Origin of the sequence: Actinoplanes philippinensis (assembly GCF_900113015.1) — a bacterium.
GTDB lineage: Bacteria > Actinomycetota > Actinomycetes > Mycobacteriales > Micromonosporaceae > Actinoplanes > Actinoplanes philippinensis.
In genome coordinates this window covers 461,373-551,867 of sequence record NZ_FONV01000007.1, presented here as the reverse complement: position 1 = coordinate 551,867, position 90,495 = coordinate 461,373, and the positions used below count along the sequence as shown (strand labels likewise).

At 71.0% G+C, this 90,495-nt stretch carries 81 protein-coding genes and 2 rRNA genes (1 of these 83 cut by a window edge); 44 read left to right on the top strand and 39 right to left on the bottom strand.

The window, feature by feature from the left end; all coding sequences use genetic code 11:
- The 3 genes from BM290_RS21165 to BM290_RS21155 form a co-directional block, all read left to right on the top strand.
- Positions 1–91: ribosomal RNA gene (locus BM290_RS21165) — 23S ribosomal RNA — on the top strand; the annotation flags it as partial.
- A gap of 125 nt (positions 92–216) precedes the next feature.
- Positions 217–333: ribosomal RNA gene (rrf, locus tag BM290_RS21160) — 5S ribosomal RNA — on the top strand.
- A gap of 242 nt (positions 334–575) precedes the next feature.
- Positions 576–1,013 carry a CBS domain-containing protein gene (locus tag BM290_RS21155; RefSeq protein ID WP_093616631.1) on the top strand — a complete coding sequence of 146 codons (438 nt, stop codon included), beginning with the start codon at positions 576–578 and terminating at the stop codon, positions 1,011–1,013.
- A gap of 93 nt (positions 1,014–1,106) precedes the next feature.
- Here BM290_RS21155 and BM290_RS21150 read toward each other — a convergent pair whose 3' ends face one another.
- The 3 genes from BM290_RS21150 to BM290_RS21140 form a co-directional block, all read right to left on the bottom strand.
- Positions 1,107–1,340, bottom strand: coding sequence for a hypothetical protein (locus BM290_RS21150; protein WP_093616629.1), 234 nt, complete (start codon positions 1,338–1,340; stop codon positions 1,107–1,109).
- A 131-nt stretch (positions 1,341–1,471) separates the two neighbouring features.
- Positions 1,472–3,022, bottom strand: a complete 1,551-nt coding sequence (locus BM290_RS21145; protein WP_093616627.1) for a polysaccharide biosynthesis tyrosine autokinase — start codon at positions 3,020–3,022, stop codon at positions 1,472–1,474.
- A 97-nt stretch (positions 3,023–3,119) separates the two neighbouring features.
- Positions 3,120–3,659 carry a hypothetical protein gene (locus BM290_RS21140; protein ID WP_093616625.1) on the bottom strand — a complete coding sequence of 180 codons (540 nt, stop codon included), beginning with the start codon at positions 3,657–3,659 and terminating at the stop codon, positions 3,120–3,122.
- 181 nt (positions 3,660–3,840) lie between these two features.
- Between BM290_RS21140 and BM290_RS21135 the strand changes: the two genes are divergently transcribed.
- Entirely contained in the window at positions 3,841–5,340 is a 1,500-nt protein-coding gene (locus BM290_RS21135) for an alkaline phosphatase D family protein (protein ID WP_093616623.1), read from the top strand.
- A gap of 3 nt (positions 5,341–5,343) precedes the next feature.
- On the opposite strand, the gene BM290_RS21130 is transcribed toward BM290_RS21135, so the two are convergent.
- Positions 5,344–5,646, bottom strand: a complete 303-nt coding sequence (locus BM290_RS21130; RefSeq protein ID WP_143133856.1) for a protealysin inhibitor emfourin — start codon at positions 5,644–5,646, stop codon at positions 5,344–5,346.
- A gap of 46 nt (positions 5,647–5,692) precedes the next feature.
- The gene (locus BM290_RS21125; protein ID WP_093616619.1) at positions 5,693–6,613 is read right to left on the bottom strand and encodes a siderophore-interacting protein; all 921 of its coding nucleotides are present in this window, start codon (positions 6,611–6,613) and stop codon (positions 5,693–5,695) included.
- Between the two features lie 150 nt (positions 6,614–6,763).
- On the opposite strand from BM290_RS21125, the gene BM290_RS21120 reads away from it, so the two are divergent.
- The gene (locus tag BM290_RS21120) at positions 6,764–7,231 is read left to right on the top strand and encodes a response regulator (RefSeq protein WP_093616617.1); all 468 of its coding nucleotides are present in this window, start codon (positions 6,764–6,766) and stop codon (positions 7,229–7,231) included.
- Between the two features lie 332 nt (positions 7,232–7,563).
- Here BM290_RS21120 and BM290_RS50710 read toward each other — a convergent pair whose 3' ends face one another.
- A complete protein-coding gene (locus BM290_RS50710; protein ID WP_093616615.1) occupies positions 7,564–9,219 on the bottom strand; it encodes a methyl-accepting chemotaxis protein in 1,656 nt (551 codons plus the stop codon).
- Between the two features lie 53 nt (positions 9,220–9,272).
- The gene (locus tag BM290_RS21110; protein WP_093616613.1) at positions 9,273–10,130 is read right to left on the bottom strand and encodes a universal stress protein; all 858 of its coding nucleotides are present in this window, start codon (positions 10,128–10,130) and stop codon (positions 9,273–9,275) included.
- A gap of 192 nt (positions 10,131–10,322) precedes the next feature.
- Between BM290_RS21110 and BM290_RS51095 the strand changes: the two genes are divergently transcribed.
- The 5 genes from BM290_RS51095 to BM290_RS21085 all read left to right on the top strand — a co-directional run bounded on the left by BM290_RS51095 (position 10,323) and on the right by BM290_RS21085 (position 13,655).
- Positions 10,323–10,532: a helix-turn-helix domain-containing protein gene (locus BM290_RS51095; protein ID WP_373871064.1), complete on the top strand. Its 210-nt coding sequence runs from the start codon at positions 10,323–10,325 to the stop codon at positions 10,530–10,532.
- A gap of 163 nt (positions 10,533–10,695) precedes the next feature.
- A complete protein-coding gene (gene glnII, locus BM290_RS21100) occupies positions 10,696–11,697 on the top strand; it encodes a glutamine synthetase (protein WP_093616609.1) in 1,002 nt (333 codons plus the stop codon).
- A gap of 42 nt (positions 11,698–11,739) precedes the next feature.
- The gene (locus tag BM290_RS21095) at positions 11,740–12,498 is read left to right on the top strand and encodes an N-formylglutamate amidohydrolase (RefSeq protein WP_093616607.1); all 759 of its coding nucleotides are present in this window, start codon (positions 11,740–11,742) and stop codon (positions 12,496–12,498) included.
- 445 nt (positions 12,499–12,943) lie between these two features.
- Positions 12,944–13,273, top strand: a complete 330-nt coding sequence (locus BM290_RS21090; RefSeq protein WP_093616605.1) for an STAS domain-containing protein — start codon at positions 12,944–12,946, stop codon at positions 13,271–13,273.
- Complete coding sequence (locus BM290_RS21085; protein WP_093616603.1) at positions 13,266–13,655, top strand: ATP-binding protein; 390 nt, start codon at positions 13,266–13,268, stop codon at positions 13,653–13,655. Before BM290_RS21090 ends, BM290_RS21085 begins: the two co-directional genes overlap by 8 nt.
- A gap of 212 nt (positions 13,656–13,867) precedes the next feature.
- On the opposite strand, the gene BM290_RS21080 is transcribed toward BM290_RS21085, so the two are convergent.
- The 3 genes from BM290_RS21080 to BM290_RS21070 all read right to left on the bottom strand — a co-directional run bounded on the left by BM290_RS21080 (position 13,868) and on the right by BM290_RS21070 (position 17,542).
- Positions 13,868–14,602 (bottom strand): ABC transporter permease, encoded by a 735-nt coding sequence (locus tag BM290_RS21080; protein ID WP_239143628.1) that lies wholly within the window; start codon positions 14,600–14,602, stop codon positions 13,868–13,870.
- Positions 14,603–14,957: 355 nt separating this feature from the next.
- A complete protein-coding gene (locus tag BM290_RS21075) occupies positions 14,958–16,628 on the bottom strand; it encodes a DUF1349 domain-containing protein (RefSeq protein ID WP_093616601.1) in 1,671 nt (556 codons plus the stop codon).
- Positions 16,625–17,542 (bottom strand): ABC transporter ATP-binding protein, encoded by a 918-nt coding sequence (locus BM290_RS21070; protein WP_093616599.1) that lies wholly within the window; start codon positions 17,540–17,542, stop codon positions 16,625–16,627. The genes BM290_RS21075 and BM290_RS21070 overlap by 4 nt, the downstream gene beginning before the upstream one ends.
- An 87-nt stretch (positions 17,543–17,629) precedes the next feature.
- Here BM290_RS21070 and BM290_RS21065 point away from each other — a divergent pair, with 87 nt between their 5' ends.
- Both BM290_RS21065 and BM290_RS21060 read left to right on the top strand, forming a co-directional pair.
- On the top strand, positions 17,630–18,292 hold the full coding sequence (locus BM290_RS21065) for a response regulator transcription factor (protein WP_093616718.1): 663 nt from the start codon (positions 17,630–17,632) through the stop codon (positions 18,290–18,292).
- Between the two features lie 11 nt (positions 18,293–18,303).
- Positions 18,304–19,656 carry a sensor histidine kinase gene (locus BM290_RS21060; protein WP_093616597.1) on the top strand — a complete coding sequence of 451 codons (1,353 nt, stop codon included), beginning with the start codon at positions 18,304–18,306 and terminating at the stop codon, positions 19,654–19,656.
- A 62-nt stretch (positions 19,657–19,718) separates the two neighbouring features.
- On the opposite strand, the gene BM290_RS50705 is transcribed toward BM290_RS21060, so the two are convergent.
- On the bottom strand, positions 19,719–21,221 hold the full coding sequence (locus BM290_RS50705; protein ID WP_093616595.1) for a PP2C family protein-serine/threonine phosphatase: 1,503 nt from the start codon (positions 21,219–21,221) through the stop codon (positions 19,719–19,721).
- Positions 21,222–21,313: 92 nt separating this feature from the next.
- On the opposite strand from BM290_RS50705, the gene BM290_RS21050 reads away from it, so the two are divergent.
- Positions 21,314–21,643 carry a hypothetical protein gene (locus BM290_RS21050; protein WP_203779437.1) on the top strand — a complete coding sequence of 110 codons (330 nt, stop codon included), beginning with the start codon at positions 21,314–21,316 and terminating at the stop codon, positions 21,641–21,643.
- 184 nt (positions 21,644–21,827) lie between these two features.
- Here the strand turns inward: BM290_RS21050 and rho are convergent, their stop codons facing one another.
- Positions 21,828–22,913: a transcription termination factor Rho gene (rho, locus tag BM290_RS21045; RefSeq protein ID WP_093616593.1), complete on the bottom strand. Its 1,086-nt coding sequence runs from the start codon at positions 22,911–22,913 to the stop codon at positions 21,828–21,830.
- Between the two features lie 765 nt (positions 22,914–23,678).
- Here rho and BM290_RS51090 point away from each other — a divergent pair.
- Entirely contained in the window at positions 23,679–24,044 is a 366-nt protein-coding gene (locus BM290_RS51090) for a helix-turn-helix domain-containing protein (protein ID WP_177319816.1), read from the top strand.
- A 109-nt stretch (positions 24,045–24,153) separates the two neighbouring features.
- Here BM290_RS51090 and BM290_RS21035 read toward each other — a convergent pair whose 3' ends face one another.
- Positions 24,154–25,014, bottom strand: coding sequence for a L,D-transpeptidase (locus BM290_RS21035; protein WP_093616591.1), 861 nt, complete (start codon positions 25,012–25,014; stop codon positions 24,154–24,156).
- 304 nt (positions 25,015–25,318) lie between these two features.
- Here BM290_RS21035 and BM290_RS21030 point away from each other — a divergent pair, with 304 nt between their 5' ends.
- A complete protein-coding gene (locus BM290_RS21030; protein WP_093616589.1) occupies positions 25,319–26,326 on the top strand; it encodes an LLM class flavin-dependent oxidoreductase in 1,008 nt (335 codons plus the stop codon).
- On the opposite strand, the gene BM290_RS21025 is transcribed toward BM290_RS21030, so the two are convergent.
- Positions 26,265–27,449, bottom strand: coding sequence for a sensor histidine kinase (locus BM290_RS21025; RefSeq protein WP_093616587.1), 1,185 nt, complete (start codon positions 27,447–27,449; stop codon positions 26,265–26,267). The genes BM290_RS21030 and BM290_RS21025 overlap by 62 nt on opposite strands.
- Positions 27,446–28,102 (bottom strand): response regulator transcription factor, encoded by a 657-nt coding sequence (locus BM290_RS21020; RefSeq protein WP_093616585.1) that lies wholly within the window; start codon positions 28,100–28,102, stop codon positions 27,446–27,448. Before BM290_RS21020 ends, BM290_RS21025 begins: the two co-directional genes overlap by 4 nt.
- Positions 28,103–28,365: 263 nt before the next feature.
- On the opposite strand from BM290_RS21020, the gene BM290_RS21015 reads away from it, so the two are divergent.
- The 5 genes from BM290_RS21015 (at position 28,366) to BM290_RS20995 (ending at position 32,708) form a co-directional block, all read left to right on the top strand.
- Entirely contained in the window at positions 28,366–28,797 is a 432-nt protein-coding gene (locus tag BM290_RS21015) for a hypothetical protein (protein WP_143133855.1), read from the top strand.
- On the top strand, positions 28,767–29,819 hold the full coding sequence (locus BM290_RS21010) for an efflux RND transporter periplasmic adaptor subunit (protein WP_093616581.1): 1,053 nt from the start codon (positions 28,767–28,769) through the stop codon (positions 29,817–29,819). The genes BM290_RS21015 and BM290_RS21010 overlap by 31 nt, the downstream gene beginning before the upstream one ends.
- The gene (locus BM290_RS21005; RefSeq protein WP_093616579.1) at positions 29,816–30,484 is read left to right on the top strand and encodes an ABC transporter ATP-binding protein; all 669 of its coding nucleotides are present in this window, start codon (positions 29,816–29,818) and stop codon (positions 30,482–30,484) included. Before BM290_RS21010 ends, BM290_RS21005 begins: the two co-directional genes overlap by 4 nt.
- Positions 30,481–31,659, top strand: a complete 1,179-nt coding sequence (locus tag BM290_RS21000; RefSeq protein ID WP_093616577.1) for an ABC transporter permease — start codon at positions 30,481–30,483, stop codon at positions 31,657–31,659. The genes BM290_RS21005 and BM290_RS21000 overlap by 4 nt, the downstream gene beginning before the upstream one ends.
- Positions 31,660–31,754: 95 nt before the next feature.
- Positions 31,755–32,708 (top strand): S-4TM family putative pore-forming effector, encoded by a 954-nt coding sequence (locus BM290_RS20995; RefSeq protein ID WP_143133854.1) that lies wholly within the window; start codon positions 31,755–31,757, stop codon positions 32,706–32,708.
- Positions 32,709–32,770: 62 nt separating this feature from the next.
- Here the strand turns inward: BM290_RS20995 and BM290_RS20990 are convergent, their stop codons facing one another.
- On the bottom strand, positions 32,771–33,406 hold the full coding sequence (locus BM290_RS20990; RefSeq protein WP_093616573.1) for a TetR/AcrR family transcriptional regulator: 636 nt from the start codon (positions 33,404–33,406) through the stop codon (positions 32,771–32,773).
- A gap of 82 nt (positions 33,407–33,488) precedes the next feature.
- On the opposite strand from BM290_RS20990, the gene BM290_RS20985 reads away from it, so the two are divergent.
- The 5 genes from BM290_RS20985 (at position 33,489) to BM290_RS48475 (ending at position 38,240) form a co-directional block, all read left to right on the top strand.
- Positions 33,489–34,637: an acyl-CoA dehydrogenase family protein gene (locus BM290_RS20985; RefSeq protein ID WP_093616571.1), complete on the top strand. Its 1,149-nt coding sequence runs from the start codon at positions 33,489–33,491 to the stop codon at positions 34,635–34,637.
- 14 nt (positions 34,638–34,651) lie between these two features.
- Positions 34,652–35,401 (top strand): 3-oxoacyl-ACP reductase FabG, encoded by a 750-nt coding sequence (fabG, locus tag BM290_RS20980; RefSeq protein ID WP_093616569.1) that lies wholly within the window; start codon positions 34,652–34,654, stop codon positions 35,399–35,401.
- Positions 35,402–35,419: 18 nt separating this feature from the next.
- Entirely contained in the window at positions 35,420–36,577 is a 1,158-nt protein-coding gene (locus tag BM290_RS20975) for an acyl-CoA dehydrogenase family protein (protein ID WP_093616567.1), read from the top strand.
- 206 nt (positions 36,578–36,783) lie between these two features.
- Positions 36,784–37,440, top strand: coding sequence for an ornithine cyclodeaminase family protein (locus tag BM290_RS20970; protein ID WP_093616565.1), 657 nt, complete (start codon positions 36,784–36,786; stop codon positions 37,438–37,440).
- Positions 37,441–37,505: 65 nt separating this feature from the next.
- Complete coding sequence (locus BM290_RS48475; RefSeq protein ID WP_239143627.1) at positions 37,506–38,240, top strand: maltokinase N-terminal cap-like domain-containing protein; 735 nt, start codon at positions 37,506–37,508, stop codon at positions 38,238–38,240.
- Between the two features lie 561 nt (positions 38,241–38,801).
- Here the strand turns inward: BM290_RS48475 and BM290_RS20960 are convergent.
- Positions 38,802–40,157 carry an FAD-dependent oxidoreductase gene (locus tag BM290_RS20960; RefSeq protein ID WP_093616563.1) on the bottom strand — a complete coding sequence of 452 codons (1,356 nt, stop codon included), beginning with the start codon at positions 40,155–40,157 and terminating at the stop codon, positions 38,802–38,804.
- Between the two features lie 181 nt (positions 40,158–40,338).
- Between BM290_RS20960 and BM290_RS20955 the strand changes: the two genes are divergently transcribed.
- The 6 genes from BM290_RS20955 to yicI all read left to right on the top strand — a co-directional run bounded on the left by BM290_RS20955 (position 40,339) and on the right by yicI (position 49,856).
- Complete coding sequence (locus BM290_RS20955) at positions 40,339–43,236, top strand: glycoside hydrolase family 3 protein (protein ID WP_093616561.1); 2,898 nt, start codon at positions 40,339–40,341, stop codon at positions 43,234–43,236.
- A 120-nt stretch (positions 43,237–43,356) separates the two neighbouring features.
- Entirely contained in the window at positions 43,357–44,373 is a 1,017-nt protein-coding gene (locus BM290_RS20950; protein WP_093616559.1) for a LacI family DNA-binding transcriptional regulator, read from the top strand.
- Between the two features lie 99 nt (positions 44,374–44,472).
- Positions 44,473–45,780, top strand: a complete 1,308-nt coding sequence (locus tag BM290_RS20945; protein ID WP_093616557.1) for an extracellular solute-binding protein — start codon at positions 44,473–44,475, stop codon at positions 45,778–45,780.
- A 65-nt stretch (positions 45,781–45,845) separates the two neighbouring features.
- Positions 45,846–46,745 carry a carbohydrate ABC transporter permease gene (locus BM290_RS20940; RefSeq protein ID WP_093616555.1) on the top strand — a complete coding sequence of 300 codons (900 nt, stop codon included), beginning with the start codon at positions 45,846–45,848 and terminating at the stop codon, positions 46,743–46,745.
- A complete protein-coding gene (locus BM290_RS20935) occupies positions 46,742–47,584 on the top strand; it encodes a carbohydrate ABC transporter permease (protein ID WP_093616553.1) in 843 nt (280 codons plus the stop codon). The genes BM290_RS20940 and BM290_RS20935 overlap by 4 nt, the downstream gene beginning before the upstream one ends.
- A 10-nt stretch (positions 47,585–47,594) precedes the next feature.
- Positions 47,595–49,856: an alpha-xylosidase gene (gene yicI / locus BM290_RS20930; protein ID WP_093616551.1), complete on the top strand. Its 2,262-nt coding sequence runs from the start codon at positions 47,595–47,597 to the stop codon at positions 49,854–49,856.
- Positions 49,857–50,084: 228 nt separating this feature from the next.
- On the opposite strand, the gene BM290_RS20925 is transcribed toward yicI, so the two are convergent.
- Complete coding sequence (locus BM290_RS20925; RefSeq protein ID WP_093616549.1) at positions 50,085–50,432, bottom strand: hypothetical protein; 348 nt, start codon at positions 50,430–50,432, stop codon at positions 50,085–50,087.
- Between the two features lie 342 nt (positions 50,433–50,774).
- Here BM290_RS20925 and BM290_RS20920 point away from each other — a divergent pair, with 342 nt between their 5' ends.
- Both BM290_RS20920 and BM290_RS20915 read left to right on the top strand, forming a co-directional pair.
- A complete protein-coding gene (locus BM290_RS20920; protein ID WP_093616547.1) occupies positions 50,775–53,210 on the top strand; it encodes a phosphoketolase family protein in 2,436 nt (811 codons plus the stop codon).
- Between the two features lie 233 nt (positions 53,211–53,443).
- The gene (locus BM290_RS20915) at positions 53,444–53,896 is read left to right on the top strand and encodes a peptidoglycan-binding domain-containing protein (protein WP_093616545.1); all 453 of its coding nucleotides are present in this window, start codon (positions 53,444–53,446) and stop codon (positions 53,894–53,896) included.
- Positions 53,897–53,903: 7 nt separating this feature from the next.
- Here BM290_RS20915 and BM290_RS20910 read toward each other — a convergent pair whose 3' ends face one another.
- The 6 genes from BM290_RS20910 to BM290_RS20885 all read right to left on the bottom strand — a co-directional run bounded on the left by BM290_RS20910 (position 53,904) and on the right by BM290_RS20885 (position 59,334).
- A complete protein-coding gene (locus tag BM290_RS20910) occupies positions 53,904–54,662 on the bottom strand; it encodes an energy-coupling factor ABC transporter ATP-binding protein (protein WP_093616543.1) in 759 nt (252 codons plus the stop codon).
- Positions 54,663–54,789: 127 nt separating this feature from the next.
- A complete protein-coding gene (cbiQ, locus tag BM290_RS20905) occupies positions 54,790–55,554 on the bottom strand; it encodes a cobalt ECF transporter T component CbiQ (RefSeq protein WP_093616541.1) in 765 nt (254 codons plus the stop codon).
- On the bottom strand, positions 55,555–55,995 hold the full coding sequence (locus tag BM290_RS20900) for a PDGLE domain-containing protein (protein WP_093616539.1): 441 nt from the start codon (positions 55,993–55,995) through the stop codon (positions 55,555–55,557).
- Positions 55,992–56,684, bottom strand: coding sequence for an energy-coupling factor ABC transporter permease (locus BM290_RS20895; protein WP_177319815.1), 693 nt, complete (start codon positions 56,682–56,684; stop codon positions 55,992–55,994). The genes BM290_RS20900 and BM290_RS20895 overlap by 4 nt, the downstream gene beginning before the upstream one ends.
- Positions 56,685–56,748: 64 nt before the next feature.
- The gene (locus BM290_RS20890; RefSeq protein ID WP_093616537.1) at positions 56,749–57,705 is read right to left on the bottom strand and encodes an Acg family FMN-binding oxidoreductase; all 957 of its coding nucleotides are present in this window, start codon (positions 57,703–57,705) and stop codon (positions 56,749–56,751) included.
- 51 nt (positions 57,706–57,756) lie between these two features.
- Positions 57,757–59,334: a GAF domain-containing sensor histidine kinase gene (locus tag BM290_RS20885; RefSeq protein ID WP_239143626.1), complete on the bottom strand. Its 1,578-nt coding sequence runs from the start codon at positions 59,332–59,334 to the stop codon at positions 57,757–57,759.
- A 161-nt stretch (positions 59,335–59,495) separates the two neighbouring features.
- On the opposite strand from BM290_RS20885, the gene BM290_RS20880 reads away from it, so the two are divergent.
- The 3 genes from BM290_RS20880 to BM290_RS20870 all read left to right on the top strand — a co-directional run bounded on the left by BM290_RS20880 (position 59,496) and on the right by BM290_RS20870 (position 62,434).
- Entirely contained in the window at positions 59,496–60,143 is a 648-nt protein-coding gene (locus tag BM290_RS20880) for a response regulator (protein ID WP_093616533.1), read from the top strand.
- Between the two features lie 136 nt (positions 60,144–60,279).
- Positions 60,280–60,732, top strand: coding sequence for a MarR family winged helix-turn-helix transcriptional regulator (locus BM290_RS20875; RefSeq protein WP_177319814.1), 453 nt, complete (start codon positions 60,280–60,282; stop codon positions 60,730–60,732).
- Positions 60,733–60,778: 46 nt separating this feature from the next.
- Positions 60,779–62,434: a CocE/NonD family hydrolase gene (locus BM290_RS20870; protein WP_093616529.1), complete on the top strand. Its 1,656-nt coding sequence runs from the start codon at positions 60,779–60,781 to the stop codon at positions 62,432–62,434.
- 106 nt (positions 62,435–62,540) lie between these two features.
- Here BM290_RS20870 and pflA read toward each other — a convergent pair whose 3' ends face one another.
- The 3 genes from pflA to BM290_RS20855 are packed head-to-tail and all read right to left on the bottom strand — an operon-like array spanning position 62,541 to position 67,488.
- Positions 62,541–63,275 (bottom strand): pyruvate formate-lyase-activating protein, encoded by a 735-nt coding sequence (gene pflA, locus BM290_RS20865; RefSeq protein WP_093616527.1) that lies wholly within the window; start codon positions 63,273–63,275, stop codon positions 62,541–62,543.
- Positions 63,272–65,512, bottom strand: a complete 2,241-nt coding sequence (pflB, locus tag BM290_RS20860) for a formate C-acetyltransferase (protein ID WP_093616525.1) — start codon at positions 65,510–65,512, stop codon at positions 63,272–63,274. Before pflB ends, pflA begins: the two co-directional genes overlap by 4 nt.
- Positions 65,513–65,520: 8 nt before the next feature.
- On the bottom strand, positions 65,521–67,488 hold the full coding sequence (locus tag BM290_RS20855; protein WP_093616523.1) for an ATP-binding protein: 1,968 nt from the start codon (positions 67,486–67,488) through the stop codon (positions 65,521–65,523).
- A gap of 96 nt (positions 67,489–67,584) precedes the next feature.
- Here BM290_RS20855 and BM290_RS20850 point away from each other — a divergent pair, with 96 nt between their 5' ends.
- Positions 67,585–67,980 carry an ATP-binding protein gene (locus BM290_RS20850; RefSeq protein ID WP_093616521.1) on the top strand — a complete coding sequence of 132 codons (396 nt, stop codon included), beginning with the start codon at positions 67,585–67,587 and terminating at the stop codon, positions 67,978–67,980.
- Positions 67,977–68,315 (top strand): STAS domain-containing protein, encoded by a 339-nt coding sequence (locus BM290_RS20845; protein WP_093616519.1) that lies wholly within the window; start codon positions 67,977–67,979, stop codon positions 68,313–68,315. The genes BM290_RS20850 and BM290_RS20845 overlap by 4 nt, the downstream gene beginning before the upstream one ends.
- On the opposite strand, the gene BM290_RS20840 is transcribed toward BM290_RS20845, so the two are convergent.
- Together BM290_RS20840 and BM290_RS20835 are read right to left on the bottom strand one after the other, a co-directional pair.
- Positions 68,283–69,887, bottom strand: coding sequence for a methyl-accepting chemotaxis protein (locus BM290_RS20840; protein WP_093616713.1), 1,605 nt, complete (start codon positions 69,885–69,887; stop codon positions 68,283–68,285). The two genes, BM290_RS20845 and BM290_RS20840, sit on opposite strands and share 33 nt — an antisense overlap.
- A 72-nt stretch (positions 69,888–69,959) precedes the next feature.
- Positions 69,960–71,144, bottom strand: a complete 1,185-nt coding sequence (locus BM290_RS20835) for a GAF domain-containing sensor histidine kinase (protein ID WP_093616517.1) — start codon at positions 71,142–71,144, stop codon at positions 69,960–69,962.
- Positions 71,145–71,338: 194 nt separating this feature from the next.
- Between BM290_RS20835 and BM290_RS20830 the strand changes: the two genes are divergently transcribed.
- Positions 71,339–72,502 (top strand): response regulator, encoded by a 1,164-nt coding sequence (locus BM290_RS20830; protein ID WP_093616515.1) that lies wholly within the window; start codon positions 71,339–71,341, stop codon positions 72,500–72,502.
- Positions 72,503–72,513: 11 nt separating this feature from the next.
- On the opposite strand, the gene BM290_RS20825 is transcribed toward BM290_RS20830, so the two are convergent.
- The 7 genes from BM290_RS20825 to BM290_RS48470 form a co-directional block, all read right to left on the bottom strand.
- On the bottom strand, positions 72,514–72,915 hold the full coding sequence (locus BM290_RS20825) for an Hpt domain-containing protein (protein WP_093616513.1): 402 nt from the start codon (positions 72,913–72,915) through the stop codon (positions 72,514–72,516).
- A gap of 49 nt (positions 72,916–72,964) precedes the next feature.
- Positions 72,965–74,116 (bottom strand): L-rhamnose isomerase, encoded by a 1,152-nt coding sequence (gene rhaI / locus BM290_RS20820; RefSeq protein ID WP_093616511.1) that lies wholly within the window; start codon positions 74,114–74,116, stop codon positions 72,965–72,967.
- Positions 74,113–75,174, bottom strand: coding sequence for an ABC transporter permease (locus BM290_RS20815; RefSeq protein ID WP_093616509.1), 1,062 nt, complete (start codon positions 75,172–75,174; stop codon positions 74,113–74,115). The genes rhaI and BM290_RS20815 overlap by 4 nt, the downstream gene beginning before the upstream one ends.
- Positions 75,171–76,169: an ABC transporter permease gene (locus BM290_RS20810; RefSeq protein ID WP_093616507.1), complete on the bottom strand. Its 999-nt coding sequence runs from the start codon at positions 76,167–76,169 to the stop codon at positions 75,171–75,173. Before BM290_RS20810 ends, BM290_RS20815 begins: the two co-directional genes overlap by 4 nt.
- Entirely contained in the window at positions 76,166–77,794 is a 1,629-nt protein-coding gene (locus BM290_RS20805) for a sugar ABC transporter ATP-binding protein (protein ID WP_093616505.1), read from the bottom strand. Before BM290_RS20805 ends, BM290_RS20810 begins: the two co-directional genes overlap by 4 nt.
- On the bottom strand, positions 77,794–78,822 hold the full coding sequence (locus tag BM290_RS20800; protein WP_093616503.1) for an autoinducer 2 ABC transporter substrate-binding protein: 1,029 nt from the start codon (positions 78,820–78,822) through the stop codon (positions 77,794–77,796). The genes BM290_RS20805 and BM290_RS20800 overlap by 1 nt, the downstream gene beginning before the upstream one ends.
- A gap of 868 nt (positions 78,823–79,690) precedes the next feature.
- The gene (locus BM290_RS48470; RefSeq protein WP_093616501.1) at positions 79,691–80,683 is read right to left on the bottom strand and encodes a DUF3618 domain-containing protein; all 993 of its coding nucleotides are present in this window, start codon (positions 80,681–80,683) and stop codon (positions 79,691–79,693) included.
- Between the two features lie 49 nt (positions 80,684–80,732).
- On the opposite strand from BM290_RS48470, the gene BM290_RS48465 reads away from it, so the two are divergent.
- Complete coding sequence (locus tag BM290_RS48465; protein ID WP_177319813.1) at positions 80,733–81,344, top strand: hypothetical protein; 612 nt, start codon at positions 80,733–80,735, stop codon at positions 81,342–81,344.
- 306 nt (positions 81,345–81,650) lie between these two features.
- On the top strand, positions 81,651–82,199 hold the full coding sequence (locus BM290_RS48460; RefSeq protein WP_177319812.1) for a hypothetical protein: 549 nt from the start codon (positions 81,651–81,653) through the stop codon (positions 82,197–82,199).
- 271 nt (positions 82,200–82,470) lie between these two features.
- On the opposite strand, the gene BM290_RS20785 is transcribed toward BM290_RS48460, so the two are convergent.
- Positions 82,471–82,905 carry a phage holin family protein gene (locus BM290_RS20785; protein WP_373871063.1) on the bottom strand — a complete coding sequence of 145 codons (435 nt, stop codon included), beginning with the start codon at positions 82,903–82,905 and terminating at the stop codon, positions 82,471–82,473.
- 163 nt (positions 82,906–83,068) lie between these two features.
- Here BM290_RS20785 and BM290_RS49895 point away from each other — a divergent pair, with 163 nt between their 5' ends.
- Positions 83,069–86,623 (top strand): serine/threonine-protein kinase, encoded by a 3,555-nt coding sequence (locus BM290_RS49895; protein WP_244903942.1) that lies wholly within the window; start codon positions 83,069–83,071, stop codon positions 86,621–86,623.
- 63 nt (positions 86,624–86,686) lie between these two features.
- Here the strand turns inward: BM290_RS49895 and BM290_RS20775 are convergent, their stop codons facing one another.
- Positions 86,687–87,235, bottom strand: a complete 549-nt coding sequence (locus tag BM290_RS20775) for a Uma2 family endonuclease (protein WP_280522846.1) — start codon at positions 87,233–87,235, stop codon at positions 86,687–86,689.
- A gap of 86 nt (positions 87,236–87,321) precedes the next feature.
- Positions 87,322–88,656 carry an aminotransferase class I/II-fold pyridoxal phosphate-dependent enzyme gene (locus tag BM290_RS20770; RefSeq protein ID WP_239143621.1) on the bottom strand — a complete coding sequence of 445 codons (1,335 nt, stop codon included), beginning with the start codon at positions 88,654–88,656 and terminating at the stop codon, positions 87,322–87,324.
- A gap of 58 nt (positions 88,657–88,714) precedes the next feature.
- Between BM290_RS20770 and BM290_RS20765 the strand changes: the two genes are divergently transcribed.
- Both BM290_RS20765 and BM290_RS20760 read left to right on the top strand, forming a co-directional pair.
- The gene (locus BM290_RS20765) at positions 88,715–90,202 is read left to right on the top strand and encodes a CoA-acylating methylmalonate-semialdehyde dehydrogenase (protein ID WP_093616494.1); all 1,488 of its coding nucleotides are present in this window, start codon (positions 88,715–88,717) and stop codon (positions 90,200–90,202) included.
- Positions 90,203–90,212: 10 nt separating this feature from the next.
- Positions 90,213–90,495: the 5' portion of an aspartate aminotransferase family protein gene (locus BM290_RS20760; protein ID WP_093616492.1), read on the top strand. Its footprint extends 1,058 nt past the window's final position; only the first 283 of its 1,341 coding nucleotides appear in the window; it begins with the start codon at positions 90,213–90,215; its stop codon lies off the right edge, out of view.

The following is a 90,495-nucleotide window of genomic DNA, read 5'->3' as shown; positions in this document are numbered from 1 at the left end:
TCCCAGCTAGACGACTGGGTTGATAGGCCGGAGATGTAAGCACGGTAACGTGTTGAGTTGACCGGTACTAATAGGCCGAGGGCTTAACCACCTTAAATTTGTTGCTTAGCGTCCACTGTGTGATTCACAGCAAACGAACAACCACCTTGACGGTTGATCGGCCTGATGTGGCCGGCGCCGGAGAGTTGCTGGTTCTTCGCTGTTGCTGAAAGGTGTTTCGGTGGTCATAGCGGAGGGGAAACGCCCGGTTACATTCCGAACCCGGTAGCTAAGCCCTCCAGCGCCGATGGTACTGCACTCGGGAGGGTGTGGGAGAGTAGGACGCCGCCGGACTCAACGTATGGAAAGGCCCACCCGGGTGACTGGGTGGGCCTTTTCTTTTTGCCCTGACACGAGCGCGAGCCACCCCCTGGCCGGCGGTAGCGGCGCAGCCGGGAGCCGGGTGGATGCGGTTGTGGGAGCAGTGGCACGTACCTCCGCAAAAGGTTGTCCTTCTTGACAGGGATGGCTCCGGTTCGGCATAGAAGGGGGTAACGCGGGGCCGACCGGTGCAGGATCAGTGCGAGGGAGGGACGATGCGGATCAGCGACATTCTGCGGGTCAAGGGTGATCAGGTGGTCACCGTTCGACCGGAGGTGAGTATCGAGCGGCTGCTTGCCGTTCTGGCGGAACACGGGATCGGCGCGGCCGTGGTGTCGCGGGACGGCTCGGTGGTGGACGGGATCGTCAGTGAGCGGGACGTCGTGCGGGCCCTGGCGGCGCGTGGGGCGGCGGTGCTGACGGAGCCGGTGAGTGCGATCGCGACTGCCCAGGTTCGGACGGTTGAGCCGGAAGCGCAGCTGGAGGACGTCGAGCGGTTGATGACCGAGCGGCGTTTCCGGCACGTGCCGGTGGTGGTGGACGGCGTTCTGCGCGGTGTCGTCAGCATCGGTGACGTCGTGAAGAACCGCATCGGGGAGCTCGAGGACGAGCGGAGCAACCTGGCCGGCTACATCACCGGCGAGCGGGTGTGACGAACGGCGCCACCGCCCGACGGGGGCGGTGGCGCCGATTCGATCAGCCGGGTTCGGACAGCTCGGTTTCGGTCAGCGGTGGAGTGACGCGGCTCAGCGGTGGAGTAACGCGGCCAGGCGGTTGCGGCTTCGGGCCGTGGCCTTGGCCGAGCGCCGCCTGGCCAGGAGCAGGGCTGCGGCGGCCGCTGCGGCCAGGACGAGGGTGGTCGCGGTCGCCGTCTTCTTGGGGTTGCGGCGTACGGTTTCGGTCACGCGACCGCGCCTGGTCTCGGATGTGCCGGTGATGTCGGCGGGGACCTCACTGATCGTGGTCTGGTTCGTGGTCATCGCTCACCTCTCGCGGAGAATTGCAGGGCCTGGCGGCCGTATGCCCGTTGTGTGGTGGGATCCAACCCTGCGTCATGGTTCATTCACGCTCCAGAGCGGTACGGGGTGTCCGGAGCGTCCCAGGACCGACGCTAATCGGACATCGCGGCGGGCGTTGTCGGCGACCCGACAGGCTCGTCGGAGCCCGGCTCCTCCGCCGGGCTGTCCGGCGCGGCGGAGACGGGTTTCGGCGCGTTGATCGTGGCCGCTGATGAGGCGTAGACCGCACCGGAGATCACCGGGACGGCGACGGTAGCGGTCCGGGCGTGATAGTCGGCGAGCGAGTCGGCCTGTGTGCTGTCGATCTCCACGTAGGAGTGCGAGGTCACCGCCGGCGGAGCCACGTCGTCGGCGTCGGAGACGAGCCGGTCGCGGGTGAGCACCGCAGGCCCGGCCGGCCGGGGGAGCGGGACCAGGGCGCCGGCGCTCTTCGGCACGTTGACCAGCACCGGCCGGACGTTGCCGTGCACGACGTCGGCGAGTTCGGCGAGGGCGCGCCGGACGGTGCCGCGGCGGGTGCGGGCGAAGTCGCCGACCAGCAGCACCTGGTCGCTGAGGGCGGCCAGCGCGATCGTGTCGGCGGCGCTGAGCACCGCGGGCGAGTCGAGGACGATCACGTCGGCGTGTTTCTGCACGGCCCGCAGCACCCGGGCCAGCTGCCCGCTGCCGATCAGGTCCGCGTGCTCGCCGTCGCGGGGGCCGGCCGGAAGGAGGCGCAGGTGCGGCACGGGGGTGTCCTCCAGCACGTCGGAGACGGTGGCGTCGCCGTCGAGCAGGGTGGTGAGCCCGTGCTCGCCGGATGTCCGGAAGACGTGGTGCATCTGCGGGTCGCACAGATCGGCGTCGACGAGGACGACGGCACGGCCCGCGCGGGCGAGCGTGATGGCGAGGTTCGCGGCGGTGGTGGTCCGACCCTGGCGGGGGCCCGGGCTGGTCACCAGGATCGTGGTCGTGCCGGTCGGGCGCAGCGACGGCTGGAGCCGGGACCGCAGGTAGCGGTATGCCTCGGCGGCGGGCGAGCCGGGGTCGGCGGGCGCGCCGGGCCGCCGGTGCCGGGGAACGGTGGCCAGCACGGGCGCCCCGGTCAGCGCGGCGTAGTCGTCACGGCTGCGGATCGTGCCGCGGGTGCGGGCACGCAGGAACGCGGTGCCGATGCCGAGCAGCAGTCCGGCGACGAGCGCGGCGGCCAGGTCGGGCGGGAGAGGGCGGGTGGCCGGCGTGGTGGGCAGGCCGGGTTCGCTGAGCACGGACACCCCGGGGCGATAGGCGGCGTACGACTCGACGAGCGCACGCACCCGCCCCCGTGCCGCGGCCCCGTCGGCGGCGGTGTAGACGAACCGCAGCACGTTCGAGCCCGGCGCCGTCTCGACGGTGAGGCCGCTCAGGAGCCGGGTCGTGTCCACGCCGACTCGGGCGGCGGCCGGCACCGAGACCACGTCGGAGAGGATGATCTGGCGTTCGGTGTCCAGGTCGGGGCCGTTGACGGCGAACCGTGGCTCGACCAGGACGGTGGCTCGTGACTGGTAGCCGACGGGCAGGGACCGGTGCAGACCCCAGGTGGCGGTGACGGCCGCCGCGGTCACCGCCAGTGTCCAGAGGCCGTACCTTCGCAGCAGTCGCGCGCCCCGCCCGTAGGTGGTCATCGCTGGTGGTCCTCCCCGTCGCCGGACTGTCCGGGCGGGAATTCTTCCATCGGGCGGTGACTCCCCGCGTCGATCATTCCGGCGGATCTGCCTCGGGTCAGCGGACCACCGTCAGGCCGGCGCGGCGTGGTGAGCGCAGCCGGTGCACGGTGTTGACGGCGAGCGGAGCCAGGAACAGCATGATCGCGTCGCGGGCGAACGGCACGGCGAGCCATGAGCCGGTGTCGATGACGGCCCCGATCATCGCCGCGGCGCCCGCGGTCAGCAGGGCGATCCCGGCCAGCGTGGCGACGGCGACGGCCGGCCGGCGGAACCGGTCGCCGTGACCCCGCCAGTATCCGGGCAGCAGCCGTTCGAGCAGCACCGCGAACAGCACGGACGGCAGCACCGCCCACACCGCGACGGTGATCGACATCAGCAGCCCGGCGCCCTGCACGGTGGCGCCGACCGCCGTGGCCGTGGCGAGCAGGATCACGTCGAGGCGGCGCAGCCCGTACCCCGCCTGGGCGGTCAGCCAGACGCCCCCGGCCACGAGCGGCGCGAGCGGGGAGGCCGGGATGATCGGGGCGATCAGGAACGCCGCCAGGTACACCGTCACGAACGCGGCGGAGCGCAGGGTGTAGCGGGGGTTGCTCACGGCGGCGACGTTCGGCAGGCCACCGGCGGGTCTGAGGGTTTCGGCAAGTGGGCGGCAAAGTGCCGTTCGGTGCGGGGCGGCCGGGCGTTCGGCGATTGCTTCCGCTTTCTTGCGGTTCGCGTCATCGGGGGTATCCGGGCGGCAGTCGTCGCATTCACGCGGCGCCTCGATCGTACGCATCATGACGCGCATCGATCGCCGTTACTTCGTGCTCGGCGGGGTCGCAGCCGCCGGATCGCTCGTCCTGTCGTCCGCCGCCTCGGCGGCTCCCCTGTATCCGTTCAAGCTCGGGGTCGCCTCCGGTGACCCGTACCCGACCAGCGTGGTGCTCTGGACGCGCCTGGCCGTCCGGCCGCTCGACGGCGACGGGCACGGTGGCATGCCGCGCCGGCCGATCGCGGTGCAGTGGCAGGTCGCCACCACCGCCCGGTTCAGCCGGATCGTCGCGTCGGGCACGGTGAACGCCCGCTACGCCGACGGGCACGCGGTCCATGTCATCGCCCGGGGACTGCAGCCGGGCGCGGTGTACTACTACCGGTTCCGGGCGTACGGGCAGATCTCGCCGGTCGGGCGGACCCGGACCGCTCCGGCGCCCGGCACGTTCGGCCCGGACCTGCGGATCGCCGTGGCGTCGTGCGCCAACTACGAGAACGGCTACTACACGGCGTACCGGCGGATCGCCGAGGAGAACCCGGGGCTGGTGCTGTTCCTCGGGGATTACATCTACGAGGAGAGCCGGTCACCGGGGCGGGTGCGCACGCACGCGGGTGGGGAGGCGGTGACGCTGGCCGACTACCGGCGGCGGTACGCGCAGTACCGTACCGATCCGGATCTGCGGGCCGCGCACGCCGCCGCGCCGTGGCTGGTGGTGCCGGACGACCACGAGGTGGAGAACAACTATGCGAAGCTGGTACGGGCCAACACCCGCCCGTCGTTGACGGCGGCGCAGTGGCGGGCCCGCCGGGCGGCCGCGTATCGGGCGTACTACGAGAACATGCCGCTGCGGTCGGCGACGTTCTACCGGCGGGTGGGCTGGGGCCGGCTGGCCACCTTTCACATGCTCGACACCCGGCAGTTCCGCGACGACCAGCCGTGCGGCGACTACTGGAAGGTGTGCGCGGCGGCGGACGCGCCGAACCGGACGATCACCGGCGCCGCGCAGGAGAAGTGGCTGCTCGACGGCCTTGCCCGGCACTACGGGACGTGGGACGTGCTCGGGCAGCAGGTGTTCTTCGCCCGGTACGCCGACGAGGCCGGAGCGGCCAACATGGACGCCTGGGACGGGTACGGCGCGGCCCGCGACCGGATCCAGCGTGGCTGGCTGCAACGTGGCGTCCGCAATCCGCTGGTGCTGACCGGGGACGTGCACGCCGCGTTCGCCAACGACCTGAAGCTCGACTACCGCGACCCCGGTTCGGCAACCGTCGGGACCGAGCTGATCTGCACGTCGATCAGTTCGAACGGGGACGGCACCGGTCGGCGCGACGTGCCGTGGCCCGGCGTCAACCCGCACCTCAAGCACTACTCGGAGCGGCGCGGATACACGATGGTCACGCTCGGTCGGGACCGGATGCGGGCGGACTTCCGGGTGCTGCCGCGGGTCAGCCGGCCGGGTGCGGCGGTCTCCACGAACGCGTCGTTCGTGGTCGAGGCCGGCCGGCCCGGTCTGCACCGGGTGTGACGGTCAGCGGGCGGCGCTGGTCAGGAACCGCAGGAGGGGGCGCAGTTCCGTCGGCACGCAGGGCTCGGCGACGGTGCCGCGCCAGTGCCGCCCGCCGTACTCGACGGCCAGCTGGTACCGGGTCAGGTCGGCGTCGGAGGTGGCGCCGATGCCCGCCCCGACCCGGTTCAGGTCGATCTGCTCGACCAGCCGGGCCAGCTGGGCGGCCTGATCGTGGGGGAGGGTGTCGGAGTCCATCACGACGCGGAGCGACCGGTCCCGGAATCCGCCCGATCGACGCAGCTCGGCTCGTACGCGAGGGGTCACCCTCCTACCGTGTCACCCGCCCGCCGCGGGCGCTGTCAGATCGAGGTCAGCACTCGGGACGGCCCAGCCGCCAGTAGCCCATGAACGCGACAGCGCGCCGGTCGACGCCGCATTCGGACACCAGGTGCCGGCGCAGCGTCTTGATCACCGCGGCCTCACCGGCGAGCCACGCGTAGAAGCCGTCCGGTGTGCCGGCGGACTCCTCCGGCACCTCCCAGAGGATGTCGTGGTCGACGTCGACGTCCTCCAGGTCCGTCGCCACCGGGCCCCGGCAGTCGCCGAGCAGTTGCTGGGCGACCTCGCGGACCGCCGGGATCAGCCGGATGCCGTGCTCGGCGCCGTCGCGCGGCAGCCAGGTCACGGTGAACCCGCCGGGCTTGACCAGGTCGAGCCGGTCCGCGGACTCCGGCACCTCGAGCAGCGCGTGGCCGACCGCGTCGTGCGGCAGGCGGGACAGGATCGACGCGATCGCCGGCACCGCCGTCTCGTCGCCGACCAGCAGGATCCGCCGGGTCGCGGCCGGCGGGTGGAAGTCGATGCCGCCGGAGAGGCCCGCGAAGTCGGCGTTCGGCCCCATGATGCACATCCGCGAGCCGGGGCCGGCCGCCACCGCCCACCGCGACGCCGGTCCGTTCACCCCGTGCAGCACCATGTCGACGTCGATCTCACGCTGCTCGGCGCGGACGTGGCGCACCGTGTACGTCCGGATCGGGTTGCGCTGCTCGTCGGGCAGGCAGCGCCACTGCGCATACCAGTCGGGGCCGGTCGGCAGGTGATCGTGGCCGGCGCCGGCGAGCGGCGGGATCAGCTTGATCCGCTGGTCCCACCCGTTGTCGGCGAACCGGTCCAGGTCGTCGCCGGTGAACGTCACCCGCAGGAAGTTCGGGCTCAGCCGGACGACGCGGGCGACCTCGACCGGGAAGAACCGGAACGGGGACGTCTCGGTCGGCACGACGGTCTGGGTCACTGTCGCCTCCTCGTTTAGGTAACCCTAACCTAACCGGTGATCGGGCCGGTGTCACCACCGCCCCCGCCGCACCCCGATCGCAACCTTGATCATCCTGCGGTCCGGGCCTGTGCCGCCGATCAGAACGGTCCCAAGCCCGAAGGAGTTGACATGCCGCAGTCCTCGTCCGCAACCACCACGGCGTTGACGTTCAGTGACGCCGACGCTCTGCCGTGGCCCGCTGACGACTGGGCCGCGGCCCTGCAGCCGCCCACCGTCCTCATCGCCGACGACGACGGTGACATCCGTGACCTGGTCGCCGTCAAGCTGCGCGCCGCCGGCTACCGCATTCTCGAAGCCGACAACGGGCGCACCGCCATGTCACTCGCCGTGAACGAGCGGCCGTCGCTCGTGCTCCTCGACGTCTCCATGCCCGGCCTCGACGGCCTCGGCTTCTGCTACGAGCTGCACTCCTCCCCGCAGACCGCGCACATCCCGGTGATCATCATCAGCGGACGCGGCACCCCCGCCGACGTCGCCCTCGGCGAGATGGTCGGCGCCGAGGACTACCTGGTCAAACCCTTCAGCCCGGCCGAACTCCTGCGCCGTGTCCAGCACCTGGTCCCCACGCACGTCTGATCAGAATCGGTCCCGGTTCGCCTGTCCGGCCCGCTTTGCGGTGCTCCGGGCAGGCGATTTCCTTTTTGTACGGCCACGCCGCCCGTGACTGTGCGGGCCCGCGGCCGCCTCCCCGGCGCGAGGCTCCGGCGCGACTTCCGGCCCGGCCTGTGGACAACCGCGGACTGTGGACAACTCGGCTGTGGTGGCTGCGTGCGGCGTAGTTTGGTGCGCGGGCAGCAGCCCGGCGGTCGTGCCGGGCCTCGCGCCGGGAGACGGCCGCGGGCCGGCACAGGCACGGGAGGAGTGGCCGTACAGGATGAGGGTTTTCCAGGGTGAGATGACCGCCTGCGTCAGACCCGGAAGCGCTGGACGACCTCGCGCAGTTCGCCGGCCACCTGGGTGAGCTCGTTGACGGAGGACTCGGCCTCGCCGAGGGCGGCGGTGGTGGCGTGCGCGGCGCTGGCGACGGCGTTGATGTTGCCGGCGATGACCGAGCTGCCACTGGCGGCCTCGCCGATGCTGCGGGACATCTCGTTGGTGGTGGCGGTCTGCTCCTCGACGGCGGAGGCGATCGTCACCTGATAGTCGTTGATCTCGGAGATGATGCGGGAGATCTCCTGGATGGCGACGACGGCGCTGGATGTGTCGGCCTGGATGGCCTCGACGCGCCGGGCGATGTCCTCGGTGGCCTTCGCGGTCTCCTGGGCCAGATCCTTGACCTCGGTCGCGACCACCGCGAAGCCTTTGCCCAGCTCGCCGGCGCGTGCCGCCTCGATGGTGGCGTTGAGTGCCAGGAGGTTGGTCTGCTCGGCGATCGCGGTGATCACCTTGACCACGTTGCCGATCTCCTCCGACGACGTGCCGAGTTTGGCGACCGTGTCGTTGGTGCTCTGGGCCACGCCGACCGCGCTGGAGGCGACCTGGGCGGCGCTGTTGGCGTTCTCGGAGATCTCCCGGATGGAGGCGCCCATCTCGTCGGAGCCGGCGGCCACCGACTGGACGCTCGCCGACACCTCGCCGGCGGTGCCCGCGACGAGTCCGGCCTGTTCGGAGGCTTCCCGGGCCTCGGCGTCCAGGCGGGTGGTGATCGAGGTGAGGCGCTGGGTCACGCCGGTGAGCACCTCGGCGCCGTGGTTGAGCTTGCGGACGCTGGTGAGCAGACCCTCCCGGGCGCGGTTGGTCGCCTCGGCCATCCGGCCCAGCTCGTCGCGGGAGCGGACCTCGGCCGGCACCGTCAGGTCGCCGTCGGCGACCGCGGCGAGCGCCCGCGAGACGGTCGCCAGCTGCCGCTTGATGAGCCGCATCACGCCGATGCCGATGAACCCGGCGATGACGAAACCGATGGCCAGGCCGCCGAGGGTCATCCAGAGCGCGCGGTGGTAGGCGTCGTTGCCCTCCCTGGTCATCGCGTCGGCGTCGGCCTCCTCGGCGACCTGCAGCTCGTTCATGGCCGTGGTCATGCCGGCGTCGCTGGTGTTGAACGCGCCGAGGATCTCGGCCGGGGCCGGCACCTGGAACCCGGCCGGCGGCGGCTGCCCGAAGATGATCACGGTGCTGAGGGCACGGTGATACTGCATGGCCTCCTCGAAGGCGTTCAGCTTGTCGAGCCGGTCGGTCGCGCCCGAGGCGGTGGCGATCTTGCGGTATTCGGCGACCCCGGTGTCGATCTTCTCCTCGGCGGCCGTCTTGTCGGACAGGCCGACCTTGGTGAGATCGGGGTTCTTGGTGCTGACGCCGGCGTCGTACTTGAGGGCGCTGCGGAAGAACTCGGTCAGCCCGTTCCGCATGTCGGCGATCTGCTCCATGCTGTCGACGTGCTGGTCCTTCATGTCCTGGAGGCTGTCGCGGAGGGTGGCGATCCGGGACAGGGCGACAGCGGTGACGGCGACGGCGACGAGCGCCACGCACACCGCGGCGATGGTGCTCTTGAGCAGCAGGCTGCGGTCGCCGAGAGCCCGTTCGAGCAGCGTGCGCCGGGTCGGCGTGATGATGGTCTCCGGCTGCATGGCCTCACTGTAGGAGCCATTCCGGGTGATTTTCGGCAGATTGCCCAGGTTGGTTATCGGTTGCCGTGTACGAGAGCGATGCTGCACCGCGCCCGGTGCAGCAGGTGCCGCCCGATCGACGGGCGCAAGGTCACCCGCAGCGCCCGCCGCGCGCGTGCCCCCGCGACCACCAGCTGCGCCCCGGCCGCGGCCTCGGCCAGCACCTCGCCGGGCGCGCCGACCAGCACCTCCGCGCTGACCGGGACCTGCGGGAACCGGCCACGCCAGCACTCCACCACGGCCTCCAGCCGGCGCCGCCGGGCCGCGACCGCGCTCAGGTTGGCGTCGCAGAGCAGATCGCCTCCGGGCGGGGGCCAGCCGTGCACCGCCCGGACCGGCACGCCGCGGACGGCAGCCTGCTCGAAGGCGAACCCGAGAACCGTGGCGGCGGCCGGTGACTCGTCCACACCGGCCACCACCGGAGCGGTGTCACGGGGTTCGCCGCGCACCACCACGACCGGGCAGCGGGCGTGCGCGCTCACCGAGGCGCTGGTCGAGCCGAGCAGGGTCCGCATCGGCGAGTGCCGCGGACCGCCGACCACCACGAGCGCGGCCTCGGCGCTGCGCTGGGCCAGGGCCACCGCCGCGGTGCCGTGCTCCACCCGGGTGCGCAACCGGACACAGGGGTGGGTCACGCCGGCCGTCTCCAGAGCCCGGCCCAGCATCTCGCCGACCGCGTCGTCGGCGTCGGCATCCGGGTAGACGGCGGCGGCCGGCATCATCGCGGCGGCGGGAACGTAACTGGGCCACTCGTACGCGTAGAGCAGCTCCACTGTGGCGCCGGTGCGTTGCGCCTCGTCGAGGGCCCACCGCGCGGCCTTGCGCGCGTCGGGCGACCCGTCATAACCCACGACGATCCTCTGAGTGGCCACAGCGCCTCCTCCTGCGTCTTCCCCTGATCGTCGTGGGTCGGACTCAGTTCTTCAATAGCGCCACCACGGCTGCGGCGACACCCCGTCGACGACGCCGGGTTCCGCCCGGTGACCGGGGTGCCGTCGACGGGTCCTGCGCGCAGCCATCGGCAGCCAACCAGGCTATGAGGCCGGCGAGTAGGAACGCTCGGCCTGCCGCACACGTTTCTGACTGTTTACCGAACCGGCACGATGACCCGGGCCGCCGAAACACCCGGCCTCTCCCGGCGCACCGCCATCGGTCGGCTGCGCGGCCCGCAGACCCGGTTCGGGCGACCGCTGTCCGTCCGCCGCGCCCGCGGGGTGACACCGGCCGCCGCCGAGGTCCGTGCGGCTCTCCGCGGGGCGGCCCGTAACCGGTGAACGTTACCGGGATCACCCATCCACGGTGCGGGATCGGAAACATGGAGTTGATCTGCGGCGGATAGTGTCCACGCGCCGGCCCGGGTTTACCACCTGTTTATCAGTGTTTTCCAGGCTTAGCGGAGTACGCCCCGAGTATCGCCAGTTTGAGGAGAGAAGCACCATGGCTGTGAAGGCCGAGTACCTCTGGGTCGACGGAACCCAGCCCACCGCGAAGCTGCGCTCCAAGACCAAGATTCTCGCCGCCGGTGAGAAGCCCGGCATCTGGGGCTTCGACGGGTCCAGCACCAACCAGGCGCCCGGTGACAAGTCCGACTGCGTGCTCCAGCCGGTGTTCGTCTGCCCCGACCCGATCCGCGGCGGCGACAACATCATCGTGCTGTGTGAGGTCGAGCTGATCGACGGCACCCCGCACCCCACCAACACCCGCGCCCCGCTCCGCGCGGTCGCCGAGAAGTACGCCGACCAGGAGGCGATCTTCGGCATCGAGCAGGAGTACACGTTCTTCAAGGACGGTCGTCCGCTCGGCTTCCCGGTCGGCGGCGGCTTCCCGGCCCCGCAGGGCGGCTACTACTGCGGCGTCGGCGCCGACGAGGTCTTCGGCCGTGAGATCGTCGAGGAGCACATGGACGCGGTGCTCGCCGCCGGCCTGCACCTCTCCGGCATCAACGCCGAGGTCATGCCCGGCCAGTGGGAGTTCCAGATCGGCCCGGTCGCCGCGCCGCAGGTGGCCGACGAGCTGTGGGTGGCCCGCTGGCTGCTCTACCGCATCGCCGAGAAGCACGGCGTCTCCGCCACCCTCGACCCCAAGCCGGTCAAGGGCGACTGGAACGGCGCGGGCGCGCACACCAACTTCTCCACCAAGGCCATGCGTGAGGGCTACGACGCGATCATCGCGGCCGCCGAGGCGCTGGGCAAGAAGCGCCAGGAGCACGTGGACGGCTACGGCGCCGGCATCGAGCAGCGCCTCACCGGCCTGCACGAGACCGCCCCGTGGACCGAGTACAGCTACGGCGTCTCCGACCGCGGCGCGTCGGTGCGTATCCCGTGGCAGGTCGAGAAGGATGGCAAGGGCTACATCGAGGACCGCCGGCCGAACGCCAACGTCGACCCGTACGTGGTGACCCGCCTGCTGATCGACACGATCTGCTCCGAGCTCGCCTGACCTTCCGGTCCTCAGAAGGCCACCGCGCGTTATCTTCGCGCGGTGGCCTTCGACGTTCTGCCCGGTGACCCCGCGTCGCCGGTGATCCTGCACGTGCCCCATTCCTCGCGGCACATCGTGGATTCCGGACTGTTCCCGGAAACGGTCGATGAGGAATTGGACCACCTGACCGACGCACACACCGATCTGATCGCCCTGGGCGCGGCCGACCTGGCCGAGGCCCGCCCGTGGATCTTCGTGAACCGGCTGTCGCGGCTCGTCGTCGACCCCGAACGGTTCGCCGAGGACGAGATGCTCGCCGTCGGCATGGGCCCGATCTACACCCACGGCCACGCGGGGCGGCGGTTGCGCGCCGACGACCCGTCCCGCGATGCGATTCTCCTGGAGACCATCTTCCAGCCGTACGCCGCCGCGATGACCCGCCTCGTCGAGGAGCGGCTCGCCGCCACCGGGCAGGCGCTGGTGCTCGACGTGCACTCCTACCCGACCGTGCGACTGCCCTACGAACTGCACGGTGACGGGCCACGACCGCCGGTCTGCCTCGGCACGGACAGCTATCACACTCCGGAGCCGTTGCTCGCCGCCGCCCGCTCCGCCTTCGGTGACACCGGCCTGAACAGCCCGTTCGCCGGCTGTTATGTCCCGCTCGACCACTACCACCGCAACCCCGGCGTCCGGGCACTGATGATCGAGATCCGTCGCGACCAGTACATGACCGAACCCGGCGGCCCACCCACCAGCGGCCTGAGCCGTCTCGCCCACGCGCTGGCCACTCTCGTCGACACCGTCCCCCTCCCGTGACGGGCTCACGGCCGGGGCGGCCGGTTCGCGGTTGGGTAGCCGGCTCCGCGGGGCGGGCGACCCGGTTCGCGGGGTGGGCGGCTGGCTCGCGGTCGGGTGGCTGGTTCGCGGGGGTGGGTGGCCGGTTCGCGGTTCGGTGGCCGGCTCCACGGGGTGGGTGAAAGGTTCGCGAGGGTGGGTGGCGGGCTTCGCGGGGCGGGCGACCCGGTTCGCGGGGTGGGTGGCTGGCTCGCGGTCGGGTGGCTGGTTCGCGGGGTGGGTGGCTGGCTCGCGGGCGGGTGGCTGGTTCGCGGGGGTGGGTGGCCGGTTCGCGGTTCGGTGGCCGGCTCCGCGGGGTGGGTGACCGGTTCGCGGGGTGGGTGACCGGCGATCGCACCGATTTCGTGGCAAGGATGACATGATGGCCGGGGCAGGCGGGCGGCCGCCGGGAAGGGCACGGCGATCGATGGCGAACTTCGAGGCGAGGACGACCGCCGTGGGCGGCCGGATCACCGTGTCCCTCGCCGGTGAGTGCGACCTGTCGGCCCGCGAGCACCTGACCGCCGTCCTGCTCGACGCCGTGCACCGTGCCCAGGCTGTCTTCGTCGACCTGGCCCAGCTCACCTTCCTCGACTCCAGCGGCCTGCACAGCCTGGTCACCGCCCACCACGCGGCCAAGCAGACCGGCGGGCACGTCTACGTGATCAACGCGGCCGGCCCGGTCGCCTCGGTCCTCGAGATCACCGGCCTCGACACCCTGCTGCGCGCCCCGGCCGAAGAGCGCCGCCATGTCTGACCTCTCCGCCGAGGCCGTCGACGGCATGTTCTACGAGGTCCCCGACGACCTGCGCCGCGTCCGCGCCTTCGTCACCGAGCGCGCCCTCGCTCTCGGCCTGCCGGAGACCCGCATCGAGGTGCTCACCCTCGCGGTCAGCGAGCTCACCACCAACACGCTCCAGCACACCAGCGGCGGAGGCCACATCCGGGTCTGGGCGGAGGCGGGCCGACTGGTCTGCGACGTCGTCGACCAGGGTCCGGCCCGCCCTTTCGGCCGAGCCATGCCGGCTGCCGAAGCGATCCGGGGCCGTGGGCTCGCCATCGTCGAACGGGTCTGCGACGCCGTCTACACCGCGGCGGTGCCCGGCGGCACACTCGTACGGATCTGCCTGAATCTCTGAAATTTCTGCACTCGCCCGGGCCGGCGCCGCATCTACACGGATGTCCCTCCCTCGCATCCCCATGCGAAAACCCCCCCATGTCCTCATCACGATCCCGCCGGGGACTGATCGCGGCAGGCGTCCTGGCGTTAGCCGTCCCCGCCCGGACCGCCGTTCCTGGCAGGCCGGCCTGCGCCTGGGGCGGCCCGGGTCTTTCATGAGCTGGCCACATTTCACGTGTCGCGCAGACGGAGAGCCAGGAAACCGGCGAGTAGCGCCGCGGCCGCCCAGCAGGCGAGCACCCCGAGGCCGGCCCATGGACCGATCGGTAGCCGATCCAGATCCGTGGTGGCCTGGACGGCCAGGCCGGCGCTCATCGGCGACACCCTCTCGACGAACTCGCGCAGCTCGGAACCCGACACCGCTCGCACCAGGATCGGCGGCAGGTAGAGCAGACCGAGCACGGTCCCGACAGCGGCCCCTGAGTCGCGCACGACCGCGGCGACACCGACACTCATCACCGCGATCAGCACCAGATATACGGTCGTGCCCAACGCCGCCCGCAACACGGGGCCGTCGTGAGTCGGCAATCGCGCCAGACAGACGCCGACCGCGACAGCCGCCGCGATGGCTACCGGAACGGCCAGCACCAGTGCCTTCGCAGCCAGCATCACCGCGCGGCCGGGCACGGCCGCCAGCGTGGTGCGGATCAGCCCACAACTGAACTCGGCACCCACGACGAGCACACCCAGCACCGCAACGGTGGCCTGCCCCAGATAGACGCCGCTGAGGGCGATCCGCGGAACATCACAGCCGTCGACGCAGACCGCCGAACCGAGCGCCACGGTGACGGCCACGGTCGCCAGGAGCAACCAGCCCGGTCCCGGCGTCGTGCGCAGTTTCGTCCACTCGGCCAGGACGGCACTAGCGTTCACCTGCGCCCCCTGACGCACCATGGTGGCGTTCATACCTTGTCCTTTCTCCGCCACACCGCGATGGCGTCGTCGTGCGTCTCCCAGGACCGGCTCCGCAGAGCGGCGCTGAAACGTGTGCCCTGCCGCTCCGACGAGGCACCCTCCCGAGACGCCCGGTTGCTTCGCCATGCCGGCCTTGTCTGCGGTGCAAAGCCCGGCTGGCCGTTCCAGTCCCGCATCTCGCGGAATGCGGTGGCCGTGCTTTGTTGCCGGCACACCTCGGTGGGATTCATGCGTCTCTTTGGCGCGTCGGTGGGGTTCATGCGTCTCTTTGGCGCGATGAGGTTCCTGCGTCCGTCCTGCCCGGTGCGGCGGCGCGATGGTGCGTCTCTGGCGCAGCACGGCGGGTTCACGCGTCTCTCCGGCGCAGAAGGACAGCGGCCACGGCCAGGACGACCACCGTCCAGGCGCCCAGGACTGTCAGACCGCCCCATGGCGACAGCGGGTAGTAGCCGTTGGTGGGCGTGTACACGCTGTCGACCTGCGGATACCGGATTAGGGTCTGTTGCACCGCCATCGCGGCGGCCGGCGTCACTCGGGTCAGCCACTGCGCCATAGGCCCCGGCACGAACGGGATCAGCGCCAGAAGGTAAGGCAGGACGGTGACCGTGACGACAGCGGTGACCGCGGTGGCGCTGCGCCGCAATATGACACCGGCGCCCAAGGCCAGCACGCCGACTCCGGCGAGCACGGCGGCGGTGCCGGCCGCGACCCTGAACAGCACCTCCGTCCCGGCCGGGAACAGATAGACGCTCAGCCCACGTGCCAGTGACGACCACACCGGTATCGCCACGGCGGTAGCGGCAAGCGTGGTGACGAAGGTGACGCCACCGAACACGGCCGCCTTGGCCGCGAGCACTCTGACCCGGTGCGGGCCGACCGCCAGCGTGCTGCGGATCAGGCCGTACCGGTATTCGGTCGTCCACATCAGCGTGGCCGCCACGACGATCACGACCATCGCCGGGAACGTTCCGGCCAGCAGCTCACCGATCGTCGCGCCGAACGGCATCTCGCTACGAACCGCCGGGCCCAGGTCTCCCGTTCCGGTCACCGTGAACTCGTGCCCGGCCAGCGTGAACCCACCCGACATGCCCGGCGGATAACCACCGAATCCGGCGGTCTCGGCGCCCACCTGCTCCCCGGTCCAGCCGTCGGCCACCGCTCGCGCCTTTCTGCCGGCGCCCGCGTCACGCCTGTCGCCCTCGGAGTCCGAACCGGCGCCACCGGCAGACGTGCCTGTCTCGCCGGCACTGCTGGTGATGGTGCCGCCCTTGGTGTCCGTGCCTCGGTCGCCGCTGCCGTCCGGGGCGGCACCGCCGTCAACTCGCGGAGCGGATTCGTCACCATCGTCCGAGGGCGATCCGCCGGCCTCGCGAGGGTCTCCATCGGGCTGGACGGTGGCCCAGCGGCCGGTTGACACCACGTTGGTGAAGGTCGCGGTCGCCACGTCGGTGGCCGTTCCCAGACCTTCGGCCCGTGGGGGAGCGGCCACGAACAATCCGGCTTCGACGGTGGTGGCCAGCTCCGGCAGCCGGACGGTGTCAACGATGCTCCAGTGGGTGCCGTCGGCAGACGCCTCGCCGGTGACCACGGCGCCGGACCGGGTCAGCCGAAGCCAGTGGGTCCCCCCTGCGGGACCGGGCCGATCATGAAGGTAGTCGTGCTGCATACGCACACCGTGGTCACGGGTGATCATGACCGCGGCATATCGCGCGCCCGGCTCAGGCGATGTCGTGATCAGGAGGCCGGCTTTCGCCCATGGTGTTCCTCGCAGCGTCGACAGGCCGGTGACCTCGACCGTGAGCTGCCCGTTGCCGGAGAGTGTGCGCCGCACGAAGTAGTAGGCGGAGGCGACCGGCTCCCCATCCGGCCCGGTGGGAACCTCCGCGGTCTCCTCAGGCGCACCGCCGCTCAGCCCCGTCACCGGGAACAGCAGGATCATCAGGACCGCGGCCACGCTGGACAGGACCCAGCCGCGCACTGACCGGAACTTCGTCCACTCCGCTCGCAGCAGGCTCATGACGCCGCCCGGTAGTCTACGGCGTCCCTGGTCAACTCGAGATACGCCTCCTCGAGAGAAGCCCGGTGCGGAGCGAGCTCGGAGAAAGGCAGGGCGGCGGCGGTCAGCACCGCGACTGCCTGATCAGCGGGCAGGCCTCGTACCACCAAGAGGTCCTCGCCCTCCTGGACCACCTGGCCACCCGCGGCGGCCAGCGCTGCGGTGACCGGCGCAGATCTCCCGGTCCGCACGCGCAGCCTGTCACCGGAAGCGGCCGCGATCAGCTCGGCGACGCCGCTGTCGGCGATCACCCGGCCCCGCCCGGCCACCACCAGGTGATCGGCCATCCCTTGCAGCTCGCTCATCAGATGGCTGGACACCAGCACGGACCGGCCCTCGGCGGCCAATGCCCGCAGGAAGCCGCGCAACCACACGACGCCCTCCGGATCCATGCCGTTGAACGGCTCGTCCAGCATGATCGCCGGTGGATCGCCGAGCAGTGCGGCCGCGATGCCGAGCCGTTGTCTCATGCCGAGCGAATAACCGCCGGCCGGTCGTCGCGCTGCCGGGCCCAGGCCGACCATCTCCATGACCTCGCCGACCCGCCGGCTGCCCAGCCCCTGCGACTGCGCCAGCCACAACAGATGGTTGCGCCCGCTGCGTGCCGGATGCAGGGCGGAAGCATCCAACAGCGCGCCGAGATGCATCAGCGGACGGGCCAGCGAACGGTACGGCCGGCGGCCGACCAGAGCCTGCCCCGCGTCGGCGGCATGCAGCCCCAGAACGATCCGCATGGTGGTGGACTTGCCCGCGCCGTTGGGGCCGACGAAGCCCGTGACGAGCCCGGGCCCCGCCGTGAACGTCATCCCGTCCAGGGCGGTGGCCGGACCGTATCGCTTCCGCAGGCCGGCGACCTCGATCGTGGTATCGGTCATGCCGGATGTTCTACGCCCGGGGCGGTGCCAGCAAGGTGCGTTCCGCTGGCACCGTCCTGTCACCTGTGTCCTGGCATTGTGGACGCCATGAGGGTGCTGGTCGTCGAGGATCATCAGAAGCTGAATGCGTTGATCGCCGCTGGTCTGCGCCGTGAGGCCATGGCCGTCGACTCGGCGTTCGACGGTGGCTCCGCGCTGGAGCGGACCGCTGTCACCCGCTACGACGTCGTGGTTCTCGACCGTGACCTGCCAGGTGTGCACGGCGACGACGTGTGCCGCCGGATCGTCGCTGACGGGTCCGGCGCCCGAGTGCTGATGCTCACCGCGGCCGGCGCCATCCGTGACCGGGTCGAGGGCCTCGGCATGGGCGCCGACGACTACCTGCCGAAACCGTTCGACTTCGCCGAGCTCGTCGCACGGGTGCGGGCGTTGGCCCGGCGCAGCGGCCCGGTGTCGCCGCCGGTGCTCGACAACGGAGACATCGTGCTCGATCGCGGCAACCGGGTGGCGTCGCGTGCCGGGCGCCGGCTCGACCTCAGCCCCAAGGAGTTCGCGGTCCTGGAGTGCCTTCTCGCCGCCGACGGCCGGGTGGTCTCCGCCGAGGAGCTGCTGGAGAGAGTGTGGGACGAGGCGACGGACCCGTTCACCACCACGGTGAAGACCACCATGGCCCGCCTGCGCCTCAAGCTCGGGCCGCCGGCGGCGATTCAGACCGTCCGCGAGGGCGGATACCGGATCGGTGAGTCGTGAGCCGCCCTCGGTTGCGCACCCGGCTCACGCTGTTGCACGCCGCGTTGACCTTCGTCTGCTGCGCGATCCTGGTCGTGCTCACGGCGCTGCTTCCGCTGCTGACCGCACGGAGCACCGTCGCTGCTCCCGGCCAGGCTGCCGAGCCGGTCAGTGAGACCAACCTTCCCGACCTGATGCGTGATTCCGTCTACATCCTTGTGTCCCTCGCCGGGATATCGCTCGCGGTGGGCTGGCTCATCGCCGGGCGGGCCTTGCGTCCACTCGACGTGATCACCACCTCGGCCCGGGCGCTGTCCGTCAACACGCTGGACAGCAGCCTGCGCGTGCCCGCTGCCTATCGCGAGTTCACCGAATTGGCCGACACCCTTGAGGGCCTGCGGAAACGGCTCCACGAGTCGTTCACCGCGCAGCGGCAGTTCATCGCGAACGCCTCCCACGAGCTGCGCACGCCGCTGACGGTGCAGCGGACCCTGCTACAGCTCACGCTCGCCGATCCGGAGGCCACTGCCGACACTCTGCGCTCCGCCTGCCAGGATTTGCTCGACCTCGGCCGGCAGCAGGAGGACCTGATAGACGCCCTGCTGACGCTGGCGTGTGGTCATCAGGGCATCGAGCACTGGGAGCAGATCGACCTTGCCGACCTGACCCGAAAGGTCGTCAACGACCACGCCGCGGAAGCGGAGTCGCGCGGCATCCGGCTCCATGCCCAGCTCATGCCGGTCACCGTCGCCGGGGATCCGCGCCTGGCCGCGAGCCTGATCTCCAACCTGGTCGTGAATGCGGTACGCCACAACGTTGCTGGTGGGACCGTCGAAATCACCACTGCGGCGCCGGGTCGTCTGTCGGTCGGCAACACCGGCGAAACGATTCCGCTCGCCAAGATCGGCCGCCTGTTTCAGCCGTTCCAGCGTCTCGGTCCCGACCGCCTGAGCCCTCACCAGAGCAGCCCGTTCGTGGGAGAGCCGAGTAGCGGAAACGGTCAGTGGGTCGGTGTCGGCCGGCAGGGCGTGGACCCGGGAGACCGCAGTGAGAGTGATGGTGAGCGGTGTGGCATTGCGCGAGTCGTCGGGGATCCGGGAGGCCGCGCGACGATAGACGGGGATGGTGGTGCGATCGGCTCCGGTTCCGAGAGCGGCGGGTCGAGCAGCGGCGTGCCGGATGGTGGCCATGGTCTTGGGCTGGCCATTGTCGCGGCGATCGCCGACGCTCACCAGGCCTCGGTTGCCGCGGTCCCCAAAGCCGGCGGAGGGCTGGTTGTCACCGTCGACTTCCCGGTCGCGCCGTACGAGTCACACCCGGCTGCGGAGCAGAGTGGCCCGTCGGAGGCGGCCGATGTGGACACGTCCGAGCAGGCCCGTTCATGAACGTCGCGGTGACAGGGCGATCGATGGTGCGGGTGGAGACGGCCGGTCAGTTACGCCGGTTCTCAACCGCGGATGTGGACGGCGAGGGTGCAGGTGTCGTCGTCGGGACTGGGGGCGTGCAGCAGATGAAGGATGCGGGGAAGCGGATTGTCACCGGGGATGGCGGAGACCGTCGCCAGGTGGCCGTGGATCTGTGCGGAGCGGGTGTCGGTGCCGTCGTCCCGGCGTTCGATCAGGCCGTCGGTGTAGAAAAGGAGCAGGTCGTCCGGCTTGAGATCGGTGGTCGCCGTCGGGAAGTCGGTCTCCGGTTCGGCGCCGAGCAGCAGGCCCGGCGGGCGGCTGAGTTCGGTGACCAGGCCGTCGCGAGCCAGCAGCGGCGGCAGGTGGCCGGCCCGGGCCCACGGGAGCTCCCGGGTTCGCGGGTCATAGATCGCCACCAGCGCGGTGCCGGTGATGCCGAGCTGGGCACACAGGCGGTTCATGTGGCGCAGCAGCTCGCCCGGTTCGCGGATGCCGATCGACAACCAGGCCACCAGTGCGAACCGCAGATGCGCCATGCCGCTGGCCGCCTCCAGACCGTGACCGGCGACGTCACCGATCGCGAGCGCGACCAGACCGTCCGGCAGAGTCTGCGCGTGGTACCAGTCGCCGCCGACCTGTGCGGCGCTCTCCGCCGGCAGATAGCTGACCATCGCCTCCAGCCCGGCGAGCACGAAGGGGGTCCGCGGCACCGGCTGGATCATGTTCTGCAGCTGCGCGGCGAGGCGATGCTCGGCGAGAGCGGTCATCTCCCGGGTGCGCAGGCGGTCGCTCAACGACTCGATCTCGGTACGGGAGTCGACCCGCGCCGTCACGTCCTGCACCACCGCGTAGATCTTCACCGGCGTGCCGGACGCGTCACGGGCCACGTCGGACAGGATCCGCAGATGCTTCACCCGCTCGCCGGTGCGGAAACGGACCGTCACGTCGGAGGTGGCGCCGCTGTCCAGAGTCTGCCAGGCCGCCTCCGCGATGCCCCGGTCCTCCGGCAGCATTGCCCGTGCCTGATCGGTTCGCGGCAGCGGGCCGTCCGCCGGATCGCGGTCGAAGATCGGGTACATGCCGGGGGACCAGTCGGTGCGGCCGGTCGTCAAGTCGTACTCGGACCAGCCGAGCATGCCCAGCGCCTCGGTGTGCTCCAGCCGGCGCTGATACTCGTCGACCCGCTGCCACCAGATCAGCAGCCCGCCGAGCACCCGGTAGACGCTGATCTCGAAGCGGGACTCGGCGATGACCCCCGAGCGGCTCTCCTCGAAACGGAACTCGTCCATCCGGCCGGGCTTGCCGGTGGTCATGACCTCCACGTACAGGCTCCACAGCGGGCTGCCGACGAGCTGCGGATACAGCTCGCCGAGAAGGCTGTCGATTCGTTGCGTCCCCCGGCCGAACACATCACGGATCTGGTCGCTCGTCGCACCGATCCGGAAATCCACGATCGTGTCGTCCGGCCCGCGGACGGGAACCACCCAGGTGCAGCCCACCGGTATCGCGGCGAGCAGCTCCCGCACTACGGCCTCATCCGCCATCCGCGCAGCCTATCGGTGGAAAGCTTCCAACGGGCAGCGCACCGTCCATGCCCGTCACCCGGACGGCGGGGACGACCACGATGATGGGCGGCATGGCTGACCTCGTCCCGGCACTGGTGGTTCTGGCACCCGTCGTCGCATTGCTCGGCGTATTCATCGTTGTGCTCGCGCAGGGGAAAGCGGCTGCCGCTCGTGACAGGGCCCGCAGCGTCGAGCGGCTGGCGCGGGTGGAGCGGAAACTCGACGCACTGCTGCGGCACCACGGGATCGATGCCGCGGAGCCGGAGCTTCCCCAGATCCTCGAGCACCTGCGGCAGGGGCGGAAGATCCACGCCATCAAGGCGTATCGCGATCAGACCGGAGCCACTCTCGCCGACGCGAAGGCGACCGTCGAACGGCTCGCCGCCGAGCACGGCCTCTGATTCCTCCACCGCGGGGACCGGGCCGTAGATCCAGAAAGGGCGACGAGAGGTACGCAAGGAGTGCTCTGCTCGGGCGTCGGCTGGGGGTGTGCCCGGATGGGGTGAGCGGGAGGCGGGCAGCAAGCCCGGCGGCCGCGCTGGGGCCGTGAGGGCGGTGGCGGCTTGCGGGGTAGCCCGGGTGCTCCTACTGGCCGTACCGGATGAGGGTTTGCAGGAACGCCGCATTGGAGGTGCTGGAGCGCAGCTGTTTGAGGAAGCCGGGCATTGCCTCGCGAGGGTTTGTGCTGGTCAGGGCCCGTCGTAGGTGGGTGAGCGGAAGGAGTTTGCTGGTGTGTAGCAATGTCTCGTCGTGGCGGGTGCCGGAGGCGGCGACGTCGATCGCGGGGAAGACGCGCGATTCGGCGAGCGTCCGGTCCAGTTTCAGGTCGGCGTTGCCGGTGCTCTTCAGTTCTTCGAAGATCAGGGTGTCCATCGCGGACCCGGTTTCGACCAGAGCCGAGGCGATGATCGTGACCGAGCCGCCACCGTCGAGGGCTCGGGCCGCTCCCAGCAGGCGCTTCGGTGGATGGAGGGCGCCCGTGTCCAAACCTCCGGATAGGGTGCGTCCGCGTGCCGGCGCGGCCAGGTTGTAGGCGCGGGCCAGGCGGGTCAGGGAGTCGAGCAGCACGACCACGTCGTCGCCCTGTTCGGCCAGGCGTTTCGCGCGTTCGACGGCAAGCTCGGCCACGGCGATGTGCTCGTGTGGCGGCCGGTCGAACGGTGAGGCGACGACCTCGCCCTTGACCGTGCGGCGCATGTCGGTCACCTCCTCGGGGCGTTCGTCCACCAGCAGCACCATCAGGTGGCACTCGGGGTGGTTGCGGGTGATCGCTCCGGCGATGTCGTGGAGGATCGTCGTCTTTCCGGCCTTGGGAGGCGCGGCGATGATGGCGCGCTGACCCTTGCCGATCGGCATGACCAGGTCGATCACCCGCGTGGTCAGGCGGTGCGGGTCGGTTTCCAGGCGCAGGCGGTCGTGCGGGTGCACCGACGTGGCCTGGTAGAAGTCGGGGCGTGGAGTCGGTGGGCGGTCGTTGACCGAGGTCAGGTGGAGTTTGCGGTCGGCGCTGTAGAGGCCGGTGACGCGGTCGCCGCGGCGTAGGCGCAGACGGCGGACCTCGCCTCGGGCCAGAGGCAGGTCGGCGGGGGAGGGCGCGTAGCCGTGCGGGCGCAGGCAGGCGCGGTCGTCGGTGATGTCCAGGAGGGCGTCGACGGGTACGGGTTCGGACATGGGAGGGACTCGATTCGGTAGAGGGCGCCGTAGGGCGCCAGGTGGAGAGTGCCGCTTGAGCGGCTGATAGGCGGTGCCGTAGGGACTCTGGTGCGGGGTGCGGGGTGCGGCGTGTGTTTGACGGAGGGCGTTGTCGGAGCGTCAGCGCGGGCCTTCCTGAGGCCTCGGGACCGTGAAGGTCTTCCGGTAGGAGCGTTCGTCACTGAGGGCAGCGGTAGGAGCGGCGTTGGTAAGGGCACCTGGAGAGGTACTGGCAAGGGCGCCTGGAGGGGCTCGCCGAGGCCATCCGGGAAGATCACCCGTGAGGGAGTCCGGAAGGGGGCCGTGAGAGGAGTCCGGAAGGGGGCCGTGAGAGGAGTCCGGGAGGGGGCCGGGAGAGGAGTCCGGGAGGAGCGTCCAAGACAGCGCCGCCCGGAAGAATTGCCTGGGGGCCCGTCCTGAAGGTGTCGGCAGAGTGGCCCACCGGGACTGGCTGACGGAACCATCCCGGGGAGAAGGTTGGGGATGCGCCGCGGCTGAGTCGGTGAAACGGTCCCTTGAAGGGGGACGGGTGTCGAACCAAAGGTGACGCCGGCGCTGCTGGCTGATGATTTGTCAGCTGGGAGCCAGGAACAAGCCGGGAGCACCGTCGGGGCGGTGTTGATGATGATCACCGGGGGCGGTGGGAATCGCCAGCATCCGGGATCGGAGTTGGACCCACCTTAGCACCGGTCGGCGAATACGGCGATGATGGCTTCGGACGGACACGCGGGGAAGGAGACCGGGATGCCACTGTTGCGGCGGGTCATCGGGGCGGTTCTGCGGCGGATCAGGCTTGGTCAAGGGCGCACTCTGCGGGAGGTGGCCGCGGCTGCCGGCGTGTCGCTGCCCTACCTTTCGGAAGTGGAGCGCGGGACCAAGGAGGCGTCGTCGGAAGTGCTGGCGGCGATCTGCCGGGCGCTCGGTCTGCCGATGCCGGATCTGCTCGATGAGGTTCGTAAGGAGATGTTGCGGCACCCGGTTCCGGCGTCGCGGATGGTCACCAGCCTGGCCGTGACCCGGGGGCAGGGGCCACGGTGTTCGGCGTCGCGGTGGATGGTGTGCGCGAGTGCGTCCGGGGTGACCGTGGGGGCCGTGTCCCTCGCCCGGTGACGATCACGTCGTGGAGGCCGGCGACGGCTGCGTCGTTCGGCGGTCACCATCGTGTTGTGCGGTTACGGTTGTGCCGGCCAAGGTGGAGCGCGCGGTCAGGGACGGTTTGTCAGGCTGTGACCACTACGGGGGTGCCCGGGTCCACCTGGGCCAGCAAGGTGCGCATGCCGGCGGCTGGAGTGCGGACGCAACCGTTGGACACGTCCCTGCCGAAGGCTGACGTGTTCGTCCAGGCGTGGATGCCGGTGTGGGCGGCGCGCAGGCTGGGGGCCAGTTTCTCCGGCTCCTCGGGGACCGAACCGAGCACCAGCGCGTCCAGCCCGGCGTAGACGGCGCCGGATGTGCCGGTGCGGCCGAGCACGAACGTGCGCCCGTGTGGGGTCGGCGTCTTGTCGGTGCCGATCGCGACGGTCCAGCGGTCCTGTTCGGCACCCTCGCGTAGCCAGGTCATCCGGCGTTTGCCCAGGCTGACGATGATCTGGTCGCGTACGGGCTCCGGGGACCAGCCGGTCTCCGGCAACCAGCCGATCGTGCGGTTGGAGGACGGGGTCAGGACGGCGGCCCAGCCATTTTGCCGGGCGACGATCGGGACGACTACCGCCAAGCCGCTGATCCGGGGTGGCAGGTAGGCGCGTGGGTGGCCGCCGGGTGCGTCGTACAGCGCTTTCCTCTCCGCGGGTCGCAGAGCCTCGGTGATCGGCACGACGGAGGTCGGGTCGGGGTCGGCGGGCAGGCCGCGCGGGCCCTTCGCGTAGGCGATGACCGGGAGGTCGGCGGGTGGTTCGGCGGCCGGTGGCACGGTGGCCGACGGCGTCGCGGAGGTCGGTGCGGCGGCGGAGACGATCGGCTGGGCGAGGCCGGACTCGTCCGGCTCGGTGCCGCCGCGGGTCAGGCGGATGCCAGCGAGGACGGCGACAACCAGCGCGATCACCGTCAGCGTCAAGTAGAGGCGGGTCCGGCTGATCGGCATCAACCCAGGGTAGCGGCGTACGGTCCGGGCGATTCGTCCCTCATTCACCCCGGCGCGGAAGGAGGAATTCCGCGGTGTGGGAGGGGGGATTCGTCCCGTTCTCCGCGGTGCGGGAGGAAGAAGTCGTTCCCCAGTCGCCCCGGCGCGGAAGGAGGGCGGCCCGGAAAGACCGGCCGGTGGGGGAGAGAACGGACCGTGGGAGGCAGGGCGCCCGGAAGGAGGAAGGAAGAGGGGCGGGAGCCGGGGAAGTGGTGTCGGTAACTCCCACTGCGGAGGAAGGGATTTCCGGGGATAGGGTGATCGCATGCTGCGGAAGCTGGGTTTCCTGACCATCGGGCTGTTCGATGAGGCGGATCCGCGTCTCGGGCATGAGTCCACGCTGGAGATCATCGAGCTGGGGGAGCGCCTCGGGTTCGACAGCGCCTGGCTGCGGCATCGGCATCTGCAGTTCGGCATCTCGTCACCGGTGGCGGTGCTGGCCGCGGCCGGTCAGCGGACCAGCCGGATCGAGCTGGGCACCGCTGTCATCCCGCTGGGCTGGGAGAATCCGCTGCGTCTCGCGGAGGATCTGGCCACCGTCGACCTGCTCTCCGGCGGCCGCCTCAACCCGGGCGTCAGCGTCGGGCCGCCGATGCAGTTCGACCGCGTCAAGGACGCGCTGTATCCGGACACGGCCGACGCGGAGGACTTCAGCTTCACCCGGGTCGAGCGATTTCTTTCGGCGGTACGCGGTGAGCCCGTCACGTCGTTCGCCGGTTTCGAAGGGTTCGAGCAGTTCTCCGACCGGGTCCAGCCGCACGCCGCGGGTCTCGCGTCCCGCCTCTGGTATGGCGGGGGCAGTCTGCGGTCGGCGCGCTGGGCCGGTGAGCACGGCATGAACTTCCTGACCAGCAGTGTGGTGAAAGCCGAGGAGTCGGAGGATTTCGAGCAGATCCAGTTGTCGCACATCCGCGAGTTCCGGGCACATCATCCGGACGGGGAGAAGGCCCGGGTCTCGCAGGGTCTGGTGGTAATCCCCACGGACAGCGCCACCCCGCAGCAGGTTGCAAAATATCGACAGTATGCCGAAAAGCGGACACCGCGAACGCTGACTCCGCAGGGTCGGGCCCGGATGATGTTCGCCCCGGACATCGTCGGCACCTCCACCGAGATCGCCGAGCGGCTGAACGGCCACGCCGCCTTCCGCGAGATCGACGAGGTGGCGTTCGCGCTGCCGTTCACCTTCGAGCACGACGACTACGTGCAGATCCTCACGGACATGGCGACGAGTCTGGGCCCGGCTCTGGGCTGGAGTCCGGCAGCCGCACGGTGACGACGAGCCCGCCGCCGTCGCGGGGCCGGGCGTCGACGGCGCCGCCGTGGGCGCGGGCCACCGACCGGACGATGGACAGTCCCAGGCCGGCGCCGTGGGACGAGGTCACCCGGTCGCCGTCGCCGCGGCGGAACGGTTCGAAGAGGGCTGCCACGTCGTAGGCGGGGACCACCGGCCCGGAATTGGTGACGGTTATCGTTGCGTTCGGGCCGCTTTCCACCCGTACCCAATCGGTGGGCTCTTTGTTGTTGTGCCTTATGCCGTTCTCCACCAGGTTGCGGACGAGCTGTTCGAGCAGCAGCCCGTCACCGCAGGTGGGCGCGGGGCCGGCGGCGACGGTGACCCGCACCCCGGCCGCGGTGGCCTCGGCCGCGGTCTGCTCGGCGACGTGCGACACCACGTCGGCCAGGTCGACGGGGCCGGCGGCGGGCAGCTCCTGTTCCGAGCGGGCGAGCAGCAACAAGCCGCTGATCAGACGTTCGTGCCTGGTGTTGATCTTCAGTAGGTCCTCGCCGAGCCGGATCACGTCCGGTGACGCGGTCCTGCGGTGCATGGCGAGCTCGACGAGCGCCCGGTTGAGAGTGAGCGGGGTGCGCAGTTCGTGGGACGCGTTGGCGACGAAGCGCCGCTGCCCGTCGAAAGCGTGTTCCAGGCGTTCCACCATCCCGTCGAAGGTGTCGGCCAGTTCTTTCACCTCGTCGTCCGGTCCGTGCAGGTGGATGCGCTGCTGGAGCCCACGTTCGGCGGCGATCCTGCGAGCGGTGGCGGTGACCCGGTGCAGCGGCGCCAGCATCCGGCCGGTCAGCACCCACGCGGACGCAAAAGCGACCACCGCGACCAGCAGGAAGGCGACCGCGCCCTGCTGGAAGAATGACCGGCTGACCTCCTCGACCTGAGCCTGGATCAGCTGGTCGGCGGCCTCGCCGGTGAGGACCACGTCGTTGTTGACGATGACGCGTTTGAGGTTGCGGCCGCCGTCGATGGCGGGCGGGGTGAGCGTCCACGGCAGCTGGTTACGGAACAGCAGGTAGGTGACGCCGAGCAGGGCCAGGCCGGCGACCAGGAAGAACCCGAACCAGACGAGGGTGAGCCGCAGGCGAAGCGTGGGCCGGGGGAGCCTCATGCGATCCGGTACCCGACGCCTGGCAGGGTGTCGATGATCTGTGGGTCGCCGAGTTTGCGGCGCAGTTTCAGGATCGCGAGCCGGACCGCGCCGGTGAACGGGTCGGCGTGCTCGTCCCACGCCTTCTCCAGCAGATGCTCGGCGGAGACCACGGCCCCGTCGGCGCGCAGCAGCTCGAACAGCACGGCGAACTCCTTCTTCGACAGCGACACGTACCGTCCGTCGCGGGTGACCTCACGGCGGGCCGGGTCGAGGGTGATCCCGGCGCGGCGCAGCACCGGCGGCACGCCCGGCCGGGTGCGCCGGCCCAGCGCGAGGACCCGCGCGGCCAGCTCCGGCATGGCGAACGGCTTCGTCAGGTAATCGTCGGCGCCGATCGACAGCCCGGCCACCCGGTCGCCGATCTCGGCGGCGGCGGTCAGCATCAGCACCCGGGCCTCGCTGCCGCCGGCGACCATCCGCCGGCACACCTCGTCGCCGTGCACGCGGGGCAGATCGCGGTCGAGGATCACCACGTCGTAGTCGTTGACGCCGACGCGGTCCAGGGCGGCGGCGCCGTCACCCGCCACGTCGACGGCGTGCGACTCCTCGCGCAGCCACTCGGCGATCGCCTCGGCGAGCAGCCGCTCGTCCTCCACCACCAGGATCCGCATCCGCCGATCGTGTCACCCGCCGTGTTTCCGCGGTGTTGGCGTCTCGGTCGCCGCCCGTGGAGGCCGCGGCCGGTGGAAGCCAACGCCTGCGGAGGCCGATGCCGTGGAGGCCGCGGCCGGTGGAAGCCAACACCTGCGGAGGCCGATGCCGTGGAAGCCGCGGCCCGTGGAAGCCAACGCCTGCGGAGGCCGATGCCGTGGCAGCCAACGCCGCGGAAACAGCGTCCCGGGTTCGCTGTTGCCCCATGAGAATCGTGACCTGCGTGACCCTTGTCCTTCTCCTGTGCGGCTGCGCCTCGGCGGGGACGCCGGAGCCCGCCGCCTCCGCCGACCCGGACGCCCGTAACCTGAAGTTCGCCGCCTGCCTGCGCGAGCAGGGCCTCGACGTGCCCGACCCGGAGCCGGGCAAGGGCATGACGCTCAAGTTCGGCCCCGGCAGCGACCAGCAGAAGGTGCAGGCCGCGATGGAGGCCTGCCGCGAGTGGGCGCCGCAGGGGATCGCCGGCGGCGCCGCGCCCGACCCGTCCCGCGACGCCACGATGCGCGACTACGCGCGGTGCATGCGCGACAACGGGGTCGCCGCGTTCCCCGACCCGGAGGGCGGCCTGATCCGCCTGAACGGCGACGCCGCCGAGGACCCGGACTTCACGACCGCCGAGAAGGCGTGCGCGTCGCTGATGCGGGCCCCGCGGTGAGCGGCCGTGCCCTGAAGATCGTCGCCGGGGTGGTGGCGGTCGCCTCGGCGGGCGCGGCGGCGGCGCTGGCGGCACGGCCCGGCGCGGGTGGCGCCGCCGGCGACACCGACCGGCTGCCGCCGGCCACCGCGACCATCACCCGGGGCACGTTGCGGGAGTCGGTGGAGGCCGACGGCGAGTTGGGGTACGGCCCGGCGCGCACCGCCACCGCACGCACCCCCGGCACCGTGACCTGGCTACCGGACAGCGGCGCCCGGGTGACCCGCGGGAAGCCGCTCTACCGCATCGACGAGCGGCCCGCGGTGCTGATGTACGGCCCGGTGCCCGCCTACCGCGACCTGTCACCCGGCGCCGAGGGCCGGGACGTCGCCCAGCTGGAACGCAACCTGTCGGCGCTCGGCTACGACGGCTTCACCGTCGACGACGAGTACACGGGCGCCACCGCCGACGCCGTCGAACGCTGGCAGGAGGACAACGGCCTGCCGGGGACCGGGGTCCTGCGGCTCGGCCAGGTGGTGTTCGCGTCCGGCCCGGTCCGGGTCGGTTCGCTGATCGCCGAGCCGGGCGGATCCGTCGCGCCCGGCCGTGACCTGCTCACCTGGACCGGCACGAGCAAGGTGATCACGGTACGGCTGGACCTGGCCGACGGCGCCGTGGCGAAGGTGGGCGCGATCGCGGTGGTGACCCTGCCGGACGGGGAGCGGGCCGAGGGGAAGGTGACCGAGGCGGCCATCGTGACCGAGGAGCGTGCCACCGAGATCGAGGCGCAGATCGCGGTGACCGGCGTAGCTCTGGAGAACGCTGCGGTGGACGTGACGTTCACCGCAGCGGAACGCGAGGGCGTGCTGATCGTGCCGGTGGCGGCGCTGCTGGCGGCCCCCGGCGGCGGTTTCGCGGTCGAGGTCGTCGACGGCACGACCAGCCGGCGGGTGCCGGTACGGACGGGCCTGTTCGCCGACGGCCGGGTCGAGATCACCGGCGACGGCCTGGCCGAGGGCGCGACCGTCGGGGTGCCGGCGTGATCGAGCTGACCGAGGTGACGAAGTCGTACCCGGGTGGCGTGACCGCCCTGGACCGGGTCAGCCTGCACATCGCAGCCGGCGAGATGGTCGCCGTGGTCGGCCCGTCCGGCTCCGGCAAGTCGACGGTCCTGCACCTGATCGGCACCCTGGACCGGCCCACCTCGGGCACGGTCCGCATCGACGGGCACGACGTGGCCGGCCTGCCCGACCGGCGGCTCGCGGCGCTGCGGGCCGCCCGGATCGGGTTCGTCTTCCAGCAGTTCCACCTGGCGGCCGGGACGAGCGCCCTGGACAACGTCGCCGACGGTCTGCTCTACCAGGGGGTACGCCGTCCGGAGCGGCGCCGCAGGGCGGCCGTGGCGCTGGACCGGGTCGGACTCGGGCACCGGCTGCGGCACGATCCGCACGAGCTGTCCGGCGGGGAACGCCAGCGGGTCGCGATCGCCCGTGCCGTCGTCGGCCGCCCGCCGCTGCTGCTCGCCGACGAGCCGACCGGCGCTCTCGACTCCCGCTCCGGCGAGGAGGTGATGGCGCTGCTGACCGAGCTCAACGCGGACGGCACCACGGTCGTGATCATCACGCACGACCGGGAGATCGCGGAGTCCGTACCCCGCCGGATCCGGATGCGCGACGGCCGGGTCCTGACCGGGGAGGTGGTCCGGTGAGATTCGCCGACGTGGTCCGGGTCGGCGGCGCCGGCCTGCGGGCGCGGCCGGCGCGGGCGTTCCTGTCCGCGCTCGGCATCGCCATCGGGATCGCGGCGATGGTCGCGGTCGTCGGCATCTCCTCGTCGTCGGGGGCGGAGCTGGACCGCACCCTGTCGGCGCTCGGCACCGACCTGCTGACCGTCGGGCCGGGACAGACCCTGCTCGGCGAGGAGGCCGACCTGCCGCTCGAGGCCGAGTCGATGATCGAGCGGATCGACGGCGTCGAGGCGGTCTCGGCGATCGGCCGGATCGGCGGCGACGCCAAGGTGTACCGCTCGGAGAAGATCCCGGCCGCGCAGACCGGCGGGATCGTCGCGTCCGCGGCCCGGGAGGACCTGCCGGCCACGGTCGGCGCCACCCTGCGCGACGGCCGGTGGCTCACCGCCGGCACCGGCAGCTTCCCCGCCGTCGTGCTCGGCTCCGCGGCCGCCGAACGGCTCGGCATCGGCGCCGCCGGACCGGACACGCAGGTGGTGATCGGTGGCGTCCGGTTCACCGTGACCGGCGTCCTCGACCCGGTTCCGCTCGCCGCCGAGCTGGACAGCGCCGCCCTGGTCGGCTGGCCGTCGGCGACCCGCTGGCTGGGCTTCGACGGGCACGCCACCACCGTCTGGACCCGGTCCGACGAGTCCCGCCTGGCCGCCGTCCGCGGACTGCTCGCGGCGACCGCCAACCCGTCGGCGCCGAACGAGGTCGAGGTGTCCCGCCCGTCCGACGCGCTCGCCGCCAAGCAGGCCACCGGTCAGGCGTTCGCCGGGCTCCTCCTCGGCGTCGGGGCGGTCGCGCTGCTGGTCGGCGGGGTCGGGGTGGCCAACACGATGGTCATCTCGGTGCTGGAACGGCGCCCGGAGATCGGCCTGCGGCGGGCGCTCGGCGCGACCCGGGGGGCGATCCGGCTGCAGTTCCTCGCCGAGTCGCTGCTGCTGTCGGCGCTCGGCGGGGCCGGCGGAGTGCTGTTCGGGGCCGCGGTGACGGCCGGTTACGCCACGTACAAGATGTGGCCGTGGGTGATCCCGCCGTGGGCGCTCGGCGGCGGTCTGGCCGCGACACTGGCCATCGGCGGGGCCGCCGGTCTCTATCCCGCGGTACGCGCCGCACGCCTCGCACCCACGGAAGCGCTGTCGACGCCGTGACCATACCCGCCATCTGGAGAAATAGACGAGCGTAGCTGAATTTCGGGGATAATCTTGGCGTATCAGATCAGTTCCCTGGGCAGGCGGTGGCGCGCATGTCCGATCGGCGATCCGTGGTGCGGCAACGTCAGCTCGACGCGACGCTCTGTCACCATCTCCGAGCGATGTCGGTGTCGCACGCCCGGGTGCAACGGCTGGCCGCCCTGCGGATCGGCGTCTCCGTCGCGCTGGCCGGGACCGGGCTGCTCGCCGTCCTGGCCGGCTCGCTGAACGCCACCGCCTTCACCCGCTCGCTGAGCATCACCGTCACCGTGGCCGGTGCGCTCTGGGCGCTGCTCTACTCGCTGGGCCTCGCGTCCTGGGCGCACCGGGAGTTGCTGCGGGCCGCGCTGCTGCAGGAGACCTTCGAGGTACGGCTCTTCCACCTCGGCTGGAACCACGTGCTCGCCGGGGACGAGGTTCCGGCCGAGGACGTGCACAAGCTCAGCAGCCGGTTCCGCGGCTCGGAGGACTCGCTGCGGGTGTCGTACGCGATGCCGAGCCTGCCGTCGCCGTTCGACGTGCTCGCCCGCCAGCAGCAGAACCTCGCCTGGGGCGGCCGGGTCCGCCGCCGGTACGCTCGCGCCGTCCTGGCCGGCCTCCTCGCCTGGACCGCGTTCGGCCTGCTCAGCGCACTGCTCCGGGGCTCCACGATGGTCGACTTCCTGGTGCAGTGGTGCGTGCCGTCACTCGGTCTGCTGATGCTCGGCTGGGACACGTTCCGCGAACAGCGCGGCATCTACGCCGACCGGCGCCGGGTCGCCCGGTGGTCGCGCGCCCGCTGCCTGCAGGCCGCCGCATCCAGTCAGGACCCGGCGACCCGCCAGGAGCTGTGGCTGATGGCCCGGCAGGTCCAGGACCAGCTCTTCCTCACCCGGCGCCGGGCGCCGCGGGTGCCGTCCTGGTTCTTTCGCCGCTACTACCTGCAGGACAGCAGCGACTTCACGGCCGGGCTGGCCGCCATGCGGCGGGCGCTGGCCGACGCGGGCCTGCCCCGCAGGCGTCTGTGAGGCGTTTCCACCCGGCTGGTTCCGCGGGCGGCGAGATCGCGCTTCCGCCCGGCGGCGGGCCGTCAGGAGGGCGGTACGACCGCCCGCGCCAGGCGCCCGGCGAGGCCGTCGACGAACATCAGCAGGGCGAACTCGAAGCTGTCCCGGTCGACGCTGTCGGCGTGCTCGCGCAGCCGGTGCGCGTCCCCCAGGGACGGGTAGCGGTCCAGGTAGACCTGCACGTCGTCGACGAACCCGCGGGAGAAGCTGCCCATCGCCGCGCCGAGGACAAGATACTTCGTCGACGCGCCGATCATGGTGGCCTCGCGCGGCGGCCAGCCGGCGGCGACCAGGCCGCCGTGGATGGCGTCGGCCCGGCGGAGGGACGCGTCGCGCTGGCCGGGGCCGCGGGCCAGGAACGGCACGATGTTCGGATGTTCGGCGAGCGCCGCCCGGTAGGACCGCGCCCAGGCCAGCAGCCCGTCACGCCAGCCGTCGGTGAACGCGGAGACGTCCACCCTCTCCATGATCTCGCTGGCCACGTCGTCGAGCAGCTGTTCCTTGGTGGGGTAGTGGAAGTACAGCGCGGGCGCCGAGACGCCGAGGGCGGCGGCGAGTTTGCGCATGCTGAGCCCGTCGAGCCCGTCACGGTCGATGATCTCCAGCGCGGAGGCGCGGATGCCGGCCTGGCTGAGCAGCGGTGTGGTCGGCCGCGGCATGTGAAGACCCCCTTGGTTTGCCTAACGCTGTTAAGTTAGCATGGCCCCAGAAACCTGACAGCGTTCAATTACGGGAGCCGCTATGGACCTCGGCCTGACGGCGGAACAGCAGCAGTTCCAGGACCTGGCCCGCGAGTGGGTGGATCGTGAGGTCGTGCCGCACGCCACCGAGTGGGACCGGGCCGAGCAGGTCGACACGAAGATCGTCGGCAAGCTCGCCGAGCTGGGTTTCCTCGGTCTCGGGATCGACGAGGAGTGGGGCGGCTCGGGCGGTGACTTCCTGACGTACTGCCTGATGATGGAAGAACTCGGCCGCGGTGACACGTCGGTCCGCGGGATCGTCTCGGTCTCTCTGGGTCTGGTTTCCAAAAGCATCCAGAAATATGGCACAGAAGAGCAAAAATCCCGCTGGTTGCCCGCACTGTGCGGCGGCGAGATGCTCGGCTGCTTCGGTCTGACCGAGCCCGGCACCGGTTCCGATGCGGGTTCGCTGATCACCAGGGCAGTCCGGGATGGCGACGACTGGGTGCTGAGCGGTGAAAAGATCTTCATCACCAACGGCACCTGGGCCGGGGTGGCTTTGATCTTCGCGCGAACCGGCGGCCCAGGGCCGAAGGGGATCACAGCGTTCCTGGTGCCGACCGACAAAAGCGGATTTGTTCGAAACGAAATCAAGGGCAAACTGGGCCTGCGCGGCCAGGCCACCGCCTCGATCAGCCTGGACGAGGTCCGGGTCGGCGACGAAGCGAGACTCGGTGCGGAGGGCGAGGGTTTCACGATCGCGATGACCGCCCTCGACAAGGGCCGTATCGCGGTGGCCGCCGGTTCGGTCGGCCTGGCCCGGGGCTGCCTGGAGGCGTCCATCGCGTACGCCAAGGACCGCTCCCAGTTCGGCAAGCCCATCGCCGGCTACCAGCTGGTCCAGGAGATGATCGCCGACATGGCGGTCGAGACCGACGCCGCCCGCCTGCTCGTCTGGCGTGCCGCCGACCTGGTCGACCGCGGCCTGCCGTTCCGCACCGAGGCGTCGATGGCCAAGCTGTTCGCCACCGAGTCCGCCGTCAAGGCCGCCAACCAGGCCATCCAGATCTTCGGGGGGTATGGCTACGTCGACGAGTTCCCGGTCGGCAAGGCCATGCGCGACGCCCGGGTCACCACCCTCTACGAGGGCACCAGCCAGATCCAGAAACTGCTCATCGGCCGTGCGCTGACCGGGATCAGCGCGTTCTGACCACGGAGGTTGAAATGAGTCGCGTCGCCATCGTCACCGGGGCCGCGAGAGGTATCGGCGCCGCCACCGCCATCCAGTTCGCCCGCGAGGGAGCGTCCGTCGCCGTGCTCGACCTCGACGAGCAGGCCTGCGCCGAGGTCGTCGACCGGATCAAGGCGTCCGGCGGGACCGCGATCGCGTTCGGCTGCGACGTCGCGGACGAGGCCCAGGTGGACGCCGTGGTCAACAAGGTCGCCGGCGAGTTGGGCGGGGTGGACGTGCTGGTGAACAATGCCGGCGTGCTCCGTGACAACCTGCTGCACAAGATGTCCGCCTCCGACTGGGACATCGTGATGAACGTGCACCTGCGCGGCGCGTTCCTGTGCAGCCGGGCCGCCCAGCGGCACATGGTCGCCAAACGCTCCGGCAAGATCGTGAACACGTCGAGCGTGTCCGCGCTCGGCAACCGGGGCCAGGCCAACTACTCCGCCGCCAAAGCGGGCATCCAGGGCCTGACCAGGACTCTCGCGATGGAGCTGGGGCCGTTCAACATCAACGTCAACGCGGTGGCGCCGGGCTTCATCGTCACCGAGATGACCGACGCGACCGCCGCCCGGGTCGGCATCTCCGCCGCCGACATGCGGGCCAAGGCCGCCGAGATCACCCCGCTGCGGCGGGTCGGCCGGCCGGAGGACGTGGCCCGGGTGGTCGCGTTCCTCGCCAGTGACGCGGCATCCTTCATCACCGGGCAGACGATCTACGTCGACGGCGGACGCCGTCTCTAGAAAGGACAAGGCGAGAGCATGCGCCGCACTGTTTTCAACGAGGACCACGAGGCGTTCCGCCAGACCCTGCGGGAGTTCATCGAGGCCGAGGTGGTGCCCCGCTACGACCAGTGGTTCGCCGACGGCCAGGTCCCGCGCGACTTCTACAAGCAGCTCGCCGAGCTGGGCCTGTTCGGCATCGAGGTGCCGGAGGAGTACGGCGGCGCCGGCATCGACAGCTTCAAGTTCGCCGCCGTCCAGACCGAGGAGACCATGCGGGCCGGGGTCTCGTTCGGGGCGGCCGGGGCGCACGTCGCGCTGGGCCTGCCGTACCTGCTGGACCTGGGCACCGAGGAGCAGAAGCGGCGCTGGCTGCCCGACTTCGTCTCCGGCGACACGATGTACGCGCTGGCCATGACCGAGCCGGGCACCGGCAGCGACCTGGCCGGCATGAGCACCACGGCGAAGCTGAGCGAGGACGGCACGCACTACGTGCTCAACGGCGCGAAGACCTTCATCACCGGTGGTGTCCTCGCCGACCGGGTGATCGTCTGCGCGCGGACCTCCCCGTCGAAACCCGACGACCGCCGTTACGGCATCACCCTGCTCAACGTCGACACCACGCTGCCCGGCTACTCGGTCGGCCGCAAGCTCGACAAGCTGGGCCTGCGTACCTCCGACACCGGCGAGCTGGCGTTCGTCGACGTGAAGGTGCCGGTCGAGGACCGCCTCGGCGAGGAGAACAAGGGCTTCTACTACCTCGGCAAGAACCTGCCGAAGGAGCGCCTGAGCATTGCCTACGGGGCGTACGCGCAGGCCGCCGCCGCGGTCCGGTTCGCCAAGCAGTACGTGCAGGACCGCAAGGTCTTCGGCCAGCCGGTCGCCAGTTTCCAGAACACCAAGTTCGAGCTGGCCGCCTGCCAGGCCGAGGTGGACGCCGCGCAGGCGGTCGCCGACCGGGCCCTGGAGGCGCTGGACGTGGGCGAGCTGACCGCCGCCGAGGCCGCCTCGGCGAAACTCTTCTGCACCGAGGCCGCGCACCGGGTCATCGACCGCTGCCTGCAGCTGCACGGCGGTTACGGCTTCATCAACGAGTACCCGATCGCCCGCCTCTACGCCGACAACCGCGTCAACCGGATCTACGGCGGCACGTCCGAGGTGATGAAGATGATCATCGCCAAGGACATGGGCCTTTAAACCCTCATACGGTACGGGTGTCCCCGTACCGCCGAAGCCGACGCAGTTCCCGGGCCACCGCGCGACGTCCGCGGTGGCCCGGGCCGAAACGCGCCCGCCGGGCTGAATCCGGTGGGGGAGAGCGGCCCCACCGGGTTCCAGGGTGATCGCATGCTGGTGCTCTCCGCCTCCGACGTGCACGAACTGCTCACTCCTGCCGTGAGCTGATGCGCGAGGCCCTGACCGCGCTCGTCGGCGCCCGGATCCTGACCGTTTTCCGTCGCGGCACCCAGGCGCCGGCTCATCTGCGGGCGATGGCGGCCGACTTCGACGAGGTGCGGGTGGCCGACCGTGGCACCACCGACCCTGCCGGCGCGGACATCGTCGTCACCGCCACCACAGCCACCGACCCGATCCTGTTCGCGAAGTGGGCCGACCCGGGCACGCACATCAACGCGGTCGGTTCGTCCATCCCCACCGCCGCCGAACTGGAACCCGAACTCCTGGCCCGGGCCGCCCTGTTCACCGACCGCCGCGAGTCGCTGCTGAACGAGTCAGGCGACTACCGGCGCGCCACCCACCTGATCGATCCCGGTCACATCCGCGGCGAACTGGGCGAGGTCCTGACCGGCCGGCTCCCCGGGCGCACCACCCCGGACGAGATCACCGTCTTCAAGTCGCCGGGTCTGGCCGTCGAGGACGTGGTGGTGGCCCGCCACCTGCACGAGCACGCACTGGCCACCGGCCGGGGCGGCAGGTCGACTTCTGTCCGGCCCGCCGGCCGCCGCCTCGTGGGCGTGGAGACAGTCGCCGTTGATCCAGTTCAGTCCTTCGTTGAGCGGCGGCAGAACCGCGGCCGGCGCGCGGCGGCCGGAATCGCCTAGGAGACCCTCATCCGCCCAGACTGACCGGACCGGCCCTGTCGAGGTGAGGCTCTAGGCTGCCGGGCATGGCGATTCTGCACAAGGCGACCATCGTTCCCAGCAAGCTCGAACTGCTCGCGGCCTGGCTACCCACCCGGCCCTGGTATGGCGCCCCGGCCGGCAGCGGCAGCCCGGCCGGGAGTGGTGGCTCGGCCGGGAGTGGTGGCTCGGCCGGCAGTGGTGGCTCGGCCGGCAGTGGTGGCTCGGCCGGGAGTGGTGGCTCGGCCGGGAGTGGTGGCTCGGCCGGGAGTGATGGCCCGGCCCGGAGTGATGGCTCGGCCGGGAGTGGCAGTTCGGCCGTCGTGCCGGAGCGGGTGGCCGCGGCCCGGTTCGACGACCCGGCCGGCGAGGTCGGTATCGAGACGTTGATCGTCCGCGCCGGTGACGGCCCGCTGCTGCACGTGCCGCTGACCTACCGGGACGCGCCGCTGGCCGGGGCCGACGAATGGCTGGTCGGGACCACCGAGCACTCGGTGCTGGGCACCCGCTGGGTCTACGACGCCGAGGGTGATCCGGTCTACCGGGCGGTGGTCGCCGAGACGATCCGCTCCGGTGGGCACGAGGCCGCCGAGGAGTTCGAGGTCGACGGCCTGACGGTGACCCGGGAACCGGCGATGCGGCTGCGCGGCAGCACCGCCGACCCGGGCGACGTGTCCGGCGACCTGACCGTGGTCCGGACGATCGGCCCGGTGATCGCGATGGGCGCCACCCTGACCGGCACCTGGGACGGCGAGTCAGCGGTCCTGGCCCTCCTCACCTAGAAACCCGGCGCCCCCGGAGATCGACATCAGCGCCCCGCCCCGCAGCGGCGCGTCACGAACCCCAAAACCGCCCGGAAGCAGCGATGCCGTGCCGCCGGGCGATCGTCGCAGGGCCGGAGGCAGCGTTGGCGTGCCGCCGGGTGATCGTCGCAGGGCCGGAGGCAGCGTTGGCGTGCCGCCGGGCGATCGTCGCAGGGCCGGAGGCAGCGTTGGCGTGCCGCCGGGTGATCGTCGCAGGGCCGGAGGCAGCGTTGGCGTGCCGCTGGGTGATCGTCGCCAGGGCCGGAAGCAGCGATGCCGTGCGGCCGGGCGATCGTCGCAGGCCGGAAGCAGCGATGCCGTGCCGCCGGGCGATCGTCTCAGGGCCGGAGGCAGCGTTGGCGTGCCGCTGGGCGATCGTCTCAGGGCCGGAAGCAGCGGTGGCGTGCCGCTGGGTGATTTGTCTCCGGGTGGGATGCGGCGCTGGTGTGCCGCTGGGTGATGTGTCTCAGCCGGGCGGTGGGGTGGCGCGGGGGACCGTGGCCGGCGGTGCGGGCTACAGGGCGTCGCCGGCGGTGCGGGCTACAGGGCGTCGCCCGCTTTGCGGGCGGCGATCAGGACCGGGTCCCAGACCGGGGCGTACGGCGGGGCGTAACCGAGGTCGAGGGCGGTCATCTCGGTGACCGTCATCCGGTTCCACACGGCGACCGCGAACGCGTCGATCCGCTTGGCCGCCTCGGCCCGGCCGACGATCTGGGCGCCGAGCAGCAGCCCGGTGTCCTTCTCGGCGATCACCTTGACGGTCATCGGGACCGCCCCGGGGAAGTAGCCGGCCCGGTTGGTGGACTCGACGGTGGCTGTCACGTACCGGAATCCGGCCGCCTCCGCCTCCTTCGACGACAGCCCGGTCCGCGCCACCTCCAGGTCGCAGATCTTGGTGATCGCCGTGCCGATCACGCCGGGGAACGTGGCGTACCCGCCGCCGATGTTGATCCCGGCGACCCGGCCCTGCTTGTTGGCGTGGGTGCCGAGCGGGATGTGCGCGGGCCGCCCGCTGACCAGATGGGTGACCTGCGTGCAGTCGCCGGCCGCCCACACGCCCTCGACGATGCCGTCCGGGCCGGTGACCCGCTGCCGCAGGTCGGTGGCGAGCGCGCCGGTGACGCCGAGCGGCAGCCCGGCCGCGTCGGCGAGCGCCGTGTTGGGCCGCACGCCGAGCCCGAGGACCACCACGTCGGCGGGCAGCACCCCGTCGTCGGTGACGACCGCGCGGACCTGCCCGTCGGCGGTCTCCAGTCCCTGCACGGTCACCCCGGTACGCAACGCGATGCCCAGCCCTCGGATGGAGTCGGCGACGAGCGCCCCCATGTCCGGGTCGACCGTGGACATCGGCTGCCCGGCCCGCTCGACGAGGGTGACGCGCAGGCCACGGCGTTGCAGGGCCTCGGCCATCTCGACACCGATGTAGCCGGCGCCGATCACGACGGCGGTGTCCCGGCCGGGCTCCAGCCACTCCTGCAGAGCCGCGGCGTCGCCGAGGGTCTGTACGCCGAAGATCCCCTTCGCGGGCGTGTCGGCCCACGCCGGCCGGACCGGGGTCGCGCCGGCCGCGTACACCAGATGGTCGAAGCTCTCGGTGCGGTCCGCGCCGGACGAGCGGACCGTGACCGTGCGCGAACGGAGGTCGATGCCGGTGACCTCGTGTCCGGTGTGGACCTCGATGCCGTTGGCCCGGTGGGCGGCCGGGTCGCGGGCGATGAGCCCGTCCGGCCCGTCGACGAGCCCGCCGACCCAGTAGGGGATCCCGCACGCCGAGTAGGAGGTGTACTCGCCCCGTTCGAAGGCCGCGATGTCGAGGTCGCCGGGCTTGAGCAGACGGCGCGCCTGGGATGCGGCGGACATTCCGGCCGCGTCGCCGCCGATGACGATCAGTCGCATCCGGTCATTCTGCCTCTGTTACCGCTGGATTTCGGCGAAAGCCGCGCGGGACGGTTGCCCAGCGCATCGGCGTCGCTCTATGGTGACCTCACCGCACCCCATTGTCGCCGGGGCGTTCTCCCCGCCATTCGTCGAAGCGCTTCGACGAATCATTCCCGCCTCCCCGAAAGAGGAGATTCCCATGCGTCTCAGACGCGGTCTCGCCGCGCTTGCGGCCGCCGTCCTGGTCCTCCCCCTGGCTCCGGGAGTGGCCCGGGCCGAACCGGCACCCCCCTTCCGTGACCCGTCGTTGCCGCTGGCCAAGCGCCTGGACGACCTTCTCGGCCGGCTCACCCTCGACGAGAAGATCTCGCTGCTGCACCAATATCAGCCCGCCATTCCGCGGCTCGGGATCGACGTGTTCAAATCCGGCACCGAGGCTCTGCACGGTGTCGCCTGGTCCAACGACTACTACGACAACTCGGCGAAGATCGACGCGACGGCCACGGTCTTCCCGCAGGCGGTCGGCCTGGCGAGCACGTGGGATCCGGCGCTGATCGAGCGGGTCGGGTCGGCGGTCGGTGACGAGCTGCGCGGCTTCCACGCGCAGAACCCGGCGACGTGGGGCCTCAACGCCTGGGCGCCGGTGGTCAACCTGCTGCGTGACCCGCGCTGGGGCCGCAACGAGGAGGGCTACTCCGAGGACCCGCTGCTGTCCGGCGCGATCGCCACCGCGTACGGCGACGGCCTGCAGGGCGACGACCCGGATCATCTCAAGGTCGCGCCGACGCTCAAGCACTACGCCGCCTACAACAACGAGACGCTGCGCGACCGGACCTCGTCGAACGTGCCGCAGCGGGTGCTCAACGAGTACGACCGCAAGCCGTTCGAGATCGCGCTGCGCAACGATGCCGCGACCGGGGTGATGGCCTCCTACAACCTGATCAACGGGCGGCCCGCGACCGTCGACCCGGACCTCGGCGCCCTGCTGCCCGGCTGGAGCGGCCGCCGGCTGTTCAACGTCAGCGACGCGTGGGCGCCGGCCAACCTGACCGGCTCGCAGGCCTACTACGCCACCCAGGCCGAGGCGAACGCCGCCACCTTGAGGGCGGGGCTGGACAGCTTCACGGTCGACGACACCGACGCGGTGCCGACGGTGACCGCGATCAAGGACGCGCTCGCGCGGGGCCTGATCACCGAGGCCGACGTGGACGAGTCGGCCGGCAACGCGTTGAGCATCCGGTTCCGGCTCGGTGAGTTCGATCCGGACGGTGGCCCGTACGCCGGGATCTCGCCCTCGGTGATCGACAGCCCGGCGCATCGCGCGCTGGCCCGCGAGACCGCCGCCGAGGCCGCGGTCCTGCTCAAGAACGACGGCATCCTTCCGCTGCGGGCGGGCGGATCGGTCGCGGTCGTCGGTCCTGCCGCGGACAAGCTCTACAGCGACTGGTACGGCGGACAGCTCCCGTACCGGGTCAGCATCCTCGACGGGATCACCGAGCGCGCGTCCACCGTGGCCACCGGGACCGGCGCCGACCGGATCGCCCTGAAGGACGTCGCCACCGGCCGTTACGTGACCGCCGGAACCGGCAGCGTCGGCCTGACCGCGACGAGCCCGACGACGGCCGCCCAGTTCGACACGGTCGACTGGGGCGACGGCGTCTCCACCCTGCGCAGTGTCGCCAACGGCAAGCTGGTCGGTTACGGCTGGGGTCCGTTCGTCACCCGGGCTCAGGACCCGGCCGGCTGGTTCGTGCAGGAGCAGTTCCGGATCGAGGACCAGGGCGACGGTACGGTCGTCCTGCACTACGCCGGCTACGAGACCCAGGAGTCCTGGTTCCCGGACACCGACTACGTGACGGTGGGCGCCGACGGCAACCTGACGCTCGGCGGTCTCTCCGCGGCCACCAGGTTCACCAGGGAGGTCCTGGTGGACGGCGTGGCACAGGCGGCCGCGCAGGCGAAGAGGGCGCAGACCGCGGTGGTCGTCGTCGGCACCGACCCGTTCGTCGCCGGCCGCGAGGTCCACGACCGTGCCGGGCTCGGTCTCGGCGCCCGCCAGGAGGCCCTGATCAAGGCGGTCCGGGCGGCCAACCCGCGGACCGTCGTGGTGCTGCAGAGCAGCTATCCGCAGGCGATCACCTGGGCGCAGCGGCACGTGCCCGGGATTCTCTGGACCACCCATGCCGGCGCCGAGACCGGGCACGCCGTGGCCGACGTGCTCTACGGCGACGTCAACCCGTCCGGCCGGCTCACCCAGACCTGGCCGCGGTCGGTCGGCCAGTTGCCGGACGACCTGCTGCAGTACGACATCGTCAAGACGAAGCAGACCTACCTGTACGGCGACGCGACCCCGCTCTACGCCTTCGGCCACGGGCTGTCCTACACCACGTTCCGGTACGGCGTGCCCCGCGTCGCCGACGGGAAGGTGACGCTGACGGTGACCAACACCGGCAAGCGCGCCGGTGACGAGGTGGTGCAGCTCTACACCCACCAGCGGACCTCCCGCGACGCCACGGCGATCAAGCAGTTGCGCGCCTTCCGGAAGATCCAGCTGGACGCCGGCCGGTCGAGCACCGTCACCTTCGATCTGAAGACCTCCGACCTGGCCCGCTGGGACCAGACCCGGCAGCGCTGGATCGTCGAGACCTCGGTCTACGACGTCCTGCTCGGCTCGTCGTCCGGCGACATCCGGCAGCGGACCGCGTGGGCGGTGAAGGGTGAGCCGATTCCGGCCCGGGACCTGGCGAGACCGACCCGGGCGGAGACGTTCGACGACTACTCGGGCGTCCGGCTGCTCGACGAGACCAAGGCGTCCGGCACCGTGGTCGGCGGCGTCACGGCGGGGGACTGGCTGGCGTTCGAGGAGGTCAGGCTGCGCGGCGGCGCCACCTTCACGGCGCGTGCCTCCGGCAGCGGAACCGTCCAGGTCCGCCTCGGCTCACCGTCCGGTCGCCTGCTCGGCACCGCCACGGTGGGTACCGCAGGCGTCTACGACTACGCGACGGTGACCGCCGCCCTGGCCCGCTTCTCCGGCCGCCGGACGGTCTACCTGCTACCGGGCCCGGGCGTACGCCTGGTCACGTTCTCGATCACGTGACGCCCGTGTGCCGGCCCGCGCTGCGCCGGAGCGTCGCGGGCCGGCACACCGATCGGGTGGGAGGAGCGCTGATCAGTAGGATCGGCGGAAGGAGAGGCTGTGGCGACTTGGGGAGGCGCAATGCCGACGATCAACGATGTCGCCAAGGCGGCGGGGGTCTCGCCCAGCACGGTGTCGTATGTGTTGAGCGGCCGTCGCCCGATCTCGGCGGAGACCCGCGCCCGGGTGCAGGCGGCGATCGCCGAGCTCGGCTTCCACCCGCACGCCGGCGCCCGTGCCCTGGCGAGCAGCAAGACGAATGTGATCGCCCTGGTCGCGCCGCTGCGCGTGGACGTCAACGTGCCGGTCATCATGCAGTTCGCGACCGCTGTGGTGACCGCCGCCCGGTCGTACAACCATGACGTCCTGCTGCTGACCAAGGACGAGGGGACGGCCGGCCTGGAGCGGGTCGCGCACAGCACCATGGTCGACGCGTTGATACTGATGGACCTGGAGCGCGACGATCTCCGTATTCCGGCGCTGCGCCGGCTCAAGCAGCCGTCGGTGCTGATCGGCCTGCCGCAGGACCACACCGGGATCGCCTGTGTCGACCTCGACTTCGGCGCCGCCGCCCGGGAGGCGCTCGCCCACCTGGCCGGGCACGGACACCGCAGGATCGGCCTGGTCGGCCCGTCCCCGGCGGTTTACAAGCGCCAGACGACGTATGCCGACCGGTTCCTCACCGGTTTTCTGGAGGCGTCGGCGGAGCTTTCGCTGCGCACGGTGACGCACCCGTGCGAGCCGGGCGCCGAGGGCGTGCGGTCCTGCCTGGCCGACCTCGACGCCGAACTCGACGGGCTGACCGCCCTGGTGGTGCACAATGAGGAGGCGCTGCGGCCGCTGCTCGACCTGCTGCACGCCACCGGGCGCCGGGTGCCCGACGACATCTCGATCGTCGCGGTCTGCCCGCGTGACGTGGCGACGGCGATGCCGATCCAGCTGACCTCGATCGACATCCCGGCGCACGACGTCGGCACCCTGGCCGTGGAGACCGCGATGCGGCTGCTCGACGGGCGTCGCGTCGAGTACACACGGCTGCTGGCGCCGAGCCTGGTCGAGCGGGACTCCTGCCGCGAAATCTCCACGTCACACCGTTGACATGAAGTGGGCTCGTTCCATAGCGTCTCGACAAGGCCGATCGTCGAAGCGCTTCGACGACGAGGACTTCCCGCTCTCATTCCTCCGGGAGGAACGGTTATGCTCCGATCACGATCCGGTCTCGCGGCCGGTGCTCTTTTGCTGGCAGCGACCCTCGGTCTCACCGCCTGTGGCAGTGACGACTCCTCGACCGAGGGCGCCGACGCCAAGTCCCTGACCCTGTGGCACTACGAGGGCCCGAACAGCGCCATGGGCATCGCCTGGAACAAGGCGATCGAGCTGTTCAAGGCGAGCCACCCCGGCGTCGAGGTGAAGTTCGAGGAGAAGGGCTTCGAGCAGATCCAGCAGAACGCCCAGATGATCCTCAACTCCGACAGCGCCCCGGACATCCTCGAATACAACAAGGGCAACGCGACCGCCGGCCTGCTCTCCAAGCAGGGGCTGCTCACCGACCTGTCGGACGAGTTCACCAAGCGCGGCTGGGACAAGAAGCTGAGCTCCAGCCTGCAGACGACGGCGAAATACGACGAAGACGGCATCATGGGCAACGGCAAGGTCTTCGGCGTGCCCAACTACGGCGAGTTCGTCACCGTCTACTACAACAAGAAGATGTTCGACCAGTACAAGCTGGCCGTGCCGACCTCGTTCGACGAGTTCACCAAGGTGATGGACACCTTCGTGCAGAACAAGGTGACCCCGCTGGCCGTCGGCGGCGCCGAATACCCGGCCCAGCAGATCTTCTACGAGCTGGCCCTGTCGAAGTCGGACCGCGCGTTCGTCAACGACTACCAGCTCTACACGAACAAGGTCGACTTCAAGGGGCCGCAGTTCACCTACGGCGCGCAGACGTTCGCCGACTGGGTGAGCAAGGGTTACATCGGCAAGGACTCGGCCGGCATCAAGGCCGAGGACATGGGCGTCTCCTTCACCCAGGGCAAGTTCCCGATCCTGATCTCCGGTTCCTGGTGGTACGGCCGGTTCGCCTCGGAGATCAAGGACTTCGAGTGGGGCACCTTCCTCTTCCCGGGCAACACCCTGCACCCGGGCTCCAGCGGCAACCTGTGGGTCGTCCCGGAGAAGAGCAAGGCCAAGTCGCTGGCGTACGACTTCATCGACATCACCATGTCACCCGAGGTGCAGGCGCTGCTCGGCAACAGCGGCGGCGTCCCGGTGGCGGCCGACGCCTCGGCGATCACCGACCCGAAGAACAAGGAGCTGGTCGAGACCTTCAACAAGATCTCGACCTCGGACGGCCTGGCCTTCTACCCCGACTGGCCGGCGCCCGGTTACTACGACGTCCTCGTGGCCGGCACCCAGGGCCTGATCAACGGTTCGAAGACGCCGGACGCCTTCCTCGACGAGATCGCGAAGCCGTACGACCAGAATCGATCCGACCTCGGCAAGTGAGCTTGCGTCAGCCGCGATGCGGGCGGTGACCAGCCGCCCGCATCGCGAAGGGAAGGGGCCCCGGCATGGCCGGACGTTCGTCGCGCGAACGCGGTTACGCGCTGTATCTGATTCCCGGTGTGCTCGCGTCGATCGCGGTGATCGTGGTGCCGCTGGTGATGACCGTGTACGTCAGCTTCACCAAGTGGACCGGCGTCGGCGACCCGCGCTGGGTCGGTCTCGAGAACTACACCCGGCTGTTCGGCGACACCCTGTTCTGGCAGTCGTTCGGCAACATCGGGCTGCTCGTCTTCGCGATGGCGATCATCCCGACCCTGCTCGGCCTGGTGCTGGCGGCGGTGCTCTTCGACTACGTGGGCAAGAAGTTCGGCGACCGGTGGGCCGGGCTGTTCCGCTCCGGCTACTACCTGCCGCAGGTCATCCCGGTCGCGGTCACCGGCATCATCTGGAGCTGGATCCTGCATCCCAGCTACGGCGCCCTCAACCGGATCCTCGAAGCGGTCGGGCTGGGCGGGCTGACCAGGAACTGGCTCGGTGACCCCGACTACGCGCTGTACAGCGTGATGCTGGTGATGATCTGGTTCCAGATCGGCTACCCGGTCGTCATGTTCATGTCCGGGCTGTCCCGGATCGACCCTTCGCTCTACGAGGCGGCCGACCTCGACGGCGCGACCTGGTGGCAGCGGTTCCGCAAGATCACCGTCCACATGATCCGGCCCGAGTTCTACGTCGTGCTGATCACCACCACGATCGCCGCGCTGAAGATCTTCGGCCAGGTCTTCGTGCTCACCAAGGGCGGCCCGAGCAACGCCACCCTCGTCCCGTCGTACTTCGCCTACAAGAACTTCTTCGAGAAGGCCCAGGTCGGGTACGGGTCGGCGATCTCCACGGTGCTGACCGTGCTGATCGTGGCCCTCGCCTTCCTGTTCCTCCGTCTCCAGCACCGCTCGGAGGAGCTCCGGTGACCGACCTCGCTGTGAAACACCGCAACCCGGTCCGCTGGTTCGTCCTGGCCGCGCTCGTCGTCCTGCTCCTGCTGCTGGTCGGGCCGCTGCTGGTGATCGCCGTCAACGCGGTAAAGAGCCCCGCCGACTACGCCGCCAACGGACCGCTGTCGATCCCCGGCAGCCTCTACTGGGACGGCATCGTCGACTTCTGGAACCGGGTGAACTTCGGCCAGAAACTCTGGAACAGCTTCGTCACCGCCCTGGTCGTGGCCGTCCTCGGCGTGGTGCTGTCGATCCTCAACGCGTACGCCCTCGGCATCGGCCGGGTCAAGGGCCGGGTCTGGTTCCTGGTGTTCTTCCTGGTCGCGAACCTGCTCCCGCAGGAGGTGCTGGTCTACCCGCTGTACTACATCTCCAAGGAGGCGGGGCTCTACGACAGCCTGTTCGCGATCATCATCATCTTCACGGTCATCCAGAGCGCGTTCGGCACGTACCTGCTGACCTCGGTCTACACCGAGTTCCCCCGGGAGTTGCTGGACGCGGCCTCCGTCGACGGCGCCGGAAAATGGCGGACCCTGTGGCGGGTCGTCGTGCCGGTCAGCGGCCCCACCCTCGCGGTGCTGTTCACGTTCTTCTTCATCTGGACCTGGAACGAGTTCTTCCTGCCCCTGGTCTTCCTCGTCTCCAACGACAACCAGACCGTTCCGGTCGCCCTCGGCGTCCTGCAGGGCGACCGGATGATGGACGCCACCACGACCAGCGCCTCCGCCCTGATCGGCATCCTCCCCGCGATCCTCTTCTTCCTGATCTTCCAGCGGACCCTCACGCGCGGCATCGCCGCCGGCGCCATCAAGTAAAGGACTTTTGATGAAGTTCACCGACGGCTATTGGCGAAAGCGCGCAGGCGTCACCGTGCTGCACCCTGCCCACCTGCAGGACACGGCGACCGGCCCGGACTCGCTGACCGCCTGGGCCGCCACCCGCCCGATCACGCACCGCGGTGACACGCTCAACTCCGCCCTGATCACCGTCGAGTGCACGGCCCCCGCCCCCGACGTCATCCGGGTCACCGTCTCGCACTTCCAGGGAGAGCGCTCCAAATCGCCGAATTTCGCGATTTCCGGCGAACCCGGTGACGTCTCGGTCGGCCCCCGCTCGATCACCTCCGGCTCGCTGACCGCACGCTTCTCCGACGGCGACAACTGGGCCCTCGACTTCCTCGACGCCGACGGGCGCCGCCTCACCGGCAGCGGCTGGAAGGGCATGGGCATCGTCAGCAGCCCCGACGGCGACTACATCCACGAGCAGCTCGACCTCGGCGTCGGGCACGTCGTCTACGGCCTGGGCGAGCGGTTCGGGCCGCTGATCAAGAACGGCCAGACGGTCGACGTCTGGCAGGAGGACGGCGGCACCAGCTCCGAGCAGGCGTACAAGAACGTCCCCTTCTACATCACCAACGGCGGGTACGGCGTCCTCGTCGACCACCCCGGCAAGGTGTCCTTCGAGGTCGCCTCCGAGATGGTCACCCGCACCCAGTTCAGCGTCGCCGGGCAGCAACTGTCCTACCTGGTCATCCACGGGCCCACCCCGGCCGACATCATCCGCAAGTACACCGCGCTCACCGGCCGGCCCGCGCTCCCGCCGGCCTGGTCGTTCGGGCTCTGGCTGACCACGTCGTTCACCACCGACTACGACGAGGAGACGGTCAACAAGTTCGTCGGCGGGATGGCCGACCGGGACCTGCCGCTGTCGGTGTTCCACTTCGACTGCTTCTGGATGCGCGAGTTCAACTGGTGCGACTTCGAGTGGGACCCGCGCGTCTTCCCCGACCCGCCGGGCATGCTCAAGCGCCTCGCCGACCGCGGGCTCAGGACGTGCCTGTGGATCAACCCGTACATCGCCCAGCGGTCCCCGCTGTTCGCCGAGGGTCGCGACAACGGTTACCTGGTACTCCGGCCGAACGGTGACGTCTTCCAGTGGGACCTGTGGCAGGCCGGGATGGCGCTCGTCGACTTCACCAACCCGTCCGCTCGGGAATGGTATGCGGGGAAACTCCGGGCCCTGGTCGAGATGGGTGTCGACGCGTTCAAGTCGGACTTCGGCGAACGCGTGCCCACCGACGTGGTGTGGCACGACGGCTCCGACCCGGAACGCATGCACAACTACTACACGCAGCTCTACAACGAGGTCGTCTTCGAGGTGCTGCGCGAGGCGAAGGGCGAGGGCGAGGCGGTGCTGTTCGCCCGCTCGGCGACCGTCGGCGGCCAGCAGTTCCCGGTGCACTGGGGCGGCGACAACTCCAGCACCTACGAGTCGATGGCGGAGAGCCTGCGCGGCGGCCTGTCCCTGATGTCGTCCGGGTTCGGCTTCTGGAGCCACGACATCGGCGGTTTCGAGGGCATGCCCGACCCGGCCGTGTTCAAGCGGTGGGTGGCGTTCGGCCTGCTGTCGTCGCACAGCCGCCTGCACGGCAGCAGCTCCTACCGGGTGCCGTGGCTGTTCGACGAGGAGGCCGTCGACGTGCTGCGGTCCTTCACCCATCTCAAGTACCGCCTCATGCCGTACATCTACGGCGCCGCTCGCGAGGCCCACCTGACCGGCCTGCCGGTGATGCGCCCGATGCCGGTCGCGTTCCCGCACGACCCGGCCGCCACCTACCTGGACCGGCAGTACATGCTCGGCCCCGACCTGCTGGTCGCCCCGGTCTTCACGGCCGGCGGCGAGGTCTCCTACTACGTCCCCGAGGGTCGCTGGACGCGCTACCTGCCGGCCGCCGGAACCGCCGCGACGATCGAGGGCCCGCGCTGGGTCACCGAGACCCACGGCTTCGCCACGGCCCCGCTGCTGGTCCGGCCGGGAACCGTCCTCCCGGTCGGATCCCGCCACGACCGCCCCGACTACGACTACCGGGACGGTGTGACCCTGCACCTGTTCGAGCCGGCCGAGGGCCGTACCGCGGTCGTCGTCCCCGGCCCGACCGGCGCCGACACGGTCTTCACGGTGTCCCGCTCCGGCACGGACATCGTCGTCGGCCGGATGGGCGACGCCCTGCCCTGGCGAGTCCGGATCGGCTCCGACGTGACCGAACTGGCCGCCGACCAGGACAGCTGCACCCTCACCCTGGGTTAGCAGCCCCCGGACGCCCGGCCCGCCCACCGGCGGCGCCGGGCGTCTCCGGTGTCCTCGCCTGGTCCCCGGCACAGCCGACCAGAGCGCCGATCACGGCCACCGCGCCGACCGCCCAGACTCGCCCCGCTCGCATCGGCGCCCGTCCCCTGTGGAGTGTCATCGGTATCACGGTACGGCCCGGCGGCCGGTCGCATCGACCCGCTCACGTGGGGCAGCGCCATGACTCCATCAGGGAGCGCCGCCCGGCGGGGCGTCGAACCGGCGGGCGATGTCGCGGTAGGCGGCGGCCGCCTGCGCGGCGTCCAGGCCGCTGAACGGCGAGGCCGGCCCGGCGCCCAGCTCGGCGATCTGCTCGGCGAACCGGCGGTGCCGCTCGGCGGCGTGCTTGCGGCAGGGCAGGCAGGTGACGGCGTCCGGCTCGGCGGAGGTCATGGCGAACGGCACCCGCATCCCACAGGCGCTGGTCACCTCGGCGGGCAACTGGCCGACCAGGCCGAACACCGACGCCAGGAGGTTGCGCTCGGCGGCGCGGGAGTGCAGTTTCCCGGCCTCGACGTGAATGTGCGGGTCGTCCATCGGTTACCGGTCCTCACGCTGGTTGGACATCGGGCCGACCATGCGGGCCGTGGGCGGCCCCCGCCGACAGGGACAGGTTCAGGTGCCATTCTGCCGGGGTGACCCGGGGACCCGCGAGATCCTGGTAGAAGTGTCCCTGGGGAGTTCGCCCCGGCAGCGCCGGTCCGGGTGGCGCCGGGCGTCGTGCCACTTCACGTGACCGTCATTTTCCGGTCGACGCGTCGGAACGTTCAGTGCGGGTAACGTCCCGTCCGGAGGGGCCGAAAGACCCATCCCGGCCGTTTACGTCGTCGATAAGTTGATCGTGACCAGTCAGGAACTCGAAAGACAATGTCGAGAGGAATGACCGTGACCGCCGTTTCGGACAACCGGGCCGCCACGCTCGACCAGCAGGAACTCGTGCGGAAGCTCGCCGCTCCGGACGATGCCGAGGTCGCCAGCCTCGACGCCTGGTGGCGGGCCAACAACTACCTCACCGTCGGGCAGATCTATCTCCAGGGCAACCCGCTGCTGCGCGAGAAGCTCACCTCCGACCACATCAAGCCGCGCCTGCTCGGCCACTGGGGCACCAGCCCGGGCCTGTCGTTCGTCTATGCCCACGTGTCGCGGCTGATCAAGCAGACCGGGCAGCAGGCGATCTACCTGGCCGGCCCGGGTCACGGCGGGCCGGCCCTGGTCGCCGCCGGCTACCTGGAGGGCACCTACTCCGAGGTGTATCCGAAGGTCGGCCTGGACGAGGGCGGCCTGCTGCGGCTCTTCCGCCAGTTCTCCAGCCCCGGCGGCATCCCCAGCCACGTCAGCGTGACCACGCCCGGCAGCATCCACGAGGGCGGCGAGCTCGGCTACGTGCTGGTGCACGCCTTCGGCGCGGTGATGGACAACCCGGACCTGCTGGCCATCGCGGTGGTCGGTGACGGTGAGGCCGAGACCGGCCCGCTGGAGGGCTCCTGGAAGGGCATCTCCTTCATCAACCCGGAGCACGACGGCGCGGTCCTGCCGATCCTGCACCTCAACGGCGCGAAGATCGCCGGCCCGACGGTGCTGGCCCGCAAGGACCCGGCCGAGGTGCGCAAGCTGCTCGAGGGCCACGGCTACGACGTCATCGAGATCGAGGGCGCGGACCTGCCGGGCATGCACCACCGGTTCGCCGCGGTGCTCGCCGAGGCGTGGGACAAGATCAGGACCATTCAGAGCGAGGCCCGCGGCGGTACGTGGGACGGCAGCCGCCCGCGCTGGCCCCTGATCGTCATGCGCACGCCGAAGGGCTGGACCGGCCCGGAGAAGATCGACGGCATCACCGTGACCGGCACCTGGCGCTCGCACCAGGTGCCGCTCTCCGGTGTCAAGGGCAACGACGAGCACCTGGCCGAGCTGGAGAAGTGGCTGCGGTCGTACAAGCCGGAGGAGCTGTTCGACGCGTCCGGCGCGCCGGTGCAGATCATCCGCGACCTGGCCCCGCCCGGAGACCTGCGGATGAGCGCCACCCCGCACGCCAACGGCGGCCTGCTCACCAAGGACCTGGACCTGCCCGACTTCCGCGACTACGCGGTCGACGTGAAGCGGCCGGCCGAGGGGCGCGCCGAGTCGACCCGCAAGCTGGGCGAGATGATGCGCGACATCTACACGCGCAACCCGGACAGCTTCCGGCTCTTCTGCCCCGACGAGACGAACAGCAACCGGCTCGGCGCCGTCTTCGAGGTCTCCGACCGGGCGTTCATGGAGGGCACCACCGGCGACGACGTGAAGCTGAGCAACTCCGGCCGGGTGATGGAGGTGCTCTCCGAGCACAACTGCCACGGCTGGCTGGAGGGCTACAACCTCACCGGGCGGCACGGCATGTTCGCCACCTACGAGGCGTTCGCCATGGTCAGCGCGTCGCAGACGGTCCAGCACGGCAAGTGGCTGCAGGAGGCGTCGCACCTGCCGTGGCGGGCCAAGGTGCCGAGCCTGAACATCCTGCTCACCTCGACCGCGTGGCGCAACGACCACAACGGCTTCTCGCACCAGGGGCCCGGCCTGATCCAGGTGGTGCTCAACCAGCGCGGCAACGTGGCCCGGGTCTACCTGCCGCCGGACGCGAACACGCTGCTCTCGGTGGCCGACCACTGCTTCCGCTCCCGGTCGTACGTCAACCTGATCGTCATCGACAAGCAGCCGCAGCTGCAGTGGCTCGACATGGAGCAGGCGATCGAGCACTGCCGTAAGGGCGCCGGCATCTGGGAGTGGGCCGGCACCGACGACGGCGACCGCGACCCGGACATCGTGCTGGCCTGCGCCGGCGACGTGGTGACCATGGAGACCGTGGCGGCCGCGCAGATCCTGATGAAGAAGCTGCCGCAGCTCAAGGTCCGGGTGGTCAACGTGGTCAACCTGATGACCCTGCCGCGGCCGAAGGACCACCCGCACGGCATGAGCGAGACGATGTTCCGGGAGCTGTTCACCGACCACGTCGACGTCGTCTTCAGCTTCCACGGCTACCCGGGCGCCATCCACCAGCTGGTGCACGGCCGGCCGGACGCCGACCGGTTCCGGGTGCGCGGCTTCATCGAGCAGGGCACCACGACCACCCCGTTCGACATGACGGTGCGCAACAAGGCGTCCCGTTACCACCTGGTGATCGACGCGATCAACAACGCCAGGCGGCTGCCGGCCGGCGCCAGCGAGGTGAAGGCGTGGTGCGAGGCGCAGCTGGAGAAGCACGAGAAGTACGTCGTCGAGCACCTCGAGGACATGCCGGAGGTCCGGGACTGGTCGCTGGAGGACTGGGCGGAGAGCTGAGCCGCCGGTGGGAAATCCCACTGCCGGGTGCACGTAGATGAGCGATACCGCGCGCGAATTCACACATTCGCGCGCGGTTTGCCTATTGGAGTTCGCGAATCAGACAGCAAGCGGTCATCAATTCTTGCGAAAGTGCGCCCGAGACCTGTCTCACCCTTTTATTCATCGGCCCGGGCAGCGAAAGTGTGGGGAGGAACTACCCGTCGCTCGACGATGAGGAAGGGGACCCCCGTATGACCGCCACCCTGAACCCCTGGCCGACGACCCGGCAGGGATCCACCGACCACCCGGTGCAGACGCTGCAGTACCTGTTGCTCGCCCATGGTCACACGGTCACCGTTGACGGCGTTTTCGGCTCCGAGACCGGCGATGCGGTACGCGCCGTCCAGCGGGCCAAGAGCCTTCCCGACGACGGGGTGGTCGACGCCGCCACGTGGCGGGCGCTGCTGGTGCCGGTCCGGCCGGGGATGCGCGGCAGCGCGGTGCGCGGCCTGCAGGAGGAGTTCGCCCTCGACGGCGCCGACGGGATCTACGGCCCCCGGACCGAGGCGGCCATCCGTGACCTGCAGCGCACCATCCGGGCCGGTGGCGGGGCGATCGAGGTGGACGGCGTCGTCGGGCCGCAGACATGGCAGGCGCTGGTGAGCGGCCTGCGTGAGGCGGCCCCGCTCTCCCGGGCCGCCTGAGGACGCGCTAGACCCCGCGGCTGACGGTCGCGGGGTCGAAGCCGAACGGCAGCTCCAGGCGGTGACCCGCCATCAGGGCGCGATCGGCCAGCAGGCCGGCGGTGGGGGCGTCGGCGACGATGCGGCCGGCGTCCAGGATCACCGAGCGGGGGCAGAGCTCCAGCGCGTACGGCAGATCGTGCGTCACCATCAGCACGGTCACCGGCAGAGACCTGATGATCTCGGCCAGCTCGCGCCGGCTGGCCGGGTCCAGGTTCGACGACGGCTCGTCGAGCACCAGCAACGACGGCCGCATGGCCAGCACCGTGGCCACGGCCACCCGGCGCCGCTGGCCGAACGACAGGTGCTGCGGGACCTGGTCGCGGTGCTCCAGCATGCCCACGGCCGCCAGTGCCTCGGTCACGCGATCGTCGAGGTCGGGGCCGCGTACCCCCAGATTGGCCGGGCCGAAGGCGACGTCCTCCGCGACCGTCGGCATGAACAGCTGGTCGTCGGGGTCCTGGAAGACGATGCCGACCCGGCGGCGGATCTCGGTGATCGCCCGGCGATCGCCGGGGGTGACCGGCAGGCCGGCGATCTCCACCCGGCCCTCGCCGCCGTGCAGGATGCCGTTGAGGTGCAGCACCAGGGTGGTCTTGCCGGCGCCGTTCGGGCCGAGCAGCGCGACCCGCTCGCCCTCGGCGATGGTGAGGTCGATGCCGTGCAGCGCCTGCCGCCCGTCGGGGTAGGCGAAGGTGAGGCCGGTGATGCTGAGCGCCGCGGTCATCCGACCATGCTAGGACGGTGACGGTCCCCGGCCCGGCGCAGGCCCGCGCCCGCGCTCGTGCTCGCGCTCGTGCCCGTGCTCGCGCTCGTGCCCGTGCCCGTGCCCGTGCTCGTCCCCGTGCCCGTGCTCATGCCAGGACCGCCGCTGCCACCGCGATCCCGGCGGCTGCCACCGGCAGCGCCGAGGACAGCGCCCACTCGCGGGCCGGGGCCGTGGCCTCGACGGGCGACGGCATCCGCCCGGCGTAACCGCGCGACAGCATCGCCAGGTAGACCCGCTCGCCCCGCTCGTACGAGCGCAGGAACAGCGCGCCCACCCCGACCGCGAACGCCTTCACCTGCCAGAGGAACCGCGGGTCGTAGCCGCGCGACAGCCGGGCGATCCGCATCCGGCGGGCGTCGTCGATCAGCACGTCGACGTAGCGCAGCATGAACGTCATGATCTGGGTGATCACGGTCGGGCAGCGCAGCCGGTCCAGCCCGAGGATCAGGTCACGCATGGTGGTGGTCGCGGCGAGCAGCAGCGACGCCAGGACGCCGAGGGTGCCCTTGGCGAAGATGTTCCACGCGCCGTGGAGGCCGTCGACCGACAGCGACATCCCGAGCCAGTCGACCCGCTCACCGTGGCCGAGGACCGGCAGCACCACCGCCAGCAGCACGAACGGCAGCTCGATGGTGGATCGTTTGAGCAGCCAGCCGGCCGGAACCCGGGCCAGGAGGGCGACCAGCGCGATCAGCACGGCGTAACCGGCGAACGCGGCGAACTCCTCCCGCGGCGTGACCACCACGACGATCGTGAAGAGCAGCGTCGCCACGATCTTCACCTCGGGGGCGAGCCGGTGAACGCGGCTGTCCCGGTCGAGGTGGAGCGGGTGGGCGTGGCCCGCCCCCATTCAGGCGACCTTCTCGTCGGCCGGCGAGCCGCTCGGCGAGTCGCTGGGCGAGCCGGCGGGCGAGTCGCTGGGTGAACCGGCGGGCGAGTCGCTGGGCGAACCGGCGGACGGCTGACCCGGGGTGCGGCGGCGGATCAGCCAGAACAGGCCGCCGCCGATCGCGAAGGTCAGCAGCACCCCGGCCACCCCGGACAGTCCGGTGGAGAGTGTCTCGTTGTCGATGCCCTTGATGCCGTAGTCGGCGAGTGGGCTGTCCCCGAGCTGGTGCTCCTGCTCCTGCTGGGCCATGCACGTGCCGCCGGTGATATCGCCGTCGGCGTCGAAGGTGCAGCCCTCGCGGGCGGCGTAGTCGAGGCCGTCCGGGCTGCCGGAGGCGAAGCGGGACACCACCCCGGCCAGCAGCAGCGCCACGAACAGGCCGGCGATCAGGAACTTCTTCATGCCTGGGCTCCGATCGGCTGCTTGCGGAAGGCGCGCAGGGCGTACACCAGGTCGGGCCGGACCTTCGCGACGGTGACCACTGTGGTGGCGGCGATCAGGCCCTCGCCGACGCCGATCAGCGTGTGCACGCCGGCCATCGTGGCGGCGATCCCGCCGAGCGACAGCTGGGTGGTGCCGCCCAGCGCGTACTCGGCGACGAAACCGAGGGAGGCAACCACCACGCCGATGACGGAGGCGATCAGGGCCGTCGCGCCGAGCGAGGCGATCGTCCGGGGGAGGACCCTCAGGAGCAGAGCGACCAGGAGGTACGCCGCAGCCGTACCGATCAGCGCCATGTTGGTGATGTTGAGCCCGATCGCGGTGAGCCCGCCGTCGGCGAAGACCAGCGCCTGCACCAGCAGCACGGTGGCCACGCAGAGAGCGCCGACCCACGGGCCGACCAGGATGACCGCCAGCGTGCCGCCGAGCAGGTGGCCGGAGACGCCCGGCAGCACCTGGAAGTTGAGCATCTGCACGGCGAAGATGAACGCCGCGACCAGGCCCGCCATCGGGGCGAGCCGGTCGTCGAGGTCGACTCTGGCGCGGCGGACACAGACCGCCAGGCCGGCCACCGCCACCACTATGAAGATCGCCGAGACGGGACCGTTGATGATCCCGTTGGCGATGTGCATCGCCCGCACGTCGTCCATGGCGCCAGCATATTCATGGCCAGTGGTTGTTGCATATAGTTGGCAACTGGGTCAGTGATGATCTTCACCCGACCAGGACGTCGGCCACATCCCTCCGCGGCGACGGGTGACCCGGCTGGCCGTACCCGATCCGGAACGCTATCTGCGGGAACCCGGACCGTCCCAGCGACCGTCGTAGCTGGTCGCGGGCCGTCGGCACCTCGATCGGCTGGGAGATCAGCGAGCTGGACAGGCCCGCGTCGGTGGCGGTCAGCAGCACGTGCTGCAGCGCCTGCCCGGCCATCAGCTGGTCGAGCTTGCGATCGCCGGCCGTGCCGAGGATGCCGACCAGCGGCTCCGGCTCGTAGTCCCGGCCCGGCGCCCGGCGCCGCCCGCCGAAGTTGCGCTGCGGGATCAGGTCCTGCGCCTCGGCCACCGCCGCGGCCGCCGCCACCGGGATGCCGCCGCTGTCCGACTCGGTGTCGGTCCACGTGATCATCTCGGCCTGGTAGCGCTGGTCCCGCCGCAGCACCCGGTCGGCGCTGTGCGCGATCTCCGAGAACCCGGTCAGCGCCGTCATCCCGACCAGCAGGTCCAGCCAGGCGCCCTCGACCCGGGCCGCCTCGATCAGCCGCACCCGCACGTCGGCCGGCACCGGGTCCGGCCAGAACGGGTGCCGGTTGCTGTACCGGCGCTCGATCGCGGTGTACAGATCGCGCTCGGTGTAGGTCGGCGGCCGGTGCGGGGCCGCCGTGAGCCGGGCGACGACGTCCGGCTCGTCGGTGTCCGGCAGCAGCCGCACCTCGGCCGGGGTGCCGGCCCAGGCGAGCGCCAGCCTGGCGTTGAACGTGGCCGCGCCCAGCGCCAGCCGCAGCGCCCAGCCGCCGTGGTCGGCGATGGTCAGCTGCCGTCCCGGATCCGCGAGCACCTCGATGGCGCCGTCCCGCAGACGGAACGCCCACGGCTGGCTGTTGTACATGGACGGGGCCTGAAGCCCGGCCGCAGCGGCGCGCCGCAGGTCGGACGAGTCGTAGCGGGTCATACCTCCACGGTGCCCTCTGCCGAGCCCGGCGATAAGGGCCGAAGGTCCCGGTCAGCCGCCGATCGGGACGCGCCACGTGACGAGCGTGCCGCCGCCGTCCGGCCGGGGCCCGATCTCGAACTCGCCGCCCAGATCCTGCGCCCGCTCACCCATGTTGACCACGCCGCCGCGGGCCAGGCTCGGGTCGACGCCCACCCCGTCGTCCTCGACCTGCAGGATCACCTGCCGGTCGGCGACCCGCACCGAGACCCGCACGCTGCGGGCCTGCGCGTGCCGGGCGACATTGGACAGCGCCTCGCGCAGCACGGCGATCAGCTCCGGCACGATGTCGTCCGGCACGGCGCTCTCCACCGGCCCGGACGTCTCCAGCAGCGGCCGGAACCCGAGCGTGTCCAGCGCGGCGTCACAGGTGTCGCGCAACTCGGTCCGCAACGTCGCGCCCACCGGCGCCCGCAGCTCGAAGATCGACCGGCGGATGTCCTTGATCGTCGAGTCCAGGTCGTCGACGGCCGTGTTGATCCGCTGCACCACCTCGGGCCGCACGCCCGGGGCCATCGCGCCCTGCAACTGCATGCCGGTCGCGAACAGCCGCTGGATCACCACGTCGTGCAGGTCACGGGCGATCCGCTCGCGGTCCTCCAGGACGGCCAGCAACTCCCGCTCCTCCTGCGCGCGGGCCCGCTCCAGCGCCAGCGCCGCCTGCCCGGCGAACGTCGACAGCAGCGCCGCGTCGTCGGGGCTGGCCGGGCCGCTCACGATCAGCACACCCTGCGGGCTGCTCTGCAACGGCGCGACCAGGGCCGGGCCGTCGGGCAGCGGGCCGGGCCACTCGGCGGCGTCGCGCAGGTTCTCCACCAGCCGGTACGAGTCGTCGAACGCCGGCAGCACCTGACCGGTCAGACCCGAGTCGCCGCCCTCCACCACCTCGATCCGGTAGCGGTCGCCGTCCGGCTCGAAGAGCAGCACCAGCACCAGCTCCGCGTCGGCCACCTCACGGGCCCGCCGGGCGATCAGCCGCAGCGCCTCGGTACGCCGTACGGTGCCGAGCAGCACGCTGGTGATCTCGGCCGCCGCGGACAGCCACCGCTGGCGGCGCTGGGCCAGCTCATACAGCCGGGCGTTGTCGATCGCCACACCGGCCGCGGCGGCCAGCGCCACCACCAGCTCCTCGTCGTCGTCGGTGAACTGCTCGGCGGAGCGTTTCTCGGCCAGATACAGGTTGCCGAATATCTGCTCCCTGGTCCGCACCGGCACCCCGAGGAAGCTGTGCATCGGCGGGTGGTGCGGCGGGAAGCCGAACGAGTTCGGATGCTTCGTGATGTCCGGCAGGCGCACCGGTTTCGGCTCGGTGATCAGCAGGCCCAGCACCCCCCGGCCGTGCGGCAGGTCGCCGATCTTCGCGTGCGCCGCCGGGTCGATGCCGTGCGTCACGAAGTCGGACAGGCTGTTGCGGTCGGGCGCGAGCACGCCCAGCGCGCCGTACCGCGCGTCGGCCAGCGCGCACGCCGCCTCGACGATCCGCTGCAACGTGCTGTTGAGGTCGAGGTCGGTGCCGATGCCGACGACCGCGTCGAGCAGGGACCGCAATCGCTCCCGGCTGGTGACGATGTCGCCCACCCGGTTCTGCATCTCCTGGAGCAACTCGTCGAGGCGGACCCGGGACAGCGGGGACAGTCCGAGCGACGGTGTAGATCCTTCGGCCACGACTAGAAGGCTATCGGCCACCCCGTCGCCGCGGCGCGGGACCTTAGGCCCTTGGTGACCGGGCCTCCGGGCGGTAGGAAGGAGACATGATCCGAGTCTTTCTCCTCGACGACCACGAGGTCGTCCGCCGCGGCCTCGTCGACCTGCTCCAGGCGGGCGGCGACATCGAGGTCGTCGGCGAGTCCGGGTCCGCCCAGGAGGCGGCCCGGCGCATTCCCGCCCTGCGCCCCGACGTCGCGGTTCTCGACGCCCGGCTGCCGGACGGCAACGGCATCGACGTCTGCCGTGACGTCCGGGCCGTCGACTCGTCGATCAAGGGCCTGATCCTCACCTCGTACGAGGACGACGAGGCGCTCTTCGCCGCGATCATGGCCGGCGCCTCCGGTTACGTGCTCAAGCAGATCCGCGGCACCGACCTGGTCGACGCGGTCCGCCGGGTCGCCTCCGGCCAGTCGCTGCTCGACCCGGCCGTCACCCAGCGTGTCCTGGAGCGCATCCGCAACGGCGTCGAGCAGCCGCGCGAGCTGGCCTCGCTCACCGACCAGGAGCGCCGCATCCTCGAGTTCGTCGCCGAGGGCCTCACCAACCGCGAGATCGCGGGCCGGATGTTCCTCGCCGAGAAGACCGTGAAGAACTACGTCTCCAGCCTCCTGGCGAAACTCGGGCTGGAGCGGCGTACCCAGGCTGCCGTCCTGGCCACCAAACTCCTCGGTGACCACCCCTCGCACCACTGACAACCATCCGCGTCACGGCCCGGGCTCTCCGCCCGGGCCGTTTTCCGTCCGCGGCGTCTTCGGTGGGGGGCCATTGACACGCAACATGTTTGTCACAAAACTATCGGCCCATGAGGATCGTGATCGGGGGCGCCGGATGAGCGGCCTCGATGCCGCCCGGCTCGCGTCGGTCATCTCCCCGCTGCGGCGCACCCTGCTCGCGGCGGCCCGCGACGCCGAAGACCTCCCGGAGATCCCGGACGCCCAGATCGAGATCATCCGCGCGCTGCCCCGCGACACCGCGAGCTCGCCCGGAGAACTCGCCGGACGGCTCGGCCTGAGCCGCCCCACGGTCAGCAACCTGCTCACCGCCATGGAGGCCGACGGGCTGGTGGAACGCCGGCCGCGCCCCGGCGACCGCCGTCACGTCGAGGTCCACGTCACCGCGAAGGCCCTCGACCTGTTCACCCGCTTCGACCGGGCCGGCGGCGATCTCGTCGCCGCCGCGGCCGGCACCCTCACCGACGACGACCGGGCCGTCCTCGCCGCGGCCCTGCCGGTCCTGGAACGCCTGCGCGACGCGCTGGCCGCGCCACGCCGTACCCGCTGAACCTCCCGCGCGGCGCCCCGGCCGCGCCGAACCGCAAGGAGCCACCATGCGCACGCTCCGCAACCGGCTGTCCCGCTGGGCGCAGTCCAGGACCCTCCGCGGGCTGACCCCCGGCCCGCACGACTTCGAGATCCGCAAGAACCTCCGGGTCCCCATGGACGACGGCGTGGAGCTGCTCGCCGACCTGATCCTGCCCACCGGCGACCCCGATCCGCGCCTGCCGACGATCGTCATCCGCGGGCCGTACGGCCGCAGCGGTCCCGTCGCCGGCGAGGCGAAAGCCCTGGCCCGGGAGGGTTTCCCGGTGCTGTTCCAGAGCTGCCGCGGCACGTGGGGCTCGGGCGGCGTCTTCACCCCGCAGGTCGACGAGCAGCGCGACGGCATCGCCACCCACCGGTGGGTCCGCGCCCAGCCGTGGTGCACCGGCCGGGTCGCGACGTTCGGGCCCAGTTACCTGGGCTACACCCAGTGGGCGGTGGCCGGCAGACTCCAGCGCGACGACCCGGACCTCGCCCCCGACGCGCTGTGCCTGCTCGTCACGATGCCCGACTTCGGGGCCATCACCTGGGACAACGGGGCGTTCGCGCTGCGCAACGCGCTCGGCTGGAGCCAGATGATGAGCCGGATGATCCACCGCGAGATGCTCCCGTTGCTGCTCGGCATGCTCCGCCCGGACCGCAGGCTGCTCCGCGGGTTCGCCACCCTGCCGCTGTCCGCCGGCGACGTCGCCGCGACCGGCCGCCGCATCCACTGGTACCGCGACTGGGTCGCCCACGAACGGCTCACCGACGACTACTGGACCGGCCAGTCACACACCGCCTCGGTCACCGACGTCACCGCGCCGATCTACATGATCACCGGCTGGCACGACATCTTCCTGCCCTGGCAGCTGCGCAACCACGCCCGGCTCACCGCCGCCGGCCGCCCGCCCCGGCTCACCATCGGCCCGTGGGGGCACTCGGCCCGCGAGCTCGGCGCCACCGCGGTCGGCGAGGCCACCGCGTTCCTCAAAGAGCATTTCCTGGGTACGCCGAGCGCCCGGCCCGCCCCGGTCCGCGCCTTCCGCACCGGCGCCGGGCAATGGCACGACCTGCCGTCCTGGCCGCCGCCCGCCGTCACCGGCCGGACCTGGCACCTGCACGAGGGCGGCCGCCTGCACACCGGCGTCCCCGACGGGGGAGTGACCGGTTACGTCTACGACCCCGCCGACCCCACCCCGGCGGTCGGCGGCCCGAGCCTGGAGCCGAAGCAGGGCCCGGTCGACAACACCGCTCACGAGAGCCGCCCCGACGTGGCCGTGTTCCGCGGCGACGTGCTGACCGAGGCGGTGACGATCGCCGGCGCCCCGATCGCCCGGATCCGGTTCCGGTCGTCGCGGCCCAGCGCCGACGTGTTCGTCCGCATCTGCGACGTGCACCCGGACGGGCGGTCGATGAGCGTGTGCGACGCGATCCGCCGCGTCGAGGTCTCCGGCGGCGACTTCCAGGAGGTCGAGATCGAGCTGTGGCCGGCGTTCCACACGTTCGCGGCCGGTCACCGGATCAGCGTGCAGGTCAGCTCGGGCGCCCACCCGCGGTACGCCCGCAACCCCGGCTCCGGCGAACCGGCCGGGAGCGCGGCCACGCTGCACCGCGCCGAGCAGGAGATCTCCCACGACCCGGCCCGCCCGTCGCACCTCGAACTGCCGGTGTGGGCGCCGTGACCGCGCCCACGGCGCCCGCGGTGTCCGGCGTCGAGGTGCTGCCCGGCCCGCTGGAGGACCACGGGACGACCCGGGCCGGCCTGGTCGAGGCGCAGATCCCGCCCGGTCAGTAGACGGTCAGGTGGTGGCTGCGGAACTGGGCCCGGACCCGGTCCAGCAGCTCGGGGGACGGGGCGGGGGTGTCGGCGAGCGGGAAGGGCTGGTTGAGGGCGGCGTACTTGGCGGCGCCCAGGCGGTGGAAGGGCAGCACCTCCACGCGTTCCACGGTGCGGATCGAGGCGGCGATCCGGGCCACGGCGTCCACGTTGTCCACGGTGTCGGTCAGGCCGGGGACCAGGACGAAGCGGATCCAGATCGGGATGCCACGGTCGGCCAGGCGATGTCCGAAGTCGATCGTCGGCTGCAGCGTGCCGGTCCGGGTCACCTGGTGGTACGTCTCCTCGTCGCCGGCTTTGATGTCCAGGAGCACCAGGTCGGTCACGTCCAGCAGCTCGTCGGACGCCTTGGCGCCGAGGTAGCCGCTGGTGTCCAGGGCGGTGTGGAGGCCTCTTGCGCGACAACGGGTGAAGATCTCCCGTACGAAATCGGGCTGTTGAAGTGCCTCTCCTCCGGAGAGGGTGACGCCGCCCCGCGCGACCTTGATGAAACGCTCGTATCGCGTTATCTCGGTCATCAGCTCGTCGGCGTCCATCTCCCGCCCGCTGCGCCGGTACCAGGTGTCCGGGCTGTGGCAGTACTGGCAGCGCAGCGGGCACCCGGCCAGGAACGCGACGAATCGCGTTCCCGGCCCGTCGACGCCGGTCGAGACGTCGAACGAGTGCACACTTCCGGTGACGGTCACAGCGAACCGTGGAACGTCCGGGAGATGACGTCGCGCTGCTGGGCCTTGGTCAGCCGCACGAAGTTCACCGCGTAGCCGGACACCCGGATGGTGAGCTGCGGGTACTTCTCCGGGTGCTCCATCGCGTCCTCCAGGGTGGCCCGGTCGAGGACGTTGACGTTCATGTGGAAGCCGTGCCCGTCGGTGTAGCCGTCGAGGACGCCGACCAGGTTGCCGACCTGCTCGTCCTTCGTGCGGCCGAGGCCGTCCGGGGTCGAGGTGATGGTCAGCGAGATGCCGTCGCGGGCGCTGCGGTACGGCAGTTTCGCCACCGACAGCGCCGCCGCCACCAGTCCGTGCTTGTCGCGGCCGTTCATCGGGTTGGCGCCGGGCGCGAACGGCTCACCGAGCCGACGGCCGTCCGGGGTGTTGCCGGTGTGCTTGCCGTAGACCACGTTCGACGTGATCGTCAGGACCGACAGGCTGGGCTCGGCCCCGCGGTACATCGGCTGCCGGCGGATCTTCTCCATGAACCGGTCGACCAGGTCCACCGCGATCGCGTCCACCCGGTCGTCGTTGTTGCCGAAGGTCGGGTAGTCGCCGTCCACGTCGTAGTCGATGACCAGCCCGGTCTCGTCCCGGACCGGCTTGACCTGGGCGTGCTTGATCGCCGACAGGCTGTCCACGGCGACCGAGAGACCGGCGATGCCGGTGGCCAGGAAACGGTGCACGGGGTAGTCGTGCAGCGCCATCTCCAGACGTTCATAGGCATACTTGTCGTGCATGTAGTGGATGACGTTGAGTGCATCAACATAGATCTCGGCAAGCCAGTCAAGTGTCCGGTCGTAGGCCTCGAACACCTCGTCGTAGTCGAGGACGTCCCCACCCAGCGAGGCGGAGGCGGGCGCCACCTGCGCGCCGCTGATCTCGTCACGGCCGCCGTTGATCGCGTAGAGCAGCGCCTTCGCCATGTTGGCCCGCGCGCCGAAGAACTGCATGTCCTTGCCCACCCGCATGCCGGACACGCAGCAGGCGATCGCCGCGTCGTCACTGAGGTAGGGGCGCAGCAGGTCGTCGTTCTCGTACTGGATGCTGCTCGTGTCGATGCTGACCTGCGCGCAGAACCGCTTGAACCCCTCGGGCAGACGCTGCGACCAGAGGACCGTCATGTTCGGCTCCGGCGCGGGGCCCAGGTTGTAGAGGGTCTGCAGGTAACGGAAGCTGGTCCGGGTGACGAGCGGGCGGTCGTCGGCGCCGATGCCGCCGATCGACTCGGTCACCCAGGTCGGGCCGCCGGAGAACAGCTCGTCGTACTCGGGGGTGCGCAGGAACCGGACGATCCGCAGCTTGATCACGAAGTCGTCGATCAGCTCCTGGGCGAACTCCTCGGTGATCCGGCCCTCGTCGAGGTCACGGGCGAGGTAGACGTCGAGGAAGGTGGAGGTCCGGCCGAGCGACATGGCCGCGCCGTTCTGCTCCTTGGTGGCGGCCAGGTAGGCGAAGTACAGCCACTGGACCGCCTCCTGCGCGGTGGTCGCCGGCCCCGAGATGTCGTAGCCGTAGGACGCGGCCATCGTCTTCAGCTCGGCCAGCGCACGGGTCTGCTCGGAGATCTCCTCCCGGTCGCGGATCACGTCGGCGACCGACAGGCGCGCGTCCAGCGCGGTCCGGATCTGCTTGCGCTCCTCGATCAGGCGGTCCACGCCGTAGAGGGCGACCCGGCGGTAGTCGCCGATGATCCGGCCGCGGCCGTAGGCGTCGGGCAGGCCGGTGATGATGTGCGAGCGCCGGGCTGCGAGGACGTCGGCCGGGTAGGCGTCGAAGACCCCGGCGTTGTGGGTCTTGCGGTAGTCGGTGAACACCTTCTTGATGCCGGGGTCCAGCTCCCGGCCGTACGCCTTGAGCCCGCCCTCGACCATCCGGAGGCCACCGAACGGCATGATGGCCCGGCGCAGCGGCGCGTCGGTCTGCAGGCCGACGATCAGCTCGGCGTCACGGTCGATGTAGCCGGGGGCGTGCGCGGTGATCGTCGACGGGGTGGACGCGTCGGCGTCGTAGATGCCGTTGGCCCGCTCCACCGCGAACATCTCGGTGAGCTTCGCCCAGATCCCGGTGGTCCGTGGTGTCGGCCCGGCCAGGAAGGCGGCGTCACCGTCGTACGGCCGGACGTTGTCGTGGATGAACCCGGCCACGTCGATCCCGGTGCGCCACGTCGTGCCCGCGAATCCGCGCCACGCGTCCATCTTTCCTCCCAGCATGACCCCTCCTAGTGGTTCCCTCCCAGGGTCTCGTCCCGGCGTCCCGGGCGGGCAGGGCCAGAGGTCCCGGACCGGCGGGGAAGCCGGACCGTCGCCACCGTGCCGCCGCCCTCGTTGCCGCTGAGCGTGATCGTGCCCCGGTGCAGCTCGACGATGGCCCGGCTGAGCGCCAGCCCCAGCCCGGCGCCCGGGATACCGCTGTGCCGGGCGTTGGTGGCCCGGTAGAGGCGGGCGAAGAGCCGGTCCCGTTCGCCGGACGGGATGCCGATGCCCGAGTCGCTGACGGTCAGCACCGCGGCGTCGTCGTCGGCGGTCAGCGCCACGTGCACGGTGGCGCCGTCCGGGCTGTACTTGACCGCGTTGCCGATCAGGTTCTCGGCGACCTGCCGCAGCCGGGCCCGGTCGCCGGGGATCACCAGCCGGGCCGGCAGGTCGGTGCGGATCGGCGCGTCCGGCAGCGCCTCGGCGATCACCGCGGCCAGGTCCACGTCGCCGACGGTGAGCTGGGCGTGCCCGGCCTCCAGCGCGGACAGGTCGAGCAGCCGCTCGACCAGCGAGCGCAGCCGGGCGTTGTTGCGCTCGATCACCCCGAGCAGCTCACGGACCTCCCCGACGGTGGTGGTGTCGTCCTCCTCGGCGATCAGGTCGGTGTAGGTGCCGATCGAGGTGAGCGGGGTGCGCAGCTCGTGACCGACCAGCGCGATGTACTCGCCGATGCTCGCCGCCAGCTGGTTCGACAGCTCCTCGGCCCGGCGCCGCTCCAGATAGCCGCCGATGTGCCCGGCGATGCCACTGAGCAGGACGGTCAGCGCCGGGTCGGGCTCCTGGTGCTCGACGGTGAAGAAGCTGAGCACGCCGATCACGTTGTCGGCGCTGCGCACCGGCACCGCCACCGCGGCCCGGTAGTGCTCGGCCTCCACCGCCGCCGGCAGATCCGGGGCACGCAGGTCCGGCACCCAGATCGGCTCGCCGCCGGCCCAGCACGCCCCGGCCAGGCCCTCGCCGCGGTCCAGCACGGCGGGCGACTGGATCGGCGGGGCGCCGTCGGCCAGATGGGTGGCGGCCGGGCGCAGCCGGTCCGAGACCGGATCGACCAGCCACAGCCGCAGGTACGGCCAGCCCAGCTCGGTGGAGATCGCGCGCAGCACCTCGGTGCCCGCCCGGTCCGCGTCGGGTGCGTGCACCAGCGCCTTGAGCACCTCGGTCTTACACCGCTCGTACTGGTGCTGGTGGTGTTCGGCGGTGACGTCGTGGACGGCCGCGACCGCCCCGAGGATGTTGCCGCTCGCGTCCCGGACCGGCCGCGCGTTGATCGCGAACCAGCGGCGCCGGTTCTGCCGGTCGTGGGCGAGCACCCCGTCGTGCCGGATCTCCTCGCCGCCGAGCGCCCGGTAGAGGGCCACCTCGTCGGGGGGCAGCGGGCTGCCGTCGTGGCGGCGCAGCCCGAACCGCTCGGCCCAGTCGCGGGCCGGCACGCCGAGGCTCTCGTCGCCGAAGAAGTCGCGGACCGCCTGGTTGATCACCACGAGCCGGCCGTCCAGGTCGCAGGCCACCACCCCGGCGTCCAGGCTGCGCAGCAGGGCCTCGGTGAACGCCGGGTCGTGCCGGGGCGGCGGCGACTCCAGGCAGGTCCGCAGCGTCTCGGAGAGCTCCCGCACACTGAACGGCTTGGGCACCACGGCGTCGGCCTCGGCCGAGGCCAGCGAGGTGTCGCCGGGCGGCAGGTAGGCGGTGATCAGCACGACCGGGACGGTGGCGGTGGCCGGGTGCTCGCGCAGCGCCCGGCACATCCGGATACCGTCCAGGTGCGGCATGTCGACGTCGGCGACGACCAGGTCGGGCGGGGCGGCGACGGCGGCGGCCAGACCCTCGCGGCCGTCGCCGGCCAGGGTGGCGGAGTGCCCGAGACGGCGGACCACCTCGGCGATCACCGCTTGATGTTCCGGGTTGTCCTCGACGACCAGCACCGATGCCATGCCATTTACTAAATCATGATAAATCCGGCAGAGGTTTCGTCTCTGGCGGAAGGGGGGTACCGTGCAGCCGCATATCGGCGATTCTCGGGGTTTTGCATGAGCGAGCTGACCGCCCACCTGGACGTCCCACTCGATCGCGGTGCTCCCGCCGCCGCCCGCCGTGCCGTGACGGCGGTCCTGGGCGGCTGGGGCTTCCGGAATGCCGACTGGCTCGACGCGGCCGCCGTGGTCGTCAGCGAGCTGGTCACCAATGCGGTCCGGCACGGCGGCGGCTGCGTGGCGCTGCACCTGGAGGCCCACGACGAGCGGGTGATCGTGTCGGTCGCCGACGGCTCGTCGGTGGTGCCGCGCCGCCGTGATCCGGACGGCGACGGCGGCCGCGGCATCGCCCTGATCGAGGCGCTGGCCGAGAGCTGGACCGTGGAGAACTACCGAGGCGGCAAGCGGGTGCTGGTGGAGCTGGCGCCCTGCCCGCGGGGGAGCGCGTCGTGAGGATCGTCCGGCTCGACGACGGCGAGGTGACCCGGCTGATGCTGCGCGGGGAGCTCGACCTGGACACCGGCGACCTGTTCGAGGAGCAGGTCGCGGCGGCCCTCGGCGACCGCCCGGAGGAGCTGGTCGTCGACCTGCACGGGCTGACCTTCTGCGACTCGTCCGGCATCGACGTGCTGCTGGCCGCGCGGGAGACCGCGGCGCGGGCCGGCATCGCCTTCCGGGCGCACCGGCCGCGGGGCATCGTGCTGCGGTCGCTGACCGTCACCGGCGTCCACGACCTGCTGGTGGGCGAGCCGGGATCAGATCGAGAAACGGCCGGCGGACGCGCGTAACCGGTCGGCGAGCGTCTGCACGTCCTCGGCGGTCCGGGCCACCTCGCTGACCGCCTCCCGGCTCGACGCGGTGCCCTGCGCGACGTGCGCGATGTTGCCGGCGATGTCGGTGACGCCGGCCGCGGCCTCGCTCACCCCGCGGCTCATCTCGGCGGTGGTGGCGCTCTGCTGCTCCACGGCCGAGGCGATGGTGGTCTGGAAGTCGCTGATCTGTTCGATGATCCGGCTGATCTCGTCGATCGCGGTCACCGCCTGCCCGGTGTCGCTCTGGATCGCCGCGATCTGCTGGGAGATCTTCTCGGTGGCCCGCGCGGTCTCCTGGGCCAGGTCCTTGACCTCGCTGGCGACCACGGCGAAGCCCTTGCCGGACTCGCCGGCCCGGGCCGCCTCGATGGTCGCGTTCAGCGCCAGCAGGTTGGTCTGCGACGCGATCGCGGTGATCGTCTCGATGACGTCGCCGATCTGCGCCGACGACTCGCCGAGCCGGTTGATCGTCTCACTGGTGGCCCGGGCGGCGGCGACCGCGTCGGTGGCGACCTGGGCCGCGTCGGCGGCGTTGCGGGAGATCTCGGTGATCGCCGAGCCCATCTGCTCGGTGCCGGCGGCGACCGTGTGCACGTTGCCGGAGACCCCACTCGCGGCTGCCGCGGCCATCCCGGCCTGCTGATCCGCCTCGGCGATGGCGCTGTCGATCGCACGGCTGACCCGGCGCATGGTGTCCGACGCGCCGGTGAGCCGGCCGCCGTTGTCGACGATCTCGGCGACAGTGGTCTTCACCCCGGCGACGGCCTCGTCCACGGCGCGCGACATCACGGCGAGCTCGTCGTTGCCGGTGGTGTCCGGGCGCAGGGTCAGGTCGCCGCGGGCCATCCCGCGCAGCACCTCCACCAGCCGGCCGACCGGGCCGGTGACGCTGCGGGTCACGGCCACCGTGCAGAGGGCGGCGGCGATCACCGCCAGGACGAAGACGACGATCATCACGGTACGCAGCTCGGCGGCCTCGTCCTGAGCGCTCTGCGCCGCGTGGTCGGCCCGTCCGACGACCGACGTGACCAGGCTGCCGGTCGCCCCGATGATGTCGAAGTAGATCTGGTAGCTCTGTTTGAGCAGCAGGTCGTCGCCCTCGGTGATGCGGCCCGCGGCGTACAGGGCCACCATCTGGTCGTCGGTCGACTTGAACTTGTCCCACAGGCCGCGGAGCTTGTCGAAGTCGGCCCGCTCGGCGTCGGTCATGGCCGCCGTGTCGGTCTCCGCCAGCAGCTTGGTGAGCAGGTCGAAGTCGGCCTGGAAACCCTTGCGGTTGTCGTTGTCGGGGCTGACCGCCTGCACCGGGCCCAGGCGGCGGGTGTCCCACACGTAGGCGATCTGCCAGCCGGAGATGTCACCGTTGAAGTACTTCTGCTCGTCGACCTGGTGCATCAGGTGCAGCAGACCCCGCAGCTCGTCCGCCGACGCCGACTGCCTGGTCAGGCCCCACGCGCCGATGCCGACGGCCACGCCGAGCACGGTCAGCACCGTCAGGAAGGCGCCACCGAGACGCCCGGCGAGTCGCATCCGCCGCAGAATCGCCATCGAGTCCCCCGCCCGGTAGCCGGTCTCCGACCCTCTGATCGGCAAGTCCGGTGCGGCACTGAGGGGCAATGATCACTTCGGGACGGTCATCCGGGCACAGGTGCCCCGGTCCGGTCCGGCCGACTCGACGGTGAGCGAGCCACCGTGCGCCCGCATGATCCGGTCGGCGATGCTCAGGCCCAGCCCGACACCGGGAACGGCCTGGTCCCGGGCGAACTGGCCGCGATAGAACCGCTCCGCCACATGCGGCAGCTCGTCGGCCGGGATGCCGGCGCCGGAGTCGAGGACCTCCAGGCTGGTCGCGGTCACCCGGAGGGTCACCGTCTGCCCGCTGCCACTGAAGAGCACGGCATTGCGTACGAGGTGCTCGGCCGCCTGGCTGAGCCGGGTGAAGTCGCCCGGCACCGAGTACGGTCCGGCTCCCGCCTCGATCACGATCGGCACGTCCCGCTGCGCCGCCTGGCCCCGGCAGGAGGCGGCCGCCGCCTCGGCCACCGCGGCCAGGTCGGTGCCGGCCCGCAGCAGCGGCAGCGGCGCGGCCGCCGGGCGGGTGCCGGCCAGCAGGTGGTCGACCATCCGGACCAGGCGCTCGCCGTTGCGCTGGATCGGATCGATCAGCCGCCGGTACGGCGCCAGCTCCTCGTTGTCGACGAGCAGCTCCAGATAGCCCTGGATGGTGGTGACCGGGGTCCGCAGCTCGTGCGACACGGTCGCGACGAAGTCCTCCTCGCGGCTGATCGCCCGGGACAGCTCGTCGCCGATCTCGGCGAGCAGCTGCCGGTTGCGCAGCGCGGCCAGGTGCCCGGCGGCCTGCCCGGCCATGGTCCGCAACAGATCCAGCTGCCGGTCGCCGACGGTGCCCGGCTTGTCGTCGAGCACGCACAGGCTGCCCAGGGTGTGCCCGTCCTCGTCGACCAGCGGCACCCCGGCCCAGAAGCGGATGTTGGGGGCGCCCTGCACGCAGTCCCACGCCCGGTACCGCGGCTCGGCGAGGGTGTCCTCGACGACCAGCGGCTCGCGGGTGTCGACGACCGGCGCGGCGAACGAGGTGGTCAGCGGCCCGCCGTCACCGGGCACCCCGGTCTTGCCGGCGAACCACTCCCGTTCGGCGTCGATCAGGGTCACCGTGGCCATCGGCGTGCCGAGGACGGCGCCGGCCAGCCGGGTCAGCTCGTCCAGCACGACCGGGCGCGGGCCGCCGAGCAGGCGGTAGCTGTGCACCGCCGCGAGGCGGGCGTCTTCCCCTACTGCGTTCACATCGGTGTCCGTTCCTCGGCCGGCAGCCGACGGGATCTCCGCCGTGGCTCGTGGATCGTCATTCGGCAGGACCGGCGAGGGGCTTGAGGAGTTCGCCGGACCGAAATCCGGTTCCGGCAACCCTCAGTCATCGCCCGGAACAGGCGATAGGAAGCCACGTACCCCGAAGGCCGGTCAGTCGAAGGAGGGCCACGATGCGGACCGAGCTGTACCGGTCGAGCGATGCCGACACCATCAAGAAGCCGACGTTGTTGCTCGTCGACGACGACGACGTGATGCTGGAGACGCTCTCCATCCAGCTGGGCCGCGACCACCGGCTGCTGATGGCCGGGGACGCCGAACAGGCGCTGAAGCTGCTCGCCGCCAACGAGAACGTCGCCGCGGTGGTCAGTGACGTGAAGATGCCCGGCATGGACGGCATCGAGCTGCTCGGGAAGATCCAGCAGGACTACCCGGACGTGATCCGCATCCTGCACAGCGGCCACGGCGACATGAAGACCGTGATCGCCGCGATCAACTCCGGCGGCGTCTACCGGTACCTGGCGAAACCGGCCACCCGCAGCGACATCATGGACGCGATCAAGGGCGCCGTCACCCGGCACGACCACGCGATGGCCGAGCGCAAGATGGTCGACACCACGCTCAAGACCAGCGTGCAGGCCCTCTTCGGGATCCTCGAGCTGTCCAGCCCGCTCGGTTTCGCCCGGGCCGGCCGGATCCGCAAGCTGGTCGGCGAGCTCACCGCGGCCCTCGAGCTGGACGGGCTGTGGGAGATCGAGGTCGCCGCGATGGCCTCGCAGATCGGCGCGGTCAGCGTGCCGGCCGAGGTGATGAGCAAGCTCACCGAGGGCGCCAACCTCACGCTGGACGAGCAGCGGATCGTCAACGCGATGCCGGGGATGGTGCTTCCGCTGATCAAGGACATTCCGATGATCGAGGACGTGGTGTCCACGGTCCGCGGGCTGGCCGGCGAGAAACCCCCGGCGGGCGGCTGGTCGCCGCTGGTGGAGGGCGCGATCAGCGTGGTACGCACGGCCATCGAGTACGACACGGCGGCCGCCCGGTCCCGTACGCCGGAGATCGCCATCCACTCGCTGACCAAGCAGGGCACCTGCGCGCCGCACGTGCTGGCCGCGCTGCGCCAGGTCAAGGGCGTGGTGAGCCCGGACAGCAACAGCACGCACGCCTACGCCATCGCCGAGCTCCAGGTCGGGATGCGGCTGGCCCAGGACGTCATGGCGACCAACGGCCTCGTGCTGATCGGCAGCGGCACGGTGGTGACCGAGGCGATGCTCGACCGCCTGGTCAACTTCTCCCGGGTGGTGGGTCTGATCGAGCCGGTGCTCACCGCCGCCTGACCCGCACCCCATCAGGAGGTCCGTTCGAACTCGACCGTCAGCGCCCGGACCGCCCGCAGCGCGCCGTCGGTCTCGGCGCGCAGGCGGTCACCCGTCGGACCGGGGTCGGTGACGGCCCCGGCGCGGGCGGCGTCCTCCACCCGCGAGCAGATCGCCGCCAGCCCGTCGGCCCCGATGTTCGCGGCCGACCCCTTCAGGCTGTGCGCGTGCTCCCGGACCGGCGCCGGGTCCCCCTCGTGCAACAGGCGGACCAGCTCGTCCGCCGCGAGAGGGGCCTTCGCGGCGAACGAACGGAGCAGCCGGAGCACCAGAGCCAGTTCGGCGGGCGACGGTTTCGGCTCGACCAGATCGGCGAGCCGGGCCCGTACGCCGGCCACCCGGGCGAGATCCTCCGGCTGCGTAGCGGTCTCCATCCGCTCATAGTGCGCCCGGCCGGCGGCTACAAGCGGTATTTTGCGGGGATTACGCCCCCCAGCCGGCCTGGGTTCCGCCCACCCGCTCGGCGGCTGCCGTCTGCGCGTACCCCGATGCTCCGAAAGCCTTGACCGGATCGCGCGGCAGCCCCCGTGCCTCCCGCCGGTCCGCGAGCGCCGGCCGCACGTCGGTCTCGTAGGCGTCCATCAGCACCTGGTGCGCGCCCAGCACGTCACCCTCGCGCTGCGCGGTCGCCAGCGCCGCCTGGTCCACCTGCAGAGCCTTGGCGAGAGCCTGCTCGACGTTGAGGACCGACAGGATCTGGCCCGGGATCTTCTCCTCGATGTTGTGGCACTGGTCGAGCATGAAGTTGACCCGCGACTCGGGCCGGTGCGCGTCCGCCGCCACGATCTCCGACATGATCCGGAACAGCTGGAACGGGTCGGCCGAGCCCACGATCAGGTCGTCGTCGGCGTAGTAGCGCGAGTTGAAGTCGAACGCGCCGAGCCGGCCCTGCCGCAGCAGCTGCATCACGATGAACTCGATGTTCGTTCCCGGCGCGTGGTGTCCGGTGTCCAGCACGACCGTCGCCCGCTCACCCAGCGCCAGGCAGTGCAGCAGCGACGTGCCCCAGTCCGGGATGTCGGTGGAGTAGAAGTACGGCTCGAAGAACTTGTACTCCAGCAGGATCCGATGGTTGTCGTCGGACGCGTCGTAGATCTCCCGCAGCGCCTCGGCCAGCCGCTCCTGACGGCCGCGCAGCGAGTCCTGGCCCGCGTAGTTGAGGCCGTCCGGCAGCCAGATCTTCAGATCCGTCGACCCGGTCTGCCGCATCACGTCCAGGCACTGCAGGTGGTGGTCGATCGCCTTGCGGCGGATCGCCGGGTCCGGGTTGCACAGCGAGCCCAGCCGGTAGTCGTCGTCCTGGAAGACGTTCGAGTTGATCGCGCCGATCCGCACGCCCAGCTTGTCGGCGTGCGCCTTCAGGTCGGCCCAGTCGTCGACCAGGTCCCACGGGATGTGCAGCGAGACCCGGTTGGCCAGCCCGGTCAGGCGGTTCACCTGCGCGGCGTCGGACAGCTTCTCGTACGGGTTGCGTGGCCCACCGGGACGGGTGAAGACCTTGAACCGGGTGCCCGAGTTCCCGTACGCCCAGCTCGGGACCTCGATCGTGAAGCCGTCCAGACCGTCGAGGTTCATGATGTGGTACCTCCGTACCGTCGATTGGTGAGCCCGTTCAACAGCGCGGCGAACACCAGCACCGCGCCGAGCGCGAGGAGCTGGTACTGCGAGCCCTCGTTGCCGACGAAGGCCAGCAGGATGCCGGCGTTGAGCCAGACGATGAGCAGAGTTGCCAGCACGACCCCGGCGACCCGGCCGATGCCACCGGTGATCGCCACACCGCCGAGGACGGCGATGGTGATGGCGGGCAGGGCCATGCCGTTGCCGGAGACGCCCGCGTCCGGGCGGGCCGAGGCGAACTGTCCCACGGTCACCACGGCCACCAGGCCGGAGATCAGACCCGCGTAGACGTACGCCTTGAACCGCGTGTCCCGGACCGGCAGGCCGGCCCAGCGAGCGGCGACGTCGTTGGTGCCGATCGCGTAGAGACGCCGCCCGTACGCGGTGCGGGCCAGCAGCAGCCAGACCGCCACCACGGTGGGCAGCAGGAACGTGAAGATGCCCAGCGGCACGTTCGGGACGTACTCGCCGAACAGCGGCAGCTCCACCGACTTGCTCAGGGAGAACAGCTCCTGGATCGGCTTCGTGCTGATCGGCTGCTGGTCGTTGACTACGATCGCGAGGCTCTTGTACGCGTAGAACGTCGCGAGCGTGGCGATCAGCGCCGGGAAGCCGATCCAGGAGACCAGGAAACCGTTGATCGCGCCGAGGAACGCGCCGAACCCGGCCGTGGCCAGGATCGCCAGCCACAACGGCCAGCCCCATTCGCCGTACGCGAAACCGAACACCATGCCGGCCAGGCTCACCATCGCGCCCACGCTCAGATCGATGCCGCCGCGTCCGGAGAGGATCACCAGCATCTCGGCCAGGCCCAGCATGGCCAGGGGGACCGCGCTGATCAGGCTCGCCGACATGTAGTCGAAGTCGTACGGCGCGGTCAGGTAGCCGCCCGCGTCGTTGATGAAGAACGTGACGACCACAACGACGATGAGCAACGCCAGCAGCGCGATGCGCTGAGTGAGGAGGATGCGGAGGTAGTCCGTCCTCTCCGTCTTTTTCATTGTTGGGGCGGTCACCGGCTCCTCCTCGCCCGCGCCCGCAGCAGGTCGGCGCCGACCGCCACGATGATGAAGATGCCGACGAACAGGTCGGACAGCTGCGAACGCCAGCCCAGCTGGGTCACGCCGGACGCCACCGACTGCACCAGCAGCGCGCCCAGCAGAGTGCCGAGAACCGAGCCGCGGCCGCCCATGATGCTCGTGCCGCCGATCACCACCGCCGCGATCACCGCCAGCTCCTTGCCGGAACCGACCGACTGATCGAGCGTCGACGTGCCCTGCGCGATCACGAAACACGACGCGAGACCGACGAGCACCCCGGTCAGCACGTACGCCAGCAGCACCCGCCGCTGCACCCGGACACCCGCGAGCCGGGCCGCCTGCGCGTCGCCGCCGATCGCGAAGAAGTGCCGGCCACCGGCCGTGTGCCGCAGATACCACCAGGCCACCGCGGTGATCACCAGGGTGATCAGGAAGGCGTGCGGGATGCCGAGGGTACGGCCGTCCGGCCCCCGCCCGAAGAACGCGAGCGTCGCCGGGATGCCGTTCACCGTGCCCGAGCCGAAGATCCGCAAGCCGAGGAACATGAACAGGTTCGCCGTGCCGAACGTGATGATGATGGCGTGCACCCTGCCGTACGCGATGAGCACGCCGTTGACCAGGCCCAGCAGCCCACCCGCGGCGATCGACAGCAGCACCGCGACGCCGAGGCTCACCCCGTCGGTCCCGACCAGCGCCTTCGCGGTCAGCACCGAGCACACCATGATCGCGCCACCGACCGAGACGTCGATGCCGCCGGTGATGATCACGATCGTCATGGCCACACCGACCAGCGCCACCGGGGCGGTCGCCACCAGCAGAGGCTGAATCGACCCGGCCGTCAGGAAGGCCGGCGTGCTGACGGCGAGGGCGGCCCACAGCACGACGATGACCCCGACGAGCACGATCTCCTGCCCGGTGACCGGGCTCGGCAGCACCCGCCGCTTGATCTTCGCTTCCGCAACCGCGGTCATTCGCCACCTCCCGCGGCCGTCCGGTTTGTGTCGCTGCTTTCGGTGGCTGTCCGGTTCGTCTCGCGGCTCTCGGTGGCCGTCCGGTTCGTCTCGCGGTTTCCGGCGGTGGGCGCGGGGTTTGTCTCGCTGCCGCCCGCGGCTGCTGCCAGCAGGTCGACCTGGCTGGCGTCGGGGCCGAACTCGTCGGTCGTCGTGCCGCCACGGACCACCTGGATGCGGTCGGCGATGCGCAGCGCCTCCGGCAGGTCGGACGTCACCACCAGGACGGCGGTGCCCTCCTCGGCGAGTTCGGTGATCAACCGGTGGATCTCCTCCTTGGCGCCGACGTCGACACCCTGCGTCGGCTCGGCCAGGACCAGCACTCTCGGCCGTTCCACGAGCTGCCGGGCCAGGACCACCTTCTGCGCGTTGCCACCGGACATCGCGCTGATCGCCTGCCGCTCGTGCGGCGTCTTCACCGCGAGCCGTTCGATCAACTTCAGGGCCACGGCTTTCTCCCGCGCCCGGTCCACCCAGACACCGAACTTCGACAACAGCTTGAGATGACCCGCCGAGATGTTGAAGGCGATCGACTGGAAGCCGAACATCCCCTCGACCTTGCGGTTCGCCGGCAACAACGCGATGCCGAGCCGTTGTGCATGCTCGGGATTCCTGATGTTGACTTGACTTGAGTTGATCAATATTTGTCCATGTGTACTGCGATCAATGCCGTACACGCATGCCGCGATCTCGGAGACTCCACTGCCGACGAGTCCGTACAGTGCGACGATCTCGCCCGCCTTGACGCTCACGTCGACGTCCCGGAACTTGCCGTCCCGGCTGAGGCTCTTGAGCTCCAGAACCGCCGGACCGTCCGGCACCTCGCGATGTGGACGGGAGTCCGACAACTCCTCTCCCACCATCAGGTGGGCGATCTGCCGTACGCTCAGATCCTTGATCGGATAGGTCCCGATGGTCCGCCCGTCGCGCATGACCGTGACCTCGTCGGCGATCCGGAACAGCTCGTCCAGCCGGTGCGAGATGTAGATGACCGCCACGCCGGCGGCCGTCAGCCGGCGTACCACGTCGAAGAGCACCTCGATCTCGGCGTCGGTCAGGATCGCCGACGGCTCGTCCAGGATCAGCACCTTCGCGTCCGCGGCCAGCGCCTTCGCGATCGACACCTGCTGCTGCTCGGCCACCGACAGGGTGCCCACCTCGGCGGTCGTGTACCGCTCCGGCAGCCCGAGCAGCTCCAGCAGTTCGACCACCTTCGCGTTCTGTGCCGCCCAGTCGACCCGTCCGGCCTTCTTCAGCTCGCGGCCGAGGAAGATGTTCTCCGCGACCGTCAGCTCCGGGAACAACTGGGGCTCCTGATAGACGGTGGCGATGCCGAGCGCGATCGCCGCCGTCGTCGAGCCGAGCTTGACGGGCTCGCCCTCGAACTCGATCTCGCCGGTGTCGGCGACCTCGGCCCCCGCCACGATCTTGATCATCGTGGACTTGCCGGCGCCGTTCTCACCGACCAGGGCGTGGACCTTGCCCGCCCGTACCGTGAAATCGGCGTGCTGGATGGCCCGGACCGCGCCGAACCGCTTCGAGACAGCGGTAAGGCGCAGCCGCGGGGTTTCGATCTTGTCGGTCATCAGTAGTTGAACTGGTCGACGTTCTTGTCGGTGATCGCCAGCGCCGGACCGAGGAGCAGCATCTTGTTCGCCTCGGTGTAGGCGACCGCGGACAGCTCGCTCGACACGTTGTTGGTCGCCGCGAACGGCTTGTTCTGCGCGATCTGGGCGCCCGCCCACGCGGTCAGGTAGCCGAGGTTCTCCACGTCCCAGAGGATCGCGGCGGTCGACGACTTGTCCTGCAGGTACGGCTTCATCGCCTGCGGCGTGCCCAGGCCCACCGTGAACACCTTGCCGATCTTGCCGGCGTCCTTGACCGCCTGCGCCACACCCGGCGCGGACGACGTGCACTCGCCGACCAGGCCGGTCAGGTCCGGGTGCGCGTTCATCAGATCGGTCGCCATCTGCGTCGCCTTCGCCTGGTCCTCACCGGCGTAGACGATGTCGACGATCTCGGCCTCCGGGTACTTCTCCTTGGTGTACGCCTTCTGGACCTCGATCCAGGAGTTGAGGTTCTCCGCGGTCTGGCCGCAGGAGACGATCGCGTACTTGCCCTTGCCGCCCATCGCGGTGAGCAGCGAGTCGGTCAGCCCCTGGCCGATGCCCTCGGCGGTGGCCTGGTTGACGAACACCTCCCGCACGCTCGACGGAGCGTCGGTGTCGGCGGTCGCCACGTGGATGCCGGCGTCCTTCGCCTGCTGCAGCAGCGGCGCCATGCTGTCCGGGTCGTTCGGCGCGACGATCAGGGCGTCGACCTTCTGCTGGATGTACGACCGGACGATGTCGGCCTGCGCGGCGGCGTCGGCCTGGGTCGGACCCTGGTAGAGCCACTCCACGTTGCCGAGCGCGGCAGCTGCTTCCTTGCCGCCGGCGTTCATCGCCTCGAAGTAGGGAACACCCTGCAGCTTCGGGACGAAAGCCACCTTGTAGGTCTTCTTGCCCGCGTCGCCCGAGGCGGCGGTGTCGGTGTCGTTCTTCTTGGTGCAGCCGGTCAGAGCTATGGCGGCCGTCGTGGCCATGACGACGGCAGCGGTAAACCGAGGACGCATGACGCCTCCTGATAAAGGGTTCTTGAAACGTTCTATCTGAGGTGTGAGTCACGTTACGAGGCTGTTAGGGCAGGGTCAAGAGTTGATTCCCAGGGTGCCCACGATTTCTTCTCGGAGTGGGCCAATCGCCTCAGGACTCATCCTGATACGTTTCAAGATGCGACGTGGTCACCCTGTTTCGTACTGTCGCTACGCTCCCGCCCGATCCCGATCCCGATCCCGATCCCGATCCCGATCCCGGATTCCGATCCCGGATTCCGATCCCGATCCCGCGCCCCGCGCCCGGATCCCCGCACTCGGATCCCCGCACCCCGCGCCCGTGTTTCGGTGATCCATGTTCCGCGTTCCGCGGCCCGTACTCCGTGCCCGGATCCCCGCGCCCCGATCCCCGCGCTCCGTGTTCCGCGCTCGTGCTCCGTGCTTCGTGTTTCGCGTTCCGCGCTCGTGCTTGGTGCTCCGCGCCCGGGCTCCGCGTTCCGCGCTCGTGCTCCGCGTCCGTGCTCCGCGTCCGTGCTCCGCGTCCGTGCTCCGCGTCCGTGCTCCGCGTCCGTGCTCCGCGTCCGTGCTCCGCGTCCGTGCTCCGCGCTATGTGCCCGCGCCATGCTCCGCGTTCCCTGCCCGCGCCATGGTCCGCGTTCCGTGGCCGCGCCATGGTCCGCGTTCCGTGGCCGCGCCATGGTCCGCGTTCCGTGGCCGCGCCATGCTCCGCGTTCCGCGCTCCGAACTCCGGGGCCCTGGCCGTGTGTTTCGTCTGGTTGGACGTGCGGGGGAACGTGGTTCGCGGCTGTGGTTCGGGAGCGCGGACGTCCGCGAACGGCACTGGGCCCCGCCGGAGAGTGGCGGGGCCCAGTGCCGTTCGCGGAGTCTGTCAGCGGCGTCTTCTGATCACTGCGGCGATCGCTGCCGCCACCGCGAGTGCGGCGGCGACGAAGGCGTAGCGGTTCCGGTTCGTGGCAGGGCTGTGTGGCATGTCGGTGCTGGTTGCGTCGGGGCGGCCGCGGAGCGTACCGATGGCTTCGGAAGCTCGGCTCGGCAGTGTGCTGATCGCGGTGCCGGCCCGTCCGGCGGCCTCGGCCGCCGCCTCGACCAAGTGGACCTTCGTCTCGGCGGACCGTTGTTCCTCATGGGCCGGGGATCCAGGCCGCGGGCCGCCCGCCGTCGTTGAACCGGCATGTGCCGAATCGGCGCTCTCCGAGCCTTTGCCGCGGATGGCGCCGGTCGCCGTTTCCGCTTTGGCCGCGATCGAGCCGGCCGCCTCCGCCACCTTGCTCTTCGCGCCGGACGCTGCGTCGGTCATCTTGCTCTTCGTCCCGGACGCTGCGTCGGCCACCTTGCTCCTGGTCCCGGACGTGGCTTCGGTCAGCTGGGCCTTCTTCTCCGCCGCCGTCTCGGCGAGGTGTGCCTTCTTCTCGGTGGCGGCCTCGACCAACTGGTTCTTCTTCTCGGTCGCGGCTTCGGTCAGTTGGTTCTTCTTCTCCGTTGCCGCTTCGATCAGCTGCTCCTTCTTATCGACGGCGGCCTCCTTGACCCGGCTCGGGACATCGATCTTGGCCACCAGCGCGGCCGCGGTCTCACCCATCTCGGCGCGGGTCTGCTCAATCTCGGCCCGCAGCGCCTCCGCCTTGTCCTCGGCGTCGCCTTGCCCGTTGCGCGCTCGTTCGGCTGCGGCATGCACCTCGTCGGCCGAGCTGGCAGCGGTTCCTTCGGTGGCGTTGACGGGCGTTCCCGCACCCGCTGCGGCTTGAACGTCTCCCGCCGAGCCCTTTGCCGCTGTACCCGCCCTCGGTTCCGTGGTGCCGCCGCGCGTTGCGGCAGCGTGCTCGTGTTGAGCCGGGTGTGGCGTGCTACTTGCGCCGGTCATCTGTGCGGTGGTGCTGCCGGGTGTTTCGGCAGCGTGGGTGTGGTGGGCTGTGCTGCCTGTCGTCGCTGTGCCCGTTTTCTGTGCGGTGGTGCGGCCCGGTGTTTCGGCAGCGTGGGTGTGGTCGGTGGAGCCCGGCGCGGTTGGCGTTGCCGCTGTGCCGGTCCTCTGTCCGGTGGTGCTGCTGGGCTTCCCGGCAGTGGCCGGCGGCGTTGCCGCGCGAATGCGGTCGGTCGGACCCGGCGGAATGCGTGTCCCGGCACCGGAAGAGGTCCCGGAAGAGGCTCCCGGAGAAGTCGCGGAAGTGGCGCCGGAACCAGCCCCGGAAGAGGTGCCGGAAGAGGTCCCGGAAGAGGCTCCCGGAGAAGTCGCGGAAGTGGCGCCGGAACCAGCCCCGGAAGAGGTGCCGGAAGAAGTCGCGGACGCGGCGCCGGAACCAGCTCGGGAAGAGGTCGCGGAAGCGGCGCCCGAAACAGCCCCGGGAACTGCGCCGGAAGAGGTCCCGGAAATGGCTCCGGGAGAAGTCCCGGAAGCGGCGCCGGAACCAGCCCCGGAAGAAGTCCTGGGAGCGGCGCCTGAGGAAATCCCAGAAGCGGCGCCGGTCCCGCCGGCGGATGTCGAGGCAGACCGACCCGCGGCAGGGCCCGACTGCGTGGTCGAGTGACCGTGGCCGGGCCGACTCGGACCGGTGTGGGTCCCGGGCCCGCCGGTCGTGGCCGTCTCTCCGGAGGAACCCGTTCCGGTAGAACCCCCCTGGTGCGCGGCTTCGGCTGCGAACCCCGTGTTGTTGTCGGGCCGGATGTCGCCCCATTCTCCCGTCGTCGCCTGAGCTCCCACCTCGGTCGGTGAGATGCCGGCACCGCCTTCGGCACCACTCATTTCGGGCCGGACCCCGGATCCGCTCGGATGTGCGGGAGCGGAACGGCTGCCGGTCTCCCGGTGATCGGCCGCAGCGTCCGGCCCGGTTCCAGTGCCGCCGGAGGCCGTCGCCGGCCGCGGCGGCTTGCCGGGTGGTGGGTTGCCGGGCGGTGGGTTGCCGAAAGGTGACAGCGGCGCGGGAACCGGTGCCCGGCCCGTTGCCCGTCCCGCGGCCTCCGATGCGGCGGCGTTTCCCGAGGTGGGCGAGGGTTTCGGTGCCGAACCGGCGCTCATCGTCGTAGGTTTCGGCACGTCCGGGTTCCCGGAGCCCGCCGACGTGGCGGGCGTTGCCCCGGGCGGGTTGCCGGAAGCCGCGGTCCCGGCTGTCCCTGGGCCGCTCGGCATCCCCGAAGCGCCGGATGTGGGTGTTCCCCGAGAATCCGACGCGCCCGCGGCCACGGTCTTGGGAGTTGGCCCCGGCGCCCCCGAACCGCCCGCCGGCGTGCTCGACGACCTCGTGGTCACGGTGCTGCGTGAACCAGGGCCGGGCGTCACCGTACTGTGCTGCCCGGTTCCTGGCCGGTCACCGCCCCCGGACGCGGCCGGCTGCGGCGGCTTCACGGCATGGCCGCCGCCGGTGGACGGCATGTCGGCGGTGTGACCGGACGAGGACGGCGGGCCGGGCTTAGGCTGTGCCGTTCCGGCCGGCGGCGTCTGCGGCCCCGGTGCGGCGGACCTCGGCTGTGCCGCGCCGGTGTGCGGTGCCGCGCCGGTGTGCGGTGCCGACGTGGGCGAGGGCGACTGCCCCGTACCGGATGAGGTCGGGGTTTGGCCCTCGGCCGGGGCGCGGCTCGACGCGGGTGGGCCCGGTTTCGGGCGGTTGCGGCCCGGCGACGGTCGGCGGGCCTCGGAGCGGCTGCGGTTCGGGACGCTCATGAGCGTGCCCCACGACGGGCGGCGGCCATGAACTCGTTCACGTCACGGCGACCGCTGGCGATCGCGGCTTCCGGGGTCGGCGGCACCGCCTGCTGTACCTCCCGTTTCCCGGCGAGCGCGGCGATCCCCGCGCCGGCGAAGAGCACCACCGCCACGATGAGGGCGGCCGCCCATACCGGCATGACCAGCGACAATGCCGCACCGGCGGTGACGAGCAGCGCGCCGACGCCGTACAGGGCGATCACCCCGGCGCCCCCGAGCAGGCCCGCGCCCTTGCCGGCTTTCTTGCCCTTCTCGGTCATCTCGATGCGAGCCAGCGCCAGTTCGTCACGGACCAGAGTGGTCACCTGCTCGCTGAGCCGGCTCACCAGTTCCGCGGTCGAATGATCGGCTCGTGCGTCTGTGTGGGTCATCATCCCTCCGTCCTGCACGGTTGTCTCTGGAGACGTACCCACCCCAATCCTGACTAATCGCCCGCCGCCGGTGCCGTCGAATCCGGTAAGTGCAGGTCCGGAGGCAGCGAATGCCCGTTATGCGGCTTGGTGCAAGTAGGGGTCCGCTTGATGTGTGCGCGCGACGGGTATAACGGTGCGCATGCCTGATGCGCCCGTGCTGCTCGCCGGACGGTACCGGCTGGGCGCGAGCCTGGGCCGCGGTGGAATGGGCCAGGTGTTCCTGGCCCGTGACGAGACGCTCGAGCGGGACGTCGCGATCAAGGAGATCGACCAGCAGCTCGGCACGGACGGCGGGGCGTCGGCGCGGCGCACACTCCGAGAGGCCCGGGCGGCGGCGCGGATCAATCACCCCAACGTCATTCAGGTGTACGACGTATTGCAGCTCGACGACCGCACCTGGATCGTCATGGAGTACGTGCCGAGCCGATCGCTCCGTGAGGAGATCGCCGAACAGGGACGGCTCGACCCGTATCGTGTCGCCCGGATCGGCCTGGAACTGCTCGGGGCGTTGCGCACCGCGCACCGTCTCGGCGTCGAGCACCGCGACGTGAAACCGGCGAACGTGCTGCTCGCCGACGACGGCCGAGTGCTGCTCACCGACTTCGGCATCGCGGCCGTCGACGACGACGGAGTGATCAGCCGCTCCGACATCCTGGTCGGATCCCCGCAGTTCATGGCGCCGGAGCGGGCGCAGGGAGCGCCGAGCGGCCTGGAGGCCGACCTGTGGTCGCTGGGCGCCACGCTGTACGCCGCGATCGAGGGCCGCTCGCCCTACCAGCGCGGCTCGACGATGGCGACACTCGCCGCCCTCGCCACCGAGGAACCGGACCCGCCGACCCACGCGGGCGTGCTGCGGCCGCTGCTCGACGGCCTGCTCCAGAAGGATCCCGCCGCCCGGATCAGTGCCGAGGACGCCGAGAACGTGGCCCAGGCCATCCTCGCCGACCTGACCGCCTCCGGCGAAGCTCCGCCGGGCCAGCAAGCAAGACCCTCGGGCCTGGCCGGGTTCGCCGCAAGCCTCCCGTCGGTGTTCCGGATCCCGCGTCCTCGGTCCTCCGGCGAACCCTCGGCCGGCTCCGGCAGCCGCTCCAAAGGCGCCACGGGTACGCCCTCGTCGGCCCCCGACGTCGCCTCCGGTCGTGCTCAGGTCCCGCGCCCGAAGCCGCGGGCCGCGAGCGCTCAAGCGGCGAGGGCGGAGGCCGCGAGGGCGGAGGCTGCGAAGGCGGTGGCCGCGAGGGCGGAGGCCGCGGAGGCGGAGGCTGCGAGGGCGGTGGCCGCGAGGGCGGAGGCCGCGGAGGCGGAGGCTGCGAAGGCGGTGGCCGCGAGGGCGGAGGCCGCGGAGGCGGAGGCTGCGAAGGCGGTGGCCGCGAGGGCGGAGGCCGCGGAGGCGGTGGCCGCGAGTGCGGTGGCCGCGAGTGCGGTGGCCGCGAGGGCGGAGGCCGCGAGGGCGGAAGCGGCCAGGGCGGAAGCGGCCAGGGCGGAAGCGGCCAGGGCGGAAGCGGCCAGGGCGGAAGCGGCCAGGGCGAAGGCCGCGCAGGTGGGGACGGCGAAGGCGGAAGCAGCGAAAGCGGCTGCTGAAAGGGCTGAGGCGGCCAAGGCGGATGCTGCGAGGGCTGACCTCGTGACGGCAGACGCGGCAAAGGCGGAGACTGCCGGGGCGACAGCAGCGCGGGCGGACGCCGCCGAGGCTGAGGCGACCACGTCGGAATCCGTCGACGCTGACGACGCGAAGGCGCCGGTCGCGAAGTCGGACGCGGCGAAGGCTGGGGCGGCGAGTGGTGCGAGGGCTGAGGTAGCGAAGCCGGAAGAGATCGCGGCGACGGCGGCGCAGGCGAACGTTGCGAAGGCTGAGACCGCAGAGCCCGAATCGGTTGAGGCTGACGCCGCGGACGCCGGGGCTGCGCGGGCGGGAGAAGCGGCGGCTGAGGCGGCGGGCGTCGAGGCCGGTGTTGCGAAGGCGGAGGCTGTCGGGGCTGATGCCGTGAAGGCGGAGGTCGCGAAGGCGGAGGCCGTCGGGGCTGATGCCGTGAAGGCGGAGGTCGCGAAGGCGGAGGCCGTCGGGGCTGAGGCCGCGAAGGCGGGGGTCGCGCGCGGGAGCTCGGCGAGGGCTGAGGCGGCGAGTGTCGAGGGTGTCGAGGCCGCGGCAGCCCGGGCGAACGTCGCGGGGACCGAGGCTGCGAAGCCGGAGTCCGTTGAGGCTGACGCTGCGAAGACGCGCGCGGCGGAGACAGTAGAGCCGGGCGCTGCGAAGGCCGAGGGGACAACGGCAGGGGACGCCGAGGCCGACGCCGCGAGTGCCGCGGTCGCGAAGGCGGAGGCTGTCGCTACTGACGCGGCGGAGGCTGAGTGGTCAGGAACCGCCACGGCAGATGGCACGGAGGCGGAGTCCGCAGACGCGGATGACGTGAGAGCTCAGCCGGCGGCCGTGGACACCGCGGAGTCGGAGGATGCGAAGGCGGACACGGCCACGGCCGTGGGTTCGGATGGCGGCGCGGTGGGGGCGGCTGTCGGCGGACCCGGCGGTGACTCGTCCGATCGCGGCGCGGTGGGGGCGGCTGTCGGCGGACCTGGCGGTGACTCGTCCGATCGCGTCGTGCTGGGGGCGGCTGTCGGCGGATCTGGCGGTGACTCGTCCGATTCGCGAATCGTGGCTGGGGACGGCGGCGAGGCCGAGGGATCGGAGACGGCCGGTGGCGGCAAGGACTCGCTCGAGGCGGAGGCGGGCCTAGGAACCGCGCCGGATGCGTCGCCGCGCGGAGAGTCGGAGGTCGCGTTGGCTGCTTCGGGCGCCGGACCGGTCGCTGACAAGTCCGAGGCCGGGCCGGGAAGGGCCGCGAGCCTGGAGCCGGGGCAGCGCGCGCCGGATGGATCGGATGGCTCGCCGGTGGTGGAGCCGCCACTGGCGGACACCCGCGTGGGGCCGGCGATTGGGCGGGGGCGAGTCGAACCGCGTGTGACCGGAATCGATCACCGCAGGCGTCGGCTGATCGTGGTGGTGGCGGCGGTGCTCGCGGTGGTTCTCGCGGCCGGAGGTGTGTGGGCGCTGACCGGGCGTTCGGACACTCCGGAGGCCCAGCCGGCACCGTCGGCCGCGGCACCGGGCGCCGGTGCGACCGTGTCGGCCTCGCCCGGCCCGTCGGCGTCGGCGGGGGGCGATGCGGCGCAAGCTCCGCCGCCGGCCAGTCCGAGTCCGGCCGAGAGCGGAAGCGGCGACGGCGACGGGGACGGGGACGGCGGTCAGGGCGCCCGGCCGCAGCTTCCGGCCGGGTGGGTCGAGTACACGGACCGGACCGGGTTCTCGCTGTACGTCCCGGCGGGCTGGAAACGGTCCAAGGAAGGGACGATGGTGTACTTCCGGGGAGACGGGAAGATCCTCGGCATCGACCAGACCGACCAGCCGAAGTCGAACCCGGTGAAGGACTGGCGCACCCAGGCCGACAATCGTGTCGCGGGTGGTGACTTCCCGGACTACCGGGAGGTGCACATCGAGGCGGTGGACTACTTCATCAAGGCCGCCGACTGGGAGTTCACCTTCATGCGCGACGGTGTGCGCCGGCACGTCAACAACCGCGGCACGGTGGTGGCGGACGACAAGGCCTACGGCATCTACTGGCAGACCCCGGACTCCGAGTGGAACGACTCCCGCGACGATCTCCAGCTGGTCTTCGACAGCTTCGTCCCGGCGAAGAGCTGACCACCCGCGCCGACGGCCGGGGGGCGGGGCCAGGGGTGCAGGGTCGGTCGTGGGCCGCCGGAGTCAGGACCGGTGGATGCCGAGCAGGCGGTTTCCGCTGATCGACGCCGGGAAGGGATCGTCGATGATCAGGGTCTCGTCGCCTTCGGCCACCGCATAGGTCGTGTAGCCGTCAGGCCCCAGGCGGAAGAGATGCAGGGTGACCGACTCGTATGTGGTCATCTCCGGCTCGACGAGTAGGTACCACCCGATCTTCGCGGCGGCGTAAAGCTCCTTCTTCAGCACGCGGTCCGTCGTGGTGTTGCTCGGCGAGGCGATCTCGCAAGCGAGCAGGACATCGGAAGCGTCCACCATCGTCACCACTCGTGGACCGCGGGCAATGATGAGATCGGGTCTCGTCACCGTTCCGGCCGCCAGCCGGACGTTCATGTCGGCGAGGATCCAGAGGCGGGCAGCGTCGGCCCCGGGCAGGAGGCCGGCGGCCAGCCGAACGCTGATCTGCTGATGCGGTGCGTTCGGTCGTGGCGTCACCCAGAGGCTCCCGTCGAACAACTCGATCCGATGGTTCGTCTCACCGAGCGCGAGGAACTCCTCCTCGGTCCAGGGGCCCATGTGGTCGCCGAGGGAGGACGGACTATCGCATGCGCTCATACCGGCATGGTCGCACGCCTACCTGGCATGAAGCAAGTCGTGATGCGTCAACGGGGGACGGGCTGGGTGGCGGCCCGCGCGGCCGTGGCCAGGCGCTCGGCCACCTCCGCGTGGCCGGTGGCGACCAGCCCGACGGTCACCCGCAGGTGGGGCTCGGCGGCCGCCCCGACCGTGAAGGCGGTCCCCGCCGCCGCCCCGATGCCGGCGCTGGCCAGGCTGAGCAGGGCGGCCTGTTCGTCGGCGACCGGCAGCCAGAGATTGAGGCCCTCGCCGGGCGGCAGCGTGATCCCCGCCGCCGCGAGACCGGAAGTGATCATCCGGCGGCGGCGGGCGTACTCGTCGCGGGCGGCGGCGACCGCGGCGATCGAGGACGGGTCGGTGAGGAGGGTGAGCAGCAGGTGCTGCAGGAGGCGGCTGGTCCAGCCCTGGCCGAGCAGCCGCCGCTCCAGGATCGGGTCGAGGACCGTGGCGGGGCCGCTGATCGCGGCGAGCCGCAGGTCGGGGCCGTGCGACTTGGAGAAACTGCGCACGTGGACGGTCTGCCGGGGGAGGTGTGCGCCGACCGACAGCGGCGGCCCGGAGGAGAGGTCGCCGGCCGAGTCGTCCTCCACCACGTACACCTGCGGCGTTTGACCGAGCACCGCGGCGAGGGCGGCGGACCGCGACGGTGACCACGACGCGCCGGTGGGGTTGAGGGCGCGCGGCTGGAGGAAGACGGCGGCGGGCCGGCGGGTGAGGGCGGCGGCGAGCCGGTCGGGGATCATGCCGTGGGCGTCGGTGGCCACCCCGGCGACCCGTACACCGAGCGTTTCGAGCAGGTCGAGCAGGGGCGGGAAGCACGGGTTCTCGACGAGCGCGAGGTCACCGAGGCGCAGCAGGGCGGTGGCGACGTGGTCGACCGCGTCCATCGCTCCGTCGAAGATCGCCAGGCGTTCGGCGGGGTACGGCCACCGCCCTCGCAGCAGCGCCCCCAGCTCGGGCAGCACCGGCTCGTCGAGGTAGCTGCTCGGGGCGGGGGAGAGGCCGTGCAGCCCGGGCAGCGGCGGCAGCAGCGCGGGGTCGGGCACCCCGGTGGAGAGGTCCAGCGCGAAACCGGACGTCCGCCGCAGGGCTGCCCGATAACGACCGGGGCCGCCGGCGCCGGGGGTGGCGACCACGGTGCCCCGCCGCCCGTCGGTGCGGATGGTCCCGGCCCGCCGCAGGAGCTGCCACGCGGCGTTGACGGTGCTGGGGGAGAGCTGCAGCTCGGTGGCGACCGAGCGCACCGGCGGGAGCTTGAGGCCGCCCGCGAGGGCGCCGTCGCCGACCGCGCGGCTGACCGCTTCGGCCAGTCCGCGAGCGCTGGCAACCGACAGCCGGTCCGTGACGGCCTGGTAAAACATTATGTGACAGTACAATCGAGTCATTGTTCGGTCTAGGGGCGTCACATAATCTCGACGCATGAATCACATCGCGCACTGGATCGGCGGCGCCGAGACCGCCGGCACCTCGGGCCGTGTCGGCCCGGTCTTCAACCCCGCCACCGGCGAGCAGATCGCCTCGGTCGATCTGGCGAGCGCCGCGGAGCTCGACGCGGCCGTGAAGAACGCGAAGGCGGCGGCCCGGGGCTGGCGGGAGGCGTCGCTCTCGAAGCGTTCCGCGGTCCTGTTCAAGTTCCGTGAGCTGCTCGCCTCGCGCACCGGGGAGATCGCCGCGATCGTCACCCGCGAGCACGGCAAGGTCCTCGCCGACGCGGCCGGCGAGGTGGCCCGCGGCCTGGAGAACGTGGAGTTCGCCACCGGCATCCCGCACCTGATGAAGGGCAGCTTCTCCGAGCAGGCCGCCACCGGCGTCGACGTCTACTCGATCCGTCAGCCGCTCGGGGTGGTCGCCGGCATCACGCCGTTCAACTTCCCGGCGATGGTGCCGCTGTGGATGTGCGCGACGGCGATCGCCTCGGGCAACGCGTTCGTGCTCAAGCCCAGCGAGAAGGATCCGTCGGCCGCGCTCTGGCTGGCGACGCTGTGGAAGGAGGCGGGCCTGCCGGACGGCGTCTTCACCGTCGTCAACGGCGACAAGGAGGCGGTCGACGCGATCCTGACGCATCCGGACATCGCGGCGGTCAGCTTCGTCGGCTCGACCCCGATCGCCAAGTACATCTACGAGACCGGCACCGCGCACGGCAAGCGCGTGCAGGCGCTCGGCGGCGCGAAGAACCACATGATCGTGCTGCCCGACGCCGAGCTCGACGCGGCGGCCGACGCGGCGATCAGCGCGGGTTACGGCGCGGCCGGCGAGCGCTGCATGGCGATCTCCGTGGTGGTGGCGGTGGGCGAGATCGCCGACCCGCTGGTCGAGGCGATCGCCGCCCGGCTCCCCAAGATCAAGATCGGCGACGGCACCGACCCCGCCTCCGAGATGGGCCCGCTGATCAGCGCCCAGCACCGGGACAAGGTGGCCGGCTACATCGAGGCCGGGGTCACCCAGGGCGCCACGGTGGTCGCCGACGGCCGGACCGGCGACCTGCCGACGGAGGGCTTCTTCCTGGGCGCCACGCTGCTCGACAACGTCACCCCGGAAATGATCGTCTACACCGACGAGATCTTCGGCCCGGTGCTGAGCGTGGTCCGCGTCGACACGTACGCCGAGGCCCTGGAGCTGATCAACAACAACGAGTACGGCAACGGCACCGCCATCTTCACCCGGGACGGCGGCGCGGCCCGGCAGTTCCAGTTCGACGTCAACGCGGGCATGGTGGGCGTCAACGTGCCGATCCCGGTGCCGGTGGCCTACTACTCGTTCGGTGGCTGGAAGGCGTCGCTGTTCGGCGACACCCACATGTACGGCCCGGACGGCATCCACTTCTTCACCCGCAGCAAGGTCGTCACGTCCCGCTGGCCCGACCCGGGAACCTCGTCGATCGACCTCGGCTTCCCGCAGACTCGTTGAGGATGATCCCGTGAGCACTGAATCGCAGGTGCGCGCCGACGACCGCGCGCACGTCTTCCACTCCTGGTCCGCGCAGGGCCTGATCGACCCGCTGCCCATCGAGAGGGCGCTGGGCAGCCATTTCTGGGACTACAGCGGTAAGAAGTATCTGGACTTCTCGTCCCAGCTCGTCAACATCAACATCGGGCACCAGCACCCGCGCCTGATCGCCGCCATCCAGGAGCAGGCCGGCAAACTGGCCACCATCCAGCCGGCCTTCGCCAACGACAAGCGCGGCGAGGCGGCCCGGATGA

Coding starts and splice junctions, on each gene's coding strand:
- BM290_RS20875 (WP_177319814.1), top strand. CDS start 60,280: ATGAGCGGCCTCGATGCCGCCCGGCTCGCGTCGGTCATCTCCCCGCTG.
- BM290_RS20805 (WP_093616505.1), bottom strand. CDS start 77,794: ATGACCGACAAGATCGAAACCCCGCGGCTGCGCCTTACCGCTGTCTCG.
- BM290_RS20985 (WP_093616571.1), top strand. CDS start 33,489: ATGGACCTCGGCCTGACGGCGGAACAGCAGCAGTTCCAGGACCTGGCC.
- BM290_RS21135 (WP_093616623.1), top strand. CDS start 3,841: ATGACGCGCATCGATCGCCGTTACTTCGTGCTCGGCGGGGTCGCAGCC.
- BM290_RS48470 (WP_093616501.1), bottom strand. CDS start 80,683: ATGACCGGCGCAAGTAGCACGCCACACCCGGCTCAACACGAGCACGCT.
- BM290_RS20975 (WP_093616567.1), top strand. CDS start 35,420: ATGCGCCGCACTGTTTTCAACGAGGACCACGAGGCGTTCCGCCAGACC.
- BM290_RS21020 (WP_093616585.1), bottom strand. CDS start 28,102: ATGCGGATCCTGGTGGTGGAGGACGAGCGGCTGCTCGCCGAGGCGATC.
- cbiQ (WP_093616541.1), bottom strand. CDS start 55,554: ATGGGGGCGGGCCACGCCCACCCGCTCCACCTCGACCGGGACAGCCGC.
- BM290_RS20765 (WP_093616494.1), top strand. CDS start 88,715: ATGAATCACATCGCGCACTGGATCGGCGGCGCCGAGACCGCCGGCACC.
- rhaI (WP_093616511.1), bottom strand. CDS start 74,116: ATGAACCTCGACGGTCTGGACGGCTTCACGATCGAGGTCCCGAGCTGG.
- BM290_RS20770 (WP_239143621.1), bottom strand. CDS start 88,656: ATGTTTTACCAGGCCGTCACGGACCGGCTGTCGGTTGCCAGCGCTCGC.
- BM290_RS21030 (WP_093616589.1), top strand. CDS start 25,319: ATGCTGCGGAAGCTGGGTTTCCTGACCATCGGGCTGTTCGATGAGGCG.
- BM290_RS20900 (WP_093616539.1), bottom strand. CDS start 55,995: ATGAAGAAGTTCCTGATCGCCGGCCTGTTCGTGGCGCTGCTGCTGGCC.
- BM290_RS21065 (WP_093616718.1), top strand. CDS start 17,630: ATGAGGGTGCTGGTCGTCGAGGATCATCAGAAGCTGAATGCGTTGATC.
- BM290_RS20970 (WP_093616565.1), top strand. CDS start 36,784: ATGCGCGAGGCCCTGACCGCGCTCGTCGGCGCCCGGATCCTGACCGTT.
- BM290_RS20825 (WP_093616513.1), bottom strand. CDS start 72,915: ATGGAGACCGCTACGCAGCCGGAGGATCTCGCCCGGGTGGCCGGCGTA.
- BM290_RS21155 (WP_093616631.1), top strand. CDS start 576: ATGCGGATCAGCGACATTCTGCGGGTCAAGGGTGATCAGGTGGTCACC.
- BM290_RS20955 (WP_093616561.1), top strand. CDS start 40,339: ATGCGTCTCAGACGCGGTCTCGCCGCGCTTGCGGCCGCCGTCCTGGTC.
- yicI (WP_093616551.1), top strand. CDS start 47,595: ATGAAGTTCACCGACGGCTATTGGCGAAAGCGCGCAGGCGTCACCGTG.
- BM290_RS20800 (WP_093616503.1), bottom strand. CDS start 78,822: ATGCGTCCTCGGTTTACCGCTGCCGTCGTCATGGCCACGACGGCCGCC.
- BM290_RS21145 (WP_093616627.1), bottom strand. CDS start 3,022: ATGACCACCTACGGGCGGGGCGCGCGACTGCTGCGAAGGTACGGCCTC.
- BM290_RS20945 (WP_093616557.1), top strand. CDS start 44,473: ATGCTCCGATCACGATCCGGTCTCGCGGCCGGTGCTCTTTTGCTGGCA.
- fabG (WP_093616569.1), top strand. CDS start 34,652: ATGAGTCGCGTCGCCATCGTCACCGGGGCCGCGAGAGGTATCGGCGCC.
- BM290_RS48475 (WP_239143627.1), top strand. CDS start 37,506: ATGGCGATTCTGCACAAGGCGACCATCGTTCCCAGCAAGCTCGAACTG.
- BM290_RS21150 (WP_093616629.1), bottom strand. CDS start 1,340: ATGACCACGAACCAGACCACGATCAGTGAGGTCCCCGCCGACATCACC.
- BM290_RS20885 (WP_239143626.1), bottom strand. CDS start 59,334: ATGCAGAACCGGGTGGGCGACATCGTCACCAGCCGGGAGCGATTGCGG.
- BM290_RS20895 (WP_177319815.1), bottom strand. CDS start 56,684: ATGGACGACGTGCGGGCGATGCACATCGCCAACGGGATCATCAACGGT.
- BM290_RS20940 (WP_093616555.1), top strand. CDS start 45,846: ATGGCCGGACGTTCGTCGCGCGAACGCGGTTACGCGCTGTATCTGATT.
- BM290_RS21085 (WP_093616603.1), top strand. CDS start 13,266: ATGTCTGACCTCTCCGCCGAGGCCGTCGACGGCATGTTCTACGAGGTC.
- BM290_RS20870 (WP_093616529.1), top strand. CDS start 60,779: ATGCGCACGCTCCGCAACCGGCTGTCCCGCTGGGCGCAGTCCAGGACC.
- BM290_RS20855 (WP_093616523.1), bottom strand. CDS start 67,488: ATGGCATCGGTGCTGGTCGTCGAGGACAACCCGGAACATCAAGCGGTG.
- BM290_RS21070 (WP_093616599.1), bottom strand. CDS start 17,542: ATGACCGATACCACGATCGAGGTCGCCGGCCTGCGGAAGCGATACGGT.
- pflB (WP_093616525.1), bottom strand. CDS start 65,512: ATGCTGGGAGGAAAGATGGACGCGTGGCGCGGATTCGCGGGCACGACG.
- BM290_RS51090 (WP_177319816.1), top strand. CDS start 23,679: ATGCCACTGTTGCGGCGGGTCATCGGGGCGGTTCTGCGGCGGATCAGG.
- BM290_RS20840 (WP_093616713.1), bottom strand. CDS start 69,887: ATGGCGATTCTGCGGCGGATGCGACTCGCCGGGCGTCTCGGTGGCGCC.
- BM290_RS20890 (WP_093616537.1), bottom strand. CDS start 57,705: ATGACCCGCTACGACTCGTCCGACCTGCGGCGCGCCGCTGCGGCCGGG.
- rho (WP_093616593.1), bottom strand. CDS start 22,913: ATGTCCGAACCCGTACCCGTCGACGCCCTCCTGGACATCACCGACGAC.
- BM290_RS20995 (WP_143133854.1), top strand. CDS start 31,755: ATGTCCGATCGGCGATCCGTGGTGCGGCAACGTCAGCTCGACGCGACG.
- BM290_RS20950 (WP_093616559.1), top strand. CDS start 43,357: ATGCCGACGATCAACGATGTCGCCAAGGCGGCGGGGGTCTCGCCCAGC.
- BM290_RS49895 (WP_244903942.1), top strand. CDS start 83,069: ATGCCTGATGCGCCCGTGCTGCTCGCCGGACGGTACCGGCTGGGCGCG.
- BM290_RS20775 (WP_280522846.1), bottom strand. CDS start 87,235: ATGGGCCCCTGGACCGAGGAGGAGTTCCTCGCGCTCGGTGAGACGAAC.
- BM290_RS20925 (WP_093616549.1), bottom strand. CDS start 50,432: ATGGACGACCCGCACATTCACGTCGAGGCCGGGAAACTGCACTCCCGC.
- BM290_RS20910 (WP_093616543.1), bottom strand. CDS start 54,662: ATGACCGCGGCGCTCAGCATCACCGGCCTCACCTTCGCCTACCCCGAC.
- BM290_RS21050 (WP_203779437.1), top strand. CDS start 21,314: ATGGCTGACCTCGTCCCGGCACTGGTGGTTCTGGCACCCGTCGTCGCA.
- glnII (WP_093616609.1), top strand. CDS start 10,696: ATGGCTGTGAAGGCCGAGTACCTCTGGGTCGACGGAACCCAGCCCACC.
- BM290_RS20990 (WP_093616573.1), bottom strand. CDS start 33,406: ATGCCGCGGCCGACCACACCGCTGCTCAGCCAGGCCGGCATCCGCGCC.
- BM290_RS21075 (WP_093616601.1), bottom strand. CDS start 16,628: ATGAGCCTGCTGCGAGCGGAGTGGACGAAGTTCCGGTCAGTGCGCGGC.
- BM290_RS21035 (WP_093616591.1), bottom strand. CDS start 25,014: ATGCCGATCAGCCGGACCCGCCTCTACTTGACGCTGACGGTGATCGCG.
- BM290_RS20810 (WP_093616507.1), bottom strand. CDS start 76,169: ATGACCGCGGTTGCGGAAGCGAAGATCAAGCGGCGGGTGCTGCCGAGC.
- BM290_RS21025 (WP_093616587.1), bottom strand. CDS start 27,449: ATGAGGCTCCCCCGGCCCACGCTTCGCCTGCGGCTCACCCTCGTCTGG.
- BM290_RS21080 (WP_239143628.1), bottom strand. CDS start 14,602: ATGAACGCCACCATGGTGCGTCAGGGGGCGCAGGTGAACGCTAGTGCC.
- BM290_RS21090 (WP_093616605.1), top strand. CDS start 12,944: ATGGCGAACTTCGAGGCGAGGACGACCGCCGTGGGCGGCCGGATCACC.
- BM290_RS20915 (WP_093616545.1), top strand. CDS start 53,444: ATGACCGCCACCCTGAACCCCTGGCCGACGACCCGGCAGGGATCCACC.
- BM290_RS20960 (WP_093616563.1), bottom strand. CDS start 40,157: ATGCGACTGATCGTCATCGGCGGCGACGCGGCCGGAATGTCCGCCGCA.
- BM290_RS20830 (WP_093616515.1), top strand. CDS start 71,339: ATGCGGACCGAGCTGTACCGGTCGAGCGATGCCGACACCATCAAGAAG.
- BM290_RS20880 (WP_093616533.1), top strand. CDS start 59,496: ATGATCCGAGTCTTTCTCCTCGACGACCACGAGGTCGTCCGCCGCGGC.
- BM290_RS20920 (WP_093616547.1), top strand. CDS start 50,775: ATGACCGTGACCGCCGTTTCGGACAACCGGGCCGCCACGCTCGACCAG.
- BM290_RS21120 (WP_093616617.1), top strand. CDS start 6,764: ATGCCGCAGTCCTCGTCCGCAACCACCACGGCGTTGACGTTCAGTGAC.
- BM290_RS50710 (WP_093616615.1), bottom strand. CDS start 9,219: ATGCAGCCGGAGACCATCATCACGCCGACCCGGCGCACGCTGCTCGAA.
- BM290_RS50705 (WP_093616595.1), bottom strand. CDS start 21,221: ATGGCGGATGAGGCCGTAGTGCGGGAGCTGCTCGCCGCGATACCGGTG.
- BM290_RS20850 (WP_093616521.1), top strand. CDS start 67,585: ATGAGCGAGCTGACCGCCCACCTGGACGTCCCACTCGATCGCGGTGCT.